111 protein-coding genes, 1 tRNA gene, 1 other RNA gene and 1 riboswitch (2 of these 114 running past the window's edge) are annotated in these 115,343 nt (G+C 49.1%); of the genes, 12 read left to right on the forward strand and 101 right to left on the reverse strand.

Annotation, left to right across the window (positions count from 1 at the left end; genetic code table 11):
- The 3 genes from T504_RS0103185 to T504_RS0103195 form a co-directional block, all read right to left on the reverse strand.
- On the reverse strand, positions 1-948 hold the 5' portion of the coding sequence (locus T504_RS0103185) for an S-layer homology domain-containing protein (protein WP_033169619.1). 486 nt of this gene lie to the left of the window's left edge; only the first 948 of its 1,434 coding nucleotides appear in the window; the start codon lies at positions 946-948; the stop codon falls past the left edge of the window.
- Positions 949-1,059: 111 nt separating this feature from the next.
- Entirely contained in the window at positions 1,060-2,727 is a 1,668-nt protein-coding gene (locus tag T504_RS0103190; RefSeq protein WP_033169620.1) for a PTS lactose transporter subunit IIBC, read from the reverse strand.
- A gap of 179 nt (positions 2,728-2,906) precedes the next feature.
- Complete coding sequence (locus T504_RS0103195) at positions 2,907-3,932, reverse strand: nucleoside/nucleotide kinase family protein (RefSeq protein WP_072022698.1); 1,026 nt, start codon at positions 3,930-3,932, stop codon at positions 2,907-2,909.
- Between the two features lie 189 nt (positions 3,933-4,121).
- Here T504_RS0103195 and T504_RS0103200 point away from each other — a divergent pair, with 189 nt between their 5' ends.
- Complete coding sequence (locus tag T504_RS0103200; RefSeq protein WP_033169621.1) at positions 4,122-5,198, forward strand: M48 family metallopeptidase; 1,077 nt, start codon at positions 4,122-4,124, stop codon at positions 5,196-5,198.
- A gap of 128 nt (positions 5,199-5,326) precedes the next feature.
- Positions 5,327-6,379: an AI-2E family transporter gene (locus T504_RS0103205; RefSeq protein ID WP_033169622.1), complete on the forward strand. Its 1,053-nt coding sequence runs from the start codon at positions 5,327-5,329 to the stop codon at positions 6,377-6,379.
- Between the two features lie 41 nt (positions 6,380-6,420).
- Here T504_RS0103205 and T504_RS0103210 read toward each other — a convergent pair whose 3' ends face one another.
- The 3 genes from T504_RS0103210 to thiC form a co-directional block, all read right to left on the reverse strand.
- Positions 6,421-6,867 (reverse strand): CBS domain-containing protein, encoded by a 447-nt coding sequence (locus T504_RS0103210; protein WP_033169623.1) that lies wholly within the window; start codon positions 6,865-6,867, stop codon positions 6,421-6,423.
- Between the two features lie 67 nt (positions 6,868-6,934).
- Positions 6,935-7,315 carry a universal stress protein gene (locus T504_RS0103215; RefSeq protein WP_033169624.1) on the reverse strand — a complete coding sequence of 127 codons (381 nt, stop codon included), beginning with the start codon at positions 7,313-7,315 and terminating at the stop codon, positions 6,935-6,937.
- 120 nt (positions 7,316-7,435) lie between these two features.
- Positions 7,436-8,743 carry a phosphomethylpyrimidine synthase ThiC gene (thiC, locus tag T504_RS0103220; protein ID WP_033169625.1) on the reverse strand — a complete coding sequence of 436 codons (1,308 nt, stop codon included), beginning with the start codon at positions 8,741-8,743 and terminating at the stop codon, positions 7,436-7,438.
- A gap of 47 nt (positions 8,744-8,790) precedes the next feature.
- Positions 8,791-8,891: riboswitch (TPP riboswitch) on the reverse strand.
- A 138-nt stretch (positions 8,892-9,029) separates the two neighbouring features.
- Here thiC and T504_RS0103225 point away from each other — a divergent pair.
- A tRNA-Pro gene (locus tag T504_RS0103225) sits at positions 9,030-9,106 on the forward strand.
- A gap of 61 nt (positions 9,107-9,167) precedes the next feature.
- Here T504_RS0103225 and T504_RS0103230 read toward each other — a convergent pair.
- From T504_RS0103230 to T504_RS0103545, 66 genes are all read right to left on the reverse strand, one after another.
- Positions 9,168-10,535, reverse strand: coding sequence for a nitrogenase component 1 (locus T504_RS0103230; RefSeq protein WP_033169626.1), 1,368 nt, complete (start codon positions 10,533-10,535; stop codon positions 9,168-9,170).
- Positions 10,528-12,123: a nitrogenase component 1 gene (locus T504_RS0103235; RefSeq protein ID WP_033169627.1), complete on the reverse strand. Its 1,596-nt coding sequence runs from the start codon at positions 12,121-12,123 to the stop codon at positions 10,528-10,530. The genes T504_RS0103230 and T504_RS0103235 overlap by 8 nt, the downstream gene beginning before the upstream one ends.
- A 14-nt stretch (positions 12,124-12,137) precedes the next feature.
- Positions 12,138-12,995 (reverse strand): nitrogenase iron protein, encoded by an 858-nt coding sequence (gene nifH / locus T504_RS0103240; RefSeq protein ID WP_033169720.1) that lies wholly within the window; start codon positions 12,993-12,995, stop codon positions 12,138-12,140.
- Positions 12,996-13,038: 43 nt separating this feature from the next.
- Positions 13,039-13,902 (reverse strand): radical SAM protein, encoded by an 864-nt coding sequence (locus T504_RS0103245; protein WP_033169628.1) that lies wholly within the window; start codon positions 13,900-13,902, stop codon positions 13,039-13,041.
- Positions 13,903-13,923: 21 nt separating this feature from the next.
- Positions 13,924-14,286: a NifB/NifX family molybdenum-iron cluster-binding protein gene (locus T504_RS0103250; RefSeq protein WP_051635180.1), complete on the reverse strand. Its 363-nt coding sequence runs from the start codon at positions 14,284-14,286 to the stop codon at positions 13,924-13,926.
- Between the two features lie 83 nt (positions 14,287-14,369).
- The gene (locus T504_RS0103255; protein WP_051635181.1) at positions 14,370-15,341 is read right to left on the reverse strand and encodes a PLP-dependent cysteine synthase family protein; all 972 of its coding nucleotides are present in this window, start codon (positions 15,339-15,341) and stop codon (positions 14,370-14,372) included.
- A 16-nt stretch (positions 15,342-15,357) separates the two neighbouring features.
- Positions 15,358-16,524, reverse strand: coding sequence for a trans-sulfuration enzyme family protein (locus T504_RS0103260; protein WP_033169629.1), 1,167 nt, complete (start codon positions 16,522-16,524; stop codon positions 15,358-15,360).
- Between the two features lie 29 nt (positions 16,525-16,553).
- Positions 16,554-17,462 carry a class I SAM-dependent methyltransferase gene (locus T504_RS0103265; protein ID WP_033169630.1) on the reverse strand — a complete coding sequence of 303 codons (909 nt, stop codon included), beginning with the start codon at positions 17,460-17,462 and terminating at the stop codon, positions 16,554-16,556.
- A gap of 206 nt (positions 17,463-17,668) precedes the next feature.
- A complete protein-coding gene (locus T504_RS14545) occupies positions 17,669-17,842 on the reverse strand; it encodes a hypothetical protein (RefSeq protein WP_156033462.1) in 174 nt (57 codons plus the stop codon).
- A 287-nt stretch (positions 17,843-18,129) separates the two neighbouring features.
- On the reverse strand, positions 18,130-18,279 hold the full coding sequence (locus T504_RS14550) for a hypothetical protein (RefSeq protein ID WP_197018675.1): 150 nt from the start codon (positions 18,277-18,279) through the stop codon (positions 18,130-18,132).
- 29 nt (positions 18,280-18,308) lie between these two features.
- On the reverse strand, positions 18,309-19,742 hold the full coding sequence (locus tag T504_RS0103270) for an alanine/glycine:cation symporter family protein (RefSeq protein WP_072022699.1): 1,434 nt from the start codon (positions 19,740-19,742) through the stop codon (positions 18,309-18,311).
- Between the two features lie 191 nt (positions 19,743-19,933).
- Positions 19,934-21,208 (reverse strand): phosphoribosylamine--glycine ligase, encoded by a 1,275-nt coding sequence (purD, locus tag T504_RS0103275; protein WP_033169631.1) that lies wholly within the window; start codon positions 21,206-21,208, stop codon positions 19,934-19,936.
- Positions 21,209-21,220: 12 nt separating this feature from the next.
- Positions 21,221-21,814 (reverse strand): IMP cyclohydrolase, encoded by a 594-nt coding sequence (locus tag T504_RS0103280; protein ID WP_081823360.1) that lies wholly within the window; start codon positions 21,812-21,814, stop codon positions 21,221-21,223.
- Between the two features lie 26 nt (positions 21,815-21,840).
- Positions 21,841-22,458, reverse strand: coding sequence for a phosphoribosylglycinamide formyltransferase (purN, locus tag T504_RS0103285; protein ID WP_033169632.1), 618 nt, complete (start codon positions 22,456-22,458; stop codon positions 21,841-21,843).
- A complete protein-coding gene (gene purM, locus T504_RS0103290; RefSeq protein WP_033169633.1) occupies positions 22,451-23,503 on the reverse strand; it encodes a phosphoribosylformylglycinamidine cyclo-ligase in 1,053 nt (350 codons plus the stop codon). The genes purN and purM overlap by 8 nt, the downstream gene beginning before the upstream one ends.
- A 14-nt stretch (positions 23,504-23,517) precedes the next feature.
- On the reverse strand, positions 23,518-24,960 hold the full coding sequence (gene purF / locus T504_RS0103295; RefSeq protein WP_033169634.1) for an amidophosphoribosyltransferase: 1,443 nt from the start codon (positions 24,958-24,960) through the stop codon (positions 23,518-23,520).
- A gap of 86 nt (positions 24,961-25,046) precedes the next feature.
- Positions 25,047-25,532: a 5-(carboxyamino)imidazole ribonucleotide mutase gene (gene purE / locus T504_RS0103300; RefSeq protein WP_033169635.1), complete on the reverse strand. Its 486-nt coding sequence runs from the start codon at positions 25,530-25,532 to the stop codon at positions 25,047-25,049.
- 73 nt (positions 25,533-25,605) lie between these two features.
- Complete coding sequence (locus T504_RS0103305) at positions 25,606-26,478, reverse strand: phosphoribosylaminoimidazolesuccinocarboxamide synthase (protein WP_033169636.1); 873 nt, start codon at positions 26,476-26,478, stop codon at positions 25,606-25,608.
- Between the two features lie 162 nt (positions 26,479-26,640).
- Positions 26,641-30,900 carry a 2-hydroxyacyl-CoA dehydratase gene (locus T504_RS0103310; RefSeq protein ID WP_033169637.1) on the reverse strand — a complete coding sequence of 1,420 codons (4,260 nt, stop codon included), beginning with the start codon at positions 30,898-30,900 and terminating at the stop codon, positions 26,641-26,643.
- A 171-nt stretch (positions 30,901-31,071) separates the two neighbouring features.
- Positions 31,072-31,848: a tRNA pseudouridine(38-40) synthase TruA gene (gene truA, locus T504_RS0103315; protein ID WP_033169638.1), complete on the reverse strand. Its 777-nt coding sequence runs from the start codon at positions 31,846-31,848 to the stop codon at positions 31,072-31,074.
- Between the two features lie 17 nt (positions 31,849-31,865).
- On the reverse strand, positions 31,866-32,666 hold the full coding sequence (locus tag T504_RS0103320; protein WP_033169639.1) for an energy-coupling factor transporter transmembrane component T family protein: 801 nt from the start codon (positions 32,664-32,666) through the stop codon (positions 31,866-31,868).
- Positions 32,656-33,525, reverse strand: coding sequence for an energy-coupling factor transporter ATPase (locus T504_RS0103325; protein WP_033169640.1), 870 nt, complete (start codon positions 33,523-33,525; stop codon positions 32,656-32,658). The genes T504_RS0103320 and T504_RS0103325 overlap by 11 nt, the downstream gene beginning before the upstream one ends.
- Complete coding sequence (locus T504_RS0103330; protein ID WP_033169641.1) at positions 33,510-34,358, reverse strand: energy-coupling factor transporter ATPase; 849 nt, start codon at positions 34,356-34,358, stop codon at positions 33,510-33,512. The genes T504_RS0103325 and T504_RS0103330 overlap by 16 nt, the downstream gene beginning before the upstream one ends.
- Before the next feature lie 122 nt (positions 34,359-34,480).
- Entirely contained in the window at positions 34,481-35,851 is a 1,371-nt protein-coding gene (locus T504_RS0103335; protein ID WP_081823365.1) for a serine hydrolase domain-containing protein, read from the reverse strand.
- A gap of 69 nt (positions 35,852-35,920) precedes the next feature.
- Positions 35,921-37,303, reverse strand: coding sequence for an NlpC/P60 family protein (locus T504_RS0103340; protein WP_051635182.1), 1,383 nt, complete (start codon positions 37,301-37,303; stop codon positions 35,921-35,923).
- A 384-nt stretch (positions 37,304-37,687) separates the two neighbouring features.
- Positions 37,688-38,026, reverse strand: a complete 339-nt coding sequence (gene rplQ / locus T504_RS0103345; RefSeq protein WP_033169642.1) for a 50S ribosomal protein L17 — start codon at positions 38,024-38,026, stop codon at positions 37,688-37,690.
- A gap of 14 nt (positions 38,027-38,040) precedes the next feature.
- Positions 38,041-39,000 carry a DNA-directed RNA polymerase subunit alpha gene (locus T504_RS0103350; RefSeq protein WP_033169643.1) on the reverse strand — a complete coding sequence of 320 codons (960 nt, stop codon included), beginning with the start codon at positions 38,998-39,000 and terminating at the stop codon, positions 38,041-38,043.
- 58 nt (positions 39,001-39,058) lie between these two features.
- A complete protein-coding gene (gene rpsD, locus T504_RS0103355) occupies positions 39,059-39,652 on the reverse strand; it encodes a 30S ribosomal protein S4 (protein WP_033169644.1) in 594 nt (197 codons plus the stop codon).
- A gap of 19 nt (positions 39,653-39,671) precedes the next feature.
- Positions 39,672-40,064 (reverse strand): 30S ribosomal protein S11, encoded by a 393-nt coding sequence (rpsK, locus tag T504_RS0103360; protein WP_005842142.1) that lies wholly within the window; start codon positions 40,062-40,064, stop codon positions 39,672-39,674.
- Between the two features lie 17 nt (positions 40,065-40,081).
- Complete coding sequence (gene rpsM / locus T504_RS0103365) at positions 40,082-40,453, reverse strand: 30S ribosomal protein S13 (protein WP_033169645.1); 372 nt, start codon at positions 40,451-40,453, stop codon at positions 40,082-40,084.
- Positions 40,454-40,479: 26 nt separating this feature from the next.
- Positions 40,480-40,593 (reverse strand): 50S ribosomal protein L36, encoded by a 114-nt coding sequence (gene rpmJ / locus T504_RS0103370; RefSeq protein ID WP_014423857.1) that lies wholly within the window; start codon positions 40,591-40,593, stop codon positions 40,480-40,482.
- Positions 40,594-40,720: 127 nt separating this feature from the next.
- A complete protein-coding gene (gene infA / locus T504_RS0103375; protein ID WP_009645081.1) occupies positions 40,721-40,939 on the reverse strand; it encodes a translation initiation factor IF-1 in 219 nt (72 codons plus the stop codon).
- 193 nt (positions 40,940-41,132) lie between these two features.
- Entirely contained in the window at positions 41,133-41,777 is a 645-nt protein-coding gene (locus tag T504_RS0103380) for an adenylate kinase (protein WP_033169646.1), read from the reverse strand.
- A 14-nt stretch (positions 41,778-41,791) separates the two neighbouring features.
- Positions 41,792-43,048 (reverse strand): preprotein translocase subunit SecY, encoded by a 1,257-nt coding sequence (secY, locus tag T504_RS0103385; protein WP_033169647.1) that lies wholly within the window; start codon positions 43,046-43,048, stop codon positions 41,792-41,794.
- Between the two features lies 1 nt (position 43,049).
- Positions 43,050-43,490: a 50S ribosomal protein L15 gene (gene rplO / locus T504_RS0103390; RefSeq protein WP_033169648.1), complete on the reverse strand. Its 441-nt coding sequence runs from the start codon at positions 43,488-43,490 to the stop codon at positions 43,050-43,052.
- A 23-nt stretch (positions 43,491-43,513) separates the two neighbouring features.
- Positions 43,514-43,699 carry a 50S ribosomal protein L30 gene (gene rpmD / locus T504_RS0103395; RefSeq protein WP_033169649.1) on the reverse strand — a complete coding sequence of 62 codons (186 nt, stop codon included), beginning with the start codon at positions 43,697-43,699 and terminating at the stop codon, positions 43,514-43,516.
- Positions 43,700-43,713: 14 nt separating this feature from the next.
- Positions 43,714-44,220 carry a 30S ribosomal protein S5 gene (gene rpsE, locus T504_RS0103400; protein WP_033169650.1) on the reverse strand — a complete coding sequence of 169 codons (507 nt, stop codon included), beginning with the start codon at positions 44,218-44,220 and terminating at the stop codon, positions 43,714-43,716.
- Positions 44,221-44,245: 25 nt separating this feature from the next.
- Positions 44,246-44,605, reverse strand: a complete 360-nt coding sequence (gene rplR, locus T504_RS0103405; protein ID WP_033169651.1) for a 50S ribosomal protein L18 — start codon at positions 44,603-44,605, stop codon at positions 44,246-44,248.
- Positions 44,606-44,635: 30 nt separating this feature from the next.
- A complete protein-coding gene (gene rplF / locus T504_RS0103410) occupies positions 44,636-45,187 on the reverse strand; it encodes a 50S ribosomal protein L6 (RefSeq protein ID WP_033169652.1) in 552 nt (183 codons plus the stop codon).
- A 24-nt stretch (positions 45,188-45,211) separates the two neighbouring features.
- Entirely contained in the window at positions 45,212-45,610 is a 399-nt protein-coding gene (gene rpsH / locus T504_RS0103415; RefSeq protein ID WP_033169653.1) for a 30S ribosomal protein S8, read from the reverse strand.
- A gap of 32 nt (positions 45,611-45,642) precedes the next feature.
- Positions 45,643-45,828: a type Z 30S ribosomal protein S14 gene (locus tag T504_RS0103420; RefSeq protein ID WP_033169654.1), complete on the reverse strand. Its 186-nt coding sequence runs from the start codon at positions 45,826-45,828 to the stop codon at positions 45,643-45,645.
- 14 nt (positions 45,829-45,842) lie between these two features.
- Entirely contained in the window at positions 45,843-46,382 is a 540-nt protein-coding gene (gene rplE / locus T504_RS0103425; protein WP_033169655.1) for a 50S ribosomal protein L5, read from the reverse strand.
- A 20-nt stretch (positions 46,383-46,402) separates the two neighbouring features.
- Positions 46,403-46,735 carry a 50S ribosomal protein L24 gene (rplX, locus tag T504_RS0103430; protein WP_033169656.1) on the reverse strand — a complete coding sequence of 111 codons (333 nt, stop codon included), beginning with the start codon at positions 46,733-46,735 and terminating at the stop codon, positions 46,403-46,405.
- 18 nt (positions 46,736-46,753) lie between these two features.
- Positions 46,754-47,122: a 50S ribosomal protein L14 gene (gene rplN, locus T504_RS0103435; RefSeq protein WP_033169657.1), complete on the reverse strand. Its 369-nt coding sequence runs from the start codon at positions 47,120-47,122 to the stop codon at positions 46,754-46,756.
- 30 nt (positions 47,123-47,152) lie between these two features.
- Complete coding sequence (rpsQ, locus tag T504_RS14395; protein ID WP_033169658.1) at positions 47,153-47,410, reverse strand: 30S ribosomal protein S17; 258 nt, start codon at positions 47,408-47,410, stop codon at positions 47,153-47,155.
- Between the two features lie 36 nt (positions 47,411-47,446).
- Positions 47,447-47,641 (reverse strand): 50S ribosomal protein L29, encoded by a 195-nt coding sequence (gene rpmC, locus T504_RS14400; protein ID WP_033169659.1) that lies wholly within the window; start codon positions 47,639-47,641, stop codon positions 47,447-47,449.
- On the reverse strand, positions 47,631-48,074 hold the full coding sequence (gene rplP, locus T504_RS0103450; RefSeq protein WP_033169660.1) for a 50S ribosomal protein L16: 444 nt from the start codon (positions 48,072-48,074) through the stop codon (positions 47,631-47,633). Before rplP ends, rpmC begins: the two co-directional genes overlap by 11 nt.
- Complete coding sequence (rpsC, locus tag T504_RS0103455) at positions 48,074-48,742, reverse strand: 30S ribosomal protein S3 (protein ID WP_033169661.1); 669 nt, start codon at positions 48,740-48,742, stop codon at positions 48,074-48,076. The genes rplP and rpsC overlap by 1 nt, the downstream gene beginning before the upstream one ends.
- A gap of 16 nt (positions 48,743-48,758) precedes the next feature.
- Positions 48,759-49,094: a 50S ribosomal protein L22 gene (gene rplV / locus T504_RS0103460; protein ID WP_033169662.1), complete on the reverse strand. Its 336-nt coding sequence runs from the start codon at positions 49,092-49,094 to the stop codon at positions 48,759-48,761.
- 21 nt (positions 49,095-49,115) lie between these two features.
- Positions 49,116-49,397 carry a 30S ribosomal protein S19 gene (gene rpsS / locus T504_RS0103465; protein ID WP_033169663.1) on the reverse strand — a complete coding sequence of 94 codons (282 nt, stop codon included), beginning with the start codon at positions 49,395-49,397 and terminating at the stop codon, positions 49,116-49,118.
- A 52-nt stretch (positions 49,398-49,449) separates the two neighbouring features.
- Positions 49,450-50,277, reverse strand: coding sequence for a 50S ribosomal protein L2 (gene rplB / locus T504_RS0103470; RefSeq protein ID WP_033169664.1), 828 nt, complete (start codon positions 50,275-50,277; stop codon positions 49,450-49,452).
- A 23-nt stretch (positions 50,278-50,300) separates the two neighbouring features.
- Positions 50,301-50,582, reverse strand: a complete 282-nt coding sequence (gene rplW, locus T504_RS0103475) for a 50S ribosomal protein L23 (RefSeq protein ID WP_033169665.1) — start codon at positions 50,580-50,582, stop codon at positions 50,301-50,303.
- On the reverse strand, positions 50,582-51,205 hold the full coding sequence (rplD, locus tag T504_RS0103480; protein ID WP_033169666.1) for a 50S ribosomal protein L4: 624 nt from the start codon (positions 51,203-51,205) through the stop codon (positions 50,582-50,584). Before rplD ends, rplW begins: the two co-directional genes overlap by 1 nt.
- Positions 51,206-51,228: 23 nt before the next feature.
- The gene (gene rplC / locus T504_RS0103485) at positions 51,229-51,873 is read right to left on the reverse strand and encodes a 50S ribosomal protein L3 (RefSeq protein ID WP_033169667.1); all 645 of its coding nucleotides are present in this window, start codon (positions 51,871-51,873) and stop codon (positions 51,229-51,231) included.
- 18 nt (positions 51,874-51,891) lie between these two features.
- Positions 51,892-52,203 (reverse strand): 30S ribosomal protein S10, encoded by a 312-nt coding sequence (gene rpsJ / locus T504_RS0103490; protein WP_014423834.1) that lies wholly within the window; start codon positions 52,201-52,203, stop codon positions 51,892-51,894.
- A 177-nt stretch (positions 52,204-52,380) separates the two neighbouring features.
- Complete coding sequence (gene tuf, locus T504_RS0103495; protein WP_033169668.1) at positions 52,381-53,574, reverse strand: elongation factor Tu; 1,194 nt, start codon at positions 53,572-53,574, stop codon at positions 52,381-52,383.
- Positions 53,575-53,591: 17 nt separating this feature from the next.
- Complete coding sequence (gene fusA, locus T504_RS0103500) at positions 53,592-55,670, reverse strand: elongation factor G (protein ID WP_033169669.1); 2,079 nt, start codon at positions 55,668-55,670, stop codon at positions 53,592-53,594.
- Between the two features lie 35 nt (positions 55,671-55,705).
- A complete protein-coding gene (rpsG, locus tag T504_RS0103505; RefSeq protein WP_005842089.1) occupies positions 55,706-56,176 on the reverse strand; it encodes a 30S ribosomal protein S7 in 471 nt (156 codons plus the stop codon).
- Positions 56,177-56,217: 41 nt separating this feature from the next.
- Entirely contained in the window at positions 56,218-56,595 is a 378-nt protein-coding gene (rpsL, locus tag T504_RS0103510; protein ID WP_021771527.1) for a 30S ribosomal protein S12, read from the reverse strand.
- A 90-nt stretch (positions 56,596-56,685) separates the two neighbouring features.
- A complete protein-coding gene (locus T504_RS0103515) occupies positions 56,686-56,931 on the reverse strand; it encodes a ribosomal L7Ae/L30e/S12e/Gadd45 family protein (RefSeq protein ID WP_033169670.1) in 246 nt (81 codons plus the stop codon).
- A 234-nt stretch (positions 56,932-57,165) separates the two neighbouring features.
- Entirely contained in the window at positions 57,166-59,169 is a 2,004-nt protein-coding gene (tkt, locus tag T504_RS0103520) for a transketolase (protein ID WP_033169671.1), read from the reverse strand.
- Between the two features lie 169 nt (positions 59,170-59,338).
- Positions 59,339-59,701 carry a chorismate mutase gene (gene aroH, locus T504_RS0103525; RefSeq protein WP_033169672.1) on the reverse strand — a complete coding sequence of 121 codons (363 nt, stop codon included), beginning with the start codon at positions 59,699-59,701 and terminating at the stop codon, positions 59,339-59,341.
- Positions 59,702-59,715: 14 nt separating this feature from the next.
- Positions 59,716-61,317: an ABC1 kinase family protein gene (locus T504_RS0103530; protein ID WP_033169673.1), complete on the reverse strand. Its 1,602-nt coding sequence runs from the start codon at positions 61,315-61,317 to the stop codon at positions 59,716-59,718.
- Between the two features lie 32 nt (positions 61,318-61,349).
- Positions 61,350-62,969 (reverse strand): ABC-F family ATP-binding cassette domain-containing protein, encoded by a 1,620-nt coding sequence (locus T504_RS0103535; RefSeq protein WP_033169674.1) that lies wholly within the window; start codon positions 62,967-62,969, stop codon positions 61,350-61,352.
- 52 nt (positions 62,970-63,021) lie between these two features.
- Positions 63,022-63,786 carry a glucosaminidase domain-containing protein gene (locus T504_RS0103540; protein ID WP_033169727.1) on the reverse strand — a complete coding sequence of 255 codons (765 nt, stop codon included), beginning with the start codon at positions 63,784-63,786 and terminating at the stop codon, positions 63,022-63,024.
- A gap of 76 nt (positions 63,787-63,862) precedes the next feature.
- On the reverse strand, positions 63,863-65,158 hold the full coding sequence (locus T504_RS0103545) for an NCS2 family permease (protein WP_033169675.1): 1,296 nt from the start codon (positions 65,156-65,158) through the stop codon (positions 63,863-63,865).
- Between the two features lie 166 nt (positions 65,159-65,324).
- Here T504_RS0103545 and T504_RS0103550 point away from each other — a divergent pair, with 166 nt between their 5' ends.
- Both T504_RS0103550 and T504_RS0103555 read left to right on the forward strand, forming a co-directional pair.
- Positions 65,325-66,008, forward strand: coding sequence for a TVP38/TMEM64 family protein (locus T504_RS0103550; protein WP_081823366.1), 684 nt, complete (start codon positions 65,325-65,327; stop codon positions 66,006-66,008).
- A gap of 18 nt (positions 66,009-66,026) precedes the next feature.
- The gene (locus T504_RS0103555) at positions 66,027-67,286 is read left to right on the forward strand and encodes a purple acid phosphatase family protein (RefSeq protein WP_033169676.1); all 1,260 of its coding nucleotides are present in this window, start codon (positions 66,027-66,029) and stop codon (positions 67,284-67,286) included.
- A 49-nt stretch (positions 67,287-67,335) separates the two neighbouring features.
- Here T504_RS0103555 and T504_RS0103560 read toward each other — a convergent pair whose 3' ends face one another.
- Entirely contained in the window at positions 67,336-67,560 is a 225-nt protein-coding gene (locus T504_RS0103560) for a hypothetical protein (protein WP_033169677.1), read from the reverse strand.
- A 13-nt stretch (positions 67,561-67,573) separates the two neighbouring features.
- A complete protein-coding gene (locus T504_RS0103565) occupies positions 67,574-68,527 on the reverse strand; it encodes a magnesium transporter CorA family protein (RefSeq protein WP_033169678.1) in 954 nt (317 codons plus the stop codon).
- Positions 68,528-68,871: 344 nt separating this feature from the next.
- Here T504_RS0103565 and ssrA point away from each other — a divergent pair.
- Positions 68,872-69,225, forward strand: a transfer-messenger RNA (tmRNA) gene (ssrA, locus tag T504_RS14160).
- 75 nt (positions 69,226-69,300) lie between these two features.
- On the opposite strand, the gene T504_RS0103570 is transcribed toward ssrA, so the two are convergent.
- From T504_RS0103570 to T504_RS0103615, 10 genes are all read right to left on the reverse strand, one after another.
- Positions 69,301-70,062: a class I SAM-dependent methyltransferase gene (locus T504_RS0103570; protein WP_033169679.1), complete on the reverse strand. Its 762-nt coding sequence runs from the start codon at positions 70,060-70,062 to the stop codon at positions 69,301-69,303.
- Between the two features lie 180 nt (positions 70,063-70,242).
- The gene (locus tag T504_RS0103575) at positions 70,243-80,439 is read right to left on the reverse strand and encodes an MBG domain-containing protein (protein ID WP_033169680.1); all 10,197 of its coding nucleotides are present in this window, start codon (positions 80,437-80,439) and stop codon (positions 70,243-70,245) included.
- 85 nt (positions 80,440-80,524) lie between these two features.
- The gene (locus T504_RS0103580) at positions 80,525-82,150 is read right to left on the reverse strand and encodes a ShlB/FhaC/HecB family hemolysin secretion/activation protein (RefSeq protein WP_081823367.1); all 1,626 of its coding nucleotides are present in this window, start codon (positions 82,148-82,150) and stop codon (positions 80,525-80,527) included.
- 299 nt (positions 82,151-82,449) lie between these two features.
- Positions 82,450-83,004 carry a hypothetical protein gene (locus T504_RS0103585; RefSeq protein ID WP_033169681.1) on the reverse strand — a complete coding sequence of 185 codons (555 nt, stop codon included), beginning with the start codon at positions 83,002-83,004 and terminating at the stop codon, positions 82,450-82,452.
- 121 nt (positions 83,005-83,125) lie between these two features.
- Positions 83,126-86,944 carry a helicase-exonuclease AddAB subunit AddA gene (gene addA / locus T504_RS0103590; protein WP_033169682.1) on the reverse strand — a complete coding sequence of 1,273 codons (3,819 nt, stop codon included), beginning with the start codon at positions 86,942-86,944 and terminating at the stop codon, positions 83,126-83,128.
- On the reverse strand, positions 86,910-90,518 hold the full coding sequence (gene addB / locus T504_RS0103595) for a helicase-exonuclease AddAB subunit AddB (protein WP_033169683.1): 3,609 nt from the start codon (positions 90,516-90,518) through the stop codon (positions 86,910-86,912). Before addB ends, addA begins: the two co-directional genes overlap by 35 nt.
- 73 nt (positions 90,519-90,591) lie before the next feature.
- Positions 90,592-91,569, reverse strand: a complete 978-nt coding sequence (locus T504_RS0103600; protein WP_033169684.1) for a phenylacetate--CoA ligase family protein — start codon at positions 91,567-91,569, stop codon at positions 90,592-90,594.
- A 35-nt stretch (positions 91,570-91,604) separates the two neighbouring features.
- Positions 91,605-92,393, reverse strand: coding sequence for a CheR family methyltransferase (locus tag T504_RS0103605; RefSeq protein ID WP_033169685.1), 789 nt, complete (start codon positions 92,391-92,393; stop codon positions 91,605-91,607).
- A 132-nt stretch (positions 92,394-92,525) separates the two neighbouring features.
- A complete protein-coding gene (locus tag T504_RS0103610) occupies positions 92,526-92,969 on the reverse strand; it encodes an Hsp20 family protein (protein ID WP_033169686.1) in 444 nt (147 codons plus the stop codon).
- 149 nt (positions 92,970-93,118) lie between these two features.
- Positions 93,119-94,336, reverse strand: a complete 1,218-nt coding sequence (locus tag T504_RS0103615) for a PAS domain-containing protein (protein WP_033169687.1) — start codon at positions 94,334-94,336, stop codon at positions 93,119-93,121.
- Positions 94,337-94,568: 232 nt separating this feature from the next.
- Here T504_RS0103615 and T504_RS0103620 point away from each other — a divergent pair, with 232 nt between their 5' ends.
- Genes T504_RS0103620 through T504_RS0103630 form a run of 3 tightly spaced genes read left to right on the forward strand, consistent with a single transcriptional unit; the run spans position 94,569 to position 96,644 of the window.
- Positions 94,569-95,456 (forward strand): LysR family transcriptional regulator, encoded by an 888-nt coding sequence (locus T504_RS0103620; protein WP_033169688.1) that lies wholly within the window; start codon positions 94,569-94,571, stop codon positions 95,454-95,456.
- A gap of 18 nt (positions 95,457-95,474) precedes the next feature.
- The gene (locus tag T504_RS0103625) at positions 95,475-96,062 is read left to right on the forward strand and encodes a chromate transporter (protein WP_033169689.1); all 588 of its coding nucleotides are present in this window, start codon (positions 95,475-95,477) and stop codon (positions 96,060-96,062) included.
- Positions 96,063-96,074: 12 nt separating this feature from the next.
- Positions 96,075-96,644: a chromate transporter gene (locus T504_RS0103630; RefSeq protein WP_033169690.1), complete on the forward strand. Its 570-nt coding sequence runs from the start codon at positions 96,075-96,077 to the stop codon at positions 96,642-96,644.
- 40 nt (positions 96,645-96,684) lie between these two features.
- On the opposite strand, the gene nagA is transcribed toward T504_RS0103630, so the two are convergent.
- The 4 genes from nagA to T504_RS0103650 all read right to left on the reverse strand — a co-directional run bounded on the left by nagA (position 96,685) and on the right by T504_RS0103650 (position 100,681).
- Positions 96,685-97,839: an N-acetylglucosamine-6-phosphate deacetylase gene (nagA, locus tag T504_RS0103635; RefSeq protein ID WP_033169691.1), complete on the reverse strand. Its 1,155-nt coding sequence runs from the start codon at positions 97,837-97,839 to the stop codon at positions 96,685-96,687.
- Between the two features lie 2 nt (positions 97,840-97,841).
- Positions 97,842-99,083, reverse strand: coding sequence for a radical SAM family protein (locus T504_RS0103640; RefSeq protein WP_033169692.1), 1,242 nt, complete (start codon positions 99,081-99,083; stop codon positions 97,842-97,844).
- Positions 99,076-99,699: an aminoacyl-tRNA hydrolase gene (gene pth / locus T504_RS0103645; RefSeq protein ID WP_033169693.1), complete on the reverse strand. Its 624-nt coding sequence runs from the start codon at positions 99,697-99,699 to the stop codon at positions 99,076-99,078. Before pth ends, T504_RS0103640 begins: the two co-directional genes overlap by 8 nt.
- Before the next feature lie 148 nt (positions 99,700-99,847).
- Complete coding sequence (locus T504_RS0103650) at positions 99,848-100,681, reverse strand: undecaprenyl-diphosphate phosphatase (RefSeq protein ID WP_033169694.1); 834 nt, start codon at positions 100,679-100,681, stop codon at positions 99,848-99,850.
- 210 nt (positions 100,682-100,891) lie between these two features.
- On the opposite strand from T504_RS0103650, the gene trxA reads away from it, so the two are divergent.
- Entirely contained in the window at positions 100,892-101,224 is a 333-nt protein-coding gene (gene trxA, locus T504_RS0103655) for a thioredoxin (RefSeq protein WP_255327114.1), read from the forward strand.
- 62 nt (positions 101,225-101,286) lie between these two features.
- Here the strand turns inward: trxA and T504_RS0103660 are convergent, their stop codons facing one another.
- The 13 genes from T504_RS0103660 to ispE all read right to left on the reverse strand — a co-directional run bounded on the left by T504_RS0103660 (position 101,287) and on the right by ispE (position 112,522).
- Positions 101,287-101,742 (reverse strand): MarR family winged helix-turn-helix transcriptional regulator, encoded by a 456-nt coding sequence (locus tag T504_RS0103660; protein ID WP_033169696.1) that lies wholly within the window; start codon positions 101,740-101,742, stop codon positions 101,287-101,289.
- Between the two features lie 192 nt (positions 101,743-101,934).
- Positions 101,935-102,120, reverse strand: a complete 186-nt coding sequence (locus T504_RS15075) for a ShlB/FhaC/HecB family hemolysin secretion/activation protein (protein ID WP_369793606.1) — start codon at positions 102,118-102,120, stop codon at positions 101,935-101,937.
- A 199-nt stretch (positions 102,121-102,319) separates the two neighbouring features.
- The gene (locus T504_RS0103665) at positions 102,320-102,679 is read right to left on the reverse strand and encodes a hypothetical protein (protein ID WP_033169697.1); all 360 of its coding nucleotides are present in this window, start codon (positions 102,677-102,679) and stop codon (positions 102,320-102,322) included.
- A gap of 82 nt (positions 102,680-102,761) precedes the next feature.
- Positions 102,762-103,157, reverse strand: a complete 396-nt coding sequence (locus T504_RS0103670; RefSeq protein WP_033169698.1) for a hypothetical protein — start codon at positions 103,155-103,157, stop codon at positions 102,762-102,764.
- A 494-nt stretch (positions 103,158-103,651) separates the two neighbouring features.
- Complete coding sequence (locus T504_RS0103680; protein WP_033169700.1) at positions 103,652-104,032, reverse strand: DUF2691 family protein; 381 nt, start codon at positions 104,030-104,032, stop codon at positions 103,652-103,654.
- A 190-nt stretch (positions 104,033-104,222) separates the two neighbouring features.
- Entirely contained in the window at positions 104,223-105,023 is an 801-nt protein-coding gene (locus tag T504_RS0103685) for a TPM domain-containing protein (protein ID WP_051635183.1), read from the reverse strand.
- A gap of 12 nt (positions 105,024-105,035) precedes the next feature.
- Positions 105,036-106,139, reverse strand: a complete 1,104-nt coding sequence (locus T504_RS0103690; protein ID WP_033169701.1) for a TFIIB-type zinc ribbon-containing protein — start codon at positions 106,137-106,139, stop codon at positions 105,036-105,038.
- A 20-nt stretch (positions 106,140-106,159) separates the two neighbouring features.
- The gene (locus T504_RS0103695) at positions 106,160-107,455 is read right to left on the reverse strand and encodes an SPFH domain-containing protein (RefSeq protein ID WP_033169731.1); all 1,296 of its coding nucleotides are present in this window, start codon (positions 107,453-107,455) and stop codon (positions 106,160-106,162) included.
- Between the two features lie 144 nt (positions 107,456-107,599).
- Positions 107,600-108,271, reverse strand: coding sequence for a Crp/Fnr family transcriptional regulator (locus T504_RS0103700; RefSeq protein ID WP_051635186.1), 672 nt, complete (start codon positions 108,269-108,271; stop codon positions 107,600-107,602).
- 136 nt (positions 108,272-108,407) lie between these two features.
- A complete protein-coding gene (locus T504_RS0103705; protein ID WP_033169702.1) occupies positions 108,408-109,355 on the reverse strand; it encodes a ribose-phosphate diphosphokinase in 948 nt (315 codons plus the stop codon).
- Between the two features lie 144 nt (positions 109,356-109,499).
- Positions 109,500-110,867, reverse strand: a complete 1,368-nt coding sequence (glmU, locus tag T504_RS0103710) for a bifunctional UDP-N-acetylglucosamine diphosphorylase/glucosamine-1-phosphate N-acetyltransferase GlmU (protein WP_033169703.1) — start codon at positions 110,865-110,867, stop codon at positions 109,500-109,502.
- Positions 110,868-110,897: 30 nt separating this feature from the next.
- A complete protein-coding gene (locus tag T504_RS0103715) occupies positions 110,898-111,623 on the reverse strand; it encodes a GntR family transcriptional regulator (protein ID WP_033169704.1) in 726 nt (241 codons plus the stop codon).
- 32 nt (positions 111,624-111,655) lie between these two features.
- Entirely contained in the window at positions 111,656-112,522 is an 867-nt protein-coding gene (gene ispE / locus T504_RS0103720) for a 4-(cytidine 5'-diphospho)-2-C-methyl-D-erythritol kinase (protein ID WP_033169733.1), read from the reverse strand.
- 145 nt (positions 112,523-112,667) lie between these two features.
- Between ispE and T504_RS0103725 the strand changes: the two genes are divergently transcribed.
- Positions 112,668-113,888 carry an HAD-IC family P-type ATPase gene (locus T504_RS0103725; RefSeq protein WP_051635184.1) on the forward strand — a complete coding sequence of 407 codons (1,221 nt, stop codon included), beginning with the start codon at positions 112,668-112,670 and terminating at the stop codon, positions 113,886-113,888.
- 131 nt (positions 113,889-114,019) lie between these two features.
- Positions 114,020-115,343 carry the 5' portion of a cytochrome ubiquinol oxidase subunit I gene (locus T504_RS0103730; RefSeq protein ID WP_033169705.1) on the forward strand. Its footprint extends 44 nt past the window's final position, so the window shows 1,324 of its 1,368 coding nt (coding positions 1-1,324); the start codon lies at positions 114,020-114,022; its stop codon lies off the right edge, out of view.

Genomic DNA, 115,343 nt, shown 5'->3' on the forward strand with positions numbered 1-115,343 from the left:
GAGCTGCGCATCCATTTTCGCGTTCAAGTGGGACACGGTAATGGTCGTAGCACTGCTCGGCCGTACGGATACATTGGCAAAGAACCCTGGCATCCACTTACCTTTTCCCTGACCCCAGTTTTCTGCCGTGATATCGCCCCAGCCAAACATGGCATCCATTTTCGGACCGAAGGTCTTATTTACCGCGAAACCATCGATACCATTTTCCCACCAGATAAGGCCCTGTCCAAGGTTTTTCTCCATGCGGCCAGCGTCAATCCGGAAACCATTTTTCGCGGACCAATTCACTTCGGCCCGATCCAGGGTAACATTACCATGGTTATCACTGCCCAGTCCATGGTCATTATACGCATCACTGCGGTTGGTCTCATGCTCCAGCTTCAACCGCGCATTGAACGACAGATTGGGAGCAGGCTCTCCCCACATGCCAAGACGGAAACGAGTCGGTGCTACTTTTTCCTTCTTGTCCAAATGCTTTTTCGTATCAGCATCCATTCCGGCTACATTTAGTCTTTTATAATAATTTCCTTTAATGTTTTCCGCATAACGGAATCGGACATCGCCAAACATTTTTATATTGGACTGTTTGCTCTTGATGGCATTGATTTCCTGTTCCACATTGGACAGGCGTACATCCATATCCTTGAGCTCCGTGGAAAATTCTTTTTTGAGTTTATTGATGGCCCCTTTATCCTTCGGCTGGGCATTGTCGTATTTCTCCATAGCCTTGGCCACGATCTGCGCCATCTCATAGCGGTTCATAGCCTTAGTCCCCTGGAAGGTACCATCGTTATAGCCTTCCAGCACGCCATCCTCAGCGAGCATGGTAACGGCATCATAAGCCCAATGTCCTTCCGGTAAATCCTTGAAGGGATTCTGTGCGGCAAAAACCGTCGTACTCATCGTCGTTGCTGCTAAAACTGCTGCCATAATAGCGGATTTTTTCATGATACTTCCTCCTAAAATTTCTAATTTTCTGTAAAAATTGGCAAAAAAAATACTCCTGCTGCCACTGTTGCCATTACAACTGGCAGCAGGAGATACTTCTTCCTACTAAAATTAATGTGCCATCAAAGCCAAGGCAAAATCCAACGCTTTGTCCGGGTCACGGGTGAGTCCCACATATTCCCGGCCGCTGGTGGTAACACTCTTAACCCCTTTTGCATCACAGTCACTCTTAAGCTCATCATACATCGAAGCCATCTGCGGAGCCAGCACCACCAAATCAAAATCTGTAATGATATCCTTATGTTGACCATAGGCCATGGCAATGGATTCCACAGGAGCATGGCGATGTTCAGCACCTTTAGTGATAGCCTTTGCCAGCATAGAGCTAGTCGCACCGGAAGCACAGAGAACCAGCACGCGCTTTTCATCCTCCGGAACCTCCTCAGCCGTTGCAGCGGGGGCAGCCGTAACCGAAGCGGATTCCATTTCTTCCTCCACTTCATCCGTCACGCCAGCCTTTTCCCTTTCCACGAGCTGTGCATCATAGACACGGAAGAACGGATAGTACATTACTGCATCCATAACGAGCAACAACGGTGCCAAAATGAAGGCCAGCTGAGCAAAACCTGTACCAACGATCAATCCGATAGGCGCTGGCGTAGTCCACGGCAAAATATACGTAAAAGCATTCATGCCCAAATTATCAACAAAGAATTTAAACACCCAAACATTAAGAATCGGCGTAAGAACAAAAGGAAAGAACAATACCGGATTGAGCACAATCGGAGCGCCAAAAATAATTGGTTCGTTGACCGCAAAGGTCACCGGCACGATAGAAGCTCGACCTACCGCTCGAAGTTGTTTCGATTTTGCGATAAATGCACACATAGCGCAGAACATTAAGGTTGCACCAGTTCCCCCCAAGGTAGCGACAAAATAAGAGGTCGGATGCGTAAGAATGTTTGTGGCATGGCCACCGGCACTGACGATCTGCAGATTAGCCTCGATGTTAGTAATATAAATAGCCGTCACTGCCGGTTCCACAATAGATGGGCCATGTATACCTACGAACCAGAACATAGCCATGGCACCGTAGATAACAGCTAGGCCGATGTAACCATCCGCTGCCACAAATAGGGGTTTAAACACTTCCAGAATCCAGGCACCAAACATCATACCTGTTGCTTCCTTAAATACAATACCAAATACCCAGTAAACCATAACCGCAACCGACAGGGGGATAAGGTCAGCAAACGTCTGGGCAATATAGTGCGGAACTTCGTCCGGAAGTTTAATCGTAATATTACGCTTTACAAAAAACTTATAAATATTCGGCACTGTAAAGGCCACGACAAAAGCAGAAAGCAGGCCTTTCGTCCCCATGAATTCCGTAGATATGCCCCCATCCACAGGAGCAACCGCCAGCAGGAGCAGGCAAATGATGGAGACAATCATAACAGATACATCATTAATCTGTCGTAGTTTCGGCATCTTGGTATTGAGGCTATCCGTTAAGCTTTTGGCAATAGTAGCCACCATCAGAATCCCCAGCATTCCCATGCTATAGTTGTAAGCCTGCCACAATACCGTACTGATTTTTTCCGGCCACTTATAGTCGAAAATTTCTGGTACACAGGCTACCAAAATAAATAAAGACGAGAACAGGATTACCGGGATACAACTGACAAAGCCATCCCGAATTGCCCGCAAATAGATGTTGTTAGAAACCTTTTCGAAAAGAGGCTTCATTTTCTCTACCATCTGAATGAGTTTTTCCATGACACTTTCCCTTTCTTTTTCTTCCAGTAAAGACCCCTAATTGTTTTTCCCCTTGTTATGATTATAGTATAATAAAAACGTGTTTATTCGTGTTTTCACGTTTTGAAAATGTTTTCAATCCTATTTGCACGTAAAAAGAACTGCCCTCTTATTGTTACCCAAGAGGGCAGTTCCACCTTTTATTTCAAGATATCCGCCAATTCTTCCGGTGTCAGTTCAAACGTCTCCATAATAGCCTTACTGCTCATTGTCCCATCCAAGTACAATTTCCGCAGGATTGTACGGCGGGCTGCGGATAAGCCTTCCGCATAACCATTTTTGAATAAAGCACCATTATTTCCCTGCTCTACCCCCATACGGCGATTGATTCCCCCGAGCAAACTGCTCTCGATTGAGACATTCGGCTTTTTCCACAAAGCATTCCGATCCACCATATTGGTCGGCATAATTTTCCCCTTCAGCTGGTAATCCCCATCGCCAAGCATCTGCCAAGTTTCATCTGCCGGCCAGGACTTTTTGAGCACCCGTTCCACATTGATACGGTCACTTTCCCGGTAAAACCGCTCTGCATCCTCCCGCGATTTGCCGCCGGCCATTTTCCGGGCAATAAGCCGCTCTTTCAAATCACGCGGCTCTGCACTGATAAACAGCGAATAATCCGCATAACTGCGGATTTTCTGCCACGGGTCTTCGCCTAACAGCAGCCAATTTCCTTCCAATAGAATTATCTTGCGGCGAATCTTTACGACTTCCTCCACGACATCGTGAATCGAACGGTCGTAAATCGGCCAACGAATATCTGCCATGCGGACCGTTTCGAGCTTTTCCACAAGGTGTTCCACGTCAAAAGTCTCTGGACATCCCTTTACCGCCGCCATAGGAATCTTTTCGCCATTGCGCTCCACATGATGATTGCGGATGTAATCGCTATGATAATGGAACCCATCGAGGCCAATGGATTGCACGGGCTCAAGAGATGAATCCGTCAAGGACAGCTGCTCTAACAGCAGTGCCAACGTGGATTTGCCAGTTCCCGGAGGCGCTACCAAAAAAATCACCAAACGTTTTCCTACCCCTTGTTGCATTTTGGTCATTCGACGCAGGAATGGAACAAACAGATTATCAATTGTCGCCTGATTGTATTGTACCTTATGCCCCAGGCCATTTATTGTAAGGCGGCAGGTTCGCCACACTTTCCCCCCCATATTTTCTCCTCCTATCATTCCTTTGGTAAAAGCAAACTCTTCTTGCATTATACCGCCAATGTTCTAGTTTTGCCATAGGCAAAACTTCCCTGAGTTTTAAGAAGTTCATTAGAATTTTCATACTTTTTTCTAACCTATTTTTGTTATAATTGAAGATAGCAATTGATATATATAACGGAGGTTGATAGTATGATTACCCGGTTCCAATCCCGTAAAAAAATAACCAGCCTGCTAGCTGCCGGCATTATTGCCTCAACGACTGCTGCGGGAGTCTTTATGCCGACTCCGGCCGAAGCCAGTACCGCCAGCATTTTAGGTGCGGCAATTGGCGGAATACAAGCTCGCAGCGAACTCAATAAAACCCTGCACAAATACAACGATACCGAAGAAGGCCGTCAGGAATATTTCCAAGCCATGAAAAAACAGTACGGCGTCAACAATGATTGGGCTCTTAACCAGCAGCTTGACCGCATCATGACCAATCTCACGGCAGCCATCGGTGCGGTCGATCCATCCATTTATCAAAAGCCCTATAATTATTTCATCAACAACGAAACCAGCTTCAATGCCTTTTGCACCTTAGGACACAACCTTAGCGTCAATACGGGGCTCTATAATGTACTTACCAACGAAGATGAAATTGCTGTCGTATTAGGGCACGAGCTCGGCCACGGTCAAAAAGACCATCCGGCAAAGGGTGCCCGCCGGTCACTCAACATGGCGATTCTTGGCTCAGCAACGGGAACCACTGCCGGTGCAATCATGGCAACCGTCGTAAATAATCGTAACATTACGAAACCAATGGAACGCGAGGCTGATGCACTGGCTTTTGACTACATCATCCACACGAATTACAACCCCGGTGCCACAGCCGCCGTATGGCAGCGCGTAATGGACCTTTCGAAGAGCAATCCTTCTGGCATCCAGGCCTTTATATCCGACCATCCTTCCAACGATAACCGCCGCGATGCCTATTCCAAAAAACTTACCACCTACAGCGGTGGACATGTTACCAACAAAGACGGCGTCATAAAGGTCAACACCAAAGTATTCACGACACCGGCAGCCGCTGGCGGCATGAGTGCCCGTGAGCGTGCTTACTTCGTCATGGGCAACCTCTGTGCCGCCTATCATAATGGCCATAACCGCAGTGCTGCTTATGCCAGCGGCAATACCGTCATGCTTGGCGCCCAACCCATCATGACCTGCGTCGAAGGCGACGAACCCGCATCGACGCTTGCTGCCCGCCTCAACCAAATCAAATAAATGACCAGTGGCGATAGGCAATGAAGTCTCTCAAGGAAAGCGTTCAAAATGAACCGCTTTCCTTTTTTTGTACGACTGATATATAATGGTAACAAATACGTAATGCAGTCATGCGAAAGGACATCATCATGCAAATACGCGATTATCGCACTTCCATCCTGTTAGGTATTACCTTTACCATTTTGTTATCCACCTTCTGGTATATGCCGCAACTGGCCTTTATCATCTTCATCTCCCTGCTGTTGCAACTTCTCTTGTTGCCACCAGTAAACTGCCTGAATAAAAAAATGCCCCGCGCCTTAGCCGCCGGAATTGTACTCATAGCTTTTGTCAGCTTTACGTTTCTATTGCTGGCATTAGTCTCCAGCAGCTTTGTCCCGACCTTCTCTCACTTCATTACCGATTTCCCACAACTGACGGAAAAAATTCAGAACGTTCCACTATTGCAGGAATCCGAATTTCTTAATACCGAACTGGATAATGTCTGGGCGGAGCTGAAATCCACCAGTGTCGATGCCCTAAAATCCTCTCTAACCGTTCTTTTGTCCCTATTCAACAAAATCATCGACATGGTCATCATCCTCTTTGTGACCTTTTATCTCCTCAAAGACGGCGAAGAAATCAAACAGTACCTTGCTACCCGTTTCCCACAAAAGGATACCGGACGTGTCTTGAAACTTTTTAACCGCATTTTAAATGCTCTGCGTACCTACATTTTCAGTCAGCTCGTCATCTGTTGCATTACTGCTGTGATTGTCTTCCTATATTTTACTCTGCGGAATCTCCCCTATGCTTCAGTCTTTGCCATGGTTTCCGGCATCTGCGAGTTCATCCCTGTATTGGGTCCCACGGTCGCTTCTGCCTTTGGAATCCTACTGACGGCCACCGTTGATCCATTTATCGCCCTACAGACTGCTGGCTTTTACCTGCTGCTCACACAAATCAATCACAACTTCATCTATCCCACAATGATTGGTAAATCCCTAAACCTCCATCCCATTGCCATTATTCTCGGCATTATTCTCGGAGGAGAACTACTTGGTGCCCCCGGCATGTTCCTGGCTGTCCCCTTCATCGTCATCTGCAAATTGGTCATTGAAGACATCTACGAACATCGCCTGCGCCAATTGGAAAACAAAAAAAATTCGCGCTGGCTTGCACAAAAAAATCCCAAAATATAACAAATGGCTGTACCATTTTTCGGTACAGCCATTTGTTATATTTACAAAAACATCTTCACAATATCTGCTCGACTGACAATGCCGACCAAATGACCGGTATCATCCACTACCGGAAGCCGTTTGATATGTTTGTTCAACATGATTTTGGCCACCTTGCCAACCTCATCTTCCCCTTTGACGGTCATAACCTTTTCTGTCATAATCTGCTCAGCAGTAAGTGCGGCAAACTTCCGGAAAGCATCCCGATATTCCGTCAGGCCATTATAGTAGATTACTGCTCCAAGGATACATAGTTCATCAGGGGCCTCAGGCGCAGCCTCTTTGCGGAGCAAATCCCCTTCGCTGACAATACCGCGAAGCTCTCCTGCCGCATCCACCACCGGTACTCCCGATATCCGATTGGAAATCAAAAGCTCCGCCAATTCCCGGATTGATGCCTCCGGATGAACGGTAATCACCTCTTTGGTCATGATTTCTTTTACCAGCATGATACGCACCTCGCTTCGTCCCTAGCAAAAACTGCCAGCGGAAAACCACTGGCAGCTGCCGACATTCTTATTTAATGACCATAACGGGAATCGGCGACTCCTCAATAACCTTCTGACTGACACTGCCAATCAAGGCCCCTTTGAAAAGTCCGAGCCCGCGGCTGCCCATGATAATCATGTCGCTGTGTTCCTGTCCGGCCACGCGAATGATGGCCTTGGGAATATTGCCCGTTTCTACATGTTTCGCAGCGCGGAGATCATCCGGAATCTTCTCCCAAATGCGGTCAAATACGATATGGCTGGGAATGTCCTTATTGATATTGCTGGCTACATAGACAAAGTCCAGATCCGCCTGGCACTTTTCCGCAAAGAAAATTGCCTCGTCTACCGCCTTGCAACCGTTGACCGAACCATCAACCGGAACCAGGATTTTTTTGATTTTCCCCATAATAAAACCTCCCTGCGAGTCTGTTTTATTGTTTATACCTTAGTATTCGGTATTTTTCCTGATGATTCCTGCTTTTAGACAGAATTTTTTCAATTGTTTTCTCTGAACATTCCCCTTGGATTAATCGCTACAGGGACACTGCGGTTTATCAAAATACTTGCTGATAATCTTAACCGCACAATAGTCGCCACACATGGAGCAAGCTTCTTCACCAGCCTTATTTCGTTCCCCGCGTTTTTTCCGTGCTAAATCTGGATCGATAGCCAGTTCCAGTTGTGCATCCCAGTCGAGAATCTTGCGCGCTTCGGCCATTTTGCGATCCCATTCTACAGCTCCCGGAACTCCGCGCACCATATCCGCTGCATGGGCCGCAATCCGCGAGGTAATCACACCGGTGTGGACGTCTTCAATCGTCGGCAGAGCCAGATGTTCAGCCGGCGTCACATAGCAAAGAAAATCCGCACCGCTTACCGCAGCCAGCGTGCCGCCGATTGCCGCGGTAATATGATCATACCCCGGCGCCACATCCGTTACCAACGGGCCTAACACATAGAAAGGGGCATTGCGGCACAGTCGTTTTTCCAGTTTCATATTCGCTGCAATCTGATCATAAGGGACATGCCCCGGCCCCTCCACCATGACCTGCACACCGCGGCGCCAAGCCCGATCGACGAGCTCGCCCAGCGTAATGAGCTCCGTCAGCTGCCCTCGGTCCGTAGCATCGGCGGTGCAGCCAGGACGCATACCATCTCCCAGACTGAGCGTCACATCATATTTTTCACAGATATCAAGAATCTTATCGAAATGCTCATAAAGAGGATTTTCCCGCTCATTGTGAAGCATCCAGCCAGCGATAAAAGACCCGCCCCGGCTGACGATATCCATGATGCGCCCCTGTTTGCGCATGCGTTCTACTGCCGACAATGTCACACCACAGTGCAGCGTCATAAAGTCAGCTCCATCTTCTGCCTGCTTCTCAATCGTCTCCAGCAGGTCGTCTTCAGTCATCTCTACCACTGCCCCATGCTCTTTAATTGCCCGGACAGTAGCCTGATAGATAGGTACGGTTCCCACCATGACCGAAGAATGTTCGATGATTTCTTTTCTTGACAGGTCAATATTATTGCCCGTGGAAAGGTCCATGACAGCATCCGCACCGCATTTGACCGCTTCCGCCAGCTTATCCAGTTCGGGGGCCACATTGGGATAAGTACTGGACGTACCAATATTGGCATTTACTTTTACCCGCAGACCTTCCCCTACCCCACGGGGTTTCAGCCCCTTGTGATTGATGTTGCAAGGAATTGCAATAACCCCTTTTGCTACCCCGGCGCGTATCACCTCTGGGGATAGGTGTTCATCCAAAGCCACCTGTTTCATTGCATCAGTAATCTTGCCCTCACGTGCCAGCTGCATCTGCGTTGCCATATCATTACCTCCTAAAAGAAAAACCGCCCAGCATAGAGCTAAGCGGTATTATTTGCCTCTCACTTCCCTACGCAGGTCTTAACCCAACAGGTTCCAAGGGTCGACATAAGTCTCTCAGCAGGACAAGCCTGCGCCCCTAGTGAATAAAAATATACAATTGACGATAACAGTGTAGCAAATACATCCAATTAATGCAACCATAAATTTTTTCTGGCAAAAAACGAAAAAAATTATAAAAAAGTGTTGACAACTCCTTCTATTCTGCGTATAATATTTCATGTACTCACGGGATGTGGCACAGTTTGGTAGCGCGCTTCGTTCGGGACGAAGAGGCCGCAGGTTCGAATCCTGTCATCCCGACCATTGAAAAGTTAAGCCAGCAACTTCGGTTGCTGGCTTTTTTGTATTTAATTTCATGCCCTGCTTATGCCGATTTACTGATGGCTGTCGTAAAGATTTTCTCCAAAAGCGTAAGGGCCCCGCGATAACCAATGTAAGTCTTATTGATGACCACATCATAGGAAACCGGATAGCTGACTTCCACGATGTGCCCGTTAAGCTCTTTCGTAATGTCCCGTTCCCAAGTGGTACCAAAAATTATCGGCGGTTTATGTCCATATTCTCCCTGCTTGATTGCCTGAGTGACGAGATACCCGTCTTCGATAAAATCTACCTCCGCCGATACATCATCAGCCAACTGTTTGTATTCTTCACGAATCGCCTCCCGATATTTCTCCGGTGTATTATCGGTGATAATCTGTTTAGCCGGGATAAGTCCCAACTGATTGACCAAGAATTTATTGAGAGCCAGATTATACGTCGCATCGCTGGCAACCGCATAAGAAGCCGGCAGTCCCCACCAATACTCGGCATAAAAATCCGTGAAGTATTCCAAATAATAATAGTATTCCTTTTCCTCACGTTTGATGAAAGCTTCCGTCTTTACCTCATTCTCTTTTGCAAAGGCAGCAATCGACCGCAAAAATTCCCCTACCTGCCTGGCTCCTATGGGCAGGATTGGCAAATGGAGATAGGGCTGATCGTATTTCCTCTCCAACAATTTTGCCGTTTTTAGCCCCAGCCATGGTCCTACTACCAGATTAAATTCCGCATTGGGTATGGTCAGCCATTCTTTCACCCCAGCCGAGCCATAGCCGAACAAAATATTTACCTGCCATCCCGCACCTTCCAGGATGCGTTTCAACTCCGCTAGATCTCCTCGCCAAAAAGTATTCTGGAAGGGAAGTTCTGCCCAGACATTTATCAGGCCTTTCTTCTTGGTTGTCTTATCCGGCGCAAATTTATCCACATACTGTTCGATGACGGCTTCGGTAACAATCTCATGACCAGTAAAATTATTTCCCTTGAAACCGCCAGTCTCCGCTGAAACAATGGGAATCCCTTTTTTCTGGTAACGAGCCACCACAGCGCCAATATCATCACCTACAATTTCGGGAATACAGCCATTGAGCACGACAAACAGGTCCGCTTCCATGATTTTCAAAGAGGCGGCTATCAGCTGATCAAGGTGTTTAGCACCGCCAAACACCACATCTTTTTCCTGCAAATTCGAGCTGGGGGTTACAGCACCACCAGCATAACCGCCGCCCTGATAGCCATTATAGAAGGCCAGGCTCATATACTGTTTGTCAACACAGCCTGGGCCGCAATGCGTAATGGGCATGGCTCCCGGAATCGCAGTAACCGAATGCAACGCCCCCAACGCGCAGCCATAACGCACTTGATTGATGGAATTTGTCTGTTTGCATTTATCTTTCTTTGTCTTAGGCATGAGCACCAACCTCCACTCTTTCCTCTGCACGATATCCTTCTGCCTCTTCGTCATCCTCAATCAATTCCGGATGTTTGGCCAGAATATAGGCATCCTTCTGTTTCAGCCACCATTTTTTATAGGGCAGTTTTACATGCTTACGGATATCATCGTGGAATTTTTTATGCGCTAAAATTTCCAAAATGGTCTCGCCGAGATTTATCATACCATCATATCCTACCGCAATATGCTCATCCCCCAACGGCGCTGCCGGAATCCCCAGCCGCGACGCCAATGGTGCCAGCCCGTTATGACGGATAAGCAGAAAATCCGGTTTGACTTGCTGCAGAAATGCGTAAAGCTGATACTGCTGGCGATTCGAAACATGGAAGTTGCTGACCTTGCCATAGTGCTGATTCAAATACCCTAAAGAATCCTCCTGGGTATCACCGCTATCATAGACCGGATCATGGTGGAAGGTCAAAGAACCATCTACTTCAATCCCCAGTTCCCGCATAACCTGGATCAAGCCGTGAGCATAGGCCGAACCGGTAGCCACGAATCCTTTGACGCCCTTAAGCTTTTTCTTCAGCTCTTCCACCCGGGGCTTAACCCGTTCGTGTTCTGCCTGGATAAAGGGTTCCACCAAATCTTCCCGGTGAGTGACCCGCGCCAATTCCCGCAACCAAGCGTCCGTACCAGCAAAGCCATAGGGCATCGGCGCCTTAACCTCCGGCACGCCAAAATGCTGTTCCAGTGCCGCAGCCAAATAAGAGGACAGCGTATAGCAGAACCCCACCGTAGCGGCCGCTTCCGACATCTGAGCCAACTCCTCAACGGAAGCCAAATCCACAACATAATTTACCCGCAGATTCAAATTCTTGAGCAGCGGCGTAAACACATCCGACCCCCAGAGGTTGATGACATTGACCAAGTCTTCCTGTTTTTTCTGAGGATTGCGGCGTACAATCTGCCGCAAAATTCCATGCTGCGTAGCGTCAAAACCGGTGCTCCAATGCTTGGAACGAAAACCTTCGCAAGCCAAGGGCACTACCGGAATCCCCAGCTCCGCTTCTTTTTCATCGGTTATGCTTTCGATATCCTCCCCGATAATTCCCGTAGCGCAGGAAGACGCCACAAAGATTGCCTGGGGTTTATACCGTTCCCAAGCGTCATCGATGGACTGGCGCAGTTTATCGGCGGCCCCAAATACCATGTCACTTTCCTTTAGGTTAGTACTGATAATGCGGATGTTTTCCACCTTGTAGCCCCGCATTGCCAAGCCATTGCGATAGATGGCATTATATTCCACCTGTCCGCCGCCGCAGCCTATAGGGGAATGCTGAATCAGCACAGCATCTCGCACGTTGCCAGCCTGGCATTCCACCATTTGCTCGCTACAAACCGCCCCCTGAGTGAAGGGGCCACTCAATTCACAAAGACGGCAATTACCGCCGCATCCTTTCCTGCCCCGCTCCTTTTGTCCGCGCAGTTCATACCCGGACTGCTCATGTAATTCCTCCGAATTGCCATCCCAGGCGATAATCGTCCCCAGGCGCTGTTCCCGCGGTTCTACGGAGGCCATATCCAGATTTATCTTCTTTGGCATAGGACGTCCTCCCTTCAAATGCGATAATCGTCTTCTACATTATCCATCAAGCCGTATTCCAGCAGGATTTCTTCCAGCCGTTCCTGGGTCATGGGCGTAGGAATTACAAAATTCTCATTATCCTCAATGCTTTTGGCCAGTTGACGGTATTCATCTGCCTGATGGGCCTCCGGCTTGTATTCAATCACCGTCTTTTTGTTAATTTCCGCATGCTGAACAATGTTGTCACGGGGTACAAAGTGAATGAGCTGCGTGCCCAATTCCTTGGCAAAGGCACGCAAAAGTTCGATTTCCCGATCGACATTGCGGCTGTTACAGATAATCCCCCCTAAACGCACGCCACCCTTTTTCGCATAACGGGCAATCCCCTTTGAGATGTTATTGGCCGCATACAGAGACATCATCTCACCACTGGCAACGATATAGATTTCCTTGGCCTTGCCTTCGCGAATCGGCATGGCAAAACCACCGCAAACCACATCGCCAAGGACATCATAAAATACGTAATCCAAATCATCGGTATAAGCACCCAGCCGCTCCAGCAAGCCAATTGAAGTGATGATGCCACGGCCAGCGCAGCCCACCCCCGGTTCCGGACCACCTGACTCCACACAGCGCGTCCCGCCGAAGCCCTCTTTCAAAATACTGTCAAGCTCTACATCTTCCCCTTCATCCCGCAAGGTATCCAAAACAGTCTTCTGGGCCAAGCCGCCTAACAGCAGCCGGGTCGAATCCGCCTTAGGGTCACAGCCCACCACCATGACATGTTTCCCCAGTTCCGTAAGACCCGCCGTAAGATTCTGCGTCGTCGTGGATTTACCGATTCCCCCTTTGCCATAGATTGCAATCTGACGTAAGCTTTCATTTGCCATAAATAATCTCTCCTTTTTATCGATAACTGTTTCTGCATCTTTCTCAGCCATGAGAAAAGGGTTCCTTGATTGCCAGCATCCCTTGATAGACCTGCTGACTGAAATTGCTTTTCCCCGGGATCCCTACAGCATCAGCCCGGCAATGCTGGCAGTGCCGAAATACATCGATGTATTCTCCTGCCTCTTTCCGCGCCACCGCCAGATCCACACAACTAGGTGCTTCACAATCTTTAAGGTCGTGCTGCGGAATCAAGGGAATGATGTTGTAAATAGAAGCCCCTGCCGCCTTGACCGCTTTGGCAATCTCACCAATGTGGAACCGGTTGATTTCATTCACCAGTACCGTATTTACCTTGACCACCACACCAGCTTCTGCCACCTTTCGGATACCCTCCAGCTGATTGCGGATTAGAATACGACCTGCCTCCTCCCCTTCATAACGCCGGCCATGATAGACCAGACCATTTATGATTTTGGCCACAATAGACGGATCAACGCCATTGACCGTAACCGTCAACGTATCGATGCCGACCGCGATTACCTCCTCGGCCCGCTCAGCTAACAGCAATCCATTGGTGCTCATGCACTTTAGAAGCTGCGGGAACCGGTCACCAATTAACCGGAAGGTCTCCAAGGCCCGGTCCGAGGCCAACGTATCACCGGGCCCCGCAATCCCCACTACACTGAGTTCCGGACAAAACTGCAAGGCTTTTTCTACATACCCTGCTGCCTCTTCCGGCTCGATAACTTTTGTTGTCACCCCGGGCCGATTCTCGACATCATTTAGTTTTCGGTCGCAGAACCGGCAGGCAAGATTACAACCAGGACATACCGGCAAATGGATACGTCCTCGGTTCTGTTTTGCGCCAAAGCATGGGTGTATTTCTTTTACTCGTTTTGCATCCATAGCGCTACGCCCTTTCCTTCCTCAAGCACGGATACTTGCCCGCTGCTTATTCTTCTCATACACGTAGATTTTCTGAACCACCTGAGCCACCGTCGCGCCTTCAATCTCCAGGGGCAGGATATCCTGCTGTTCCAAGGCCTTCTGTGCCCCGGGGCCAATGGCTTCCGCCACCACATAGCGGCAGTCACGCAAGGCTCTTACCGCCGCCTGCATTGCTCCTGCGTCATGAAAACCATGCTGGCATGGTGCTTTCGCCTGACGTCGTTCCTGCTCGACAAAATTTCCACTAGGTTCCACTGCCACGATGACAAAGCCATCGCTGTGACCGAAATGACGGTCGATATGTAGCCCATCACTGGAAGCCAACGCAATACGATACGACATATAATCACCTCGCTTTCTATAAAAAAGCCGGGCAGCAAAATTCCCCTCTGCCGCCCAGCCTTGATTTTCTATCATCAACTGGTTTATGCATACAATCTGGTTATGGAATTATTTTCACACAAGTTTCCCGGCACTGCTTCCGGCTGCGCCAGGATATGTTTGCTAAAATACCGTTCCGCCCGGTCCGCGGCCACCAGCACAATGTTGCCGGTAATGCCGGAATGGGCGAGCTTTAAGGAAGCGGCCAGAGCCGCACCTGTCGAAGAGCCGGCAAATATACCCTCCCGGGCAGCGAGATAACGAACCCCAGCAAATGCTTCTTCATCCGCAATCTTATAAACCGAATCGACAAACGATGTCTCCATCGTAGTGGCAATAAAGTCGTTGCCAATGCCTTCAATCTCGTAATCACCATGTTCCCCTCCTCCAATAATTGAACCATAGGGGTCTGCCAACACCCCTTGTATCGCCGGATTCTTTTCTTTGAGATAGCGCATGATGCCCGAAAAAGTGCCACCGCTTCCCGCTCCAGATACCAAAAAGTCCACCGCCCCATCAAGGTCAGCAAAAATCTCGGGGCCCGTAGTTTCATAGTGTGCCCGCGGGTTAGCCGGATTTTCAAACTGCTTCATGGTAATGGCTCCCGGTATCGTACCTCGTAACTGTTCCGCCTTGGCTACCGCTGCCAGCATCCCGCCTTCCCGCGGAGTATGCACCAGCTCTGCCCCCAAAGCCTTCATCAGAGTCTGTTTCTCAGCGGAAAACTTCTCCGGCACCACAAAGATAACGCGATAGCCCTTGTTTAGTGCCGCAAAAGCAATTCCTAAGCCGGTATTTCCGGCGGTTCCTTCGATAATCGTGCCACCGGGCTGCAAAAGTCCTCTTTTTTCCGCATCTTCAATCATCGCTTTTCCAATGCGGTCCTTTGCACTGCCTCCCGGATTCCAAAGTTCCAATTTGGCAAACAGCCGGACGCCCGCCGGCAAATCAAAATGTGTCAGCTCAACGAGCGGCGTATGCCCGATGAGCTCCTGCATGGAGTGATAATAATGCATAAGCGGGTTCTCCTTTCTACTTTACAATCTTGCTGGATTCTATCGCCTGTCTAAGATCCACCAGCAAATCATTCTTATCCTCAATTCCCACCGAAAGCCGGATTAGGTTATCGGTGATGCCAATGCGGTCACGAATCACCTTGGGGATTGCCGCATGGGTCATGGATGCCGGATGGCAGACAAGGCTTTCCACACCACCAAGGCTTTCTGCCAGGGCGATAAGCCTCAGTGCCTTAAAGAATTTCCGGATGTCATATTCCTCGGTAAGTTCAAAGGATATCATCGCCCCGCCATTTTTCGCCTGCTGCCGGTTGATTTCAAAACCAGGATGTATGGGCAGTCCCGGATAATGTACCGTCTTTACGGCCTCATTCTCCTGCAGCCAATCGGCTAAAAACTCGGCATTTTCCACATGGCGGTCAAGCCGAACCCCCAACGTCTTGATGCCTCGCACCAGTAAAAACGAATCCTGGGGACCGAGCACTGCACCGGTAGAGTTTTGAATAAAAGTCAACTTATCGGCCAGTTCCTTGGTCTTAGCCACCGCTAAGCCTGCCACCAAATCGCTGTGTCCTCCCAGGTACTTCGTTGCACTGTGAACGACAATATCTGCCCCCAATTCCAAGGGCCGCTGCAAATATGGCGTCATAAAGGTATTATCCACAATAACCAGAACGCCATGACGATGAGCCCTGGCAGCCACCGCCTGGATATCCGTTATCGTCAATAAGGGATTTGCCGGACTCTCAAGGATTATCGCCTTCACATCGGGGGTAAGCTGCTTCTCTAGCCCCACCAGATTCGTCGTATCCTCGATGGCATAATGCAGATTAAACCGGCTGAATACCTTATCGAGTACGCGGAAAGTTCCACCATAGACATTGCGGGAAAGAATTACCTTGGCATCGCTCTGCAACAGGCTCAACACGGCGGTGATAGCCGCCATCCCCGAAGCGAAGGCAAAGCCAGCCACACCACCCTCCAACTCCGCAATCAAAGCTTCCAAAGCCGCCCGGGTAGGATTTCCGGTACGAGCATATTCCCATTTACCTTCCCGCAGCTCTCCCAGCCCATCCTGCTCAAAGGTCGAAGTCTGATAAATCGGTACATTCACCGAACCAGTTTTTGAATCACCATAGATACCACCATGTATCAAAGCTGTATGAAACGATTGATAACTCATAATCCCGCTGTTCCTTTCCTGTTAAAATTTTAATTTCGTTTCTTTTCCGCCAATAAGAAGTGGATGTTCTCCATTGCCTGCTGCTGGTCGGTGCGCCCCGCAAAGAAATGCCGTTGTATGTCAGCCGGCGCTTCATGGATGCGAATGACAAAACCTTCGGCGCTCAGAATCTCCCGCATCTCATCGATGGAAAAGCCGTGACGCATTGGTTCGCCAAGACGTTCGGTAAGCTCCGTCAGCCTACGTACCCGCGAAGCCGAATCCGGTTGGAAGGTCGACTCATCGGGGAAATCCAATACAAACTGACTTCCTGGTGATGCCAGGATGCTAATGCTGCGCACAAATTCGCGAAAAGCTGCCGGTGTCAGATAGTAAGACACCCCCAGCAACGAAAAGAACGAGGATTCATACGGGTGGAAGCCACTTCGAAGCAGGGTCTTCCCCAAGTCGTCCCGTTCAAAATCGATTGCCGCGTAGTGGGTATTTCGCGGTATCTCCCAGCGCAAGTCATGGATGCGGCGGAGTTTATAGGCCTGTGTGTCGGGATGGTCCAATTCAAAAATCTGCACCATCTCGTCGGTATTGCGAAAAGCAAAGGTATCCATCCCTGCTCCGCAGATTACATACTGACATTCCGCCCTGCCTCTGGCAAAGCGTTCCAACGCCCGCTCAGCAAACGCGATACGCGAAAGCGCTACTGGCGAAAAATAGTGGTCCATCTCATCAAAGACCTGTAAACTCTCGAATCCATACCTTGGCAGGTATCCATCACTGGCTGCCTTCCCCTTTAGCAAATCACCGATTTTATCATACTCATCTTTCCCAATGATGTCGTAGGCCAGATAGTCATCAAATATCTTGTTCTTCCCCAACATCGAATGGTAAGCCCGAGCAAAGGAGCAAAGCTTCGCCGTCATACTCTCCTGCGCGGCAATCATATCCATCCCTCCTTACCTGCACATTCGCTCATATTTTCTGCTATTCGTTTTCGCGGTAACCATACAAACACATTTCATATAATCCATCCCCCTCAAAGAAAGCTAAATTTGCGTAAAGAAAAAGACTTTCCGGTGCAATCCCCCAAATGAAAGGCAATTGCACCAAAAGTCTTTTCGGTACCTGTCCAGATTGTCAGCGGGCTCCATCAGAACGGAACTGCGAATGAACGCATGGCATTCTCACGGATATCTTTTTTCTGTCCGCCGTTTCTGCAGCTGTACCAATAACCCATACAGCACATGGCCTCCGGAGCGATCATCAGATCCGTAGCCCCACCTTGGTATGCGGAATAAATCCGCGCGATTGCCGTCGTTGTCATGTCGTCATTCCTCCCTTTCTCTTTAATGCCTTTGGCATCCTTTTTTGAAGCCGCTGCCTGCAAATGGGCAGATTCACAAATGAGTGAATAACAAAAAGGCTGGACGGCATCATCATGCCATCCAGCCTTTATTTGTATAATCAGCTGCTCGCTTCAATTTTAAATTCTCAACATACAAAACATGTTCTACCGAATGTCCGGTTGTTTTAATTAATCAGATATGTTTTGTATGTGCTTTATACTATCACAGGGTTTTCACAGTGTCAACCCTTTTTCGAAAAAAACAATCAAATAAAAGCACCACTGCTGCTCCCCCCACGATACAACGCGTCGTTTATCAAGCTCTCCTGGCTCAGCCGCACAGCCTGACCGGAAAGATACCGCGCCGAAAGGGGCAGCGATGTCGCCTTGCCAAAACCATCGAGCCAATTCGCCAAAATAGATTATGCATCATCGATTCCCCAGCTCAAATCTGTAAATCTTCTGAGTCAATCGGATAATCAACGTCTTCCCCCTTTTTCTCCCGTTCTACTACCACTTTCTGGAATTCAAAACACTCATCGGCAATATCCTTATTGAGCCACAGCAGGCAGATAAGGTTTGGTATTGCCATCAAACCATTCATCGTATCCGAGAAATTCCACACAACCTCCAGCGCCGTCGTAGCCCCCACAAAGGTAATCAAGCTGAACAAAACACGATAGCCCATGATAACCTTGCGATTGCTCACGAGATACTCCAACGCCTTCTCGCCATAGTATTCCCAGCCAAGAATCGTCGAAAACGCAAACAATGCCAGCGCCACCGATACAATCAGCTTGGCATACTCCCCAAACACCGAACTAAAGGCCAAAATCGTAAGCTGTGCCCCCGATACCAACTTGCCTGTCTCCGGGTCAACGGTACCTAAAGCCCCCGAAGAAGCGATGACCAGTCCCGTAAGCATACAGACAATCATCGTGTCAAAGAAGGTGCCCGTCATGTTGACATAGCCCTGCCGGGAAGCATGATCCGTCTGGGCAGCTGCCGCAGCAATTGGTGCCGAACCAAGGCCGGCCTCATTCGAGAATACGCCACGGGCTACCCCCCAACGCATGGAAGTGAGCATCGAAGCTACAATGCTGCCGCCGACGCCGCCAGCCACTGAATCAAAGGAAAAGGCCATGCGAAACATCTCCGCCACCCCTGCTGGCACTGCCGCAAAGTTTACCACTATCACAATGACGGCGACCACAAAATAAAAGGCTGCCATCGAAGGAACTACGACGCTGGACACTTTGCCGATGCTGCGAATACCGCGCAGCAATACCGACATAGCCAGTATGGCTACGACACTACCTGTCAGCCAGGAAGGAATTGCAAAGCTCGTATGAAGTGCCGCCGAAATAGAATTGGCCTGGGTCATATTGCCGATACCAAAGGACGAGACAACGACAAAAAATGCAAATAATGCAGCCAATCCCCGACCAACATACTTGTTTTTGATGCCGTTCTTCATCGCGTACATCGGACCGCCGGACATTTCCCCAACGCTGTTGGTCTCACGGTACTTGACTGCCAGCACCGACTCCCCGTATTTCGTCGACAGGCCAAAGGCCGCACTAATCCACATCCATACCAGCGCCCCAGGCCCCCCCAGAACCATCGCCGTCGCCACGCCGACGATATTGCCAGTTCCCACCGTGGCCGAAAGCGCCGTCATCAGCGATTGGAATGGCGAAATATCCCCTTCATGTTCTTTTTTCTGCCGGAAAATCATCCGTATTGCATAGCCCAGATTGCGCCATGGCAAAAACTTCAATCGTATGGTCAAAAACACCCCGGTCCCAACCAATAGGGCCAGCATGATGGGTCCCCAGACAAAATCATTAATGTCAGCCATCAGTTTTGCAAAATCCATAAAACCCTCCAGCTTGTCTACACATTTTCCACACATCATACCTAGATACAGAAAACGCTCTGCAGTCCCCAAGGAGACTTCAGAGCGTCCATCATCGACGTCTATATAATTAATTATAATAGACAGTTGTCAAGTTGTAAATAGTTATAGCAAGTATACAAAAATAAACATACTTGTTACGTATCTAATTTTTAGAGCCGTTCCAAAGCGCGATGTGCGATGTCATTGCGGTAGAACGCATCCTGGAAGGATATCTCCCTGACGCCAGCATACGCCTTATCCACAGCCGTCTTGACATCGTCAGCCTTGGCGACGACGCCGAGCACGCGGCCGCCCGCCGTGACGATCTGGCCGTCTTTCTCCGCTGTACCGGCATGGAATACTTCCGTACCGGCGGCCTTGGCCTCCGCCAGGCCTGCAATGGCAAAGCCCTTCTGGTAGGATTTCGGATAGCCCCCCGATGCCATGACCACGCAGACAGCTGCGCCATCGCTCCACTGGATGTCCTGCCCGGCCAGGTTGCCATCGGCACAGGCCAGCATGATATCGACCAGATCGCTTTCCAAGAGCGGCAGGACGACCTGGGTCTCCGGATCGCCAAAGCGCGCATTGAACTCGACGACCTTCGGCCCTTCAGCCGTGATCATAAGGCCAGCATAGAGGCAGCCTTTATAAAGACGCCCCTCCTGCTCCATCGCCTGGATGGTCGGCACGAGGATCGTCTCATAAGCTTTATCAACCATAGCCTTTGTCATGACTGGAGCCGGCGCATAGGTACCCATGCCTCCTGTATTCGGGCCTTTATCGCCATCATAAGCGCGCTTGTGGTCCTGCGAGCTTATCATCGGGCAGATGGTCTTGCCATCGGTAAAGCAGAGCAGCGATGCTTCTTCGCCTTCCATGAATTCTTCGATGACGACACGGCTGCCAGCCATACCGAATTCCTGGTCTTCCATGATGTCCGCAATGGCCGCCAGGGCTTCGTCTTTCGTCATAGCGACGATTACGCCCTTGCCGGCAGCCAGGCCATCGGCCTTGATGACAATCGGTGCCCCCTCCTGCTCAATATAGGCGCGGGCTGCATCAGCTTCCGTGAACACCTCGTACTTAGCCGTCGGGATGCCATACTTCTTCATCAAGCCTTTCGAAAAAGCCTTCGACCCCTCTATTTCTGCCGCCAGTTTCGTCGGACCAAAAGCCTTGATGCCAGCTGCATTCAATGCATCGACAAGGCCATTGGTCAGCGGGACCTCAGGCCCGACCACAGCCAGGTCGATCTGCTTTTCCTTGGCAAAAACTGCCACCGCATCATTATCGGTGATAGAAATGCCACTAACGCACTCTGCCACCTCAGCCATGCCCGGATTACCAGGAATCGCATAAAGCTTCGTGGCCTTCGGCGACTGCGCAAGTTTCCAAGCCAGCGTATGCTCACGGCCGCCGGAACCAATAACAAGAATATTCATCGTCTACCCCTCTTATTTCTGCAGCTGTTCAGCCAGATAATCTTTGATCATGGCATCATAGGCGGCCGTATGCGCAAAAGCCTCCTGCGAAAGCTCCATGCGCGTGCGGTCATCGACACAGCCCGTTTCCTTGACCTGTTTGGCAATCTCGTCGTAACGGGCAGGATTTGTCACGATCGTGACGAACTTGAAGTTCTTCGCTGCTGCACGGACCATAGCCGGACCGCCGATATCGATGTTTTCAATGGCCTCAGCCAATGTGACATCGGGTTTGGCAATCGTCTCCTTGAACGGATAGAGATTGACCGCTACGAGATCGATCCCCGTAATCTTATGCTCCTTCATCTGCTTGACATGCTCTTCGTTGTCACGCACAGCCAGGATGCCACCATGGATATATGGATTCAGCGTCTTGACACGGCCGTCCATGATTTCCGGAAAGCCCGTAACATCGCTGACATAAGTAACGGGAATACCAGCGTCCTTGATGGCTTTCATCGTGCCGCCTGTCGAGACGATTTCCACGCCAGCCTCATGGAGCTGACGGGCAAATTCAACTACACCGTCTTTATTCGATACGCTGATAAGTGCGCGTTTAATCTGCATTGATATATTCTCCTCTATTTAAAATCTCAATCCAAAATCCGTACCTGACGTCCTTCTACCTGCAGCCGACCTTCGCAGTAAAGCTGGATGGCCTGCGGATAAATGACATGTTCCTGCTCGAGCACGCGAGCCCCGAGGGTCTCTTCGGTATCCCCATCCAGCACAGGAACAGCCGCCTGCAGGATAATCGGGCCGCTATCGGTACCTTCATCGACAAAATGAACGGTGCAACCGCTGACCTTGACGCCATAAGCCAAAACATCGCGGTGCGCATGCGCGCCAGGAAAGCTTGGCAAAAGCGCCGGATGGATATTCATGATGCGGCCCGCAAAATGACGTACAAATACCGGCGTCAGAATGCGCATAAAGCCCGCCAGCACCACCAGCGTAACGCCAGCAGCTTCCAGCTCCTCAATCAACGCCTCTTCGAACGGCTCACGGTCCTCATACTGCTTGCGGTTGACACAGACTGCTTTGATGCCAGCTCTTTCGGCCCGCTGCAAGGCAAATGCCTCCGGCTTATCGGTAAGCACTACGGCGATTTCGGCATCGACTTCGCCGCGACCGATGGCATCGATAATCGACTGCAAATCCGTACCGCGTCCTGAACAGAGAACGCCCAGTTTCTGTTTAGCTTCAGTCATGGAACACGCCGCCTTTGATAGTCACATCATGATTGCCCTTGACGACGCGGCCAATCTCATAGACCGTCTCCTCGGCACTGGCAAGATGGGCCTTGATTTTCTCCGCCTCATCAGCACTGGCGATAATAATCATGCCAATGCCCATGTTGAACGTACGGTACATCTCTTTCCAGTCAACATTGCCCCACTGCTGCAGCAGTTTGAAGATAACCGGCATCTGCCATACGGAGCTATCGATTTCAACGGCCATATCCTCTGGCAGCGCACGCGGAATATTCTCGTAGAAACCGCCGCCCGTGATATGAACCATACCGTGAATATCAAACTTCTCGATAAGCGGCAGGCAGGCTTTGGGATAAAGGCGCGTCGGCGTCAACAGTTCCTCACCAATCGTCTTGCCGAGCTCCTCGATGTACTCATCGCCCTTGAAGCCCTTGAGATCAAAGCAAATCTTGCGCACGAGCGAATAGCCATTGGAATGCACGCCTGAGGACGGCAGGCCCAGAACCACATCGCCTTCCTTGACTTTCTCACTGGTGATGAGTTTCGATTTTTCGACCACACCGACAGCAAAGCCAGCGATATCATACTCGCCCACCGGATAGAAACCGGACATCTCTGCCGTCTCGCCGCCAATCAGCGCGCAGCCCGATTCCTTGCAGGCTCCCGCCACGCCTTTTACGACATCGGCCACCTGCTCCGGATCGAGTTTGCCCACAGCCAGGTAATCAAGGAAAAAGAGAGGCTCTGCGCCCTGCACGAGGATGTCGTTGACACACATAGCCACAGCATCCTGCCCGACCGTGTCATGCTTATCGAGCATAAACGCCAGACGCAGTTTCGTACCGACACCATCGGTACCGGACACCAGGATTGGCTCTTTATATTTCCCGGAATTCAGTGCAAAGAGACCACCGAATCCGCCCAAATCTCCCAAGACCTCGGGACGATACGTAGCTTTGACGCTATCTTTTATCAGCTGGACGGATTTGTTGCCGGCATCGATATCAACACCGGAATCTTTATAAGTAAGTTGTTCTGCCATTTCTATCCTCTCTCTTAGCACTTTTTACGCTGTTCAAATACATATTTGCTGTCGCCAGCCGGCTTCTCGCCATCCTCAATCGGATACGCACTATTAAAGCAAGCATAGCACATCGCCTCAGGGTCAACGGCCGATACCGACTGCTTGAGCCCTTCGATGCTCAGGAAGTGCAAGCTGTCAGCTCCAATGTACTCGCGAATCTCTTCCACGCTCTTGGTCGCTGCGATGAGCTCCTTGCGCACCGACGTATCGATGCCATAGTAGCACGGATAGCCAATCGGCGGACTGCTGATAAGCATGTGGACCTCTTTGGCCCCAGCATTGCGAAGCATCTTGACGATCTTGCCGCTCGTCGTACCGCGGACAATCGAATCATCGACCATGATGACGCGCTTGCCCTCGACCACCGAACGGATGGCGTTGAGCTTGAGCTTGACCGCCGTATCACGCTTTTTCTGCGTGGGCTGGATAAACGTGCGGCCGATATAGCGATTCTTGATAAGGCCCTCGACAAACGGGATGCCCGACTCAAACGCTACGCCCGTAGCCGCCGTCGTCCCCGAGTCCGGAACCGAAATGACGATATCGCCCTGGCAGCCCGACTCACGTGCCAGCATGCGGCCCATCATGAAACGCGCATCATGGACGCTCTGGCCATCGATGACCGAATCGGGACGTGCAAAGTAAATATACTCAAAGATGCAGGAAGCCTTCGGTTCATCCGTCGCAAATGGATACGATTTTATGCCATTTTCGTCAATCACGACCATCTCCCCCGGCAGTACATCGCGGATGAATTCCGCTCCGACTACATCGAGCCCACAGGTCTCCGAGGACAGGATATAGCTTCCCTCCTCTGTCTTGCCGATGCACAGCGGCCGGAACCCCTGCGGGTCACGCGCCCCGATGAGCTTGCTCTCGGTCATGATGGTCAGGCAGTATGCACCCTTGATTTTCTTGAGGCTTTCGATGACCTTGTCCTCGATGGTCTCCTGACGCGAACGCGCAATGAGGTTGACAAACACCTCGGAATCGATAGACGTCTGGAAAATCGTACCCTGCTGCTCAAGATCATGGCGGATTTCAGCGGCATTGGTAAGATTGCCGTTGTGCGCGAGAGCAATCTTGCCGCCCGCATAGTTGACCATCAGCGGCTGCGTATTGGCCAGCAGGCTCGAGCCCGTCGTCGAATAGCGCACATGGCCGATGGCAATGCACTGGTTCTCCATATGCGGGACCTGATGACGGAACACTTCATTGACCAGGCCCATACCGCGCGTGACATCCATCCAGGCTCCATCGGTGATGGCGATGCCCGCGCTCTCCTGCCCACGATGCTGCAGTGCATAAAGGCCCAGATACGTCATGCCCGAGACATCCTCGGTATGCGAATACACCCCATAGACGCCGCATTCCTCTTTCCATTTCGGTTCTAAGTTATAGCCATTTTCATACATGGTTATTTTGTTCTCTCTTTTCCTTTTATAAATACACGATTGCTTTAATTTTGCGTTCAAAAAAACAGTCCGATTGCGCGCGCAGCTTAAAGCTGGGCAGCAACACGGGCTGCTTTCTTTTCAACTTCTTGAATCATTTTCGTGCGGTAATCCGCCAATTTCTGTGCGAGCTCCTTATCGGCAACCGCAAAGATTTCCACAGCAAAAATCGCTGCATTCTTAGCGCCATTGACAGCCATCGTCGCCACGGGAATGCCCGACGGCATCTGAACCGTGCTCAAGAGTGCATCCATGCCGTTGAGCGGCGTAGCATTGATGGGCACACCAATAACCGGCAGCGTCGTATAGCTTGCCACGACACCTGCCAAATGGGCTGCAGCACCTGCTGCCACGATAAACGCACCAATCCCGTTTTCCGGCGCATGGAGTACAACTTCACGAACCTTGGCCGGCGTACGATGAGCCGATGCCACGATAACCTCAGACTCGATACCAAAGGACTTCAAAAGTTCTACTGCCGGCTTCAGAATCGGCCAATCCGAATCGCTTCCCATCATTACTGCAACTTTCATCACTCATGCTCTCCTTTCTTTTTGACTAGAAATACGGACCCCCTACAGGTCCGCATTCCTCCGAAACAAACTATTATGCAAAATCTTTGCCCGTAAGCTTCTTAAAGGCTTCCTTGTATTTCGCAATCGTCTTATCAATGATTTCCTGCGGCAGCTCATAATCACTGTCCGGATTTTCCTTGAGCCAATCGCGAACAAACTGCTTGTCATAAGACGGCTGGCTCTGACCTTCCTTGTAGCCATCCAGCGGCCAGAAACGGGAGCTGTCCGGCGTCAGCACTTCATCGCCCAGGACGATATTTCCCTCCTCATCGAGCCCAAATTCGAATTTGGTGTCAGCGATGATGATTCCGCGGGAAAGCGCATACTCGGCACATTTTTTATAAATCGCAATCGTGTAATCGCGAACTTTTTCTACATACTCACGGCCATGTCCTGGGAATGCCTTTTCCAGAACTTCCGCACCCTTTTCGAGGGAGACATTTTCATCGTGGTCGCCGAGCTCTGCCTTCGTACTCGGTGTGAAAATCGGCTCGGGCAGTTTCTGGGACTCCACCAGTCCCTCCGGCAGTTTAATGCCGCAAACCGTGCCATTTTCCTTGTAGCTCTCCCAGCCGCTGCCCGTGATGTAACCGCGCACGATACACTCCATCGGAATCATCGTGAGTTTTTTGCATTTCATGCTGTTGCCACGGAACTCCTCTTGCTGGAAAAACTCCGGCATCTCTTGGTTGTCCACCGAAATCATATGATTCGGCAGGATGTCTTTCGTAAAGTCGAACCAGAACCGGGACATCTGCGTTAAAATAGCGCCTTTATCCGTAATCTTGTTCTTCAAGATATGGTCAAAGGCGGAGATGCGGTCCGTAGCGACCATGATGATGCTGTCCTCTGCATCATAGACTTCACGAACCTTACCGGATTTAAATGGTTTGTACTCTTTCATGGATTATATCGTCTCCCACTGAAATAATAGATGAAAACTCCTACAAAAAATATCATAACGGCATTTTTTCCTTCTGTCAACAATTCAGGACATGTGTCCTTGAAATTTTGTTACAAAAAAGCCTTCTTTCTTGAAGGAAAGAAGGCTTTTTCGCCAGACCAGTTAAGGTCTTGCCTGTTTCAAATTTATTTTTTTATCCGAGGACGGTTTGGGACCACGTTCTTTCGCCACCGCCAACATGAGTTTCAAGCGGTTGAGCTGGTTGACCTCACTAGAGCCTGCATCGCAGTCAATAGCCGTGATATTCGCCCCCTTGTAACTCGTGCGCAGCTCATGCATAACGCCCTTGCCCGTAATATGATTAGGCAGGCAGCCGAACGGCTGCAGGCAAACGACATTCGGCACCCCTTCATCGATGAGTTTTACCATCTCACCAGTCAGGAACCAGCCCTCGCCGGCCATATTGCCGAGGCTGACATGACGGGCAGCCAGCTCCGCCGTCTCATAAATCGTATTCGGTGCCCGGAAATGGCGGCTCTCCCTGAGCGCCTTACGCATGGGCTTGCGGAAAAATTCAATTGCCTTGATGAACATTTTACCAAAGAACTGATCTTTGTACTTGCCCGCGAGCAATTTATGCTTGGCAATCGAATCGTAAGCCGAATAGAGGAAGAAATCCACGAAATCCGGCATGACGACTTCAGCGCCCTCATCCATAAGCACTTTTTCGATATGGTTATTAGCCACCGGATGGTACTTGACAAGGATTTCCCCGACAATACCGACCTTCGGCTTCCATAGTTTTTCATCAATCGGCAGATTGTCAAAATCACGCACAATAGCCTTGATATTTTTCTTGAACTTGAAATAACTGCCGTGATTGATTTCCGCTTTGCAACGCTCCATCCACTTATGAGAAAGGGCCTGCGTTGCTCCCTGCGTCGTTTCATAGGGCATCATGCGGTTGCGCACATTCATCAGCGTATCGCCATAAATGGCCGCTTTGATCGCATCGATAAGCATTGCCCGATCGAGATTAAACGCATCGGTCTCATCCTTCAAGCCATGGACGGCAAAAACCGGCACCTGCGGATACCCCGCATATTTGAGTGCTTCACGCAGGACACTTAAATAATTTGTCGCCCGGCAGGCACCGCAGGTCTGGAACAGCATAATGCTCGTATGGTCTGGATCGCACATGCCCGACTTCAACGCTTGGATGAGCTGACCAATAACGACGATAGCCGGATAGCACATATCGTTATTGACATAACGCAGGCCTGTATCGATAGCCTCCTTGCCCGGCATCGGCGGGATAACGACATTATACCCATACTTGCGGATAGCCGTCTTGAAGAGCTCAAAGTGAATGGGCGCCATCTGCGGTGCTAAAATGGTGTGGGTAGCCTTGCAATCTTCCGTAAAACGCGGACGTTCAATCGGCGGAATCTCCTTATACGCCACCGGCGTACGACGCGCCAGCGCGGCCATCAGCGAACGCAGGCGGATGCGGGCTGCACCAAGATTTGATACCTCATCGAGCTTGATCATCGTATAGATACGATGATGCTGTTCGAGAATTTCCTTGCACTGACCAGTAGTCAACGCATCCAAACCACAGCCAAAGGAGCTGAACTGGATAAGCGTCAGATTATCATGCTCCGCTACGAACTGCGCCGCATGATAGAGACGCGCATGATAGCTCCACTGATTGACCACCTTGAGCTTTCCAGCCTTGACCGGCAGATGATAGACCGCATCCTCTGATAAGATTGGCAATTTATAGGACTGAATCATCTCGGGAATACCGTGGTTGATTTCCGGGTCCACATGATAGGGACGGCCAACCAGCAGGATTGCCTGCTCCCCAGTTTTTTCGATCCGGGCGAGAATCTTCGCCCCATAATCGCGGACATCCTGACGATACTGCTCGATTTCCTTATAGGCTGCCTCGACAGCCGCCGCGATTTCATGTTTGGAAATCCCTTCCTTGCGCCCCAGCTCCTCATAAAGACGCGCAATCAGGCGCTTCTTGTCATGAATCGGCAAAAAAGGCTGGATAAAATCAATATCCTGTTCGCGCAGGATATCCATATTGCCGCGGATATTTTCGGCATACGATGCGACGATTGGACAGTTGAAATGATTGTCCGACGCGTTGACATCATCCTCCATATTGTACGGTTCACAGGGATAGAAAATCTTTTTTACGCCCTTTTCGATGAGGTCGACAATATGACCATGCGTAATCTTAGCTGGATAGCAGAGCGAATCCGACGGAACGGTTGCCATTCCCTTATAATACATCTTCGCGCTCGACTTGCCGGACAAGACGACCTCATAGCCAAGATTATCCAGGAACGTGAACCAGAACGGATAATCCTCGTACATATTGAGCACGCGCGGGATACCGATACGGCCGCGTTTAGCTCCTTCATGAGGCTTGTAATGCCTAAAGACGCGGTCATATTTATACTTGTAGATATTCGGCGTCTGTTCCTCGGTCTGCTTCTCGCCGCCCACGCCGCGCTCACAGCGGTTTCCCGTAAAGTACTTGCTGCCATCGGGGAATTTCTGCATCGTAATCAGGCACTTATTGCCACAGCCCTTGCAGCGGTAGGAACTCGTCGCTACCGTGAATGCATCAAGCTGCTCCGCCGACAGTACCGACGAATGCGCCTGCCCCGATTCCAAGGCCAGGATAGCTGCACCATAGGCGCCCATAAGCCCAGCAATATCCGGACGAATGACCTCACGGTCCAAAAGTTTTTCCATGCAGCGAAGCACGGCATCGTTGTAGAACGTACCGCCCTGCACGACGATATGGTCGCCGAGTTCGCGGACATCCTTGAGCTGCATGACCTTGAACAGTGCATTCTTGATGACCGAGAAGGCAATGCCTGCCGAAATATCGGCGACTTCCGCGCCTTCCTTCTGCGCTTGCTTGACCTTCGAATTCATGAAGACCGTGCAGCGCGTGCCAAGGTCGACTGGCGCCTTGGACGTCAGTGCCTTTTTCGCAAACTCCGCGGGCGTCATATGCAGTCCCTCGGCAAAGTTCTGGATGAACGAACCGCAGCCCGCCGAGCAGGCCTCATTGAGCGTGATATTGCCGATACTGCCATCTTTGACAAAGAAGCATTTCATATCCTGCCCGCCGATATCGAGGACAAACGTGACCTCGGGGCAGAATTCTTGCGCTGCGCGCAGATGCGCAAATGTCTCGACTTCCCCACCATCAGCATGGATAGCCGCCTTGACGATGGCCTCACCATAGCCCGTCGTCATCGTACCAGCAATCCAAGCTGCTTCCGGCATTGCCTTGTAAAGCTCTTTCATCTCGCGGACAACAGTCTTCAAAGGAGAGCCCTGATTGCTGCCATACGAAGTATAGAGAATCTCCTTGTCACAGCCAATCGCCGTGATTTTCGTAGTTGTCGAACCTGCATCGATACCGACATATACCGGCCCTGCATAAGCTGCTAAATCTCCACGCTTCACCTTATCCTTATCGTGACGGCGCCTGAAGTCTTCGTATTCTTCCTGGCTGTCAAACAACGTAAAATCCGCCTTGCGCGTCTCAGCGGCTGCCGCTTCCTTGGCCCGCTCGATACTCGTCTCCAGCTGCGCTACGTCGATGTTCTTCGCTTCATCCGACAAGGCAGAACCCATCGCAACAAAATAGTTGCCGTAATCCACAGCGACAACATGCTCCGAATCCAAATTCAGTGTCTCGATAAAACGTTTCTTAAGTTCCGGCAGGAAATGGAGCGGTCCTCCCAGGAACGCAACATTGCCATCAATCGGGCGTCCCTGGGCCAGATTACCGATGGTCTGATTGACCACTGCCTGGAAAATCGACAGGGCAATATCCGCCTTCTCCGCCCCATCATTCATGAGCGCCTGGATATCCGTCTTGGCAAACACCCCACAGCGCGAAGCTATCGTATATATCTGTTTGCCCTTGGCCGCTAAAGCATTAAGCCCTGGCGCATCGGTCGAGAGCAGCGATGCCATGTGGTCGATAAACGATCCCGTGCCACCAGCACAAACACCATTCATGCGCTGTTCCGGTGCATCACCGAAATACGTGATTTTCGCATCTTCACCGCCGAGTTCTACGACCGTGTCCGTCTGGGGAATAAGCTCCCGGACAGCCGTCGCACAGGCAATGACTTCCTGCACAAAAGGCAATCCGATACGCTGAGCAATGCCCATACCTGCGGAACCGGTCAACGCAAACGAAAACTTTTTTTCTCCAACAATCGTCTTGAGATGCGTCAAATTTTCCTGCAAAGCATTGCCAATCTCCGAAAAGTGGCGAGCATAGTTCTTATAGAGAATATTTTTCTCGTGGTCCAACACCACCAGTTTGATGGTCGTAGACCCAACATCAATGCCAACCTTTAATAGGGAATCCATAGTTTCACCACCTGAAAAAATGCATACGAGTAAAGACCCTCCTTTTACAGGGTCTTTTCATATTTTACCCCATATGCAAGTACCGTGCAAGCCGAATTATCACACAACCAATAAAAATAAGCGTCAGTAATACATAAAAAGATAAACTTTCCTGCTTACCGACGCCTGGAATCAATATTCTACTTTGTATAGATAGAGTCCACAAGCTGGTGCTGTCGCACTGGCCTGTTTGCGGTCAAGGCTTTCCATGATTCGCTGAAAATCCGTTACCGTCAGCCGCCCAAGTCCTACATTCACCACCGTCCCGATGATGTTGCGCACCATGTGATATAGGAAACCATTGCCATGGATAGAAAACTCCAACAAGCCATTGCCCTTTTCCTCCACCTTGGCCTCATACATGGTGCGTATCGGAAGCATCGGCGCACCTCCCGCAGCCCGGAACGCGCTGAAATCATGCGTGCCCAAAATGCAGTTAAGCGCCTGCTGCATCGCAGCCACATCCAGAGGCCGCCGTTCATACCAGGCATACCGCTGCGTAAATGGACTGCTGGTCTCCCCCTGCTGGATGCGGTAAATATACGTCTTGGACTTTGCGCTATGACGAGCACTGAAATCAAAATCGGCCTCATGGGCTTCCTTTACCACAATATCTGGCGGCAATAGGCTATTGACTGCTCGCACAATCCGCTCGGTCGGAATCGTACCATTGGTAAAGAAATTCACCACCTGTCCATAAGCATGGACACCGGCGTCAGTACGTCCTGAAGCCGCCAACTCAATGGTATCGCCAAAAACCAGCTGCAATTTTTCTTCCAGTACATTCTGTACGGCCACCACCGGCGGCGTCTGCCGCTGGAAGCCATGATAGGCCGTTCCATCATAAGCCACCGTCAAAACAATATTACGGGCTCTCGCCTTCATCTCCGCTTTATGTTCTGGTTTCATTTCATTCCCTTCTCCACTTATGTCAACACTTTAACGCCAAGTAATGACGCCGTCAACAGGATAAAACCGCCAATCGCCAGATAATCAATGACGCCCGTCTTCAGCGACTTCATCTGCGTACGTCCAACGCCGCCACGATAACACCTGGCCTCCATTGCCATGGCTAATTCATCAGCCCGCCGGAATGCCGACAAAAATAGCGGCACCAAAATCGGCACCATATTTCGCAAACGCTTCATCACATTGCCTGTCGTAAAATCAGCACCACGCGACTGCTGCGCCTTCATGATTTTATCTGTTTCTTCAATCAATGTCGGGATAAAGCGAAGCGCAATCGTCATCATCATCGCCAGCTCATGCGCAGGAAGCCCAAAACGGCGAAATGGCGATAACAAACTCTCTAAAGCATCCGTTAACTTCAACGGACTCGTCGTAAAGGTCAACAGCGAACTCATCAAGATGAGCAAAACCAGCCGCAGGGAAATAAAACATCCCATCCGCACGCCTTCCCAAGTCAGCGTGAACCACCCAATCCTAGCTATCGGCGTCCCCGGATTACTGAATAAATGGATGACAAACGTAAAGAGGATAATCCACCAAAGCGGTTTAAGCGAACGAAGCAGCATGCTGAGCGGAACCCCGGAAAGCATCATCAACACAAACGTAATTGCCGAAAACGCACCATAGGCCATGACATTGCTGAACAGGAAAATTTCAATCAAAAAGAAAAGCAGCAGCAAAACCTTCACACGCGGATCCATGCGATGCAGAATGCTATTGCCCGGAAAATACTGCCCGATTGTAATATTACTTAGCATTTGACAACGCCTCCTTAATGGCACGGATGCCATCCTTTAGCTGACTTCCCTCTATTTTCACGGGAAGTCCTGCCCCCTGCAAGCGATGCAACAAATGCAGCATCTGCGGCTCCTGTAAACCAGCCGCCCGCAAAAGCTCCACTTGTTCAAAGGCTGCCTGCGGCGTTGCCTTGATTGCCATTTTGCCATGATTCATAATGACTACAGAATCCGCCAAGCAAGCAATATCTTCCATGTTGTGCGAGACAAATACAATCGTGAGCTTCCACTTCTTGCGCAGTCGGCAAATGGTCTGAATCAAATCTTCCCTTCCCTGCGGATCAAGGCCTGCTGTCGGTTCATCCAAAACAAGATATTTAGGATGAAGCGCCAAGACTCCCGCAATAGCCACCCGACGCTTCTGTCCGCCACTCAGTTGAAACGGCGAACGATCCTTATGCGAAGAATAGTCCAGTCCCACAAGCTCCATCGCCTCTTCAACACGCTGCGAAAGGGCTTTGCCCTCCAGCCCTTGATTCTTGGGACCAAAGGCAATATCCGCAGCTATTGTTTCCTCAAACAACTGCTGCTCTGGATACTGAAAGACCATTCCGACCTTGTTGCGAGCCTCCTGGGCTGCCTGACGCCCTGCCTTCGAGTCATCTGCTAAATCTACACCATCCACTAAGACCTGCCCACAATCTGGATGTAACAAACCGTTCAAATGCTGAACCAAGGTTGACTTTCCCGAGCCCGTATGACCGGCAATTGCTGTAAAACTCCCTTCATCCAAGGTGAAGGACACCTCGTCCAGCGCCTTATGTTCATACGGTGTCTTAGGCATATAAGTATAACTGACCTGTTTTAATTCGATTGACACGTATATGCCTCCAATGCCTTTACCAATTCATCTTCCGTCAGAATCCCCGCTGGTAGCTTGATTCCCTGCCGTTGCAACTGCCAAGACACCTCTGCTGCCAGCGGAACATCCAAGCCGCGTTTTTTCATCCCGGGAACATCGGCAAAAATCTCGCGTGGTGTACCATCAGCTGCCACCTGACCTTTATCCATAACCACAATTCGATCAGCCACAGCAGCTTCTTCCATGAAATGGGTAATATACACAATCGTAATCCCCCTCTCCGCATGAAGCTTCTGCACCGTCCGCAGAACTTCTTCCCGTCCCTGGGGATCAAGCATCGCCGTCGGCTCATCCAAAACCAGGCACTCCGTATCCATAGCCAAAGCTCCTGCAATCGCAATGCGCTGCTTCTGCCCGCCAGATAATAGATGGGGGGCAAAAGTCCGGTATTTGGCCATATTCACCGCTTTCAATGCCGCATTGACTTTAGTGCGAATCTCCTGTGGATCCATCCCCAAATTTTCTGGCCCAAACGCCACATCATCTTCCACCACCGCCGCAATGAGCTGATTATCAGGATTCTGGAATACCATCCCAATCTGCTGCCTTATCTGCCAAAGTTCTTGCTCATTGCACGTATCCAAACCACGGATAAAGCACCGCCCCTCCGTAGGAAGCAACAAGCCATTCAAATGACGTGCCAACGTTGATTTCCCTGAACCGTTCGTCCCAAGCACTGCCACAAATTCCCCAGCCTCGATAGACAGATTCACCTTATCGAGCGCCACGGATTCCTGTGGTGTACCCGGATGATATATATGTGTAAGGTTTTCTACCTTGATAAATGCCATCTGGATATCCTCTTTCCCCAAAATCATACATGAACTATTATAGCACAAAAAACAAGGCGGTCTGTGCAAATCCTGCACAAACCACCTTTCTTTTACAAACTATATCACACACTCCACCGTCATTAATGCGCAAATACATTCCGGCAAATAGCATCTCCCACGGTTTCTTCCCAAATATAGTTATTGCTGAACTTGCCGGCGCTGCGGTCGTCTTCGTCCTCCTCAACAGCTTCGCCGTTCATGATGTAGACAAACCCATCCTTAGTGCCCGGTCTTATGGCCAGCATAGACAATAGACCAAAAGCCTCGCCCGTATGTCCTGCCAAATCTATTTTACCATCACGAGAGAACCTGGCTGTGCTGTTTCCATCCATCTGATAGATACCTAAGCCGTAGGAAAGAACCGTGCCGCCATAATTGGAGCCATTCTTCTTCGCCTCATCATAAATCCACTCACGTTTGAACATCGCCTGAACCGACTCTGGGGATAGGACTTGCTTGCCCCGATAGCTGCCGTTATTCAGCAGCATTTCCAATGCATGGGACAGCTCCTCACAAGAAATCCGCAGACCTCCTGCTGGCGAGAAAGCTGTGGCATTGGTACCGGGAACGTATCCTTTGAGGCTGTAAGTCATCTGATAATCTTCTTTATACGGGTTTTGCAGGGCTATCGTATTTGCTTTGGGCTGCCCATCTTTGTACTCATCCTGGGTTCCACGCCAGGGGCCATTTTCATCCCACTTGCCGGCAGCATCCTTTTTCTGATAGACCGTTCCCAGCTTGGCGAATTCCTTCCGGCTGAAGTTCCCTGGCACATAATCCGCATGAATATCCAGTTGCTTTAAAATATGCTTTTTCTGATAGAGGTCAAAGCGTTCACCCGTTACTTTTTCGATGACTGTTCCCAATACACCATAGTTCAGGTTACAATATTTGAAAAATTTCCCCGGCTCCTCGCCCTTGGGTGCAAAATGGCCACCATTGACATAGAATTTACCCGTTGGCTTGAAGAATTCCTGCAGACTCATTTCCGGCGGTATACTGTAGATTTTGTCATCACGCAGGGATGATGTATGAGAAGCGAGCATCCTTATCGTGATTGGCTGCTGCTGATAATTGGAATTACGCAGCTCAAAGCCCAAATACTTGCTCACATCTGCGTCCAAGTCCAGTTTTCCCTGTTCCGCCAGCTGCATGACAGTAAAGACAGTAAACATCTTAGATACCGAGGCAATGCGGAAACGACTGTCACGGGCAAAAGGCTTGCTCTTGGACGGCTGCTGCTCATCGATGACAGCCTTTCCCTGGAAATTGCTATATACTTCCTTCCCATCCCGAAAGACGATAACACCAAGACCTGGGACCCTGGTTCCCGTACCGCCAATCATCTGGGAAAGTTCCTGATCCAGTTCCGCTTTGGCGACATCCCCCGCAGCAAAAGAAACATTCATGGTCAAGCCAAGCGATAACGCAGTCATTGCCAGAATTTTCATTTGTCTTTGCCCATAGGAAAGTATTTTTTGATACCTTTTCAGATCAAATTTCATTTCTACCATCCTCCGTCAAAAATTCAAAAAACAACTTCCAATAGAAGTCATGCCATCAATAGTCTGAACGGCTTTGCCATTTTGGTAAGTGAGGTCAGAAATCAACACCTTCCGTATGTAATGCTTTTTCCTCTTGCTGCCTGAGAAGGTGAAATAGCTGCTGGCGGAGTGAATCACCAAAGGAGTTCCCTTAGCATCTTTACCAAGATAGAGCATCACATGGCCCGGCTTGAAAAACAGCGCACCAGCCGGCGCTTCCGCAGCTTTTTGATAGCGGGCAGCGGTATCAAGCCCTTCCAAGGATAGGGAGTGAATCATGGCCAATTCCTGCTGATCGGCATCACGGGGAAGGAGTATCCCCATGGAACGGTAGACATCCTGCACAAATGAGGAACAGTCCACGCTCTCCTCCATACCTCCCCAACCATAGACATCGCCCAAGAAATTCAGGGACTGACGCACGAAATTATTGGGCGTGCAGGGAAGATAACCAAGATTTACCGTGCTGTCAGACTTGATGGAAGTCTCGACTTCCGAAAGATGACCATTGATTTCCACGGGAATAACAGCCTGATAGACACCTCCCTGAGGTACTGATGATTTCAAAGGAATAATGCTTCCCATCTGGAAGAGGACATCCCATGCACCTCCTACGTGAACTTTTTTCTTATGGTCTGTCACCACGAGAAAATTTTGAGGCGACACATATTTTTCCCATTTTGCCCGCTCCGTGAAGCCAATGGCACCGAGACTTACCCACCCCTTGTAGTAACGTCCGACAGCAAAAGCAAAAGCCCCATCCTTGCTCGTATGCAATACGAGCAGTGGTTCACAGGGGTCGAGCGCTGTGCCCTGCAGATCATCATAATGCTGAAAGGACTTGTCATCAAAATAGTATTGGGCGGTTGGCAGAAGGCGCATATCGGTACGCATGGTTACTACGCCATAGCGAACTTTGGCACTCGCCGGAACAGTGTCCAGATTGCAATTGTCCTGTGCGATTCGGTAATCAACCTGGGAAATTTTCTTCCCACCCTTGTCATAATGTTCGCCGGGATCGGTTTCCCCACGGAAATCCTGCTGCGCACTGAGTATCAACTCTTTTAGCGTTGCGCGGTCTACTTCTTGCGGATAGGTCAGCAAATCTGTCAAGCTTGACGTTTTCTCTCGTATTGCTTGATTGACGGAGGCAATCTCCTCCCTTGTCAAGCAAAGTTTGTCCCCAGCATGATTCCTCACAGTCCAATAATCAGCAGTGCCCCTGGCACCATGAATGGCAATCGATGCGTAGGACGTACTTCCCATACCAACCAAAACCAGCATCGCCGTGATTGCTACTAAGAAGACATTCTTTTTCCAAGCTATCCTTTGCTGATTCCCCAAAGGGTATTTCTGCATGTGTTTTTCTCCCTTCTTCTGTTAAGATTCTACTTATAAAGCATGATTGCGGCTTTCAACGAAAAGAGCCGCCCCGATATCCCCCTGGATGTTCCCTGGACCACCTTGACATCTATAAATATCCCTATGCTTTGTTTACATTCTATAAAATTATCTGAATTCCTGCTTGTTCTTTGCTAGGTTAGCATTTGGAGGAAGCAGCCACATAGCGTCAGGCGAATATCCCCAACAAATCAACCCCTGTTGGGGAATTTTGGCAACACTGCGAAGTTTACGTAATTGCTTGTACCACAAAAGGCGGCCCACCAGCTCTTTCGAGCCGGTGGACCGCCTTCATCAGTAGGGATGTGTTATTCACATCCCTTTCATAGTTGCAATATGCAATTAGACGAGCTCGATGATAACCATCGGAGCAGCATCGCCACGGCGTACGCCGAGTTTCAGGATACGCGTATAACCGCCCTGGCGGTCAGCGTATTTTGCTGCGATCTCATCGAACAGCTTTCTTACAACATCTTCATCAGACAGGGCTGCGATAGCCTTACGACGAGCGCTCAGGTCGCCACGCTTTGCAAGCGTGATCAGCTGCTCAGCAAATTTGCGGAGCTCTTTTGCCTTAGCTTCCGTCGTCTCAATGCGGCCATATCTGAAGAAGGAAGTAAGAATGCTAGCAAACAGCGCCTTACGGGCTGCGGAGTTACGTCCTAATTTTCTGTAGCTCATTTATTTCCCTCTTTTCAATCGTTGTTTTCTCTCAGAGCCAAACCGAGTTCCTCGAGCTTCTTCTTGACTTCCTCAAGAGATTTGCGTCCGAGGTTGCGGACCTTCATCATGTCATCTTCCGTCTTCTCAGCAAGGTCAGCGACCGTGTTGATGTTGGCGCGTTTCAGGCAGTTGAAGGAACGTACCGAGAGGTCAAGGTCTTCAATGGTCATTTCGAGGACCTTCGAAGAATCATCCTCTACCTCTTCTGGGAAGGATGCCTCCTCCTCCTCAATCTCATCCGGCAGACCGTCCATGTTCTGGAACAGTTTGAGGTGCATGACGAGAATGCCAGCAGCCTTGCTGACAGCTTCTTCCGGACGAAGTGAACCATCGGTCCAAACTTCAAGAATCAGCTTGTCATAGTCCGTGACATTACCTACACGAGTATCCTGTACCGTGTAGTTCACGCGCTGTACCGGGGAGAAAATCGAATCAATTGGAATGATACCAATCGAATCTTCCGGCTTTTTGTTCTTGTCAGCCGGAACATAGCCGCGGCCGCGTTCAACGGTCATCTCAATCTTGAGTTTACCCGTCTCATCAACCGTAGCAATATGGAGGTCCGGATTGAGAATCTCAATGTCGGCATCACAGATGATGTCGGCAGCCGTAACTTCCTTCTCGCCTTCCACGTCAATGCGGATAACCTTCGGCTCGCTCCCTGCCATTTTGAGACAGAGCTGCTTCAGGTTCAGGACGATATTAGTTACGTCATCCCGGACACCCGGAATCGTGGAGAACTCATGGAGAACACCATCAATCCGGATGGAGGTAATTGCAGCACCCTCCAGCGAGGACAGGAGCATACGGCGGAGGCTGTTGCCAAACGTCGTGCCATAACCACGCTCGAGCGGCTCGCAGATGAATTTACCGTAACGGTTGTCTTCACTGATTTCCGCAATTTCAATTTTCGGTTTCTCGATGTCTATCATCTGAAATGAACCTCCTCAATAATCAATGAAACACTATGCACACAGGCACAAATATTCATTATTTGGAGTACAACTCGACGATAGCCTGCTCATTGACAGGAACATCGATCTCATCACGGTTCGGGAAACGAGTTACCGTACCCGTAAGGTTGGCCTGGTCAGCCTGGAGCCATGCCGGAGCGGACAGAGCGTTGTTGCTCTCTTTGAGCTCCTTGAAGAATGCATTGCTCTGGCTCTTCTCGCTAACAGCGATAACATCGTTAGCGGAAACCAGTGCCGAAGGAATGTCCAGACGTTTGCCATTAACCGTGAAATGACCATGACGAACGAGCTGACGAGCCTGACGGCGCGTATTAGCAAGGCCAAGACGGAAAACGACATTGTCAAGACGACGCTCAAGAAGGCCCAGCAGGTTTTCACCCGTTACACCCTGCATCTTCTTTGCTTTATCGTAGTATCCACGGAACTGTTTCTCCAGTACACCGTAGATGAACTTTGCTTTCTGCTTTTCTTTCAGCTGCAGACCATACTCGGAAACCTTACGGTTCGTACGGCGCGGCTGACGTTTCGATTCTTTGGAACGACCAATAACAGCCGGCTCGATGCCAAGTGCACGGCATCTTTTAATGGCTGGTACTCTATCAATTGCCATCTAGTAATTGCACCTCCTATTAAACTCTTCTACGCTTCGGCGGACGGCAGCCATTGTGCGGAATCGGGGTAACATCTTTGATCATGTTAACCTCGAGGCCCGTTGCCTGCAGGGAACGGATTGCGGCTTCACGGCCAGCACCAGGACCCTTAACGTAAACCTCGACCTGCTTGAGGCCGTGCTCCATAGCTGCTTTAGCAGCCGTCTCAGCAGCCATCTGAGCTGCGAACGGAGTGCTCTTACGGGAACCACGGAAACCAAGGCCGCCTGCGCTAGCCCAGGAAAGTGCATTACCGCTCTTATCAGTGAGCGTTACAATCGTGTTGTTGAACGTAGAGCTGATGTGCGCTACGCCATATTCAATGTTCTTACGAACTTTTTTCTTCGTGCGAACTGCTTTCTTAACTGCCACCAGTTAACCCTCCTTTATTAGTCTTTCTTCTTGCCTGCTACAGCCTTTTTCGGGCCTTTACGCGTGCGGGCGTTGTTCTTAGTGTTCTGTCCACGGACAGGAAGGCCAAGACGGTGGCGACGACCACGGTAGCAGCCGATATCAACGAGTCGTTTGATGTTCATCTGACGCTCACGGCGAAGGTCACCTTCGACGAGAACGCTCTTATCGATGGCATCACGAAGTTTTACAACTTCATCCTCCGTGAGGTCACGCGTACGGGTATCCGGGTTGATGCCAGTCTCCTGAAGAAGATCCTTCGAAGTCTTCAAACCAATACCAAAAATGTACGTCAATGCAATTTCAATTCTCTTGTCACGGGGTAAATCTACACCGGCAATACGTGCCATTAATAAAGCACCTCCTTATTCAATAATTAACCTTGTCTCTGTTTATGTTTCGGATTTTCGCAGATGACCATAACACGGCCTTTGCGTTTAATGACTTTGCATTTTTCACAAATCCGTTTTACTGACGGTTTTACCTTCATCTTGTGGTTGCCCCCTTTTCTTTATTGTCAGTCTCATTTTGCTAGTATACCATGTTTAATCCGTCCTGCCTAGTAGCAAACGAAAAAAAAAGGTAAATATTTTTAAACCCGCAAAAGCGGAGATGACTTATTTGAATCGGTAGGTTATACGGCCACGCGTTAAGTCATATGGCGTGAGTTCGATAGTGACTTTGTCACCGGGAAGAATACGGATGAAGTTCATGCGAATCTTGCCGGATACATGCGCCAGTACAACATGACCATTCTCGAGCTCAACCTGGAACATTGCATTCGGCAGTGCCTCCAGAACTTTGCCCTCTACTTCGATAACATCTTGCTTCGACATGTTTTTCTCCTTTTATGGAAATTGGTTGGGCCAAAGTCATCTAAGGAGCTTTTGCATTTTCTTTTAATGCCATGCCCAACAACAGGTTGTCTATCAATTATTTCTTATAATCATTGTAATGGGCGGCAAATATTCGTTTTGCCGCCCTTACAATAACTTCTATCGTTCAGTGAATTTCACCAACAGATATAACTCAGTCTTTCAGGGTCTCAACGAGATCTTTCGTGACTTTGTCAATCGCCTGTCTGCCATCAACTTCCGTATAGATGCCAGCTTTCTGATAATACTCAATCAGCGGCTTCGTGGAAGCTTCGTATACGGAAAGGCGATTCGTCATCGTCTCAGCCGTATCGTCTGCACGCTGGAAGAGCTCGCCACCACATTCATCGCAAACACCATCCTTCTGCGAAGGATTGAATTTAACATGATAGGTAGCACCGCACTTCTTGCAGATGCGACGTCCAACTGCACGCTCAACGAGGTCAGCAGCCGGAACATTGATGTTCAGTACACGCTTCAGGCTCAAACCGAGATCTTTCATGATACCATCGAGAGCATCAGCCTGCTCGACCGTACGCGGGAAACCATCGAGAATGAAACCTTTTTTGCAGTCGTCCTGAGCCAAACGATCGCGCACAATGCCGACCGTAACGGAATCCGGAACAAGATTGCCCGCATCGATATACGACTTGGCAAGCTTGCCCATTTCCGTACCTTCCTTCATAGCAGCACGGAACATGTCGCCCGTGGAGATATGCGGAATGTTGAACTCTTTGACCAGTTCAGCCGCCTGCGTGCCTTTACCGGCACCCGGGGGGCCCATTAACAAGATATGCATGGTTTTGCCTCCTCTTATTTCATGAACCCTTCGTAGTGACGCATTACAATCATGGACTCTATCTGTTTCATCGTCTGCAGCGCAACGCCGACAACGATGAGCAGTGCCGTACCGCCGAAGTAAACGCCTTCAATATGAGTTGCACCAGCAACCAAATTCGGCAGGACTGCGATAAAGGCCAAGAATATGGAGCCCGCAAGGGTGATACGTGTCATGACATGATCTAAATAATCTGCCGTTGGCTGTCCCGGACGAATGCCCGGGATGAAACCACCGTATTTTTTCAGATTCTCTGCCATATCCGATATCTTTACGGTAACCGCAGTATAAAAATAAGTGAAGAAGATGATCATACCGACATATAACGTCGTCTGAAGCGGTTTTCCCCACTCAAGATAACTGGCAATCGTTTTTACCCAGGGAATATCAATAAACTGGGCAATAGTTACCGGAAACATCAGCACGGATGACGCAAAGATTATTGGGATAACTCCCGCCTGGTTAACCTTGAGCGGGATATGGCTGGAATGACCACCATAGGCTTTCTGCCCTACCACACGTTTCGCATAGGAAATCGGGATACGGCGGAAGCCGTTTTCCACGTGAACCACGAATACAACCATCGCAATTGCGATAACCGCAAACATGAATACGCTGAAATAGCTAATCGTACCAGCCTGAACGTAGTGATAAATCGTTCCAATGTTTTTCGGCAAAGCAGCAACGATACCAGCAAAGATGATAAGGGAAATACCATTACCAACCCCCTGAGCCGTTATCTGTTCACCCAACCACATGAGGAACACCGTACCAGCCGTCAGCGTGATTGCAATAATCAAGATGTTGACGGGATTCGGATTTAAAATGGCAGCCTTCAGGCCAATGGACATGCCAATTGCCTGAAAGAATGCCAGCACTACGGTAAGGTAGCGCGTTACCTGAGTGGTTTTCTTATGGCCCTCCTGACCTTCCTTGGACCATTGCTCCAACGTCGGGATAACAACATTCAGCAGCTGAATGATAATCGCGGCGTTGATATACGGAGTAATGGACATTGCAAAGATGGAGAACTTACTGAAAGCACCACCCGAAAAGAGATCTAACAGACCGAAGAGATTGCCATTGGCAAATAATTGCTCAATTGCCGTCGGATCAACTCCCGGTACCGGAATATGGGTTCCCATCCGGAAAATCGCAAACATAATCAACGTAAACGTGATTTTCTGGCGAAGTTCCGGGATTTTCCATACATTGCCAAGGGCTGAGAGCACCTCAGATCACCTCGACTTTGCCGCCTGCTGCCGTAATCTTCTCTTCTGCAGATTTCGTGAAGCCGTTAGCGCGAACCGTCAGCTTCTTCGTGAGCTCGCCATTGCCGAGAACACGGATGCCGTCCTGAACGTTTTTCAGGATACCGGACTCAACCAGAGCTACCGGATCAACCGTTGCACCATCCTCGAAACGATTCAGGGACTCAACGTTAACCTCAGCGTAGGTTTTCGCCCAGATATTCTTGAAGCCACGTTTCGGGAGACGACGATAAAGCGGCATCTGGCCACCCTCGAAGCCAGTGCGAACGCCGCCGCCGCTACGAGAATTCTGACCTTTCATGCCCTTACCGGAAGTCTTGCCGTTGCCGGAGCCAATACCGCGACCTACACGGTTGCGAACTTTACGGGAACCAGCTGCTGGCTGTAATTCATGTAATTTCATCTAGTGCACCTCCTGTTCTATGATTAGTCTGCGATTTCTTCTACTGCGATCAGATGCTCAACTTTGTGGAGCTGGCCACGGATGGCCGGGTTGTCCGGAAGCTCAACAACAGAGTTGATTTTGCGCAGGCCCAGAGCGCGAACCGTCTTGCGCTGCGTTTCCGGGCGGCCGATGAGGCTTCTTTTAAGCGTAACTTTAACTTTTGCCATTGTACAGCCTCCTATTAACCTAAGATTTCCTGAACCGTTTTGCCACGGAGCTCTGCAACTGCTTCAGCATTCTTCAGAGCCTTGAGGCCTTCAACCGTTGCACGAACCATGTTGTTCGGGTTGGAAGAACCGAGGGACTTCGTCAGAATATCCTTGATACCTGCAAGCTCGAGTACGGCACGAGCCGGGCCACCAGCGATGACACCAGTACCTTTTGCAGCCGGTTTAAGCATTACGCGGCCAGCACCGAAGATACCAACCATTTCATGAGGAATCGTGCGCTCATCGAGGAGAGAAACCTCTACGAGGTTTTTCTTTGCATCCTCAACGCCTTTACGGATTGCCTCCGGAACCTCAGCAGCTTTGCCGAGGCCAACGCCAACTTTGCCTTTCTTGTTGCCAACAACGACAAGGGCGCTGAACGAGAAGCGACGGCCGCCTTTGACGACTTTAGCTACTCGATTGATATATACAACTTTCTCCTCAAACTCTGGAGTTTCGTTGTCCATATTTCTAGCCATTCATTTACCTCCTTATATCGATGATTTAGAATTTCAGACCAGCTTCACGAGCGGCCTCAGCCAGAGCAGCAACACGGCCATGGTAAACATAACCGCCACGGTCGAATACGACCTCTTTGATGCCCTTTTCGAGAGCACGTTTAGCAACTTCAGCACCGACAGCTTTTGCAGCCTCGATGTTACCACCGTAGTTCTCGAAACCCTTATCCTGGGAGCTAGCGGACACGAGCGTCACGCCGTTCTCATCATCAATAACCTGAGCGTAAATGTTTGCCAGGCTGCGATAAACGTTGAGGCGCGGACGAGCTGCCGTACCTGCGATATGGTTGCGGACACGCAGATGACGTTTCTGACGTGCCTTGTTCTTATCTGCTTTAAGAAGCACAGGGATTCACTCCTTTCTCGAATCAGTACCTTATTTCTTACCCTTTGCGCCAGCTTTACCCTCTTTACGACGGATATGCTCGCCAGCATATTTGATACCTTTGCCTTTGTACGGCTCCGGCTCACGGAAGCTGCGGATTTCGGCAGCGACCTGGCCAACGACTTCTTTATCGATACCAGAAACCGTGATAGCGTTCGCAGACGGGCACTCGAATTTGATACCCTGCGGCGGCTCAACAACAACCGGGTGAGAGAAACCAAGGGACAGGTTCAGCGTGTTACCCTTAAGCTGGGCACGGTAGCCGACACCATTGATTTCGAGATTCTTGGAGAAACCTTCCGTTACACCAACAACCATGTTGTTGATGAGGGAACGGGACAGACCATGGAGCGATCTGTGGTTCTTATCGTCGGACGGACGCTCAACTTTGCAGATTGCGCCATCGACAGTTACTTTAATATCCGGATGAATATGGCGGGAAAGTTCACCTTTCGGGCCCTTTACTTTGACCAGATTGTCCTCGCCAACCGTAACAGTTACGCCAGCTGGGATTTCAATCGGTGCATTACCAATTCTTGACATCTGTACACCTCCTGACTACTTCGATTACCAAACGTATGCAACGACTTCGCCGCCGAGACCAGCTTTACGAGCCTGTTTGTCGCTCATGATTCCCTTGGACGTGGAAATGATAGCGATGCCGAGGCCGCCGAGAACGCGCGGGAGCTCATCGTGTTTAGCATACTGACGAAGGCCAGGCTTCGAGATGCGTTTGATACCGGAAATAACCTTCTCACGGTTCGGACCGTATTTGAGGGAAACAGTGATGACACCCTGTTTGTTATCCTCAGTGAAGGTGTAGTCATTGATGAAACCCTCTTCCTTCAAGACCTCTGCGATAGCGGTCTTGACTTTGGAACCCGGGATTTCAACACTCTCGTGGAATACATTGTTTGCATTGCGCAAACGAGTCAGCATATCTGCAATAGGATCAGTCATTGCCATTGAATCGATATCCTCCTTTTATCTTTAAATAATTACCAGCTGGCTTTGGTTACGCCAGGAATAGCGCCTTTGTAGCTCTGCTCACGGAAGCAGATACGGCACATGTCAAATTTACGCATGTAGCCGTGCGGACGGCCGCAGATTTTGCAGCGATTATAAGCGCGCGTGGAGAATTTCGGCTCTTTGCTCCACTTTTCTACCATAGACTTCTTAGCCAAATTTCCTTACCTCCTTATGCACTGAACGGCATACCCATGAGTTTCAGGAGCTCTCTGGCTTCTTCATCCGTCTGTGCCGTCGTAACGATAACAATGTTCATGCCACGGATCTTGTCGATTTTATCGTACTCGATTTCCGGGAAGATCAGCTGCTCTTTGAGGCCGATAGCGTAGTTACCGCGACCATCGAAAGCTTTGTCGCTTACGCCACGGAAGTCACGAACACGCGGAAGTGCAACGTTCATGAACTTGTCGAGGAACTGATACATACGCGTGCCGCGCAGCGTTACTTTGCAGCCGATTGGCATGCCTTCACGAAGCTTCCAAGCAGCGAGAGATTTTTTTGCACGAGTCAGCAGCGGTTTCTGACCGGAGATGATCGTCAGATCACCAACAGCAGAATCCAGAGCTTTCGGGTTACCGACAGCTTCGCCAACACCCATGTTGATGATGACTTTCTCGATTTTCGGAAGCTGCATGACGTTTTTATAACCGAATTTCTCGGTCATTGCCTTGCAAACTTCATTCTGGTATTTTTCCTGTAATCTATCCACTTATGCTCCTCCTTTCCTGATTATTTCGTCTGGTCGATAACTTCGCCGCATTTCTTGCAGGCGCGAACCATCTTACCATTTACTTCTTTGTGAGCAACGCGCGTTGCTTTGGAGCAAGCCGGGCAAACGAGCATAACTTTGCAAGCATGCATCGGAGCCTCTTTAACGAGGATACCACCCTGCGGAGCCTTCTGGTTCGGTTTCGTGTGACGTTTTACTTTGTTAACGCCCTCGACAACAACCTTACCTTTTTTCGGCATAGCCGTAACGACTTTGCCCTGTTTGCCTTTATCTTTACCGGACAGCACAACGACCGTGTCGCCCTTTTTTACGTTCAATTTAACGAATGCCAAAATCGCACCTCCTCACAATTAAAGTACTTCAGGAGCCAGAGATACGATCTTCATGAAGTCTTTATCGCGAAGCTCTCTAGCTACCGGTCCGAAAATACGCGTGCCTTTCGGAGTCTTATCGTCTTTGATGATAACGGCTGCGTTCTCATCGAAACGAATGTAAGAGCCATCCGTACGACGCAGGCCTTTTACGCTGCGAACTACAACTGCTTTAACGACATCGCCCTTCTTGACCGTGCCGCCCGGTGCAGCCGATTTGACTGCAGCTACGATTACATCACCAATGTTAGCGTATTTGCGATAAGAACCGCCGAGAACACGGATGCACATGATTTCTTTTGCACCAGTGTTATCGCCAACATTCAGGATAGTTTGCTGTTGGATCATTGTTTGACCTCCTTCTTCGATATTTTTGGATTATTTAGCTCTCTCGATTACTTCGACAACTCTCCAACGTTTCGTCTTGGACAGCGGGCGAGTTTCCATCAGAGAAACTTTATCGCCAACATGAGCATCGTTTTTCTCATCATGGGCATGGAACTTAACCGTTCTCTTTACCGGCTTTTTGTACAGTTTGTGCTGCTCGAGTTCCTCGATAGCAACGACAACCGTTTTATCCATTTTATCGGAAATGACTTTACCGATTCTTACTTTACGTACGTTTCTTTCGCTCATTAGGGAGCCTCCTTCCTTCTGCATATCAGTTTGCGATTAAGCCTTGAGCTCAGTCTCGCGCTGGATCGTCTTAATACGAGCGATCGTCTTCTTTACTTCTTTGATACGCATCGGGTTCTCAAGCTGGCCAGTAGCGAGCTGGAAACGGAGGTTGAACAGTTCCTCTTTGAGCGAAGCAAGTTTCTGGTTAAGCTCGTCAGCACTCATCTCACGAATCTCATTAACCTTCATTTACTTCACCGCCCTCTGCTTTAGTGTCTTCTTTAACAACGAACTTCGTCTTGATCGGCAGTTTGTGGCCTGCAAGACGCATAGCTTCCTGTGCAACTTCACGGGATACGCCGTCCATCTCAAAGAGGACGCGGCCCGGCTTAACAACTGCAACCCAGTATTCCGGCGAACCTTTACCGGAACCCATGCGGGTCTCAGCCGGTTTAGCCGTTACCGGCTTATCCGGGAAGATTTTAATCCAAACCTGACCGCCACGTTTGATGTAACGGGTCATAGCGATACGAGCAGCCTCAATCTGGCGGTTCGTGATCCAAGCCGGCTCAAGAGCGACCAGACCATACTCACCATGGCTAACCGTGTTGCCGCGATGAGCTTTACCCTTCATACGGCCACGGAACTGTTTGCGATATTTTACTCTCTTTGGTAATAACATTAAGCTTCGCTCCCTTCAGCTACAGCCTTGCGCTGCTTTCTTTCCGGAAGAACTTCACCCTTGAAGATCCATACTTTTACGCCGATATCGCCGTAAGTCGTATGAGCCGTTGCCGTACCATAATCGATATCAGCACGCAGCGTGTGAAGAGGAATGCTGCCTTCGCGGTAGGATTCCTTGCGGGCAATTTCTGCACCGCCGAGACGGCCACCCAGAGCGACCTTGATGCCCTTTGCGCCGAGACGCATCGTGCGGCCAACGGCCTGCTTCATTGCGCGGCGGAAAGCGATGCGGCGCTCCAGCTGCTGAGCGATGTTCTCAGCAACAAGCGTTGCGTCCATATCCGGCTGTTTGATTTCAGCAATGTTGATGTCAACACGTTTTTCCGTGTATTTTTTCAGACCTTCTTTGATCTGCTCAATGCCCGAACCACCGCGGCCGATTACCATACCCGGTTTAGCAGTATGGATCGTCAGCTTAAGACGGTTTTTGCTGCGCTCCGTCTCGATTCTGGACACACCGGCTGCCTGAAGGCTCTGCTTCAGATAGTCACGGATTTTAATATCTTCATGCAGGTTTGCTGCAAAATCTTTATCTGCATACCACTTAGCATCCCAAGTCTTGACGATGCCAAGACGAATACCATGCGGATTTACTTTCTGACCCAATCCGTTTCCCTCCTTATTAGTTCTTCTCGTCGACGACGATGGTTACATGGGACGTGCGCTTCAAAATCTTGAAAGCCTGTCCACGGGAACGCGGATGGATACGTTTGAGCGTCGGACCCTGGTCAGCGAAAGCCGTTTTGATAAACAGCTTATCAACGTCCATATCAAAATTGTTCTCAGCGTTTGCAACAGCGGAACGCAGAACCTTCTCTACTACATCAGCGCCAGCTTTCGGCGTGAATTTAAGGATCGCAAATGCCTCTGCAACGTTCTTGCCACGGATAAGATCCAGGACGATACGAACTTTGCGCGGAGTGATGCGAACAAATTTAGCTACTGCTTTAGATTCCACAAGGATTCTCCTTTCGCAAAATTATCTAAGTCCGGTCTTTCTCTCTTCGCCAGCATGACCCTTGAACGTACGGGTCGGTGCGAATTCGCCGAGTTTATGACCAACCATATCTTCCGTGATGTAAACCGGCACATGTTTACGGCCGTCATGAACGGCAATCGTATGACCGACGAAATCAGGGAAAATCGTGGAGCTTCTCGACCAGGTCTTTACAACTTTTTTATCGTTAGCTTCGTTGAGAGCCTCGATTTTCTTCATGAGGCTTTCTGCAACGTAAGGTCCCTTTTTAATAGATCTTGACAAAGTGTCTCCTCCTTTCGTCAGGCAGCATCAGGCAGCCTGTCGATTTCTATGATTATTTCGTACGTCCTTTGACGATGAGACGATCCGAAGCTTTCTTGCGACGAGTCTTGGCACCCATAGCGCATTTGCCCCACTTCGTAACAGGGTTCTTGCGGCCGACTGGGGAACGACCCTCACCACCACCATGCGGATGGTCATTCGGGTTCATTGCAGTACCACGGTTCTCCGGACGAACGCCCAGCCAACGGTTACGGCCTGCTTTACCAATCGTGATGTTCTCATGCTCGTGGTTACCAACTTCACCGATCGTTGCACGGCAGTTGATGTGAACCTTACGGAGCTCGCCAGACGGCATACGAAGGAGAGCATAATCGCCTTCCTTTGCCATGAGCTGAGCAGAAGTACCAGCACTACGAACGAGCTGAGCACCCTTGCCAATCTTGAGCTCAATATTATGGATCGTCGTACCAACCGGAATGTTCTTCAGCGGAAGAGCGTTACCGACTTTGATATCGGATTCCGGACCGGAAACAACCTTGTCACCAACCTTGAGACCATTCGGTGCGAGGATGTAGCGCTTCTCACCATCAACATAGTTGAGGAGAGCAATGCGCGCGCTGCGGTTCGGGTCGTACTCGATGGTAGCGACGCGAGCCGGGATACCGTCCTTATTGCGTTTGAAGTCGATCACGCGATAAAGACGTTTGTGGCCGCCACCCTGATGGCGAACGGTCAGTTTACCCTGCTGGTTACGGCCGCCTTTTTTCGTCAGGCGCTCAGTCAGGGATTTCTCAGGCTTGCTTGCCGTGATTTCGTCGAACGAAGCAACGGTCATGAAGCGACGGCCTGCAGAATATGGTTTAAAACTCTTTACTGCCACTTAAATGTACCTCCTTTTCTCAATTATGCTTCGAAGAACTCAATGCTTTCGCCAGCAGCGAGTTTAACGATAGCTTTTTTATAGTCAGAACGCTTGCCCATCGTACGGCCCATGCGTTTCGTTTTCCCCAGTACATTGACTGTGTTGACTTTTTCAACTTTAACGTTGAAGATTTCAGCAACAGCTTTAGCAATCTCGATCTTGTTGGCTGCTTTCGCAACAACGAAGACGTATTTGCCCTCAGCCATGAGCTGAGTCGTTCTCTCAGTGATCAGCGGACGGATCAGGATATCACGTGCTTCCATTATGCGAATACCTCCTCGATACGGGTGATGGCATCCTTCGTGATGAACAGTTTGTCATGATTCAGGATATCAAAGACATTCAGGCCCATCGTGTTGATAGCTTTTACACCCGGAATGTTGCGTGCGGACTTCTCTACATTCTCAGCTTCATCGCAAGTGATGAGGAGTGCTTTGGAGTCAACGCTGAAATCGCCAAGCATTTTGACGACCTGGCTCGTTTTCGGAGCATCAAAGTTGAGGCTGTCGAGAACTACGAGCTCACCGCTCTTAACTTTATCGGAAAGTGCGCATTTGATAGCGAGGCGACGCTGTTTACGCGGCATCGTGAAAGCGTACTTACGCGGATGCGGACCGAAGACCGTACCACCGCCGACCCACAGCGGGCTGCGCGTCGAACCAGCACGTGCACGACCAGTGCCTTTCTGCTTCCAAGGTTTGCGGCCACCACCACGGACGAAGCTTCTCGTCTTCGTAGCATGCGTGCCGAGGCGCTGTGCTGCGAGCTGCATTACAACAGCCTGATGCAGAAGGCCTGCGTTCATCTCTACGCTGAAGATGCTGTCATTCAATTCGATATCGCCAACTTTTTTGTTGGTGATGTCATAAACTGCTACATTAGCCATAATTTAGGTTTTCCTCCTTCCAATTAGTTTTTGCCCGGTTTAACGGTATTTTTGATCACAACGAAGCTCTTCTTCGGGCCCGGAATAGCGCCCTTGATGAGAATGAGATTGCGGTCTGCATCAACACGGACAACCGTGAGGCGCTGAACCGTAACGCGCTCGCCACCCATGCGGCCCGGCAGCTTCTTGCCTTTGAGCACGCGTCCACCAGGACCACTGATCATTGCGCCAGTGGAACCCGGCTCGCGGTGGGATTTGGAACCATGTCCCATAGGACCACGGGCGAAGTTGTGACGTTTGATACCGCCGGCAAAACCTTTACCTTTGGAAGTACCCGTAACATCGACTAATTCTCCAGCACTAAATATGTCAACGCCGATGGAATCACCGACTTTATATTCAGAAGGATCCTGAAGACGCATCTCGCGGATGAATTTGACCGGTTTAACACCAGCTTTAGCGAAATGACCCTTCATTGGTTTATTTACTTTAAATTCCTTAACTTCACCGAAGCCAAGCTGAACAGCATTGTAACCGTCATTTTCGACCGTCTTGTTCTGGATAACGATGTTGTTACCAGACTCAACAACCGTAACAGGAACAACTTTGCCCTCTTCCGTGAAGATCTGAGTCATGCCCAGTTTTCTACCTAAAATTGCTTTAGACATTCATTCCACCTCCTCGGATTATAATTTGATTTCGATGTCTACACCAGCCGGAAGGTCAAGGCGCATCAGCGCATCCACCGTCTTGTTCGTCGGCTGCAGGATGTCGATAAGACGCTTATGAGTTCTCATCTCGAACTGCTCGCGGGAATCTTTATTGACATGCGGGGAACGCAAAATCGTGTAGATATTTTTCTCCGTCGGGAGTGGAATCGGACCAGATACCATTGCACCAGTCTTCTTTGCAGTATCCACAATCTTTACTGCGCTCTGATCGAGGGCTTTATGATCATAAGCCTTCAAACGGATTCTAATCTTTTGATTCTTAGACAATTGTTTTTCCTCCTTATCGTCCGGACTCTCGGCCCAAACATTTCTCCGTAACAGTTCCCTCGGACAATGCCGAGCCATCTGCCACGTCATCGCATTGGGGGGTACCATATTATTTTAAACCTTTAAATAAGAGCGACGCGAGCGCCGCTCTTACCTATGGTTTAATTGACTTGGAAATTAGCCTTCAACTTCCGTTACGCGGCCAGCACCAACCGTGTGACCACCTTCGCGGATAGCGAAACGCAGACCCTTCTCGATAGCGATCGGGGTGATGAGCTCAACGTCCATCTCGACGTTATCGCCAGGCATAACCATCTCCGTGCCAGCCGGCAGGGAAACAACACCCGTAACGTCCGTCGTACGGAAGTAGAACTGCGGACGATAGTTCGTGAAGAACGGAGTATGACGGCCGCCCTCTTCTTTCGTCAGGACATAAACCTGAGCTTTGAACTTCGTGTGCGGGTTGATCGTGCCCGGCTTAGCCAGAACCTGGCCGCGCTCGATCTCTTTGCGGTCGATACCACGGAGCAGAGCACCGATGTTATCACCAGCAACAGCGCTGTCGAGCATCTTACGGAACATCTCGATACCCGTAACAACCGTCTGTTTCGGCTCATCCTGCAGACCAACGATCTCAACCGTATCGTTCAGTTTCAGCTCACCACGCTCAACACGGCCCGTAGCAACCGTACCACGGCCAGTGATCGTGAAGACGTCCTCGACCGGCATCAGGAACGGTTTATCCGTGTCACGAGTCGGAGTCGGGATGTACTCATCAACAGCGTTCATGAGCTCAACAATCTTAGCTTTCATGTCAGCATCGCCCTCGAGAGCTTTCAGAGCGGAACCAGCAACAACAGGAATGTCATCGCCCGGGAAATCGTAGCTGGAGAGCAGCTCACGAACTTCCATCTCTACGAGCTCGAGAAGCTCTTCATCGTCAACCTGGTCAACTTTGTTCAGGAAGACAACGATTGCCGGAACACCGACCTGACGAGCGAGCAGGATGTGCTCACGAGTCTGCGGCATCGGGCCATCAGCAGCGGAAACAACCAGGATAGCACCATCCATCTGAGCAGCACCAGTGATCATGTTCTTGACATAGTCAGCATGGCCCGGGCAGTCAACGTGTGCATAATGACGTTTCTGCGTCTCATACTCAACGTGTGCCGTGTTGATGGTGATACCGCGCTCACGCTCTTCCGGAGCTTTATCGATATCTGCATAATCCTCGAATGCAGCCTTGCAGCCTTCCGTCTCGGACAGAACTTTCGTGATAGCAGCCGTCAGCGTCGTCTTGCCATGGTCAACGTGACCAATGGTGCCGATGTTAACATGCGGTTTAGTTCTTTCAAACTTTTCTTTAGCCATTGTAAAATTTTCCTCCCTTATTCGCCTTTGTTTTTAGCAATAACCTTTTCGGCTATATTTTTAGGAACTTCATCATAGTAAGCTACTTCCATGCTGTAGTTCCCTCGGCCCTGAGTTTTGGAACGGAGATCCGTCGAATAACCGAACATTTCGGAAAGCGGAACAAATCCGTTGATGACCTGAGCACCATTGCGCGCTTCCATACCATCGATACGACCGCGGCGGGAGTTCAGATCGCCGATTACATCGCCCATGTACTCTTCCGGAACGACGACTTCGACTTTAACGTACGGCTCAAGGAGAACCGGGTTAGCCTTTTCGCAGCCGTTCTTGAATGCCATGGAGCCAGCAACCTTGAATGCTGCCTCAGAGGAGTCGACCTCGTGATAAGAACCATCGAATACGATAGCCTTGATGTCGACCATCGGATAACCAGCGACAACACCAGCTTCCATAGCCTGCTTTACGCCGGCCTCGATCGGGTTGATGAATTCCTTCGGAATCGCACCACCAACGACCTTGTTTTCGAAGCTGAAGCCTTCGCCCGGCTCCTGCGGAATGAGTTCGAGCCAGCAATGACCATACTGACCATGACCACCGGACTGACGAACAAACTTACCTTCAGCCTTAACCGTATTACGGATCGTCTCACGATATGCAACCTGCGGCTCACCGACTTTGCAGTCAACATGGAACTCGCGGAGCATACGGTCAACGATAATCTGGAGGTGAAGCTCACCCATACCAGAGATGATCGTCTGGCCAGTTTCCTGATCTGTGCGAACACGGAACGTCGGATCCTCTTCCGCGAGTTTCTGGAGCGCAACGCCCATCTTCTCCTGGTCGTTCTTCGTTGCCGGCTCAACAGCAACAGAGATAACCGGATCCGGGAATTCCATGGACTCGAGGATAATCGGATGTGCCTCATCGCAGAGCGTGTCGCCCGTCGTCGTATCTTTCAGACCGACAGCAGCAGCGATGTCACCGGAGTAAACCTTATCGATTTCCTTACGGTTGTTGGCATGCATCTGGAGGATACGGCCAATACGCTCTTTCTTGCCCTTCGTGGAGTTGAATACGTAGGAACCTGCATCGAGTACACCGGAGTACACACGGAAGAATGCAAGCTTACCGACGTACGGGTCAGTCATGATCTTGAATGCCAGTGCGGAGAACGGCTCGCTGTCGCTAGACGGGCGATGGTCTTCTGCACCAGTATCCGGATTTACACCAGCGATCGGCGGGATATCCGTCGGAGCCGGCATATAATCAACGATGGCATCGAGCAGCGGCTGAACGCCCTTGTTGCGATACGACGTACCGCAGGTTACCGGAACGAGTTCACCAGAGAGGGTACCCTTACGGATTACCTTCTTGATCTCCTCTTCCGAAATCTCTTCGCCACCGAGATATTTCTCCATGAATTCGTCATCGAGCTCGGAGAGAGCCTCTAAGAGTTTCTCACGATACTCATCAGCCTGCTCTTTCATGTCAGCCGGGATCTCAACCTCGTCAGCAACTTTGCCGAGGTCATCCTCATAAACGATGGCTTCCATCTTGACCAGGTCGACGATGCCTTCGAACGTGTCCTCAGCGCCGATCGGCAGCTGGATTGCAACGGCATTAGCCTGCAGACGCTCGTGCATCATATTGATAACGTTGAAGAAGTTTGCGCCGGTGATGTCCATCTTGTTGACATACGCCATGCGCGGAACATGATAGCGCTCAGCCTGACGCCATACGGTCTCAGTCTGCGGCTCAACGCCACCACGTGCAGTCAGAACTGCAACTGTGCCATCAAGGACACGTAAGGAACGCTCAACCTCTACCGTGAAATCCACGTGACCCGGCGTATCAATAATGTTGATACGATGGTCTTTCCAGTGACAGGTCGTTGCAGCAGACGTAATCGTGATACCACGTTCCTGCTCCTGAACCATCCAGTCCATGGTAGCAGCGCCTTCATGAACCTCACCGATTTTGTGATTTACACCCGTGTAGAAGAGGATACGCTCAGTAGTAGTCGTTTTACCGGCATCGATGTGAGCCATGATACCGATATTACGAGTTTTTTCAAGGGAATACTCTCTTGCCACTTTTAATATCGCTCCTTAATAATTATAAGAAAGGATTACCAACGATAGTGAGCGAAAGCCTTGTTGGCCTCTGCCATCTTGTGCGTATCTTCTTTCTTTTTAATAGCTGCGCCCGTGTTGTTTGCGGCATCCATGAGCTCGCCCGAGAGGCGCTCATCCATGGTCTTCTCACCGCGGAGACGTGCGTAGTTGACGATCCAGCGAATGCCGAGCGTCATACGACGATCCGGACGAACCTCAACCGGAACCTGGTAGTTAGCACCACCGACGCGACGTGCGCGTACCTCGAGAACCGGCATAACGTTTTTGAGAGCAGTCTCAAAAACTTCCAATGGATCCTTGCCCGTTTTAGCACGGATCGTTTCGAACGCATCATATACAACGCGTTCAGCAACGCTCTTCTTACCAGAAAGCATTACTTTGTTGATGAATTTCGTAACCGTTTTGCTGTGGTACACCGGATCCGGCAGTACGTCACGCTTAGGTACGGAACCTTTTCTTGGCATTGATTTACCTCCTTATCATAGTCTTCATTTACGAAGCTGTATTATTTCTTTTTCGCGCGTTTCGCACCGTACTTCGAACGGCCCTGACCACGATCCTGCACACCGGCAGTATCGAGAGAACCACGAATGATGTGGTAACGAACACCTGGCAGATCCTTAACACGACCGCCGCGGATCAGAACAACACTATGCTCCTGAAGATTATGACCAATGCCCGGGATGTATGCGGTAACCTCGATGCTGTTCGTCAGACGAACACGAGCTACCTTACGCAGTGCCGAGTTCGGTTTCTTCGGCGTAGACGTGTATACACGCGTGCAAACGCCACGTTTCTGCGGGCAATTCTTGAGTGCTGGTGCTTTGGACTTCTCCTGCATGCTCTTTCTGCTCTTACGAACTAACTGGTTGATAGTAGGCATACATGCACCTCCTTCCTTCATATTGAGAATTTATTATTTATTAAAACTCCAAAGCGATGCTTTAAAGTTTTTAACAAATATACTAGAACCTTACTTCAGGACCGCCACCGCTGCAGCACCGACTTCGATGCCGCAGGCCTGTCCAAGAACCTTCATCGTCTCCGCATGGCCTACCGGAATTTCACTTTCCTGGCAAAGCACTTTCAGCGGCTCGATAACCCGGTCGTCTGCGTCATCCGCAACAAAAACCGTCTGGACATTCCCACGTTTCACAGCTTTGGTAGCCTGTTTGATACCAATCACCCGATTGGCACTTTTCAGTGTATCCAGTGTCATTGTTTTCACTCCCCTGTATCACTAAATCATGCGCTCAAATCAGGCACTTCTATATATTAGCACCCGCCAAAATGCTTGTCAACACTTTATTTATAAAGATTCATGTGTACACGCTACCAAGCGTATCACACCTTAAAAATTTTTTTCATTTTTATAAAAAAGTCCACGAGTAATAAACAATCCCCCGGCTAAGATGGATTATCCTCTTAACCGGGGGATTGTTTTCAATATTTATTATTTGTTATCCGAAATAACCTTCTTAGCTACTTCAACAACATGCTCAACCGTGAAACCAAATTTCTTGAAGAGCAACGGTCCCGGAGCTGAAGCACCAAAGCCCTCCATGCAAATGGATGCACCATCAAGGCCTACATATTTGCCCCAGCCAAAATCCGAAAGTGCCTCAACCGATACACGGGCACGAACATTCTTCGGCAGGACACTTGCCTTGTACGCATCACTCTGCTGTTCAAAGAGATCCAAGCACGGCATCGAAACAACGCGAACATCCAATCCTTCTTTAGCAAGCTCAGCCTGAGCATCAACAGCCAGCGAAACTTCCGAACCAGAAGCCATCAGGATACCATCCATGTTAGCCGCATCCTTTGCCTCGGAAACGACATAAGCACCCTTGAGCGCCTCTTTGCTGGAGCCAGCCAGCTGTGGCAGATTCTGACGAGTCAACACCAGTGCCGTCGGCGTCTTATCCGCCGTGATAGCTAAATACCAGCCAGCAGCCGTTTCCGTAGCATCAGCCGGACGGAATACATTGAGATTCGGCATAGCGCGCAGCATGGCGAGCTGTTCAATCGGTTCATGCGTCGGACCATCTTCGCCAACGCCAATGCTGTCATGCGTCAGTACATAAGTAACCGGAATATTCATAAGCGAAGCCAGACGCATCATTGGTTTCGTATAATCACTGAATACGAAGAACGTAGCGACATACGTACGAAGTCCGCCATGAAGCGTAATGCCGTTAGCCATAGCAGCCATAGCCAGCTCACGAATACCAAAATGCAGGTTGCGGCCAGCATAGTTATCCTTGCTGAAATCGCTCTCGCCATTCATCATCGTCTTGTTGGACGGTGCCAAGTCAGCACTACCACCGATGAGCTGCGGAACCATATCCTTGATGCGATTAATCATAACACCGGAAAGGTTGCGCGTTGCCTGTGCTTTATCTTCATAAGCCCAGAATGCTTCGTCATTCATCAGCTGCTCTGCATCAACCGGAGCATGGAATTTCTCCCAACGAGCTTTTTCTTCCGGGAATTTCTCGCAATACTCAGCAAAGAGCTTATTCCATTTCTCCTCCTCAGCTGCACCCTGGGCAGCGAGTTCTTCGTAATGTGCATAAACCTCCTGCGGAATGTTGAAGGTCTTCTCCGGTTCCGGCCAGCCAAGATTCTCCTTAAGGGCTTTTACATTCTCTTCACCCAGCGGTTCGCCATGAGCACTAGCCTTGCCCTGTTTAGCCGGGCAACCGTAACCAATCTGCGTCTTGACCGTGATGAAGGACGGATGTTCTTTATCTGCCTTAGCAGCCTCAATTGCCTTGCCAATAGCTTCAAGGTCATTGCCATCTTCAACCGTAATCGTCTGGAAGCCGAAAGATGCCATACGAGCCTGAACATTCTCCGTGAAAGCAATATCCGTGTCACCTTCGATGGAAATCTTGTTGGAATCGTAGAGGATAATCAGTTTGGACAGTCCCAGCGTACCAGCCAAAGAGAAAGCCTCGGAGGAAATACCTTCCATCATGCAACCATCGCCACCCAATGCGAAGGTATAATGGTCAACGACTTCATAACCCGGACGATTGAATTCAGCAGCCAGATGCGCCTCAGCCATTGCCATACCAACAGCCATGCCCATACCAGCACCCAGCGGGCCAGTCGTAGCTTCAACACCCACCGTATGACCATACTCAGGATGTCCCGGCGTCAGCGACCCATCCTGGCGGAACTGCTTCATATCATCCAGCGTCAGGCCATAGCCAAAGAAGTGAAGCAGGGAATACAGCAGCGAGGAACCATGGCCGCCCGAAAGTACAAAACGATCGCGGTTCGCCCATTTCGGGTTCTTGCCGTTATGCTTCATATGTTTAGCCCACAGCTCATAAGCCATAGCTGCACTGCCGAGCGGCAGCCCCGGATGACCGGAATTAGCCTTTTGGATTGCATCTGCTGCCAAAACACGAATGGCATTAACACAAGTCGTATCGATGTTACTCAAGGTATATCTCTCCTTATCCTATGAAAGATTTGTATTATATCACAAACTTCATTCTACTAGATTCCTCGGTAAATGTACAGTATTCTTGCGTATTTTCATAAATTTCTTTTATTGCTTCGTAAGAAACGATTATATACGGTTTCATTGTTTGACAATTGCCGAATAAAAATCAGAAATTACGTAAATCCGGACGCAATTCTTGCGCACGCCCCATATAGACATGCTGAATTTCAGACTGTTTGCGTTCGGTATCCACTAATAACAAAACACGGATGCAATGATCCATCGATTCATCAATCGCACATTGGCGCGTATCAAATAATGGAACTAAATCAAAGCCCGGAAGCTGACGAGCACCTGTAGATGGAAATGCTGCGGTGAGGTCATCCGTAGCAGAAAAAATAACTGCACCAATGTCCTCAGCCTGCACTTTATTGCGGCGCAAAATCTGCGACAACAAAATCCTAGCAGCCTGCCATATCTCTTCTTTTTTGTTTTCTCCAACGGTGATAGCACCACGAATGCCTCTCATGGTTTTTCTCCTCCTTAACGGCCTTTATGTATTTCCCATATTATACGCATACTGAGTACAAACGCTATCAAATACCCCACAAAACCCAGCAACGGAATCTCCATGATTTTAGGAGTCATCTGCGTTGTACAAATCGTACTAGATCCTAAAAGCAATGCAGCCACCAGCAAAGCTAAAATGAGCTTATTGATCATTTGGTCTACTTTGCGCAATGGCTCTTCTGAGCCGGTGAGGTCCAGATTTACTTTTGTCTGACCACTCATGGTCATCTTCAAGATATCCGAAATTTGTTCAGGAAGCTGAGCGGACTTCCGCAACAAGAGGAACCCCTCCCGTTTTGCCTTATCCAGCTCATCCCGCCAATGGAAGTGTTTCTTATAATCTAAGGCTAGACTTTTCGCAAAGATTTCTACGAAACTTACCTTAGGACAGCACATTCGCATAACGCCCTCGACTGTCAACACACCACGTGCAAACATGGATAGCCCCTGTGGACAACCAATATGATGAACCCTCATAAGATTCATGATTTGACGAGTCAACACACCCATCTGCAAATCGCTAAAATCCAAAGAACTATATTGAGACAGCATCGCATCAATATCCTGATAAAGGGCTGTGTGATTGATTTTCCCTCGAACCACACCTAAGGATAGAACCGCCGCCTTCATCTCAAAGGTATCATGACTGGTCAAGGCAAATACCGCTTTGCGGATTGCTGCCCGATCTCTGCCTGAAAGACGTCCAACCATCCCCAAATCCAGCCATACGATCCGGCCATTCCGTATCCAAATATTTCCCGGATGTGGATCAGCATGGAAAAAACCATCTTCAATAATCTGCTTGACATAGTTCTCGCCCAACCGATGCCCCAATTGATCAATATCATAGCCGCGGCTTTTTAGTTGTTCAAAATCATCGATACGAATTCCCTCAACAGATTCCATTACCAGAATGTGTTGCGTCGACAATTGCCGGTAAACATGAGGACAGGAAATATATTCTATATCACGATTCAAATGCTGAAATTCTTCAATATGATCGGCTTCCATGAGAAAATCCATCTCCTGTTTGGCGATGGTCCACATCTCATCCAACACCATATTGAAATCCACCACATCCTGCGAATGGCTCACAATCTTCAAAAGCGTTGCCGCCCGTTTCAGCAGAACGATGTCCTGGTTCATGATATCGTAGATACCAGGCCGTTGAACCTTGACGACTACCTTTTCCCCCGTGTTCAGTATTGCCCGATGGACCTGCGCAATGCTGGCCGACCCCAGTGCTTCTTCGTCAATATAGGAAAACACCTTATTCCAGCGCCTACTGTATTCCTGTTCGATTACCCCTAAGATAACCGAAAACGGCAGTGGCTTGGCCGACGACTGCAGTTTCATCAATTCATCGCAATACTCCGGCGGCAAAAAATCCGGGCGCATACTCATGACTTGCCCTAATTTGACAAAAGTCGGGCCCAAATCTTCCAGCACCAGGCGAAGTTTGGTCGGCGTCATCCCACGAACAACATCGCGTTTGCGCAAGACGCCCACCATCCCCCGCAGTCTGGCAGTAGCTCCAGCATCTTCTATTTTATTTTGAAAGAAATCTCCAAGCATAGCGCCAGACTCCTTCAAGAATAAATCCGTGATTATTTCTTATATTTTTCCGCTAACTGCTGCTTGACCGTCTCGTTGGAAAGATAATCATCATAAGTCGAGACACGATCAACAACGCCATCCGGCGTGATTTCGATAATGCGGTTGGCAATGGTTTGAACGAACTCATGGTCATGTGACGTGAAAAGTGCCGTGTGATTGAAAGCAATCATACCATTATTGAGCGCCGTAATCGACTCCAGGTCAAGATGGTTGGTCGGCTCGTCCAAGATCAAGACATTAGCCCCCGAAAGCATCATACGGGAGAGCATGCAACGTACGCGCTCACCACCGGAGAGAACTGACGCCTTCTTAAGGCTCTCCTCACCGGAGAACAGCATACGTCCCAGAAACCCGCGAACGAAAGTCTCATCCGGGTCCTTGGAATACTGGCGAAGCCAATCCACCAAGCTCAGATCAACACCATCAAAATACTTGCTGTTATCTGCCGGCAGATAAGCGCGCGTCGTGGTAACGCCCCATTTAAACGTACCAGCATCCGGTTCTTCCTCTCCCATGAGAATCTTGAACAGCATCGTCTTGCCAATGGTATTAGGGCCAACAAAGGCAACTTTATCTCCCTTTTTCAGCGTAAAGCTGACGTTCTTTAATACCTGCTCGCCATCTACAGTCTTACAAAGACCATCTACCTGCAGGAGCTGGTCACCTGCCTCACGGTCCGGGGAAAAGGCAATATACGGATAACGGCGCGAAGACGGCTTGATGTCCTCAACCTGAATCTTATCGAGCAGTTTCTTGCGGCTCGTTGCCTGTTTGGATTTAGCGGCATTAGCGGCAAACCGAGCAATGAATGCCTGCAATTCCTTAATTTTCTCCTCAGCCTTCTTGTTCTGCTCTTTCTGTAACTGCAGGGCCAACTGGCTGGACTGATACCAGAAATCGTAGTTACCGGTATAGAGTTTGATCTCACCAAAGTCGACATCGCAGATATGCGTGCAGACCTGATTGAGGAAATGACGGTCATGCGATACGACGATAACCGTATTTTCAAAGCCAGCCAGGAAGTTTTCCAGCCAGTTGATGGACTCGACGTCCAAATGGTTGGTCGGCTCGTCCAGCAAAAGGATGTCCGGATTGCCAAAAAGTGCCTGAGCCAAGAGTACACGGACTTTTTCCTTAGCCGTAAGCTCCGACATCATCATCTCATGCTCTGCATCTGGAATTCCCAGACCATTGAGCAGACGTGCCGCCTCAGATTCCGCATCCCAGCCGTTGAGTTCTGCAAATTCAGCTTCAAGCTCCGAAGCTTTCATACCATCTTCTTCACTGAAATCCGGTTTTGCATAAAGCGCATCCTTCTCGTCCATAATCTGAACGAGACGCTTATTGCCCATGATAACCGTGCGTAAGACCTGATATTCGTCAAACGCATAATGATCCTGCTGCAGAACCGAAAGGCGTTCCCCCGGCGTAATCTCAATATGACCGCCAGTCGGTTCAATTTCTCCAGACAGCAATTTCAAAAAAGTCGATTTGCCAGCACCATTTGCACCGATAATACCGTAGCAATTTCCCGGCGTAAACTTGAGATTGACATCCTTGTACAGGACGCGCTTACCGAACTGGAGGCTCACATTGTTGGTTGTAATCATTTCGTCTTTATTTCCCTTCTTGGATATATATGAATAATTGGTCGATTGCTATTTACTTCGTCAGCATAGCCCGGAACATGCTCATGATGCTCTGTCCATAGCTGTATCCCGGCACAGCCCAACGGCCATTGAGGTCTCCCCAATGCCCCAACGTAGTGGAGCCATACGAAGAACGAACCAGTGCATAACGAGGATCTACCACAGTCGCCGACGGCTGACGCGTTGATGCATAAGCCAATAAATGCTGAATTTGAGCACGCACTCCCATCCGAGCCGAATCAAAATAAGCACCCTTTACCTGGCTGCTGGTAGTGCCAAGCCCACAATAATTGTTCTGATCCGGTGTAACCGTACCACCATAACGGAAAAATCCCGTTTCCTTCAGAGCCTGTGCAAACGCCACATCTGGACGAATCCCCTCACGGGCTCCCTCTTCGTAATAATAGGATACCAATTCTTGCGGCGTTACCGAAATATTCGGAGTCGGATTGACGCTGAGCAGATAATCGACACACTGCTGCTGGCTAGCCATCGGCGTACCGATAATGGAATCATCGTATTCTGAAACGGTCGTCGGTACGCTGACAGAAGAATTGCTTACTTCCTCCGTACCGCTTTTATGCGCTTTCAAGATAGCATCAATGCGGTCCTGAAATATCTGTTGCTGCGCATTACGGGACACATTACGACTATTCCCCGCATTAACCGAACGCGTCGTCGTTACCATTGTCTGGTCCGTTCTGCTCGAATGACGCGCTTCACCAAACGATGACATAGATAGCATCAATGCCCCTGCCAACGTACCGGCAACTATCATTTTCGGATAACGATTAAAACTCACGAAATGTACACTCCTTAATCTTTTTTACTAACTTCTCTACAATATATGAAGCTCACAGAGCTGCATAAACAAAATACAGGACAAACATTGCCGCCAATAGCCATGACGCAACGGGAATCTGTTTCCCCTCGCCAGCAACTCCGTGCAACAGACAATAGCCAATCACAGCGGCTCCCAGACCTGCAGCCATACTGCCCGACAACGGCATAATCAGCAGCAGGCTGGCAGCCGCCGCCAATTCCGGCAGGTCCCATTTGACAGAATGATGTTGAAATTCACGTATCATCCGCTGAATCAGCATAAAGCCTGCTCCCACTAATACAGGAACAACCATTACCGGAAAATCCGCCAGCGAACGCAGCGCTGGTTCACAGAACAACGCTGCTGTCAATAGTATCGCTGCTCCCAAAGCAGTCATAAAGCCACGACCACCGCAACTCATTCCTACAGCCGATACCGGTGACAAAGATACCGGAAGGCTGCCCCCTAATGACGACACACAGCCCATCGCAAAAATTGCCGTCAATGACTTTGCCCTTTTCCGCGATTCACGCAATTCCTCAGGAAGCACCTGCAAGGCAGACCAATTCATACTTCCCCATATCACCAACAGGGTGAGAACGGCAGCTATTAAATGGACAGCTTCCCCATCATTTTCTGCCACCAAATTTAACTGCCCAGCGACTTTATCCAAGCCCTCTGGAAGCATAAACGGTGCATCAGGAACAGCCCAAAAGCCTTCCGCGAAGGAAACAACCGACATAAACGCGAAGCCCCAAAGCAAAGCGCCACGAAACTGCATCGCCATCATAATCAAGGTGAGCAAAATCCCCATAAGACCTAAGTATGCCATAGGATCCTGAAAATTACCTAACATCGAAACGGTCCATGGCGAGCGGACAAGGATTCGCGACTGTATCAATCCCGTGATAATCAGCATGACACCAATCCCACCGGGAATTAGTCGGCATATAACCGGCGGCACAGCCTCCCGCAACCACCTGCCAACAGAAAGGCAGGACAGAAAACTTCCCACGGCTGAAGCAGCAAAACCAGCCCCTAATAACTGTTGCCACGAAAGGCCTTGGGATATACCTACCAAATATACCAAATAACTACTCATCGCCACCGACGGCATAAGCGCCAGCGGCAAGCGCAACAGCCCCATAACCAGCGTCCCCAAAATAGCTGCCAGAACAGAAGCCGTATACGCCCCAGCAAAGTCCATCCCTACCTCGCGGAGCATGAGTGGTACCAAGACAAAAACTGGAACCATAGCAGTTCCCATGGTAATACCAGCAGCAAAATCCCGCCATTTCTCCTGTTGCTTTTCCCCATGAAGTGTCATGAACTTTCACCTTTCCCATTATATAACAATTTTATTCTATCACACCCAGCCTGAAAATAACAGTTTCCCTTGTTTATTTTCAACTCACACTCACGCTTTTAATGTTATAATAGAACTTAAACAAGCAACAGGAGGTATTTTTTTGAAAACCAGATTTTCGATGGGGATGGTAAAAGCGTGCGCCGCACTTGCTATCTTCCTGCTCTTTGCCATCATCCATCTTATCAACCCCACTTTTTTGCCACACATGGTTGGTCTTTTGGCACGCGGAGACATACAGGAGACTGCCAATTATATCGCCTCTTTCGGCTCCTGGGCGGTAATCTTCAGTTTCCTCTTGACGCTTTTCGTTAACGCTCTTGGTTTTCCGCCAGCCATCATCTTTTCCACCGCCAACACTTTGATTTTTGGCATTGTCTGGGGGATTGTTCTTTCGGTCATCGCCGAGACAGTAGGCGTCGCATTCAGCTTTGTCCTGATGCGCTTCTTCTTCCGTGATGCTGCCGAAAAAATCATCAGCAAAAACAAAACGCTGTCAAACATCGACAAATACAGTGGCAGCCGTGGCTTTGTAGTCATGCTGATTGCCCGCATGGTTCCCTATTTCCCATCAATCATGCTCAACGCACTTGGTGCACTTTCCGCTATGCGGTTCCGCGACTACGTCATCGCTTCTTTTGTTGGCAAATTCCCCTCCACAGGAATCGAAGCCATCATCGGGCACGATACCATCACACATCAAGAAGATCCCACGCGTCTCATCGTCGTCATCCTCTTGGCTATCCTGTTAATTGCAGGTGCCTGGTGGTATGAACGGAACGCCGCCAAAAAGGCAGCGAAAGGACTATAAGAAAGGAGGCCTTGCCTCATGGAACTTACCAGAAGAAAATTTTTAAAGCGTTGCGGACAACTGCTCTTTATCTTAGGGCTCGATAATTATCTCCCATCATTAGCCGCTGCAGCCGAGTCCACACTAACGGTCAAATATCTGCGGCAAATCATTACTACCGATCCAGCTAAAAGCCGCACCATCATGTGGCAGGCCAACGAAGAACTGTCTGAATGCCGACTGGAATACCGCAGCACCTATCTTCCCGTAAAATCGCATCCCGTCAGCTGTAAAAAACTCACAGAGGATAATACCACCAATTATTATTATACCGCAGAACTCACCGGACTCACTCCAGCAGCAGATTACGAATACCGCATCCTTTCCGGAAGCCGTGCTACAACCTGGCATCACTTCACGACCGCCCCTGCTACAATCACGGCCTTTTCCGCACTAATATTTTGCGATTCCCAGTGCGGTCAAGATTACTCCGTATGGACACGCACCCTTACCAACGCTTGGCAACGTCACCCCGATGCACAATTCTTCGTCGACATCGGGGATCTTACCGACAACGGCCAGTTAAACTGGCATTGGGAAAGTTTTTTTACTGCTATGGGAGATATTCCCACGAAACATCTATTTGTACCCGTAATGGGCAATCACGAATGCTACAGCCTTGATTGGAAATTCTGCCGCCCGCAACGCTATCTTGACTCATTTACACTTCCCAGGAACGGCAGCAGCCGCTATCAAGGTTACTACTATTCCTACGATTACGGCCCTGTCCACTTCATTGTATTGAATACCCAGATGTTGGAACTAAACGATTTCGCACCAGGTCTATTGCAAGAACAGCTGAATTGGCTCAAACAGGATGTGCACAATCATCCGAAACCATGGCAAGTCGTTCTTATGCACAAAGATATCCTTGCTTACGATGAATATCAACAGGGAACAAAACAGGCTGGTGGCATCAGCGATGTTGGTCATGCTTTCATGAAAACCTTCGATGAATTACCCATCGATCTCGTTCTGACCGGTCATATGCATACCTATCGCAACCGGGGCCACATCAAAAACTTAAAACCATCCGAACAAGGGCCGGTATATATCATGAGTGGTCCTTCCGGCAACGAACAATATCATGTCCCCGCGGATGAGACTTACGACCGCAGTGCGATCTATCAACCCACACCAGAGAATTATCTCGTACTCGACGCTAGCAACAATCAATTGACGATACGTGATTATACCGCCAGCGGCGAACACATCGATACGGTGACCCTAAAAAAATAACGACAACGAAAAAAACTTCCCGGCTGGGAAGTTTTTTTCATAATAAAATTCAGCAGGAACTCTCGCCAAGAATCGGATGTTTTATGGGGCGAAGGCTGCGAACCGTCACCAAACGCAATGCCTCTCGCATCGTCACATCCTCACGTCCTTTTTCTGATTCATAAACACAGATTGGCTGGGCCATCCCGACTTCACTGCCGGGCATATAAACATATTCCTGATTCACCGCGTCCCCAAAGATGACGCCGGCTTTCAGTTTCGACTCGACCATCATAAGAAGTTCCCTCTCAAAACATATCTTTTTTCCACAAAGCATACGCACCAGATACGCTGATGCCGAAGGCAATAACCATAACATAGAAAAAGCCATGACTACTCTCCGCAAACGGAACCGGTACATTCATACCGAAAAAACTAGACACAACCGTTGGAATAGCGATGATAATCGTCATGGCTGCCAGAAATTTCATGACCAAGTTCTGGTTATTCGCAATGATGGACGTAAAAGTATCGGCCATGCGGGCCAAAATCTTGCTATACATCTCCACCATTTCCTTGGCCTGCTTGTTCTCGATGATAACATCCTCCAGCAAGTCTTCATCCTCATCATAGGCCTTGAGAATGGGAGTAAGCTGGGGATTATTGCGCATGCGCATCAGTTTATCGAGCACCGCACCATTGGAACGGATAGCAGCATTAAAATAAGTCAAGCCCTTCTGCAGCTCCAACAAACGCAGAATCTCACTGTTCTTCATGTCATGGCGAAGCTGTTCCTCGATCTCATCCGAAAGTTTACTGATCTGGCGCAAATAACGCAGATAAAACGTCATGGACTTATAGAGAATCTGGAATAGGAATCTGGTCTTTTTATACGTGCGGAACAGCTTGGCAGTGCGCTCGTTGAATTCAGCCATAACTGGCGTTTCCTCGAGGCATACGGTAATAATATATTCCTCCGTGACAATGATAGCCAACGGCAAAACATCATAACTGTCCTGTCCGCGGCAAATTGCGACATTGGTCAAAACCATGACCGAATCGTCTTCGATGTCCGTATGAGAGCGCTCTTCATCATCCAGTGCGGAGCGCAAAAAATCCGAATCTACCTCGGTCAGATTGCTGACTACCTTCAGCTCATAGGGCGTCGGGTCAACAATATTGATCCAAGCACCTTTTTCCAGCGTCTTTAAGGTGAGCTCCTGCAAAGGACCACTCTCCATGGATTTATAAATCTGAAGCATGGCGGAATGTCTCCTTTCTTCATGAGGAAGGGAGCATTATCCTTCTGCCGGAATTATACAAACAGCCGGCAGGAAAATGGCACACGTTCCCCATCGGTATTTAACTTGCATCGTTTAGGGTCTGTCGTACCAGGGTGATCGTCCATTTTCCTCACCAGCCTTTCCTTTCATATTAAGAGAACTATAGCACCGCTATTTTTCCCGTTCTCCATTATATGCCTTTTCCCCGCATCTTGTCTAGCGAAACTTACCCTTTCCAACTCTTTTTTCTTGACATTATCACTTATTATTACTATAATATATGAACACAACCAAATACTGCTTGAATGGGCAGATTTCATCGTGGGGATGTAATGGTCTCGACGGGGATATATGCTCTGTGGATAGCGAGCCGGGGGGTCATCAACCCGTCAGTAAGGTGAAAACTTTTATTTAAATATAAAAGCTAACGAAGATTACGCTTTAGCCGCTTAAGGCTAACCCCTGTCCGTCCTTCTCCCGCGAGGATGGATAAGGGGCTAACAGCGGGATACCTCAGTGCCAATTCTCGGAGGCGCTGACGGGAACTCTTATCGAGATCGGAATGAAGCCGTTTGTTTGTGGATGGCCGATTTCTTAAATCTAACCACAAACTGCGCTCGGAGAGATCCATGGATCAGTATTTTCGGACAGGAGTTCGATTCTCCTCATCTCCACCAGTAATTATGGCGATTTCGCCTCGATATAAAATACCGCAACTGTTTTTACAGTTGCGGTATTTTTGTATGTATAAATCACTGCTCTACTTTGACTGCCCGCAACCGAATGCGGACATAATCAATAATCCAGGTTCCATCTTGACAAAGGTCAGACGCCAATTCCTCTTCTGTTTCCTGGATAATACGTTCCTTCATCTCCTCTGGCATCCCTTCAAAGGGCTGCTGAATGAACATGCGTATCCAATCAGCAACACTGTACCCCTTCGGTTGCGGCGTTGGGCGGTCAAACAGGATTGCGTAATCTACGCGCAGTCCCGCTTGATCGACCAACGGCGTATATTCCCCAATGCTAGGAAAAAATTGGATTGGCTGATAATCATATCCATATTCCGCAAATTTTTGCGCCAGCATCCCATGGACTTTTGCCCCACAGCCAATCCCGCCGAACTCAGTCACCAGCTGTCCTCCTAAGCGAAGATTAGCAGCAATATTACGAAGCAGCAAATACTGTTTATCTTCATCAATCCAGTGAAATACTGCATTGGAAAAGATTACATCGGCAGGCTCTTCCAACTGAAAGGATATTGCATCGGCTTCTTTAAAGGATAATTCCGGATGATTTTTTCTCGCTTCCGCCAGCATAGCCGCCGAAGCATCAATCCCCAATACATAAAAGCCTTTTTGCACCAATTTCGCAGTGAGCGCTCCATTGCCACAGCCCAAATCGACGACAAAACTCCCCTTGGGTGCAGTAATCAAGCTCATGACATCTTCCCCATATTCATGTACAAAGGAAAAGCCATTACTGTAATCTTTTGCATTCCAATCCAGATTCACAAAATCCCCTCCTATTCATTACTCTCCCCATTTATTCGCTTAAAATCATAAATGTCCTCCTAATGTCAGAATCTTTCTTTTTCGGTTACAGCTCTTATTGGCTGCCTCGCGATATTATCCCTCCATTTTGATAAAAAAACTCATTACCATGATTTCTCATAGTAATGAGTTTTTTCATTATCAGTTGATCGTTTCACTATCCAGCGTCGTAAATAAGTAAATTGCCCAAATCATATCTGGCATAACACCGAGATTCTGTACTGCCGACAATATACCGGTCGACAATACCGCTCTACCTGCATTTTTACTGCCATTTACAAGCATATCCCTTGATATTTCATCCTGTGGGAAAATAGCCACAATACCATTGCCATAGGAAACCTGATAGCTTCCTTCACGGCTCTGATACATAAAGCTATATTCTTTTGCCACCTCTTGACAAATCTCCGACGGATCCGGAATCGTGACCTTCTGCGATGACGGCATAATCGACAGAGCTTCACTGCTGTAGTTAATCGTATAAATGCCATCAAGCTTCCGTTTTTTTCCATCCGTGTAAAGTACAGGAATGCCGCCTTGATTTTCACTCTGGCCTTCTCCCTTAGTCACATAGCCGGCTACACGAACTCCATTAGCATCACTGCCGTTCTTGTTTTCACCCATTTTGATTTCAAACGAACCATCTGGATTGTTGTGGAAAGTCTGGGCTGACGATTCGCCATGCTCCGATGAAATAACAATCGAATCCGGCTGTGCCATTGTCCCCATCGTGTTGACTGGGCTTGTACTTGCTTCACTATGGCTGCCATCATCCGCCACCACAATCGTTGATGTTTTCTCGTTTGGAACGATTACTGATGCTGACAACGGTGATTTCTGCGAATCATGCAAACCATCCGTCGTTGCCATCGTATGCGCGCTACTAGACTGCGTACCAATATCCAAACCAATCTGTTCTGGACTTCCCGGAAGGAATCCTTTCAGTTCGACCTCAAGATTTCCCGGTGCATAACTAAATTTGTAGTTATCCAAGCTGGTCCCCGAAAAAGTCCAATCTTTATTGACATGGATAACACCTTTGTGTATTCCACTGCTGGTAGTAGCCGTGATGTCATCATCATAATACATCGTAACATTGTTTAGCTGGTCGCCAAACAGCAACGCCTCCCCAGCCTGACCGTCAGCCCGAGTCAACGTATACTCACTTACCATGGGGTTCTGCTTACCATAATTGCGTGAAGCCGAACCGGCTGTTATGAGCACCTCACGCGGTCTAATACTGAATTTACCGGCCACATAGTGGATGTCATAATTGGAGGCCTTTCCTCTTCTAAATACGGCATCACTGATATTCGTGGAAAGCCCAGCTGTTCCCGCATTGGTTTTCCTATCCGCACGGGCATCAATCGTTTCTCTTACATCAGTAATGGTATCGCCATTTGTTAGGCCCGATGCCTCAGTCGTCACTGCCCCCCGGAATTTCGTCGTGCCGTCAATATATTTTGACATGTCATTATCATCGCCAAAAGCACGCGATTTATCCCCTGCGTACAAAGTCAATGGACGCGGCTTAACCAACAACGTTCCATCCTCTGACGTAATCGCATAATCGGAACTCAAGCTCCTGCTATCCGCCGACAACGATACATTATTGGCATGCATCGCATAGGTTCCGACATCGGATTTTTCATCAGCCGCCGACGCAATCGTATAATTATTGAATTTATCACCATCCAGCAAAGTATCATAACCTTCACCGCTAACAACACTACCAGTCAGCGAAATAACATCATTCGATTGCCCATAAATCCGCTCTGCATCATTGACTTTAACTTTAACGATACGCGGAGTAATCGTTAAGCTTCCATCTTGATAAGCAAAATCATAGTTTGTCGATGCTAAATCACTTCCCTGAATACCGATTGCATAGGTTCCTGCATGGATAGCCCCCTCGGCATTTCTGGCCGTAGAATCTTTCAGTACCCCATAGTTGATTGAACCAGTACGCCCTTTAATCGTATCAATGGTATCACTGCCAACAAAACCATCATAGCGTACGCCATTCCCTTTTTGATAAGCCGTACCATCATATTTATGCGTATCATCTACTGCCGACACGGTCACCTTTTTCTTTTTGATGATTATGTCGCCATCTTGATAGGTAATCTTATAATTGGCCGTACTTGCCCCTACAATCTTACCTCCACTTACTTTTATTTTCCCTTGATAAGTACCAGCATCACTCAAAGCATCGATACCATCATCCGTTTGACTGACGACAAGCTCTGTTAGCGTTGCACCGTTTACCAATCCCGTATGGGTATTGCCACTATCTGCGGCAGCCTCGATGCAATAATCAGGATTGCCATTCGTATTGGCAAGTTTCGTATTTTCCTCACCATAGACCCGCTCACGGTCCGTAGCTTTTACCACTACTTCACGCGGAGTCACACTGAGACTGCCAGCTTCCGAAGTGATATTATAATTTTTCGTAACATCTTGGCCATCCGCATCCAGAATTATAACCTTCTTTACGGTTAGCTCTGTTTTCTCACCCACATTCTGATATTTATTGCCAGCACTTATCACCTCAATCGTTGACTTCTGTCCGTCAGCCAGACTGCCACTGGTGATTTTTCCGCTCACGGATGCCGGATCATCGGTACCATAGACTTTCTCCATATTACCAGCACTTACTGCTAACATACGCTTATCAATAGTAAGCGTACCATTCTGATACTCAAATACATAGTTACCATTAGATACCAGATTGCTATCCTGGATATCGATAGCATAGTTACCTGCATCTTTCGCTCCTTCGGCGGACTTACCAGCCGTTACCGTCGTGCCATAACGAATAGCACCACCAGTGATGATACCAGACTTCAAACTGCCATCGGCATTCTTATCTGCTGCAATAACATTTTCATACGTTACCTTCGTTTGCGGATTATTAAAGCTGGTATAAGACATGCCATCATAAGTTTTTTTGACATCAGCAGCCGTGACCTTTATCGTACGCGGAACAATCTTGAAATCAATATTGACCGTGGCGTTAAGGTTGTTGTCGCCTACGTATTCAATCTGGCGGTTCTGTCCGGCAATACCGCCTTCTTTGGCGTTACCGTAAATGGCGCCAGCAGCTGGGCCGCCTGCTGTATTGACAGCAGTTGTCGCGGTCAATTTCGTATCCCACTTATAGGATTTATCTGGATCATTACGCAGGGCTTCGAGCAGCTTGGCATACTTTGCCTGTTCCGTTGCCGTCCCCTGATGCTCCTTATTGGCATTTTCCGCCTTGAACGCATCGCCGGTGATGAAATTCGCATTGCCATCGCCGTAAACGCGTTCCGATATCACATTGACGACCAGCGGCTTCGTATAAGCAATGACATTCTTATCCCAGCCATAATCCTTGCCCGTCGGGTTCTTGACCTCTTTATCATCCTGCGTATTATAGCGGATGCCATCAGGCACAAGTGTCCCTGGATTATCGCCTTCCGGACTATCCGTATGGATAATCCAGCGCTGCGAGTCTGGTGTCTTTATCACTTGGCTGCCCGGATTGGTATTTTCGTTGCTGAAATGACCTTTGGCTGCGTCAATCGTCACACCACCGGTCGTAGACTCCAGGCTGCCGGACGATTCAATCTTGATGCTTCCATCCGTCTGGACCGTAATCGTCTCGCCCTGGATATGTCCCGTAATGGTTGTCGTTTCTGTGGTCTTGCTGCTTGTTGACGTGTTGTTCTTGATGTCAATCTTCTTACCTGTCACATCGCCGATTTCCTTGATGTGGTTTTCGGAATTCGTCAAGTCCACGTCGCCACCAGCGGCAATCGTCACTTTGTCTGCCACGAGGCCACCACCATTTTCCTGCTGAGCGACATCGCCCTGGGTCTTGATATTCACTACACTCGGCTTCGTGCCATCGGCTTTTGGCGCTTCAAATCCATTGATTGTAATATTGCCCGTGTGATCTTCGCCACCAAAGTTGATTTCATTGAAGCCATGGAAAATCGAAGTTTCCGTAGTCGTCTCCGTATCGAACCATTCCTTGTCGATATCCAGGCCAGGCGTCCCCGTCTTGCCGATATGGATTTCTCTTTCCTTATCAAACGTATCGAGTGTCAGCTTACCGCCCTGGGTGGTCTTGATGCTGTTGCGTCCCTGGCTCGTATCGTTAGTCAGACTGTTCGTCGTGATGTTGACATTCCCCGTAGTCGTTTCGATATCGGCCCCGGAAAGGACGACATTCTGGCTGCGGATATTGTAATCCTTTTCGCCAAAGGACATCTTGCCGCTGATTTTCACCGCCGCATTGGAATTCTTATACCCTTGGATGACATTGACCGTATCTTCGAAGGTGATGCTGCCAGACTGCTCATAGCTGCCCTTACCGGCACCGCGGCCGATATTGATGGCATCAAAGCCCTTGGCGAAAATACGCGTTGTCGAGGACGCGTCAAAATATGACGAGTCAAGATACAGCGCATCGGTTGCAATTTGGCCCGCAAACGTACCGACTTTGATGCTGCGGTTTTCATCGAGGGTCTTGAGGTTCAGCTGGCCGCCCTTGGCTGCCCCCTGCGCCCCCGTCATGATAGTTCCCGTTTGGGAGTTGCTGGACAGCTCGACTTCGTCGGCCGTGATGCTGATATCCCCGCTTTCGGTCTCGATGGTACTCGTGCCGTTCATCTTGAACTTTTGCGCCATGAACTCGATGCCATCGGTGCCGGCCAAATGGATATGCGTCTTGCCGCTGATGGTCGTCGTCTTGGATTTCGTTACCGCTTCTTCAAAACCAGAGCGCACTGTCGTGGGATCGAGGAAATGCAGGTCCGTCGAAGAGTCGATATTGGCATCGCCATAGCCGCCGCCCAGATAGATATGACTGAACCCATCCGCTATGGCCGGATTCTTATCGTGGCCGGCAAACCATTCCGACTTGATATTGAGGGCACCGGCGCCATGATCCTTGATGGCATTATCGCCGATATTCAAGGCGACGCCTTCCGTCTTCTGCGCAATCGTCAGCTTGCCCTTGCCCGACAGCTTGGCATCGCCAGCGATATCGAACTGGTCTGTTGTGAGCTCGATGTCGCCACTAGTTGCCGCGATTCCCTTGACGTCATTTACTTCGCCGGCCGTCAGCTGCTTGCCTGCGGTTTCTTCCAGCGACAGGCTCCTTACATTGGCCGCGACCGTACCGATGGTATTGTCGCCCGTAAGCTTCACGTCACCGCCCACAAAGGCAACATGCGCCGCCTGCAGACCACTGCCGGTAATCGTGCCCTCCGCGCTGGTAGTCAGCGTAGTCGGCTTCGCCAGTGTACCACCGCTGACCGTGATGCTTTGCTGTGCTTCGTTGCCGATGGCAAACGCACTGAACGTGTCTGCAAAGGCACCCGTGCCATTGAGCAGCGCATCATAGAGATTCAAGCCACCAGCCTGAGCGTCTTTGGTAATATGGATAGCCGTCGTGCCATCATAAGTCGACAGTCCGAGCGTTCCCGTTCCGAGGATAGTCTTGCCACCTGTGCCGGTAAGCTGGCTCAAATCATTCGTATAGATGTTGAGCTGGCTGGCTCCGGCCTGACCGCTTTCGGCCGCAAAGCTGCCGCCGTCCGCATTGCGGATGCTGCCAGCCTTGAGCGTCACCGCCTGGCCAGCCGCCACGCTGTTTTTGCCTTGGAAGACGATGGCCCCGCTGCTGCCATTCTGCAGCGTCAAGCTATTTTTTAAAGCAACGCTATCAATCGTCAGTGTACCAGTTCCCTTTTCATTGCCCAGCGAAAGCTCCGTAAAGCCAGCCCCAAAGACACCGCCATTGATATCTGCAGCCGTGACATGCAAGCCATTTTCCGCCGTAGTCAGTTCGTTTTCCACAAACATCTTCGCCGCAGCGCTTTTCGTAGCCAGCGTCAATTTACCTTTGCCCTCGATATTGGTCACGCTGTCAGCGCGATCCACCGTCAGCTTGTCCGTTTGCAAGGTAAAGCTGCCAGCACCGCCATCGATCTTGGCGTTGGTGCCCAATTCGAGCGCATCAGCCGTCAGCGTAACGCCGCCCTTGCCCGCAGCTGCGCCTGCCATCTCAGCCTTGGCTTCGATTTTGGCACCAGCAGCCAGCTTGATTTCCTTTGCCGCAGCATTGACAACCGTATTGGCGCCATTGATGGTAAGCGTCTTGCCCGCTGCCACGTCAATCGTACCAGCAGCACTATTCAGCGTAAGCTCCGTCGCCGCCGCAGGATCTGCGCTTCCCAGCGTAACATCCTCGACAACATGGATGCCCTTGGCTCCAGCAATCTTAACCGATTTATCGATACCGCCTGCATAAAGATAGACATTCTCCTTCGTCGTGATGCCAAAATCGCTGAAACCTGTCAGGTTGGAATTGACCGTACCATAGCCGATTTTATACCCATTGTCTTCAGCTGCTGGCATGGCAAAATCCGTACCGCCCAGATAGATATTCTTTCCTTCCGGCGTCGTGATATTGAGCTTGCCCGAACCATTGATGACACCTTCGCCCAAATCCAGGCTGTCCGTCAGATTGAGATTGAGGTTGTGATTCTTGATATCGGTCGTGCTTTCCTTATCCAGCTGCAAGCCCGTCGCATGGACCGTCAAATCGCCGCCCACGATATTGCTGTCGGCAAATTCGACTTGATTCTCCGTGCGCACCGTCGTCTTCGAGCTGAAATTCGTATGCTTGATGATGACCTTGCCCTGCTGCGAACTGCCATCCTGCTCATCGGTCCGGCGGCCAATGATAAGCTCGCCATAGGAATTGCTGAATGCGCCCTTGGCAAACGAGTCGCTGGTGATATTCATAGCACCCGCATGCTCCTCGGTATCAATGGCAATCGTCTTCTCCGCCGTAGTCGTATAGAGCTGCACCTTGCCGCTCGTCGTCACCTTGCCTGTGCTCGTCCCTTTGGCAATCGAATCCGCGGAAATCGTGATATTGGCACTGCCGGCATCGATCGTCCCCATGGTCAGCTTTTTATCGGCATCCATGGTAATCTTGACACTGCCGCCTTTGGTGGTGATTCCTTCTTTCTTCACTACCTTCTCAGCATTGCGGTCTTCCACCTGGCCAATGGTCATATCTGCGCTGCTGTTTACCGCCAGCGCACCGGAAACGTCAGCAGCCAGGTTCTGGATTTCATTGCCCACTCCCGTAAGGTCGGCCTTGCCGCCCTGCAGCAGCAGGGATTCGGCCTTGATGCTGCCGCCATTTTCCTGAATGCCTTCTTTTGCCGCCAGCACCAGCGAGTTTGCTTTGACCGTTCCGGTAACCGTCGCCGTGCTGCCGGATTTTACCGTCAGATAAGCCGGTGGCTTAGTAATATCCGCCAGCGTTACAGCACCGCCGCTTTCCGTGCCAATAATGACATTTTTAAACGTATCGTTTATCTTTTGGAGGCTCTCATCGGTTATGTAACTCGAGGCATCATTGCCGCCGATCGTATAGGCATCGGTACTTTTGCGCGAAAAAGACAACGTGCCCGTATTCTGCGTCGAAAAGGCACCCGACAGTGTCAGCTTATCGGCCTGGATTGCGATATCTGCCGCACCGGCTTCAAGCACACTGCCAGTTTCCAGCTGAAAGCCATCGGCACCGCCAGCCGTAAAGGTCATATCCTTGCCATTTGATGTCACCTGGCCCTCGACCGTTATGGAGCTGCCGGACGTAAACGATACCGCATCGTTTACGTTAAGCGTGCCAATGCGGATAGCACCGGTATCCTGGCTGCCAAACTGGATAGCCGAAAAACCGGCAGCAGCAAACCCAACACCTGCTAATTCCACATCGCCAGCAGCACCACCCACACCGAAACTCTTGCCGGCCGTCAGGGTGTCAATCGTAAGTTTCCCCTTGCCCTGGATGGAATCGTCCGTCAAGGCAAAGGAATCCGCTTGCAGTGCAATATCGCCCGCAGCTGAGCTTATAGCCCCCGCCACAGAAGTCAAAATCCCGCTGGATTTGATTGAAATATCCTTCGCCGCCGTCAACTTCATATCCTCAGCGCCCAGCGTCATCGGCTTCATCGAACTCGTGCTGGTATTGGTGATGTCAAAGCTATTGGCCTTACCCTTGAGGATGGCGACATCCGTACTTAACTGGACATCGCCTTTCGTTTCCACATCAAGGACCTCTGCGGTGACCTTGCCAGCCGCTGTGCCTGTGATTTTGTCAATTGCCTTCAGCGAAATGTTCTTATCCGACGTAAGCGCTGCCCCGACGGCAATCGAACCGCCATACAACGTCAAATCCCCCGTTGTGCTGACCGCACTGCCGACCTGAATCGTACCAGCATTATCTGCCGCACCGATCTGCGTCGTTGCAAAGCCGCCACCTAACAGGGCATTCGTTATGTTGAGCCCCACGCCGCTACCCAGTGATATCGCAGCATTCTTGGTTTCGGTCTGAATGCTAAGGGTGCCTTTATTGCCATCGGCATCCGCTGTACTTGTTATCGTGCCCGAGCCTTTTGCCGTGTCCATCGTAAGCTGCATATCCTTGGCGGACATCGTGCCATCATACGCAAGCCCGTTGCCGCCGGCTTCATTATGGGCCAAGATGGCGAACTTGCCGGCGCCAGCATCTACTTTACCGGTAATCTGAACACCATCGGCATTTTTCTCATTGGTCGCACCATGCAGGGTGATATTGCCGCCAGCCGTCGTTATCGTGCCAGCCAGCTGAATGCCGCTTTCGCCAGCTACCGTTGCCCGCGCCATATCATCCTTATTGCCGCCATGGAAATAGACGCTGCCGCCACCTGTCGCAATCGTCGAGGAGGCTGCCTGCGTAATCTTGCCGCCCATAAATTTGCCGCCATTGCCGCTGTTGGACTTAAAGTCAAGGCTCAGCTTATCGCCCGTGATATCCTTATTGATGATAATGTCGCGGGCCGCTTCCAATGACAGTGTCGCATTCTTGCCGCTGCTCGTGATGGCTCCATCGATTACGATATCGCCGTCGTCACCGCCGGCAGCTGTACCAGTCGAAATCTTTACATTCGTGCCAGTCTGCAACGCCTGATTGACGACCGTATTGGCAATTTTTGACTCAGATTTTACCGCTGTATACGTATGGCCGCTAATTTCATCCTGCGCGCCACCATCAGTGATTTCCACATTGTATGGGTCCAGCAGCCATTGTCCATTCCTGCCCTGTTCGCTGGCTGCCGATACACGTCCTGTCACACAAAGTTCATGACCGGAAGTCTCAACTTTACCGCCATCGCCATCGCCTTTTCCCTTCGCAGAAATATTACCATGGACGCTGGTCTTGCCATCTGACCATACGACGACTTCACCACCGTTGCCATTATCAGCCCTCGCATCCGCTTTAATGCTAGCACCATCCTCGACGTTAACATTCTTTGCATGCGTAAGGCTGCCACTGCCCTGCCAACCACCGCCGATTTCGACTTTACCGCCATTATCACCGCTGACATCAATGGTACTGCCATCTTTTACACGCACGGAATCGGCCGTCAACTGCACTTTACCAGTATCGCCATCGAGGCTCTGTGCCCGTATGATACCTTCCTGGTTTACCACCGAATTGGTAAGTTCCGTGCCAGCAGCAGCGGATAAAAATACCAATCCGCCATCGGCTTCCACTAAACCTTTGTTCGTAATCACTCGTTTGACAGTATCTTTGTCAGGAACAACAGCGACCTTTCCATCGCCATTAAAATCCAACGTGATTTGGTCACCAGACGCTAAGGCGACGGTACCTTTCTTGGCAACAATCACACCGTCATTTTCGACATCTTTGCCTAAAAGCGCCACCAAACCTTTATTCTTAGCGATGAGTTCGCCTTTATTTATCACTTTGCCACTGTCTTTCTGGCTGACAAAGGCATACCGTCCAGCCATAAAATCAGCATTACTGATGTCAAGTGTCGATGCTATCAATGAGCCCACATTTACCTGTGCCCCCCGCGCGAATAAAATTCCCGCAGGATTGACCACAAACACACGACCATTGGCCTGCAACGCTCCCATAATTTTCGTAGCATTGCCATCCATAACGCGATTCAACAGTGCCGCCTGACTATTCGGCTGGAAAATATTTACTCGCTCACCAGCACCGATATTAAAGGACTGCCAATTTATTACCGCATTCTGACTGTGCTGATTAATCGCCATCTCAGCGTTCCGCCGCGCAATTTCTGCCGCCCCGGCTGCTACCTGTCCATTCTGCGGCATTGCCATAGCTTGATTTACACCACCAAGCATCATTGCTCCTGCTGCCATAAAGCCAGCACTCTTATGAATGCGACGTGCAAGCAAATCTTTTCGTTGTTGCCGCTTTGCTGCTGCACGGCGACGCTTTCTCGTAATACGCATGAAAAAACTATAACTCCTTTTATTTTCATTCGACATCATGCCGAACCCATTATTAAATACTTCAAGATGCCCCGCATCTCAGGAATCAAAAGAATTTATATAGTTGGAACCATAATCTGCCATTACTATCGGTATCCGATTCTGCTTTTTCCGAACCAATTTTCCAAGCATAGTGAACACGAGCAGCCCAATTGTCTTCATGACTCCAGTTAACACCAACACCAGCGCCATAAAGACTTCGCTCATTCCTACGATTTATTATGCGACTATTCCCATCATGATAAGTAGACACGTGTCCGCCATCCACAAAGGAAATCAACTGCCAGCTGTTGGGATTCCCCTCTTTGCTGGGCAGATTCCAACGGATTTCTGACGTCCATAACCAGCCATCATCCCCGGATGCTTCACCAATCGGATACGCTCTTACTCCATAGGGACCACCCAACGACAATTTTTCGGAACTGTCAAGATTACGTTCTGCCCACTGCCGCCCATAGCTAAGCCAGAGAGCCACTCGGTCATTGATGTGCTGCAACCGCGTAAATTCTGCGTTAAATTTACCATAATGTCCAGCCGTATGGGCACCATCGGCTGCACCAGCCGCCGAAATCGCATCCAACTGACGCTGTATATCTTTCTCGATGGTAAGATTTCCATGCGTATATTTCAACGACCAGGTATTCTTGCCACCAGTCCAAAATTTATCCAGATTATCCCCATTTGCCTGCAGCGACCAATCCTGCGATTTTTTCGGATTATTCAAATCCGGAAAGGCTCCCGATTTCGATTCCAATTCTTTCCAATTATAGCGCACGGTTGCATACCAATTACTGACACGGCTCCGCTTGAAATTATGCTGCCACCATACACTTGTAGTATCAGCCCTGCCAGTCATTTGCAGTTTTGTCATATCCTCTCCGGACAGTGCATAATGCGAGCGCCCATAACTAAATCCCAGTTTATTGCCCCGATGAAGGACTGGCGTCACATACGAAACAGAACCACTCCAGGTTTCCGTACCATGATTCGAAATAACACCACCCAAAGAAAGCAAATCGCCATTGCCAAAGAGACTGCCATAATTCACAAATGTGCTGTACTGATACCGCCCGGTATAACGATAACCACCATTGTCAAAGCCTGTGTATCCCCACATACGAGATCCCTTGTTCTTGACTTTTACGATGAGATCTGTGGTCCCCGGCTTCCTTCCCGCTTTCAGCTGCGTCTTCGCTTCGATGCGCTGCATATCTCCCGTGAGCCATACACCACGCTCCAAGTTTCGGCGATTCACAAGATCACCAGATTGGATTCCCATTTCACGCCGGACAGCTTCATCGGACACATAGGATTCATTTTTCACGAGGATTTTGTCGTACTCGCCCGGTACAATCCGCATCTCTACTACACCACGTTCAAATCCCTGCGGGGGGAGATATACCATAGCAACAAAATGCCCCTTGTTACGCAGGAATTTCTGTACTTCCTGTGCCTGCGCCTCCAATTGCTTTATGGTCGCTGGTTTCTTCCGGTATTTTGCCAATACCTGCTGCAATTCTTCCTCTGTTACCGGATTTTCCCCGGAAAAAAAATAGCGCATAACCTCTATCGAAGGTTCTGCCGCCTTTTCCTTTATCGATGCCGCAGCCGCTGGCACCGCATCAGCCGCCATCCCCAGCGTCATGATCCCTGCCATTGCTCCAGCTGCCATCCTCTGCAAAAGCTTTCCATCCTGCTTTCTTCTTGTTCTCCGAATATGTTTAGCCTGGCCACGTACATGCCTGCCCATTTCTTTAATCCCCCTATAGATATATTCCAGATAGAATTCGATTCTAAATCCTTCTAATTATCGCTTTTAATCGAAAAAAAAATAAGCCCCTGTGTCTCTTTTACGAAAGAATTTTATTTTATTTCATAAATTTCCCCTCCTGCACAAAAAAAGGTTACAGTGCGTATCGAAACGCTCCCATAACCTTTTTGCTTCTACACAGTCCCCTGCTTAGTCCGTATTTACCAAAGTTCTGTTGTTGAATACGTCACCGTAATCGAATCTGCACGACTTTGGAGGAAACGCATATGAACATTATCCTGCACAGCCTTGCACCAAACATTCCCCTTTGCATAATTATTTTTCCCATAGCTTTTTGCATTTCCCCACAATGCATCCTTTTCCGTCGCTGTGATGCCAATCGCCATTTCTGTTAAAGCAATCGCATCCCGGGAATATCTGTCCGCATGACTATTAAGCGGATTCCACATGACTTTCGCCCGCATCACCGCCCCAGAATTTCTGTCGCAGAACATAGCAATGATTGCATAATCCCGCGTTGTACCAAAACTTACCAAATACGTTTGATACTGAACACCGGGATTATCACTATCGCTGTTCAATCCCAACGATTGAAAATTGCGCAGGCAGATATTGGGGTCATAGTTATTGTATATATCATACATCCTATTGGCCATTTTTTCTGCTCCACCAGCATACAACGGCGCAGCCGCCATTGCTATTTGACAAGTCAAAAGCATGGCCGACATAAAAACAAAAGCAACAATTTTTTTCACACGATTCCCTCACATATCTTATAAAGTTTCTGTTATCTCATGCATTATTATACGATATTGTCATTTTTAATACAAGCTTAATAAAGCAGTCTGCCGCTCATTACGTTAGACTGCTTTATGGTTATCCCACACTTGGCACCTTCACCAGCTGGCCGCTTTGCAGCAGGTATAGATACCGTTCTGCCACCGGACGGTTGAGGATTGCTTGTACCGCCTCGCTGTATAAATCCACCTGAATCCGATACCGTCGCAATGCCTTTTCGGGATCTGGACTGCGATCCGTCTTGTAGTCGACCAAAACCAAATTGCCGTCTGCCTCCTCAAACAGCAAATCGATTACGCCTTGGGTAAAGACTTGCTCCTCTTCGGATTTTACCTGCGGATAAAAGCGTTTTGCTGGAAGCATCCGGCTAAACGGAAGTTCCCGCCAAACATTTACCGCCTTACGAAGACGTTCACCAATTTCCGACGCAACAAAGCCCTGTATCCCTTTTATATAAACCACGTCTTTTTGCCCTGGCTGGAGAATGCCACCTAACTCCATGCGTTCCAACTGCTTTTTGATTCCGGCAAAACTCCTATCCCCTTGCAAATCCAAATGCTGCATTGCCGTATGCATAATCGTACCGCGTTCGGCCGCCGATAATCCCTGCCGTGCATCCTGCATAAACTTTGGGCGAGGCCACTCAAAATCCTGCTTTTTCTCTGCTTCAGGAAGCTTTACCAGCAAATTTTGTTCGACGCTTTCGTCCGCCAGTGGTTCCTGCTCCGCGAACCGGTGCTTGATTTCCGTGACCGTAAGCTTTGCTGGTACTTCATCCAAGCCCCCCATGTCGTATTGCCATGACAAGCAGTTTTCTACCTGCTCTTTCTGCGCTGTCCCTGGCATTGGTTCAAAGGCAGCAGCAGCCTCAAGCAATGGGTCCTTATCCAGCTCCCTTGCTACGGTTGCCCCAACTTCAGCCGCCGGAATCAACTGAATCGCAAATTCCGCCTCAGCCTCTGCCGGCAGCAAATCGCTCTCTGCCACCTCGGCTTCCATAAATTCCCGCAGCGCCACACCATCCCGATGACGGGCTATCGCGGGTACCATCCAATCCAGGTATGTTTTGGCCTGACGAATGGCTTGTACCGAAAAACGCTTTTCGGTATCTGCCAAGAGCTGCCCCCAGGTTTTTGCCCGATTTTCCACTTGTGATGGTGACAACGTTCCCGTAACGATGAGTTTTTCCCGAGCACGCGTCAAAGCCACATAAAGGATACGCATCTCTTCGGCCTTGGTCTCATCCACAATCTTATCGGCAATCGCCTGCCAGGGCATCGTATTGTAAATCTGACGACCTGTTCGCGAACGCTCAGCCATTTTCACACCAATGCCCAATTGCTGATGCATCAAAAAAGTCCCTTGTGCATCCCGGAGATTAAATTCCTTGGCGGCATTTGCTAAGATTACTACCGGAAACTCCAGGCCTTTGCTTTTATGAATCGTCATAATGCGCACGACATCCTCGCTGGCTCCCAAAGTACGTGCCACCGAAAGATCCGTCTCTCTTTTTTTGAGGTCATCAATAAACCGCAAAAAGCGGAACAACCCCCGATAATTCGTGCGTTCGTAGTCGGCCGCCCGATCGGCCAGCATACGCAAATTGGCCTGACGAAGCAATCCTCCTTTAAGGCTCCCTACATAATCGTAGTACCCAGTTTCCCGATAAAGCATCCAGATGAGTTCCGGTACACTATGGCTTACGGCATAATTACGCCAAGCGGCCAACTCCTGCTGAAAAGCAGCCGTACGCTCCGCAAGCTTTGAGGAAAGTTGCGTATCCGTTAAAAAGCTGGCCAGCAGCCCGTCATACAAATCACCGTCTTCCGCCGCTAGGCGAATCTCCACCAATTCCTTCATCGAAAAACCGCCAATAGGAGAAGCTAATACCGCGGCTAATGGAATATCCTGCCGCGCATTATCCAAAACAGACAACAGTGCCAGCACAATGCGCACTTCGCTGGCCTCAAAATAACCGCCTCCCACATCTGCATACGCCGAGATACCATTTTTCCGCAAAGTTTCCAGCAAAACATCGGCTTTCCCCTGAACAGCACGCATCAACACCGCAATATCACGCAGCTCCAGCGGACGATACTGATTCGTTTCTTTATCCAGTACCACATGATGTTCCTCCATCAACTGCTGAATCCGGTTGGCAATATGCTGAGCTTCCAGTTCGAAGCCCTCCAACACTTCCTCTTTCCCCTCAGCCTTTTGTTCCTTTTTTTCTCCCAAGAGAATATCCAATTCCAGCGGTCCTGCGAGCGTATTTTCCGCTTTCGGATAGGAAGCACCAGGATGGAGCCTACTGCGTTCATCATATTCAATTTCCACCGCATCCCGGCGCATAATCTGCTCAAAAATAAAATTGATAGGAGCCAGAACTTCTGCCCGACTGCGAAAATTCTTTTTCATTGTAATCAGTTGATTTAATTCTTCCTCCCTGCTTTCTTCGGGAAAACTGTCATATTTTGCCTGAAAAAGATAGGGGTCCGCCAGGCGGAACCGATAGATACTCTGTTTGACATCGCCAACCGTAAAGCGATTATCTTCCCGCGCGATTAGGCTTAATATTGCCTCCTGTACTCCATTGGTATCCTGATATTCATCCACCATGATTTCCTTGTACTGATTTCGAAGGGAAATTGCCGCCTCAGTTGGTATATACTCCGGCTTCTCCTGCATGATTTTTTCCGCATCACCACAAAGAATCTCCAACGCGAAATGCTCCAAATCATTGAAATCAAGGATATTTCGTTCTTTCTTGGCCGCTTGCAGTGCATCGATAAAATCCAAAGTCAGCTGCACATATTGCGTTACTGCTTTGCCGCTGCCCTGTATGCTGCGCCAAAGGTCTTGCTCTCGCTCTAGCAAATATTTTTCTTTTACTTTGCCAAAGTTCTTTTTGACCTTGTCTCGTGTTTTGTCAAACTTTGCCCGCACCTCCGGATACTCCGCCTTCAGTGCCTTGAACTCCTTCTTCGCGAGTCTTATCCAGTTGACCTGTTCTGCGGCCTTCCGTACGGCGTCAAAGCATCCGACAGCTGGCCGCTTTTCACAAATGCGCAGTGCCCCACGAACCGCTTCCAGCTGGTCAATATCCGCCTGCACTGCTTCCACGTAAGGCTTCCATGCATCCTGCAACGCCACAGGCGCACGATCCCCTACGAGCATCGTCAGCCGATCATATTGCCGAATACAGGCATCGATTTCCAGGGCTGCCGCTTTCAATATCCGCTGAAACCACGGCGTTGTAAACAGGCTGTCTGCTAATTCATAGATTTCCTGCTGCCGCTTCAGCCAAGCTTTAGGATAAGGCTGGCTCTGGCTGAAATCATATAGCTTCAATACCGCCTCATAGATGGCATCATCGCCTCGGTCATTGCCATAATCATCCGCAAACGAAAGAAATGCCTCCCATGCCGGAATAGCTTCTGCCAACTCCGGACGTTCGTAACGGTTCTCCAACAACTCTTCCAAAACATCCCGCTTCAGCAAAACCATTTCCTGCTCACCGGCCAAACGGAATTGCGGATCTACCTCCACCGCTTCGATATTTTTGCGAATCACCTGCTGGCAAAAGGAATGAAACGTGGAAATATCTGCACCAGTAAGCAAAACCGTCTGACGTTCCAGCCAAGCAGAAAGCACCGCATTTTCTTCCACGAGCAGCCGCTTTTGCAACGCTCCTTCAATCCGTTCCCGCATTTCTGCCGCGGCCGCACTGGTAAACGTCACCACCAACAGCTCATCGATAGAAAGTTCCCGTTCCATAAGCTGCTTGATGATTCGCTCTACCAGCACTCGCGTCTTTCCCGACCCGGCAGCTGCAGCTACCAGGATATTTTTCCCTCGGGCATCAATTGCCTTCTGTTGGTCGATTGTGTAATCCACGGAGCAAATCCTCCCTTCCTGTGCACTCAGCCATCCGCCGTTCCAGTTCTTCCTCTTCTGCCTGCTCTATGTCATGGTATTCATACCCTGACAGCTCAGGATCGAAACCGCAGAGATCACGATACGCACAATAACTGCAAGCCTTGTATTCCTGATTGTTCTTTACGACGCGATACGGCTTGGCTTTGATTTGTCCCGCAAGAATCTGCCGACCGGTGTCACGTAGAATATAATCCACATAACTAAGCAGCAACGCAAATTCTTCCTGAGTACGCACATAATGCCCCTTCTTGGTTGCTTCATCAAAGCTGCCGTCTTTCTTGCGCTTCAACATCAAATGTCCCAAACCTTTATCGATGCTTTCTATCACTTCTTGGTCTGCGCAAACCCACCCCGGCATGCGCAACTCTGACATGACCTTTGCCGCCAACTCCTTATCCGACAAACGCTTTTCGCTGCTGACGACCGGATTCTTCAGGAAAGCATAAAGCATCCCTGCCGGCAGCCGGTCTTCGCCCTGCTGATGAAAAAGCTGCTGAGCAACCAACACATAAACCAGCAATTGAAGCTTTAACCCGTAATAAACCTCAAACAGGTTGATCGCTGCCTGACCAGTTTTATAATCTACTACCAGGAAATACGGATATTCCTGATGAATATCCAGACGGTCAATCTGCCCCTTGAAGGAAAGACGGAATCCATTCCCCAGTGGCAGCGGCGATAACTGCGCCAAATCCCCAGCATGGCCAAAAGCCTCCTCGAAATAGACCGGCTGAAACTCAGAAAGCGCCGCCCAAGCCGTAAGCTGAGCTACCGCCTGTCCAGCTGTCTCCGCAATACGGCTCTTCAAATGGCGGTAATTCGCACGGCTCAGCAGAATTTCACTCTGCAGTCTCGGTGCCAATTCCTCCACCAGCGACTGACAGATTGTCAGGCGCTTCTCCTCCGGCACCTCTTGCCATCGCCCAGCAAACTCCTCGCGTACCTTCTCCCCATAGGCATGGAGAACCGCGTGGAGCAATTGCCCCAAATCCATATTGCGAAATTGATATTCCCGCCGCTCTTGCAATTTAAGCCCATAAGCCGCAAAATGCGAAAACGGGCACTGACGGAACTTTTCGAACTGAGTCACACTGCCATGGAGGCTTTTTCCCCGTAAATAAATTGCCTGCGCCAGTTGTTCCGGCAGCTGTTCCTCATTCGCCTTAGCAAACAGACCGGACAAAGCCAATTTCAACGGACGCCGAAGTTCCGGCTGCTCCAATGCCCAGTTGTAAACATCTTGCCAAAAAGAAGCCGGCTCTTTTTCCTTAATCCGCGCTTCCTTACGGCTTCGCAATACATTGACCAAACTAGAAATTGCCGGCCGCCCCGCTACCAGCTGCAAATTATCCTCACGCTGCAAAGTCTCCAATGGAATCGAAAGGAATGACAGCTGCACATAAATCTGCTGCAATCGCTGAACAAGCGAGGAAGGCTGCAAACCATTCCCCTCTGCATCAGCTAGCGCATAAGAAATCCACAAATACTCTCGTGCCTCATTAAAACTGCGGTACAACAAAAATTTTTCACCAAAGCTGCGCTCCCGCCCCCCTCGGGAAATCTCTGGAATCTCCATACCTTCCCGATGAAGTTCCTGCAGGGCTTCATCAATATGAAGGCGTTCCGCATCGGTCAACAGCCCTTGCTCTGACGAACGACGCGGCATAATTTCCGCATTGGCCCCCAAGATATAAATAGCCCGAGAATTATCGAGACTGTTCTGGTCAAAGGATGCTAACGTCACATAGTCAAGCCCCGGTGGAATCAGCGAAATCGTCAACGCATCCAAGCCATCACTAAGTACCGCATCAAATTCGGACAAAGTCATGCTTTCCTCGCCACTGATTTCTACAATCTGATCGAGCAGCCCGATACTACCGCCCCAAATCTGACGATGCTCCATAGCATCAGCCAAACGTCCCTCTTTTTCTGCAAATTCCGTCCACTGCGAAAGATGGGTTGGCACATCCAACCGCTCCAAGAAACGATATACCGCTTCCGTCTGACCTCGTACATCGACAGCCTTTCGAATCTCATCTTCCAACTCCGCTAATGGTTCCATAGCCTGACGGCGAAGCGAATCAATGCTGCCAAGTTTTGCAGCCACTGCCTCATCGAGCGATTCTTCCTCATCTTCCCATGCATACCGGCGGTGCCAACTCCACGGATCCGCTTGCGACCAGCGCTTCCGCCCACGAATGCCAAATTCCAGCACATAGTTTTCCAGCTTGTCAATATCTTCTCGAACCAACGGAAAGAAGCCAGTCCGCAGGCAGCGAAATACCGTTTCATACCGCCAGCCTTTTACCACCACTTCCAGCGCTGAACGCATCAGTTCAGCCAATGGATGATGGATACTCGGACGTTTGCTGTCCTGAAAAAAAGGAATTCCGTAATCTTGAAAAACCAATCGCAGAATATCGCCATAAGCTTCCTCGTCCCGAACCAGCACGCCTACCTCGTGATACCGGTAACTTTTTTCTCGAACCAGCCGCCTGATATCAGCCGCCACGGCCTCGACTTCGAGACGCCGATTAGCCGCTTCGGTCAACTTTACCGCATCTTCCGCTGCAACAGCCTGGCCGCCCCGAACAAAGAGCTTTTCTTCCACCTGTCGCAATGGTAATTTCCGGCTCCGATGATTCTCCTCCAAAAGCGTCACCGGATAATTTTCTACCTGCACCGATTGACCGGTCAAATTTCCTGCCAACGCACAAATACTTTCCATCGTACGATAGGAACGCTGAAACAACCCTGTTTCCTGTACATTTTCCGGCAGCTTCAGATTCACCCGGCCATCAGCCAGACGCACACCAGCCATAGGCAGCGTAATATGCACGCGATCTACGGTCTGCAATAACGCTGCTAAGACCTGCTGCTCCTGTGGGTTAAAGAAAATAAACCCGTCTATCCACACCTCCGCCTGCTTCAGAAAAGTGGCTTCCGGTAATTTTTCAGCCAACAGCGTCATCATGTCTTCCGCGTCGTTCGCCCGCCCCTGCATAGCAGTAGCAAACTCATCCGACAACGCAGCGAGTTCCGTCAGTTTACTGGCCAATCGACTGCTGTTCTCCCCGAGTCGGCCACTGGCTTTACGCAGGACATCTGTCGTCAAACGATAACTTTTAAATTCCTTGATCGCATCGGACAAACTAGCCGTAAATCCCCGCTGGCGCGCAGCTCTGGCAAATACATCAAGATCTTTTTTCTTCTGATGCCCTACCAGCAGCTTACGCAGTAACAACCGTCTCCCCACTTCACTGATGCGCGAAATATCCGCTCCACCAGTCTCCAAAAGTACCTGTCTGGCAAAACGACGAAAACCAAACACGTAGCCACGGAAAAAACCCTGCCCTTGCGAAATCGACGATGCCAACTGTCGTTCGACTTTGTAAGTCATGTGCTCTGGCAGCAGCAAAACCAACGAGGGGCCCAAGGGATTCTGTTCCATCTGCTCCCGCATAGCAGCTAAGCATGCATACGTCTTGCCGGTACCAGCCCGGCCAATGATAAAATCAAGTTTCGCTATCATAATATCCTGCCTCTTATCGAAAAAAGAAAGGACATATTCCCATACAAGGAATATGTCCTTTTCCCGCCTAAAATCACATGAAGGAAAACGGCGTTGTTACCCGACGAAGGGTACGCCCACAGCTGCAAGTATCTTCCTCCAACATTACAGCCTGCCCCGTCCGATAGCGAATTAGCGGCATAGCCTCAGCCATAAGGCTGGTGAGAACCAATTCGCCCATCTGATGTGGCTCCGTTACCACCTGATCACTGTTAAACGTGACAATTTCTGGATAAAAATAATCTTCCTGAATGTGGTAACCATTATGCGCTTCACATTGAAAGATTGCAGCAGCCATACCAATTTCTGCCGGCTCATAAAGATTAAAGACCTGGGCCTTGGTACGCTCCTGAATATGGCGCTGCATGGGATTCTGAACCCCCTGAACGTTGCGGCAAATCACGCGGGATAGCGGATAGTCCGCAATGTTCTTGCCTGTAGCCTGCAGCTGAATAATCAGTTGCATGATAAGCTGTGGCGTACTCACCAAAGTATCCATGCCTACGAGCTCCATCAAACGAAGCCACTGCCGGTAATCAGTTCCCATCGGAACGACCGCTGCCCCAATCATTTCCAGTGCATACTGAACATCCAACAACCGGCTGTCCGACAAGTCACCCTGCAACGCAACGATAGATGCATTGGTAATGCCGGCAGCCACTAAGCAACGGGTCATCATCTCCACATTATGTGCGACATCGCCATTGGTATAAAGTTTCGTGATTTCCCCAATCTCCTGCTGCATGACATTAAACCGCAGGATTCCCGAAATTGGTATTGTCAAGATATCCAATGCCTCAATCTGATAAAGCGTATTGCGCTCCAGGAAAGGAAACTTCGCAATGTCTTCCAGACTGTGAAGATCCTCATGGGAGACTCCCTTTTTCGTAAATTGCTGCTGATAGAAAAAGCTTTTCTCCTCAGCCCATCTTAACTGCTTCTTTAATCGCTGAAGCTGGAGCTCTCGCATCCTATCCATATCTAATTGTTCAATCTGCTGATTTGCGTACATGACTTAGCTCCATTCAACGTTAGTAATCATTTGTTTTACGTTAATGGTTTCTGATAGAAGAACGGCTGGAAGCTGGTATAGCCCAATTTGCGGAAATTCAAGATTGCCTCAGTAGCTCCCACAAACAGGATACCACCCGGCTTCAGTGCCTTGAAGAAGTTTGCATAAAGCTGATCCTTCGCTTCCTCCGTAAAGTAAATGACAACATTGCGGCAAAGAATCAAATCAAATCCCTCTTCGAACTTATCTTTCAAGAGATTATGACGTTTAAACTCAATGCAGTCCTTGATTTCCTGCTTTACGGCGTACTTATCGCCTTCTACCACATCAAAATATTTTGCCCGACGCTGCGGGGTCATAGCCTTGAGCTCATTATCGGTATAAATACCGCGCTTTGCCTTGGCAAGAATTTCAACATCCAAATCCGAAGCCAGGATGCGATGACGGACATTCGGTGTCATCTCTTTCATGATCATCGCCAAAGAATACGGTTCCGCACCGATAGAACATCCTGCGCTCCAGATATTCAGCTTTGACGAACGAGTTAAAAGGTCTGGGATAACATCAGTCTCCAGCTTGCCGAATTTCTCCGGCGTACGGAAAAACTCCGACACGTTAATAGTCAGATACTCAATGAACGAAGCAAAATCGTCCTTATCTTTTGCGACCTGGTCAAAGTAGGCACAATACGAATCCATCCCAGCTCTGGTAACCAGATTGCCGATACGGCGCTTCATCTGTGGCTCCTTGTAGAGATCCAAATCAATCTCGGTCTTCGCCTTAAGCTTCCGTTTGAATTCTTCCCAGTCTTTTTCATCCATCATAGGTATTTCCCTCCCTATTTCCTCTTACATATTCCTACATCGTGAAGAAAACGTAACTATAATTCTATAGTGTATAGTATTCACGATACGCCAGCAAAATCCTGCTAGGAATGGGCAGGGAACGAAAATAAATTAGTCGATGTCAAATACCGTCCGTGACGATTTAGCCTCTTCTTTCGGAAGGATGATATGAAGGACTCCGTTTTCATAAGAGACCGATACATCTTCTTTTTTGATTCCATCAATCAGGAATGTCCGCTCAAACTCTCCCGTACGGCGTTCCCGGCAGAGGAACTTGACCTGCATATCGCTCTCCTGCCGTTCGGCTCGGATTCGTAAGTAATGGTTATCATCATAGGATACGTTTATCTGTTCTTTATAAAACCCGGGAAGCTCAGCAAAAAGCTCATACGCCGCCTCTGTCGAAATCACGTCCACGCGAAATGGCGATAAGGCGCTGCTGACTTTCCCCATCGGATTAAACGGCTGATCTGCCATAAACTCCAAAGCTTTTTCCAATGCCTCACGACCGCGTTCAGCATTTTCCCGCAGGTTAAATGGTACTGTCCGGAACATAAAAATCGCCTCCATAATAGAACATTTCCTACTGTCAGTACTATTATAACGCTATTGTCCGAATTTTGTCGACAGACAAAATCTTTCCCAACAAAATTCTAAAAAATGTCTCCAGCACTAAGCCAGAGACATCCTATAGACATTATCCTTTATTTTCGCTGGGGAAACTTTGCCAAAACTTCGCTGCAATCCTGAACGACTTCCACTGTTCCCAGATAATTTCCCTCTTCCCCGTAAACTGCCATATACTTCACCAGTATGGGTTTCCCCATGATATAGCGGGCAACTACCAAGGCTTCACGCTTCTTGGCCCGAAAATCTGCCAGTAAATTCTTGACCACTGGAACAATCTGCGGTGGATGACACTCAAAAACCAACCTTCCTAGCGCGGCTTTCGGCCGCGGGAAAACATTGCCTTCATTAATGAAGAAGCGCAACCTATCCTGCTCATCAATGAAGGTTATGTCCACCGGAAGCAAGGAAAACATTGCCCGCAACTGCTTTACAGTAAGTTCACCAGTCGGCAGCTGAACTTTCCCCGCCAAAATTTCCTGCTCTATCGTCTTCTGGAGTTCTGAATCTGCCCAAGCAGCGCCCGCATCCCATACCGGTGGCTCCTCAACAAACACAATCCCCATGTCCGGAAAATCCCGATAGATACGCATCCATTCTTCTGTGGTGAAATAGTTTAAGCAAAGCGGGAACAAAATACGCTCTTCTTTGGCAGCCATTCCTTGGACGCGCTTCATTAGCGCAGCAATCCGTCCTTTATATAACAGAACGTTGTCTGCATCTTCCTTTATCGCCCGCGTCAGAGTTCCAAGCTCTTTCTTGATTTCATCATCTTCATTCCACATGACCTGTGAAGGGCCCGTAACACCATAATTGTATAAGAGCGGCATCAGCAATTCTTCCTTTTTGGCATAGTGGTTACGGATAGCATTCAATGCCGTCATAGCCTCGATTACCACCGCGGTATCGATTGTTGCACTTACACACTGTCCTTCGATTACCGTCCGGATTTTTTCCATGCCATCATTTTCTGCCCGCATCAAGGCGATTGGATGCCCCTCTTCCAACACCATGCCAGCTGCCGTTTCAATTTGTGCCGTTTTCAACTGACAGACTTCGTTGATATCATTCCCCACAGTTTCAAAACCATGTGCCGCCAGCAGCGCAATCACCTTTTCCATCGGAATATTGCGCACAGCTGCACCACGCGGCAATGTCATAATATTTCCCATTGCCTTCAATGCAGCGGGGTTCAAGATTTTCTCTAACCCAAGTTCTGCCAATATATCTATCAATTCGGGATAAGCCTTTACCAATTCCGCTACTGTCAGCTTCAAATCGATTCGCTTCATTATATCTCCTCATCTCTGCTGTTCTTACCTTAATCCAAATGACCCCTTTATTATACGAACTGCTTCTACATCCGTCTGTTGCAACGGTTACATAGCTCTCTGCTAATTGTTTTTCTCTCCCCCTTGCAAATTTCCTTTCCAGGCATTATGATAGAAGCGGTTATTTAATATATTTTTAAAATATATACTGCTTGTTCAATATATTATAAATGTATAGAGGGGATATTTTACACCTATGGACTTAAAACAATTGAATTATTTCCTAACCGTTGTAAACGAGCAACAGATTACAGCGGCCGCCAAAAAACTCCATATGGCACAGCCACCGCTCTCCCAGCAAATGAAACTGCTAGAAGAGGAGCTCGGAACCCAGCTTTTTAAACGTGGGCCTCATCGCATTGCGCTCACCGATGCGGGCCGGCTCTTAGCCCGTCGCGCCCAGCAACTGCTCGATATGGCCGACTCCACCACCCGGGAAATCGCCGATCTATGCCAAGGACTTCGCGGGACACTTTCCATCGGAACGATTTCTTCCTCAGGAAGCATCTTATTAAGCCCAGGACTGCAAACTTTCCATGAAGAATTCCGCGATGTCCACTTCGAAATTCACGATGCCAACACCTACCAACTTATCGAGCTATTAGAACAGGGCATTATCGAAATCGGCATCGTCCGAACTCCTTTCAATGCCAGTCAATTTCACTGCGAATACCTTAGCTCTGAACCCATGGCCGTCGCAATGACCAGTCAATTAGACTGGTGTCCGGATAGAACTTCTATCCAGCTGGCGGAACTAGCGAAACGCCCGCTGATTGTCTATCGGCGCTTTAATCAGCTGCTTGCCGACGCCTTTACCGCCAAAAGCATCCAGCCCGAAATCTATTGCCGCAACGACGATGCCCGCACGACAGTACTTTGGGCCAATGCCGGTCTCGGCATCGCTCTCGCTCCATTATCTGCCATGAAGCTTGCCGCCCATGAAAATCTTCATATCAAAACCATCGAAGAGCCATCTCTCGAAACAAAAATTGCAGTCATCTGGCGCCGTGACACCTATCTATCCCATATCGGCCAAAAGTTTCTGACCGCCCTATGCGGAAAACCAATCCCTGACGCGAAATAACCAGCAGGAGGAATCATTATGTCTAACGAAGAATTGAAATCCGTCGCCGCATCCTGTCCCAACTTCTATTGGAAACTGTTCCAATCGACGTTTTTAATCAGTGCCTTTACCGTAGGCGGCGGCTTTGTCATCATTCCGCTATTGCGGGCCAAATACGTGGATGAATACGGCTGGCTTAACGATAAAGACACGCTGAATCTCGTCTCCATCGCCCAATCTATGCCAGGCATCGTAGCCGTCAACGCTTCAATTATTCTTGGCTACCGCATGGCGGGGGTACGCGGCGCCCTGACGGCCCTGTCCGCCACCATCCTGCCCCCCCTCTTCACCCTCTCCCTTATCGCCTGCGCCTATGACTGGTTTGCTTCCAATCAATATGTCCGCTACCTGCTAAAAGGCATGCAATGCGGCGCTACCGCACTGATTGTCAACGTTTCCATTGATCTGCTGCACAAACAGCTGAAGAAGAAACTGCTTCTTCCCCTGGCTATCATCGCCGGCACCTTCCTTGCCAATTTCTGCTTCGATGTCAACATCATGCTGCTGATTATCTTCGACGGTCTTCTAGGGCTCCTGTTCCTGCGCAGCCATGAGTATGGAAAATAAGGAGGTTTTATTATGATTTACCTGACTCTGTTTTTTGAATTCGCAAAAGTAGCTATTTTCTGTGTAGGGGGAGGATATGCCTCCATGCCACTGATTCAGTCGGCTGTTGTCGACACCTATCACTGGCTGACACTCGCTGAATTCGTAGATATTTTCACCATTTCTCAGATGACACCGGGACCGATTGGCATCAACGCCGCCACCTTTGCTGGCATGAAAATTGCCGGAATCCCCGGCGCCATTTCGGCTACCATCGGCTTTTGTACGCCGTCTTTTATCCTCGGCATCCTGCTGGCAAGACTTTTTTTCAAATACGGCGATATCGGCCCGATTCGCGGAATCCTGAACGGTCTACGCCCGGCAGTAATCGCCTTGATTGCTGCAGCAGGCATAAGCTTTATCATCCTGTCCCTCTGGAACGAAGAAAAACTCCCGGCTGACCTTTCCACTATCGATCCCATCGGCATCGCCATCCTAGTTGGTTCACTGATAGCCGTCCGCCGAAAAATCGGGGTCATAAAACTGCTGGCAGGCTCCGGGCTTGCTGGTCTTGCACTAGGAATCATAAAACAACTCGTATAAAAAAACGGCGCAGATTGTACAGTCTGCGCCGTTTTTGCCATCAGCAGAATAATTTTCCACCAATAATCGTCTGTTTTATATTCACTTCTTCATCAAAAATGACCACATCTGCCCGTTTGCCCGGTTCCAGCGAACCAAGCTCTTCATAAAGGTTCAACTCCATAGCTGGCGTCTTCGTTACCATTTCAATAACCTGAGCCAATGGTGCACCAGTATTTTCCCAGAAAATCTTGATACAACGGTTCATGGTCGCCACACTACCTGCAATCGTGCCATCTTCGAGCGTTGCGAGTTCTCCCTTGACGAACACCTTCTGCCCGCCAAGCTCGGAGGGGCCGTCCCCAACACCACAAGCTCTTAAAGAATCCGTAATCAAAATGATATTCTTGCCGCCCTTAGCATGATACAAAAGGCGCTGGGCTGCTGGATGCGAGTGGACATTGTCGGCAATGATTTCACAATTCGCCGTCGAGTCCAACGCCGCACCAACCACACCAGGATTGCGATGGTGGAACGGCGTCATGGCATTGTAAAGATGCGTGATATGATGAACGCCATGCTTTGTTACCGCCTCCATCACCGTCTCATAATCTGCGGCTGTATGTCCGATAGAAACCGTAATCCCCACTTCTTCACAAAGCTCCACAAAACGGTAGTCCGGCAATTCCTCCGGTGCCAACGTTATGATGCGAACCACATCCTGCCAAGGTTCTACCAACTCAAAATCAGCGGGACGAATATTGCACTCCGCCTGAGCTCCCTTCTTCGCTGGGCTGATAAAGGGGCCCTCCATATGCGCACCGAGAATCCGAGCACCTTCTGGCGGCTGCTGCTGATAGTGGCGAATATGCGCAAAGGCTTTCGCCACATCCTCCCAAGCACAAGTCATCGTAGTGGGCAGGAACCCAGTGACACCAGTCTTAGCCTGCAAGCGGCTCATGCGCGGTAATGCCATTTCCTCATCATCCATGGTGTCCATGCCGTCACAGCCGTGAATATGCACATTGAGGAACCCCGGCGAAACATAGCCGCCTTTGGCGTCAATCGTTTCCTCAATCGCCATAGCTGCCGCTTCGCTGTCAGAAACGATCCCCTTGATTCGCTCGCCTTCGCAGAGAATGACCTTTCCCGTCTGTATTGTAAAATCACCCTGCTCATCCGGCAGAATGCATTTGCCATTGATTATTGCCAGCATCTTCAATCCTCCACATAATGACTAAAACTACCGATGACCAGCTGCGGAAATTCTTTATGCAAGGTCTCGATAAAAGTTCGGGTTCCCACCGCTTTCCCCTGCGGTTCCGGCATGATATCCAGGAACGCATCTGGGTCGATATTGAGATTGCGCACCTGGATCATCTGAACCGGCAACTCACGGAAGAAATCCTGCCATGCCGCCAATTCTTCCTCCCGGTCATTGAAGCCCGGGAAGTAAAGGAGATTCAGCGAGACATAGACACCGTGATCCAAGGCATAGCGAATCGACTCTTTGACATTTTCCAGATGATAGCTGGCCCGATAATAGGCATCATAGCCCTCATCACGGGCACTAATAATCGAAACCCGCAGCGAATCGAGTCCGGCATCAACGATTTTCTTGACGCCCTCCGTCCAGCCAACATTGGAATTCATATTAATCTGCCCCTTGTCGGTCTGTTCACGTATCAACTTAATGCCTGCCGCAATATTATCAGCAGCCAGCGACGGTTCCCCTTCACAGCCCTGACCAAAACTGATGATACCATCCGGTGCCACCGAAAGATGATATACACCTACCTCAGCAATCTCCTCCGGCGTCGGACGGAATTTGATGCGTTCCTGCGGCGACGGGCAGCATTCAGCAGGCTGCAGGGAAATACAGCCAAAGCAATTGGCATTGCAGACAGGTGACGTAGGAATGCCACACTCCCAACGACGATAAAAGAGATTCTGCGCCGTGCAGCAATGCCACTTGAGGCTGCAGCCTCCCACCTGCTCCACAATGCGGTTTCCCGGCAAGTCCTTCTTGGTACGTTTGACCAGATTCTTCAAGTCTTTCGTATTGTAGTGAATCGGGTCCCATTTATGATTTTCATCGGTATAGACCGCCGCACAATAGAGTTCGTCCTTGTAGACGACAACCGCCGTGTACCCGTATAAGGGCAGTCGCTGGGCCTCCTCAGCCCGCTCATAGGCTGGCAGATAAAGTCGGGTATAGCCTGCTGGCAGAATGGCGGCTACCGCCAGTCCGCTTATTGGCATAACTTCGCCATCCTCCGCACAGCCCACCGCCAAATGGTCCGGTAACAGCATGAGGTCCGCACTCTCCGGCAGCGGTATCAAATCTTCCGGTTTCAGCAGGATGTTCTCACGCCCCGTGCGGCCCATTCCCTGCATCCCCGGTGCATCCAAAATATTGCCGTCTTCATCAGCATAGACGGCGGTAATCCTTTCACCCATTGACTGCTTCTCCCTCCTGTACCTCTTCTGGCTTGACTTTTTTCTTTTTTGCCTTCTTCGGATTATACTGATTCATGGCCTTATCCACATCATCCGTTACAATGCATTCCACCGCCGGAACCAAATATTTGATGGCCTCGTCAATTTTCGGCACATCCTCCGGCACAAAGGGTGCCAGTACATGGTTGACGACCGTCCAGCCTGGCAGCGGACGACCGATTCCTATACGCACGCGGGCAAAGTGCTCATCTCCCACGTGAGCTAGCACGGATTTGATTCCATTATGACCGCCCGCGCTCCCCTTTTTGCGAATGCGGATGGTTCCCGCCGGGATATCCATATCATCATGGACCACGATAAGATCCTCTACATCGAGTTTGTAGAAATTCATCAGCGGGCCAATCGCCTGTCCACTCTCATTCATATACGTCTGAGGCTTCACCAGCAGAACTTTTTCCACACCAATGCGCGCCTCACCAATCTTCGCATCGAACTTATCCTTCCAGTCTGTGACCCCCAATTTTTCTGCCAGAGCATCCACAAACATAAAACCAACATTGTGTTTGGTCTTCTCATATTCACTGCCTGGATTTCCCAGACCAGCAATTATTTTCATTATCTTCGTCACTCCATTTCAAAACGGTATTCCTTATTATAACGCCGTTATTCCAATTTCGCCACCGGCAAAACTTCGCACTTCCACCAATAAATGAAAACGAGAATCCCATCTTGAGCACCGACTCTAAGATGGGATTCCCGTTTTATCAGTTATTCGCAGTCGGATCGCCGATCATCAACAAATAAGCAATGACCACGATACCGAGGATAATGCGGTACCAACCGAAGGCCTTAAAATCATTGGTCTTGATATAGCTCATCAGGAATTTAATGGACAAAATCGAGACGATAAACGCAGTGACCATTCCTACCAGCAAAATAACGAGTTCCGAACTACTGAAATCCAAACCGAACTTCACGATCTTCAAGAGGCTTGCACCGAACATGACCGGAATCGCCAAGAAGAATGTAAACTCTGCGGCTACATAACGGCTCGTACCAAAAATGATACCACCAAGAATCGTTGAACCGGAACGGCTGGTGCCCGGAATCAACGACAAGACTTGAAACACACCAATAATAAAGGCTGTCTTGTAATCCAATCGCGCCAAATCGTTGATACGCGGCCGGCGATGCTTGTTGTAATTCTCAACCAGAATGAACATGATACCGTAGAAGATAAGCGATGCCGCTACCACTTGAGCCGTCATGAAATGCTTTTCCATATAGTCATTGAACAAGAGTCCAATAACAGCTGCCGGAACGCAGGCAAAAAGGACCTTCTTCCAAAGACTGAACGTTTCCCTCTTCTCTTGCCTCGTCTTCCACGATGACCAGGGATTGAGTTTCTCGAAATTAAGGGCTACGACTGCCAAAATGGCACCCAACTGGATAACGACCAAGAACATATCCATAAACGATTTACTGACATTTAACTGGATGAACTCATCCACCAAAATCATATGTCCCGTACTTGATACCGGCAACCATTCCGTCAAGCCTTCCACCACACCGAGAATGATGGTCTTCAACAAATCCATTATACTCAAATCCACTGTAATGCTTCCTCCTAAACATATCTATGCTAAATTTTCAAAGCATGTCCCATTATAGCACAGCCAAGAAAACTTGTGCATGACTTTCTGCTGAATTCTCTATACTTTTATCCTCTACACGTCATTTGTGTGAGCCAATCACGGAAGTCACTCACTGGGAATGCTATAATCAAGGCAACAACAAGTCATAAAACGATACGAACGAAAAGGAGGTCCACCATGGATATCATTACCATCACCAAAGATAATTTTCAAGCCGAAGTTATTGAAGCAAAGGGCACTGTTCTGATTGATTTCTGGGCCAGCTGGTGCGGTCCCTGCCGCATGCTCTCCCCGATTGTTGACCAAGTTGCCGAAGAACATCCCGACATCAAAGTCGGCAAGATAAACGTAGACGAAGAGCCAGAACTGGCATCCCAGTTCGACGTCATGAGTATCCCGATGCTCGTCGTCTTCAAGGATGGACAGAAAGTAAACGAATCTGTCGGCCTGATCCCCAAAGAAAAAGTTGAGGAGCTGATTCCGTGAATCGGCCATCAAAAAAAGCGGCTTCTGTATTCCCCCGTGGGTACAGAAGCCGCTTTTTGCAGTCATGCCAGCGTATGGATAATCTGATACAGCTGTTCCTTCAATTTTTCAATCTCATCACTAGAGAACAGCTCCCCCTTTTTATTCACCAAGCATCCCATTTGGTAGGGAACCTTTTCTGCATCCTTCCGCAGCGCTTTTCCCTTCTCGGTAATTGACACCATCAAACCCCGCTCATCCTGTGGACTCCGATAGCGCTTCAAATAGCCCATGGCCTCCAGTTTCTTCAACACTGGCGTCAACGTCCCAGAATCCAGATAGAGACGCTTGCCAAGGTCACGCATAATAACTTCCTTCTCCTCCCACAACACCATCATGGTGATGTACTGGGCGTAGGTAAGTCCCAACTCCTTCAAAAACGGATTGTAAGCTGCCACAATTTTCCTGGCACATGCGTACATCGGAAAGCACAGCTGGTTTTCCAAAAGCAACGGATCAAACTTCTTTTTATCACTCATATCTTGCACCTCAATGTTATGGGTAAATCTTTCTTCTCTACATTTTATCATCATTTCAGCGGAAAAGTGAATATTTTAATTTCCTTGGCGAAATCAAAAAGCCATTGACAATACCGTTCCAATAATAGTATGCCCAGTATAGTCCTCACTACCTTGCCCATAAACACTTCCAATATCAGTCCCGAAATACACCTAGCTACTACAATGCGGCAATCGGTTCGCCACTTCATTACGTATAAACCAACCGGTCCCTGCCATCAGCGTATATTTCCCGTCGAACCCTCTTACCGTATAACGATTTCCTATGCTTATCCTGTCTACACCATAAAGAACCATATCATCCATCGCAAACTGCCCATGAAACGTAAACTTTGTCAAAGTTGAGGTACCACCACACGCGTAGTGGCAAATCCGCGTCCACCCGTATTCTAGACTCCTCTAAGCGATTCTGCCTATCCTGCGCCTGCAATCGTGAATCTTGCAGGTTGTCATTTGGCGCTGCATCAACAAACTGAACATTTACGATATATCCTATGCTACATATAATTCCTATTAATTGTTTTAAGGCTCTCACTTTTTACTCCATTTTCCTTCTATTAATAACTTTATTTATTTCAACTTTCCATTCTGATAACACAAGCAAAAACGAATTTTCACCGACTATAATATATTGTTTTTGATTTTCATCATAAATTGCTTTTTTCCATTCTTTCATAGTTTCTAAAAAAAGATTGTTCTTATTGTATAAATATACACCAGGTTCTATATTTAGCTTTATTTTCTTTTCAAAGAAACCTGATATATATCCAAAACTTATATCATAGATTATTTCATCACCTATCATTTTTACATTCAGCCCAGTATCATCTCGATCAAATTCATTCAATTGAATTTGTAACTTATACTTTCCCTTTATTACACTAACAAGTTTTTTCATACTAACACCATTTTACTATTTATTATTTCTTTAAAGGCATCATCATAAGACAAAATGTATACGCACAAAAATCACTCCACCATCACATACGTTCACACCACTCCCAATTGTCTGCTGTAATTTCAATAAAATAATTTTCTGTAACAACTAAAAATGCACTTTCCCCATTATATTTTTTTACACTATATAATATATTGTTAAAATCTTCTTGGTAATAATATCTAAACGACTCATTGTATGTAGTATAAAAAACCCCAAATCTATCAACAACAATATATTCACTAACATTCTCAAAGTAAAAATATACAGCTTTTTCTTCACCTTCTACTATCACTTTCAATCCGTTCTCTTTAGTCATCAATTCAACAACATTTTGTTCTAACCCAATCATCGGAGAAAGTATTGCTTTTATTTCACCTCTTAACACTTCATTTTTTATATCTATATTTATATCCTTTCTTTCCCTTTTGTATTTCAATTGTAGTACCTCCTGTCTTGCTACCTTCTCCAATCGTTACATGATCTACTTCACCTAATGGTCAACGACATTACTGTTCCGAACCCATCGTACTCAAAACGTCATTACACCACCATAATCGCTTATCCAAAAAACATATCCCAATTCCAATAAACACAAGAGGCAAATCAACACACACAAAATCCATATATATCCAATTATTCTTCTTTCTACTCTTCTGTACAGTTTTTTCTTTTGACGGCATATCATCAAAATTACCATTTTTTATATTTCTCTCCAACATCTTGTATTACTTTAATTTTGTAACATTCCATACCTCCCCCCGCCCATAACAAAAGCAATAATATGAACGAACTAATATTTTTTTCATCAATAAAATTGGCAACATATTATTAATAATATATTCGTTGCCCACGTTGCATCCCATCCGTAAATGCACGTAACCAAATCATTTAACACTGGATTTAATGAATTTCCATAACGTGATGGATCTGTTAATTCATCCCATGCTCCCTTAAATAATCAGATATAATATTCCCTCTTATAAGTTTATCAAAAATATACTTATCACTCATCCATATTTCGACATAAGATGAATCTGAAATTCGCAAATGCATAACTTCCATTCCATCCTTACAATATGCATACATATCCAATTGTATTACATAGCACACTGTCTTTATTCTTTTAAATAAGTCACCATTTTCATATATTTTTTCCTCTAACAATTCTGAAAAATCATTTTCTTTTTTCAATATTTCACTATAATTTATCATCCAATGTAATTCTTTTTCTTCTTGTAATCCATTTAATAGGTTGTATAAATACTCTCCCCATTCATTTGGTATTTCTAATTCTATGTATTTTTCATTCATGTTATTTACCTCTTCTCGGCACACCATTTTCATCCCATTCCCACTTATGCTCATGTGGAACTTTTGAGTTAGTGACAGTCAAATTTATATTGTCATAATTCGATAAAAACAATGTGAATTCCTCAAAAAATTTTCTCTCTCCATAAAAATACGCATTACCAACAGTCATCCACTTTGGTAATGCGTATCGTTAGAACTTTCCTCCGCCTCCACCGCAACTACTACTGCTGCTGCCAGAGGACGAACTGCCCTGGTTTTTTGCTTTTTTTACCCGCGACACGTTCGTATAAAGGAACGTGTCTTTCCTTTCATCCAGTTGAATGCTGTCTCGCAGCAAATAATCATCGGCAGCGATAGCCGGGTGCACATTGTTCAGCTGGCCTATCAGGATGCTCCATACCAAAGCGGCGATAAGCCCTGCCCCCCCCATGGCGATAAGCAGCGAAAGCATACTGAACTCGATAAAAGGATCATACGGCTCGCCCTCTGTCTCATAATAGGTGAGCATTTCATCGGCCGTATTCACATAGGCCATAAAGGCATCCGCATAATTTCCATCTTTCAAATCCGGCAGGAATTGGTCACGTAAATGGGGGAATCCCTCTGCATCGGTAATCATCTTGCGCATACGACTGTCTGTCGACACATACCAATCACGAGACTCCATAGCCAGAATCAGTACGATTCCCCCATGAGTACCATTCTTATAATCCCGAAGCACAATCTCATCAGCCACTGCCTTAGGATCTTTCCCTTGAAGAGATTTCATGGTTACCACACCAATGCGGACTCCGTGTTCTTTTTCTACTGCTTCTATCCTGGTCATTAACTCTCTCTTTTGCTGATTACTCAGCAGACCAGCGTTATCTACTACACTGGGAACCGCATTTGTCGGTGGTACATTCGCAAGGCTCTCTGCCGAAAAAATACCCCATCCTACAACCAGTGCCACAAATCCCACGAACCAAATCAGTATTTTTTTTCGAATCATTTTGCCTCCTCCTTACACTACGATATATTTCGCAAGGTAGTAGAGGAACGGCAGGACCAGCAGGAATACTGCCGCTGGATACAGGATTTCTTTCCTTTTGTCTGCTGGCAGACTGCCGACTATCTTACCGGTCTGCCCATTCATCATAAAGGTATAGGGCTGATTCTTATACCTGGTAGTCAAAATCCACACGGGTACCATTCCATAGGAAACCGCACTCTTTTCCTTGATGATGGCCGAATCTTCAAGATTTACCGTGTCATATCCTTGGACGCTGTCCTCCAGGACGCCCAGTACACTTTGCTCCACCCGTTTATCGGCTCGCGGTGCCGAAGTTTCGGCGTCCTCATCGTAGCGGTCAGCCAGATATCCGGTCAGATATGCCGTACTGAAGGGAACCAACGCCCGATAGTCAAACGGTTCGATACTCTCCATATAGTCGTTATCCATCTTCCGGCTTCCATCCACGGGAATGCGCTGGAACGCCATACTGCCATCACGTTCACAAGCAAAATGCGACGTCTCCGTGACGGTCTCATCTCCATCGTCGTAAACAACAGACTTTGTGGCCCGAAAACTGGCATGAGCTGAAACCGACGAATCGAACAGCCAGAATGGCACATACATGGGTTGAATGGATTCCACGCGATTATTGGCTGTAAATGCTGCCGGCAAAAGGAGTTTCCCCTTATAAAACGCTTTGAGCGCTGCTACCGCATCCTCTTTTGTCTTTTGGAAGGGAATGATGTAATCCGGTTTTAGCATTCCGCCAAAATTCTTGGGAATCATGGTAGGGTTGCCACAATAACAACACTCCGTTGCCATAGTATTGTTATCGGTAACCACTTCCGCACCGCATGAGGGACAGATACAAGTATGCAATGCCGCAGATTCAGCTTCCGACCATTCCGAGCCAGCCTTTCGCGTGTTCCATTTAGCCTGCTGCGCAGCCGCTTCTCTTGCGGCTCGCTTTTCCTGGCTTTGGAACAACGCCTCAATAGTCTTTATCTCAAATTCATTGCCGCAATACTCACAAGTCACTTTGTCATGACCGGGGAGAAACGTAAGCGGTGCGTTGCAATCCGGACATTTATAGCTCACAGAGCTTTCTGCCATTTGCATTTCCTCCTCTCACGTTACGGCCGCGGCTTCCCACAGTTCGGACAGAACTTGCCGTCATTTACCGCACCACAGGCACACGTCCATACGCCAGCAGGCCTTGGCGCACCGCACTCCGAACAGAATTTGCCCGTATTCCCTTTATGACCACAGCTGCAGTCCCAAGCATCCGCTGCCGCTGGCTTCTGCTTGCCACATTCCGAACAAAACTTACCATCGTTTACCGCACCGCAGGCACACGTCCAATTATTCCCCGCGGCTGGCGATTGAACAGCCGACGCAGCGGTTGATGCCGCCTGCTTATTTCCCATGGCATACAGATTGCCTGCATTCATCCCGCCAGCCTGTCCAGCCATATTCATCCCCATAAAACCTAATGCAGCTCCCATACCACCTTCATTGGCTGCGGCAGTCTGCATCGCCTCTGCCTGTGCTCCCACCAAATGAGCGGCAGCCATGTTGGGATTCCGGAATGCTGCATTGCGCTGAATCTCCTTGATCAGCTGCTGATCTTCTTCACTGGCACTGACGTTGCTGACACCAAAGGATATCACATCAATACCACGCAGCTCCCCCCATTTCGTACTCAAGACATCATTCAACGCATCGGCTATTTCCTGCGTATGCCCCGGCAAAGCACTATAACGGATTCCCATGGCAGAAATCTTGGCAAATGCCGGCTGCAGAGCGGTCATGAGTTCTGTCTTCAGCTGTCCATCGATTTCACTTCGATCATATCTATCCTCAATATTGCCGCAAACATTCGTATAGAACAGAATCGGATTCGTGAGCCGATAGCTGTATTCGCCAAAACACCGGATCGAGATATCCACATCCAGACCGATATTCGCATCCACTACACGGAAGGGAATCGGACTTGGCGTGCCGTATTTGTTCCCCATGATTTCCTTCGTATTGATATAGTACACCCGCTGATCTTTGCCGGTATCGCCGCCATACGTAAAGCGTTTGCCCATCCGGGCAAAAACCGCTTTGATATCCTCGCGCAGATTGCCACCAAAAACAGATGGTTCCGTTGACGCATCATAGATGTATTCTCCCGGCTCAGCACAGATATCCACTACTTTCCCCTGTTCCACAATAAGCATGCATTGCCCGTCGTTGACCGCAATGGCAGAGCCATTCGAAATGATATTGTCCTCACCACTGGTGTTCGAACTGCGCGCACTCGTACGCTTTTGCCCTTTTGCGGCCAGGGTATCTGTTGTCAAACTATCACAGTAGAAAAATTCCTTCCACTGATCCGCCAGAACGCCGCCTACCGCACCGGCAGCTGCCTTTATAAGTCCCATAAAGCGCTCCCCTTCCAACTGTTATTTCTTCCTAATGCTGAATGAATTTTCATTATACCAATACCGCATTATAAAAATACAAGTTTACAATAAAAAAACGCTGAGAAACAAACCTCACATTGTCTCTCAGCGTTAAATTCGCTATCAGCCTGCTAAATCCTTCAAAGCATCATAATTCGTCAAGGAAATGCAGCCCCTTGATGTCTTCACCCAGCCTTCCTGACTGAAATACTTCACCAGCCGGCTGACCACTTCCCTGGCAGTTCCCATAAAGCGGGCAATCTCCTCATGTGTCATGTGAATCTCCCTGCTGTTTCTCTTAGCACTCTCCTCCAACAGGAAAATCGCCAAGCGCCGGTCTGCCGATAGGAATAAAACCTGCTGCATCTTCCAAAGCATCTCCGAAAGGCGGTTCGAGGCCATCTCATACCCATAGCACCGCACGTAGATATTGTCCTTTGCCAACTTGCGAAAGGCCACGGAATCCGTCAACAACACTTCGGTATCCTCGGCCGCATCGATATAGACATCAAACGTTACCGCATCGAGTGCACAAGATGCTGATAAAATCCCAACATCATCCGGGAAAAGACGGTACAGCGTCACTTCCCGCCCATCCTCCGACATGGTATAGACACGAAGCTGACCGCGCTTCACGAGCAATACCCCTATGCAGTCCAGCGGTCCCTGATGAACCTGTGTCCCCTTTTTATAATGGACGATATGACTATACGCATTGATGAGTTCTTTTTCCTGCGTTGACAGATGAGGCCAAAAACTAAAGTGTTCAATAAAAAGATCCGTAACTGTTTGCACTTTTTCCAAATCGATTCCTCCTCTTCCAAATTCCTTTGCTTCATTATACCTCATCCTGCTATCCTTTTCTGTAACTTATGCACAAAAACAGCCTGCTCCTCAAGGAACAGGCTGTTACTATTGCCAATTTCGTCAATTAGCGGAACAACTGGCTGACCGAACGATGGCTCTGGATGCGCATGATAACATCGCCAAGAGCATCAGCCAGGGACAGTGCAACGATTTTTTCGGATTTTTTCTCCGGCGGTACCGGAATCGTGTTGGTGATAACGAGTTTCTCGATAGGAGATTCATTGATACGGGAAACTGCCGGATCACTGAGAATTGCATGAGAGCAGGATGCGAAAATGCGTTTTGCACCGCGTTTTTCCAGAGCTTTAGCACCCTCACAAAGAGAACCAGCCGTATCAACGATATCGTCGATGATGATAGCCGTCTTGCCTTCAACATCACCGATGAGGTTCATGACTTCTGCACAGCCCGGTTTCGGACGGCGTTTCTCGATGATGGCAATCGGTGCATGGAGATGGTCAGCCAGGATGCGAGCACGAGTAACGCCACCGAGGTCCGGCGATACGACGACAACATCCTCGAGTTTCTGCTCACGGAAATAGTTGGCAATAACCGGAGCAGCAGCCAGATGGTCAACCGGGATATCGAAGAAGCCCTGGATCTGACCAGCATGGAGGTCAACGGTAACGACGCGGGTAACACCTGCCGTAACCATGAGATTAGCGACGAGCTTAGCCGAAATTGGCTCACGGCCGCGCGTCTTGCGGTCCTGACGTGCATAAGCATAATACGGTACTACAGCCGTAACGCTATGAGCGGAAGCGCGTTTGCAGGCATCTGCCATAATCAGAAGTTCCATCAGGTTGTCGTTGACCGGATAAGAAGTCGGCTGAATGATGAAAATGTCCTTGCCACGAATGCTTTCGCTAATCATGACCTGCGTCTCACCGTTGTTGAAATGACCGACATATGCATCGCAGAGATTGACGCCGATGTGATCAGCGATTTCTTTTGCCAGTTCCGGATTTGCGTTACCGGTAAGGATGCATAAGTTTCCAGTGTCTAAAGCCATTTTGTAAAAATCCTCCAAATCGTTTTACTAGTAGTTTCTTCTCCTGAGTGAGCAAAGTCACCCTTTATACAACAGTATAGCACTGTTTGTACCAAAATAACATAAAGCTTTTACTTTGTTTTTAAAAATTTATTAAAAATTCGCTTAGCTGTTGCGCTTGTCTTTCCAGCCCTCGATATTCGTCTGGCGTGCACGGGCGATAGCCAACGTGTTACTAGGAACCTTCTTGGTAATGGTGGAGCCTGCCCCTACATAGGCACCATCTTCAACCTCAACCGGTGCAACGAGATTCGAGTTGCAGCCGATGAACGCATCGTTGCCAATTTTCGTGCGGAATTTCGTCTTGCCATCATAGTTGACCGTAATGGTACCACAGCCCATGTTGCAGCCCGAACCCATATCGGTATCGCCAATATAGGAAAGATGCGGCAGTTTGGAGCCTTTGCCCACCGTGGAATTCTTGACTTCGACGAAGTTACCGATCTTGACGCCTTCAGCCAGATGAGTATCCGGACGGATATGCGTGAACTGACCGAGAATAACCCCGTCTTCCAATTCGCAGTCATGGGCATAGGTAAACTGCCCCGTCACATGGTTGCCCGCCTTGACATTCTGGAAGCGGATGCTTGGTCCGATTTCACATTCCTCACCGATTACCGTATTGCCCTCGAGCCAAGTCATCGGATAAATGACCGTGTCGCGACCAACCTTGACATCCGCATCGACATAAGTCGTATCCGGGTCCATCAGCGTTACGCCTTCCGCCATGAGTTCCTCATTCTTGCGGCGGCGCAGGATTTTCTCTGCACCAGCCAACTGCTGGCGAGAATTGATGCCAAGCGTAGACTCGTAATCATCCGCAGCCACAGCCCAGATTTTCTCGCCCTGTTTCTGCAGGATTTCCAAAACGTCCGGCAAATAATATTCGCCCTGAGCGTTATCGTTCGTAACCTTTTTCAAGGATTCAAACAATGCCTTGGCATCAAAACAATAGATGCCAGAATTTACCTCTTTTACCTGACGCTCTTCTTCCGTGGCATCTTTGTGTTCTACAATCTTCTGGACAGAACCATCGGCCGTGCGGATGATGCGGCCATACCCCGTAGCATCCGGCATGATAGCCGTGAGCACTGTGGCTTTCGCCTGAGCTTCTACATGGGAATCGAAGAGTTTCTTCAAGAGGTCACCCGTCAAAAGCGGCGTATCCCCGCAGAGAACCATGACCGTTCCCGTCTCATCTTTCAACAGGTCAGCCGTCTGCATAACGGCATGGCCCGTCCCCAGCTGCTCTTTCTGCTGGGCGAATTCCGCCTGGTCACCGATGGCCTCGCGAACCATATCGCCACCGAATCCCGTTACCACGATATTACGCTTAGCACCAGCAGCTTTTGCCGCATCGATGACATGCTGTACCATGGATTTGCCAGCTGCCTTGTGCAGGACCTTTGGCAATTTCGATTTCATACGGGTACCTTTACCGGCAGCCAGAATAACTGTTACTAAATCAGACATGTTGAAAATACTCCTTTATGCTATTGAGGTTTATGCCTCAGCTTTTTTCTTTTTCGATTTGGCTTTGGATTCATTCTTCTTTTTCATGGCATCCATTGCCTGAAGAAGGGTTTTTTCGGAATTTTCCATGTGCCGTTCCGCTGCCCTGCTGGCAGCTTTACGGTCGCCTTGCGCAATTGCTTCCACAATCAGTCGGTGTTCTTCGAGCGTTGCCTCCAAACGGCCTGGATACGACATCGACAGGGTACGGAAACGCGTCAATTGATCGCGAAGATTCGAGATAATCCCCACCAAGCGGTTATTACGGGCCGCATGATACATCGTATCATGGAACTCAATGTCCGTTTCGACAATCTTTTCCATATTGCCTTCCTTGATATAGCCGCCAATCATGACCAGCAGGCGCTGTAAATGCTCCAGTTCTTCATCGGTAATATGGTCTGCCGCCAAACCATTGGAAAGGGATTCCAAAGCCGTACGAATTTCAAAGATTTCATTGATATCACGGATAGACATGTTAGCCACATAAGTACCGCGACGCGGCATCATGACTACATAGCCCTCCAATTCCAGCTTGCGGATAGCCTCACGTACCGGCGTACGGCTTACCCCTAATTCCTCGGCAAGCTGTATCTCCATGATGCGCTCACCGGGTTTCAAAATCCCCGTGCGAATTGCCTCACGCAGGGATTCACATACAACCTCTCGCAGCGGCTGATAGCTGTCAAGCTTAATGGGAGCTAATCTGTTGTCCATTTACGATTCCCTCAATTCTGGTTTTGATACTATTAGGATCTTTTCGTCATACCCACCGTACGCGTTACAAATACATTGGCGTCGGTGTTTTCCCGCAAAAACGCGGCTATTTTTTCCGCTGATGCTTTGCTCTCCGCCAAGCCAAAGACGGTCGGACCACTTCCAGACATCATGCTGGCAAGTGCTCCCTGTTCCATCATCATCTGCTTGTATTGGGAAATCACATCATACTTATTAATAGTAACACTTTCCAGCACATTGCACAACAATCCGGCTACGGCTTTTCGGTCGCCGCGGGCAATTTCCTGCTGGATTCTCTCGTTATCCGGATGCTTCTCCGCACCCTTCGCATCGTAATTCGTATAGGCCCATGCCGTCGAAACCGAAATACGTGGTTTTGCCAATACTACCCAGGTAGCCGGCATATCCGGCAGACGTTTGAGCACTTCCCCACGGCCCGTGGACAACATTGTCCCGCCCATCAGGCAGAACGGAATATCCGAACCGAGACGTGCCCCCAGCTTGCAAAGTATTTCATCGGAGAGATTTAACTCGTAAAGTTCATTCATGCCACGCAGTACAGCTGCTGCATCCGTGCTTCCACCGGCCAATCCAGCCGCCACAGGAATCCGTTTGGTCAGCTTCATCGCAACCCCACCGGTTAGGCCATACTCCTCCTGTATGAGCTTAGCGGCGCGCCAAGCTAGATTTTTTTCATCCGCGCGCAGCCAAGGAACATTGATAGCCAGCGTAATATCCCCCGTTGTCTTTTCCATCGCTATCGTGTCATGGAGGGAAATTGCCTGCATGACCATGGCTACCTCATGATAACCGTCCGGCCGTTTGCCGAGGATATCGAGTGTCAGGTTTATTTTCGCATTTCCATCAACTTGAATCACCATAGACACATCCTTTCGAAATCTTTATCTATACTAGGATAGCAATATTTCCCCACGGGTTCAAGTGTTTCCATGGATTCTGTTGCACATTTCCAAGTTTTGCAGGATAATAGGATTAGAATACTGCAAAATCGAGGTAAATCCCATGAAAAAACAAACATCCATCGGTTATTTTACCGCCCTTGCCGTTTTACTGGCTTTTGCCATGAGTGCCTACTGGTTCTCTACCGGTGAATCGAAAGAAACCATCCTTAATATCTTTCTTTCGATTTTGATTGTCGGGCTTCCTCTTCCGTTTTGGCTTACCAAAGCGCTGCCACTTGCCCGAGGTACTGCCAAAGCCAAAAAATTGAATATCGAACTAGAAACGCCGGATGTGCTGGCCATCCTTGATAAAATCAATGCTTTGGCCGTCTCCAAAGGCGGCATCGTCACCGAAGGCAAGCCGTACGTGGCCGGTATCGTTCCCGCGGGATTGAGCCAAGGGACGCTGCTAGGACTGGCCGCTTCCGCAGAACGCGAAGCAAAGCACCCCTTCGGACAGGCCATCTATCAGGCAGCGATTTCCCGACAAGCCCGTATGCAGCCCCTTTCCGCCTCCAATGAAATTCCCGGCTGTGGCATGGAGGCTTTGATTAACCGTGCCCCAGTCCGCGTAGGAAAAGCGGAATGGCTGCTGGAAGAAGGCGTCGACATTGGTGCCGACCTGCTAACCCGGGCGGATCAGATTACCCAACGCGGCCAATCGACCGTATTTGTGGCCAACGGAAAATACTGCCGTGGAATCATCGTTCTAGACGACAACATTCCACCAGAAACCACCGAGGCTTTCAATCAGCTGCAGAAAAAAGGCATCCAGCTGGTCCTGCTGACCGGTGACAGCCGGCGGACAGCCAATGCCATCAGCAAACAGGCCGGCATTGATATCGCTCGTTCCGAACTCACCGACCAGGGAAAAGCCCGCGAAATAAAATTGCTGCAAACCCACGGCTGCACCGTTGCGATGATTGGCAACGGCATCCGCGATGAAGCTGCCATGGCTGAGGCTGACCTGCGTATCCATCTTGGCCCCGTACCAGTCAAAACCGGCGATGCTGCCCACGATATCGACCTGCCCGAAAACAGTTCTATTATTATAAAAAGCAGCAACATCAGCGATTTTATTCACTTATCCGAACTCAGTCATAGAGTCATGGATATCGTCCAGCAAAACCGTATTGTCGCTCTCCTCTTCTGGGTGCTTTTGTTGCCACCAGCCATGGGACTTGTCAAAACTTTTGGTGGTCCATTTCTCCCACCAGCTGCCGCTTTGACTGGTCAAATCTGTGCCTCACTGATGATTCTCTTTAATTCTTTACGTGCCTAACTTTAAGACCTTCCATTTTTACGGGAGGTCTTTTTTATTTTATTGTAATTCCCAATATTCTGACATATAATAAAAGAAATCGAAGTTATCTCTTTTCATTTCTTGATTCCTCACAAAGGAGGGAAGATTTTATGGATGCTTTGCTCTTATCCCGATGGCAATTTGCCATCACGACGACGTATCATTTTCTTTTCGTTCCCATAACGTTGGGTCTATCGATTTTCATCGCTTTGCTCGAAACCTGTTTTGTCACCACGAAACGTCCCCAATGGAAAGCTGCCAGCAAACGTTTGGTTCGCTTCTTTGGCACTATTTTTCTCATCAACTTTGCCTTGGGCGTTGTCACTGGTATCGTACAGGAATTTCACTTTGGCATGAACTGGTCGGAGTATTCACGCTTTATGGGAGACATCTTCGGTGCTCCACTTGCCCTGGAGGCACTTACCGCCTTCTTCCTGGAGTCTACCTTTTTGGGGATCTGGGTGTTTGGCTGGAATAAACTTTCCGAAAAACTGCACTGCGCCTGCATCTGGATTGTAGCCATTGGCAGCAACCTTTCTGCCTTCTGGATTCTTGTTGCGAATAGCTTTATGCAGCATCCAGCGGGCTTTGCTATCGAAAACGGCCGGGCCATCATGACGGATTTTCTGGCACTTGTTACCAATCCTTATGTCTGCGGAGAATACTCTCATGCCCTCTTTGCAGGTATCAGCACCGGCGGCTTCGTAGTGCTGGCAGTTTCTGCTTGGAAACTGCTCCACGATGAAACCTCCCGTTATGCATTCACGCAGTCCATAAAAGGCGGTGCCATCTTCATGGCCATCGGTATTCTCGGCGTTATGGGAAGCGGCCACATGCATACGCAATATTTGGCCACTGCTAATCCCATGAAGCTTTCCTCGATCGAAGCACTTTGGGAAACGGCGGATCCAGCGCCCTTTGCCATCGCCGCCGATATCAATATGGATAAATCCCGCAACGATACCGAACTAGCCATTCCTGGCGTTTTTTCCTTCATGCTCTACAACAAACCAAGTGGCGAAGTCCGCGGCATCAATGCGCTCCAAAAAGAATATCAGACCAAATATGGCCCAGGGGACTATCGTCCAGATGTTCCCGCGCTGTTCTGGAGCTTCCGCATCATGGTCGGTGCGGGCGGCGTCATGCTGTTGCTGGCATTTACCACCGCATTACTGGCACTGAAAGGCCGCCTGCTGTCATTCCCACTGCTTCTAAAGATTCTGCCTTTCCTGCTGCCTTTGCCCTTCCTTGCCAATTCTACGGGCTGGTTTATCACCGAAGCCGGCCGGCAGCCATGGATTGTCGTTGGTCTGCAGCGCACTGCTGAAGCCGTTTCGCCGAATCTTACGGCTTGTTCCGTCTGGCTCACTCTCATTGGTTTTACGGTTCTTTACCTACTGCTCATTTTGGCGGCACTCTACATTGCGTTCCGCC

This window comes from Selenomonas sp. ND2010 (genome assembly GCF_000702005.1).
In the GTDB taxonomy this organism is placed as follows: domain Bacteria; phylum Bacillota; class Negativicutes; order Selenomonadales; family Selenomonadaceae; genus Selenomonas_A.

What these genes read in the sequence shown, in the direction of transcription:
- T504_RS0103190 (WP_033169620.1), bottom strand. Translation starts at nt 2,727, where the DNA reads ATGGAAAAACTCATTCAGATGGTAGAGAAAATGAAGCCTCTTTTCGAA.
- T504_RS0103195 (WP_072022698.1), bottom strand. Translation starts at nt 3,932, where the DNA reads ATGGGGGGGAAAGTGTGGCGAACCTGCCGCCTTACAATAAATGGCCTG.
- T504_RS0103200 (WP_033169621.1), top strand. Translation starts at nt 4,122, where the DNA reads ATGATTACCCGGTTCCAATCCCGTAAAAAAATAACCAGCCTGCTAGCT.
- T504_RS0103205 (WP_033169622.1), top strand. Translation starts at nt 5,327, where the DNA reads ATGCAAATACGCGATTATCGCACTTCCATCCTGTTAGGTATTACCTTT.
- T504_RS0103210 (WP_033169623.1), bottom strand. Translation starts at nt 6,867, where the DNA reads ATGCTGGTAAAAGAAATCATGACCAAAGAGGTGATTACCGTTCATCCG.
- T504_RS0103215 (WP_033169624.1), bottom strand. Translation starts at nt 7,315, where the DNA reads ATGGGGAAAATCAAAAAAATCCTGGTTCCGGTTGATGGTTCGGTCAAC.
- thiC (WP_033169625.1), bottom strand. Translation starts at nt 8,743, where the DNA reads ATGGCAACGCAGATGCAGCTGGCACGTGAGGGCAAGATTACTGATGCA.
- T504_RS0103230 (WP_033169626.1), bottom strand. Translation starts at nt 10,535, where the DNA reads ATGCCTAAGACAAAGAAAGATAAATGCAAACAGACAAATTCCATCAAT.
- T504_RS0103235 (WP_033169627.1), bottom strand. Translation starts at nt 12,123, where the DNA reads ATGCCAAAGAAGATAAATCTGGATATGGCCTCCGTAGAACCGCGGGAA.
- nifH (WP_033169720.1), bottom strand. Translation starts at nt 12,995, where the DNA reads ATGGCAAATGAAAGCTTACGTCAGATTGCAATCTATGGCAAAGGGGGA.
- T504_RS0103245 (WP_033169628.1), bottom strand. Translation starts at nt 13,902, where the DNA reads ATGGATGCAAAACGAGTAAAAGAAATACACCCATGCTTTGGCGCAAAA.
- T504_RS0103250 (WP_051635180.1), bottom strand. Translation starts at nt 14,286, where the DNA reads ATGTCGTATCGTATTGCGTTGGCTTCCAGTGATGGGCTACATATCGAC.
- T504_RS0103255 (WP_051635181.1), bottom strand. Translation starts at nt 15,341, where the DNA reads ATGCATTATTATCACTCCATGCAGGAGCTCATCGGGCATACGCCGCTC.
- T504_RS0103260 (WP_033169629.1), bottom strand. Translation starts at nt 16,524, where the DNA reads ATGAGTTATCAATCGTTTCATACAGCTTTGATACATGGTGGTATCTAT.
- T504_RS0103265 (WP_033169630.1), bottom strand. Translation starts at nt 17,462, where the DNA reads ATGATTGCCGCGCAGGAGAGTATGACGGCGAAGCTTTGCTCCTTTGCT.
- T504_RS14545 (WP_156033462.1), bottom strand. Translation starts at nt 17,842, where the DNA reads ATGACAACGACGGCAATCGCGCGGATTTATTCCGCATACCAAGGTGGG.
- T504_RS0103270 (WP_072022699.1), bottom strand. Translation starts at nt 19,742, where the DNA reads ATGGATTTTGCAAAACTGATGGCTGACATTAATGATTTTGTCTGGGGA.
- purD (WP_033169631.1), bottom strand. Translation starts at nt 21,208, where the DNA reads ATGAATATTCTTGTTATTGGTTCCGGCGGCCGTGAGCATACGCTGGCT.
- T504_RS0103280 (WP_081823360.1), bottom strand. Translation starts at nt 21,814, where the DNA reads ATGCAGATTAAACGCGCACTTATCAGCGTATCGAATAAAGACGGTGTA.
- purN (WP_033169632.1), bottom strand. Translation starts at nt 22,458, where the DNA reads ATGACTGAAGCTAAACAGAAACTGGGCGTTCTCTGTTCAGGACGCGGT.
- purM (WP_033169633.1), bottom strand. Translation starts at nt 23,503, where the DNA reads ATGGCAGAACAACTTACTTATAAAGATTCCGGTGTTGATATCGATGCC.
- purF (WP_033169634.1), bottom strand. Translation starts at nt 24,960, where the DNA reads ATGTATGAAAATGGCTATAACTTAGAACCGAAATGGAAAGAGGAATGC.
- purE (WP_033169635.1), bottom strand. Translation starts at nt 25,532, where the DNA reads ATGAAAGTTGCAGTAATGATGGGAAGCGATTCGGATTGGCCGATTCTG.
- T504_RS0103305 (WP_033169636.1), bottom strand. Translation starts at nt 26,478, where the DNA reads ATGAAAGAGTACAAACCATTTAAATCCGGTAAGGTTCGTGAAGTCTAT.
- T504_RS0103310 (WP_033169637.1), bottom strand. Translation starts at nt 30,900, where the DNA reads ATGGATTCCCTATTAAAGGTTGGCATTGATGTTGGGTCTACGACCATC.
- truA (WP_033169638.1), bottom strand. Translation starts at nt 31,848, where the DNA reads ATGAAACCAGAACATAAAGCGGAGATGAAGGCGAGAGCCCGTAATATT.
- T504_RS0103320 (WP_033169639.1), bottom strand. Translation starts at nt 32,666, where the DNA reads ATGCTAAGTAATATTACAATCGGGCAGTATTTTCCGGGCAATAGCATT.
- T504_RS0103330 (WP_033169641.1), bottom strand. Translation starts at nt 34,358, where the DNA reads ATGGCATTTATCAAGGTAGAAAACCTTACACATATATATCATCCGGGT.
- T504_RS0103335 (WP_081823365.1), bottom strand. Translation starts at nt 35,851, where the DNA reads ATGAAAATTCTGGCAATGACTGCGTTATCGCTTGGCTTGACCATGAAT.
- T504_RS0103340 (WP_051635182.1), bottom strand. Translation starts at nt 37,303, where the DNA reads ATGCAGAAATACCCTTTGGGGAATCAGCAAAGGATAGCTTGGAAAAAG.
- rplQ (WP_033169642.1), bottom strand. Translation starts at nt 38,026, where the DNA reads ATGAGCTACAGAAAATTAGGACGTAACTCCGCAGCCCGTAAGGCGCTG.
- T504_RS0103350 (WP_033169643.1), bottom strand. Translation starts at nt 39,000, where the DNA reads ATGATAGACATCGAGAAACCGAAAATTGAAATTGCGGAAATCAGTGAA.
- rpsD (WP_033169644.1), bottom strand. Translation starts at nt 39,652, where the DNA reads ATGGCAATTGATAGAGTACCAGCCATTAAAAGATGCCGTGCACTTGGC.
- rpsM (WP_033169645.1), bottom strand. Translation starts at nt 40,453, where the DNA reads ATGGCACGTATTGCCGGTGTAGATTTACCCCGTGACAAGAGAATTGAA.
- rpmJ (WP_014423857.1), bottom strand. Translation starts at nt 40,593, where the DNA reads ATGAAGGTAAAACCGTCAGTAAAACGGATTTGTGAAAAATGCAAAGTC.
- infA (WP_009645081.1), bottom strand. Translation starts at nt 40,939, where the DNA reads ATGTCGAAGCAAGATGTTATCGAAGTAGAGGGCAAAGTTCTGGAGGCA.
- T504_RS0103380 (WP_033169646.1), bottom strand. Translation starts at nt 41,777, where the DNA reads ATGCATATCTTGTTAATGGGCCCCCCGGGTGCCGGTAAAGGCACGCAG.
- rplO (WP_033169648.1), bottom strand. Translation starts at nt 43,490, where the DNA reads ATGAAATTACATGAATTACAGCCAGCAGCTGGTTCCCGTAAAGTTCGC.
- rpmD (WP_033169649.1), bottom strand. Translation starts at nt 43,699, where the DNA reads ATGGCAAAAGTTAAAGTTACGCTTAAAAGAAGCCTCATCGGCCGCCCG.
- rpsE (WP_033169650.1), bottom strand. Translation starts at nt 44,220, where the DNA reads ATGGCTAGAAATATGGACAACGAAACTCCAGAGTTTGAGGAGAAAGTT.
- rplF (WP_033169652.1), bottom strand. Translation starts at nt 45,187, where the DNA reads ATGTCAAGAATTGGTAATGCACCGATTGAAATCCCAGCTGGCGTAACT.
- rpsH (WP_033169653.1), bottom strand. Translation starts at nt 45,610, where the DNA reads ATGGCAATGACTGATCCTATTGCAGATATGCTGACTCGTTTGCGCAAT.
- rplN (WP_033169657.1), bottom strand. Translation starts at nt 47,122, where the DNA reads ATGATCCAACAGCAAACTATCCTGAATGTTGGCGATAACACTGGTGCA.
- rpsQ (WP_033169658.1), bottom strand. Translation starts at nt 47,410, where the DNA reads ATGAGCGAAAGAAACGTACGTAAAGTAAGAATCGGTAAAGTCATTTCC.
- rpmC (WP_033169659.1), bottom strand. Translation starts at nt 47,641, where the DNA reads ATGAAGGTTAATGAGATTCGTGAGATGAGTGCTGACGAGCTTAACCAG.
- rplP (WP_033169660.1), bottom strand. Translation starts at nt 48,074, where the DNA reads ATGTTATTACCAAAGAGAGTAAAATATCGCAAACAGTTCCGTGGCCGT.
- rplW (WP_033169665.1), bottom strand. Translation starts at nt 50,582, where the DNA reads ATGGAAGCACGTGATATCCTGATCCGTCCGCTGATCACTGAGAGAACG.
- rplD (WP_033169666.1), bottom strand. Translation starts at nt 51,205, where the DNA reads ATGGCTAATGTAGCAGTTTATGACATCACCAACAAAAAAGTTGGCGAT.
- rplC (WP_033169667.1), bottom strand. Translation starts at nt 51,873, where the DNA reads ATGTCTAAAGCAATTTTAGGTAGAAAACTGGGCATGACTCAGATCTTC.
- tuf (WP_033169668.1), bottom strand. Translation starts at nt 53,574, where the DNA reads ATGGCTAAAGAAAAGTTTGAAAGAACTAAACCGCATGTTAACATCGGC.
- rpsG (WP_005842089.1), bottom strand. Translation starts at nt 56,176, where the DNA reads ATGCCAAGAAAAGGTTCCGTACCTAAGCGTGACGTACTGCCGGATCCG.
- rpsL (WP_021771527.1), bottom strand. Translation starts at nt 56,595, where the DNA reads ATGCCTACTATCAACCAGTTAGTTCGTAAGAGCAGAAAGAGCATGCAG.
- T504_RS0103515 (WP_033169670.1), bottom strand. Translation starts at nt 56,931, where the DNA reads ATGACACTGGATACACTGAAAAGTGCCAATCGGGTGATTGGTATCAAA.
- aroH (WP_033169672.1), bottom strand. Translation starts at nt 59,701, where the DNA reads ATGAGAGGCATTCGTGGTGCTATCACCGTTGGAGAAAACAAAAAAGAA.
- T504_RS0103530 (WP_033169673.1), bottom strand. Translation starts at nt 61,317, where the DNA reads ATGCTTGGAGATTTCTTTCAAAATAAAATAGAAGATGCTGGAGCTACT.
- T504_RS0103535 (WP_033169674.1), bottom strand. Translation starts at nt 62,969, where the DNA reads ATGATTACAACCAACAATGTGAGCCTCCAGTTCGGTAAGCGCGTCCTG.
- T504_RS0103540 (WP_033169727.1), bottom strand. Translation starts at nt 63,786, where the DNA reads ATGATAGTTGCCGGTACGTTGGCAGGGGCATTGATGCTATCTATGTCA.
- T504_RS0103545 (WP_033169675.1), bottom strand. Translation starts at nt 65,158, where the DNA reads ATGACACTTCATGGGGAAAAGCAACAGGAGAAATGGCGGGATTTTGCT.
- T504_RS0103550 (WP_081823366.1), top strand. Translation starts at nt 65,325, where the DNA reads ATGGTAAAAGCGTGCGCCGCACTTGCTATCTTCCTGCTCTTTGCCATC.
- T504_RS0103555 (WP_033169676.1), top strand. Translation starts at nt 66,027, where the DNA reads ATGGAACTTACCAGAAGAAAATTTTTAAAGCGTTGCGGACAACTGCTC.
- T504_RS0103560 (WP_033169677.1), bottom strand. Translation starts at nt 67,560, where the DNA reads ATGATGGTCGAGTCGAAACTGAAAGCCGGCGTCATCTTTGGGGACGCG.
- T504_RS0103565 (WP_033169678.1), bottom strand. Translation starts at nt 68,527, where the DNA reads ATGCTTCAGATTTATAAATCCATGGAGAGTGGTCCTTTGCAGGAGCTC.
- T504_RS0103575 (WP_033169680.1), bottom strand. Translation starts at nt 80,439, where the DNA reads ATGCGTATTACGAGAAAGCGTCGCCGTGCAGCAGCAAAGCGGCAACAA.
- T504_RS0103580 (WP_081823367.1), bottom strand. Translation starts at nt 82,150, where the DNA reads ATGGCAGCTGGAGCAATGGCAGGGATCATGACGCTGGGGATGGCGGCT.
- addB (WP_033169683.1), bottom strand. Translation starts at nt 90,518, where the DNA reads ATGATAGCGAAACTTGATTTTATCATTGGCCGGGCTGGTACCGGCAAG.
- T504_RS0103600 (WP_033169684.1), bottom strand. Translation starts at nt 91,569, where the DNA reads ATGTACGCAAATCAGCAGATTGAACAATTAGATATGGATAGGATGCGA.
- T504_RS0103605 (WP_033169685.1), bottom strand. Translation starts at nt 92,393, where the DNA reads ATGATGGATGAAAAAGACTGGGAAGAATTCAAACGGAAGCTTAAGGCG.
- T504_RS0103610 (WP_033169686.1), bottom strand. Translation starts at nt 92,969, where the DNA reads ATGTTCCGGACAGTACCATTTAACCTGCGGGAAAATGCTGAACGCGGT.
- T504_RS0103620 (WP_033169688.1), top strand. Translation starts at nt 94,569, where the DNA reads ATGGACTTAAAACAATTGAATTATTTCCTAACCGTTGTAAACGAGCAA.
- T504_RS0103625 (WP_033169689.1), top strand. Translation starts at nt 95,475, where the DNA reads ATGTCTAACGAAGAATTGAAATCCGTCGCCGCATCCTGTCCCAACTTC.
- T504_RS0103630 (WP_033169690.1), top strand. Translation starts at nt 96,075, where the DNA reads ATGATTTACCTGACTCTGTTTTTTGAATTCGCAAAAGTAGCTATTTTC.
- nagA (WP_033169691.1), bottom strand. Translation starts at nt 97,839, where the DNA reads ATGCTGGCAATAATCAATGGCAAATGCATTCTGCCGGATGAGCAGGGT.
- T504_RS0103640 (WP_033169692.1), bottom strand. Translation starts at nt 99,083, where the DNA reads ATGGGTGAAAGGATTACCGCCGTCTATGCTGATGAAGACGGCAATATT.
- pth (WP_033169693.1), bottom strand. Translation starts at nt 99,699, where the DNA reads ATGAAAATAATTGCTGGTCTGGGAAATCCAGGCAGTGAATATGAGAAG.
- T504_RS0103650 (WP_033169694.1), bottom strand. Translation starts at nt 100,681, where the DNA reads ATGGATTTGTTGAAGACCATCATTCTCGGTGTGGTGGAAGGCTTGACG.
- T504_RS0103660 (WP_033169696.1), bottom strand. Translation starts at nt 101,742, where the DNA reads ATGAGTGATAAAAAGAAGTTTGATCCGTTGCTTTTGGAAAACCAGCTG.
- T504_RS0103665 (WP_033169697.1), bottom strand. Translation starts at nt 102,679, where the DNA reads ATGAAAAAACTTGTTAGTGTAATAAAGGGAAAGTATAAGTTACAAATT.
- T504_RS0103680 (WP_033169700.1), bottom strand. Translation starts at nt 104,032, where the DNA reads ATGAATGAAAAATACATAGAATTAGAAATACCAAATGAATGGGGAGAG.
- T504_RS0103685 (WP_051635183.1), bottom strand. Translation starts at nt 105,023, where the DNA reads ATGATTCGAAAAAAAATACTGATTTGGTTCGTGGGATTTGTGGCACTG.
- T504_RS0103690 (WP_033169701.1), bottom strand. Translation starts at nt 106,139, where the DNA reads ATGGCAGAAAGCTCTGTGAGCTATAAATGTCCGGATTGCAACGCACCG.
- T504_RS0103695 (WP_033169731.1), bottom strand. Translation starts at nt 107,455, where the DNA reads ATGGGACTTATAAAGGCAGCTGCCGGTGCGGTAGGCGGCGTTCTGGCG.
- T504_RS0103705 (WP_033169702.1), bottom strand. Translation starts at nt 109,355, where the DNA reads ATGGCTTTAGACACTGGAAACTTATGCATCCTTACCGGTAACGCAAAT.
- glmU (WP_033169703.1), bottom strand. Translation starts at nt 110,867, where the DNA reads ATGTCTGATTTAGTAACAGTTATTCTGGCTGCCGGTAAAGGTACCCGT.
- T504_RS0103715 (WP_033169704.1), bottom strand. Translation starts at nt 111,623, where the DNA reads ATGGACAACAGATTAGCTCCCATTAAGCTTGACAGCTATCAGCCGCTG.
- T504_RS0103725 (WP_051635184.1), top strand. Translation starts at nt 112,668, where the DNA reads ATGAAAAAACAAACATCCATCGGTTATTTTACCGCCCTTGCCGTTTTA.